Consider the following 112,051-nt stretch of genomic DNA (forward strand, 5'->3'; position numbering starts at 1 on the left):
GCCGGGAATGTACTTGGCCTTCTGCTCGGCCGAGCCGCCATGGCGCAGGAAACCGCCGGCGACCACGACGGTGGCGAGATAAGGCTCGACCACCAGCGCCTTGCCGAGCGCTTCCATCACGATCATGGTCTCGACCGCGCCGGCGCCGAAGCCGCCGTCGGTCTCCGCGAAGGGCAGACCAAGCAGGCCCTGCTCAGCGAGCTTGCCCCAGAGCGCTTTGCTCCAGCCGCCCTTCTCCTTCATGTACTTCTTGCGCGCATCGAAGTCGTAGGCATCCGCCAGCAACCCGTCGACGCTTTCCTTGAGAAGCCGCTGCTCCTCGGACAGATCAAAATCCATTTTATCATCTCTCCAAAATCACGCGGGCGCCTGCCCTGATCTCCACTCGTCATCCCCGCGAAAGCGGGGATCCAGTACGCCGCGGCCCTCATCGGGAATCACGATCGGCTCGGCGTACTGGGTCCCCCGCCTGCGCGGGGGACGACACCGAACTTGTGGCTTACAGCCCCAGCACCGCCTTGCTGATAATGTTGCGCTGGATCTCGTTGGAGCCGCCGTAGATCGAAACCTTGCGGTTGTTGAAGTAGCTCGGCGCGATCTGCGCGGTCCAATCCATGCTCTCGTTGGAGCCGGCATCGCCGTGCTCGTCATAGGGCGCGGCGAACGGGCCGATGATCTCCATCAGCAGCTCGGTGGTGGTCTGCTGGATCTCCGAGCCCTTGATCTTGAGCACCGAGGAGGCCGGATTGGGCTTGCCCTTGCCGTGCTTGCCCTCGTCGGCGACGACGCGGAGCTGCGTCAGCTCGAGCGCCTTCAGCTCGATCTCGCAGGCCGTGAGCTTCTCGCGGAACGCCGGATCCTCGATCACCGGACGGCCGCCGGACTCGACCTTGGAGGCCAGCGCGCGGATGCGGCGCAGCCGCTCCTTCGAAACGCCGACCCGGGCGATGCCGGTGCGCTCATTGCCGAGCAGGAATTTGGCGTAATCCCAGCCCTTGTTCTCCTCGCCGATCAGGTTCTCGTAGGGCACCTCGACGTCGTCGAAGAACACTTCGTTGACCTCGTGGCCGCCGTCGATGGTCTGGATCGGGCGCACGGTGACGCCCTTCGACTTCATGCTGAACACGATGAAGGAGATGCCCATCTGCTTCTTCGCGGCCGGATCGGTGCGGCAGAGGCAGAAGATCATGTCGGCGTGCTGGGCGAGCGTGGTCCAGGTCTTCTGGCCGTTGATGATCCACTTGTCACCCTTACGCTCGGCCTTGGTCTTCAGCGACGCGAGGTCCGAACCCGAACCCGGCTCCGAGAAGCCCTGGCACCACCAGTCGTCGACATTGGCGATGCGCGGCAGATACTCCTTCTTCTGCTTCTCGTTGCCGAAGGTGTAGATGACCGGGCCGACCATGCTGACGCCAAAGGCGAGCGGCTGCGGCGCGGGATAGGACTGCAGCTCCTCGTTGAAGATGTAGTGCTGCACGGTGCTCCAGCCGGTGCCGCCATATTCCTTCGGCCAGTGGGTGACGCCCCAGCCCTTCTTGTTGAGGATGCGCCACCAGGTGACCATCTCGTCCTTCGACAGATGGCGGCCTTCCTGCAGCTTGCGCCGGGTCTCCGGCGGCACGTTGTTCTTGAAGAACTCCCGTACCTCCTCGCGAAACGCTATCTCTTCCTTGGTGAAAGCGAGATCCATCGGATCCTCCTTTTGAGCGAAACCTAACGTCTTGTTTCGTTGTCGTCCTGGCGAAAGCCAGGACCCATTACCACCGGCCTTCGTTGTCCTACGAAGGCGATTGCCGTCCGTGCCCCTTACCCCGGCCGCGGGGTATGGGTCCTGGCTTTCGCCAGGACGACAGTGAATTACTGCAGCACCTCGAACAGGCCGGCCGCGCCCATGCCGCCGCCGACGCACATAGTGACGACGGCGTATTTGGCCTTGCGGCGGCGGCCTTCGATCAGCGCGTGGCCGGTGAGCCGCGCACCCGACATGCCGTAGGGATGGCCGACCGAAATCGCGCCGCCATTGACGTTGATCTTGTCCGGATCGATGCCGAGCTTGTCGCGGCAATAGAGCACCTGCACCGCGAACGCCTCGTTGAGCTCCCAGAGATCGATGTCGTCGACCTTGAGGCCATGGCGCTTCAGCAGCCGCGGCACCGCGAACACCGGGCCGATGCCCATCTCGTCCGGCTCGCAGCCGGCGGAGACGAAGCCGCGGAAGATGCCGAGCGGCTTCAGCCCGCGCTTGGCGGCTTCCTTGTCGCTCATGATCACGCAGGCGCTGGCGCCGTCCGAGAGCTGGCTGGCATTGCCGGCGGTGATGGTGAAGCCCTCGCCGCGCACCGGCTTGAGGCTGGCAAGGCCTTCGGCCGTGGTCTCCGGCCGCGGACCTTCGTCCTGCGACAGCGTCACCTCCTTCATCGTGACGGCACCGGTCGCCTTGTCGGTGACCGCCATCATGGTGGTGATTGGCGCGAGCTCCTCCTTGAACTTGCCGCCCTGCTGCGCGGCCGCTGTGCGGCGCTGGCTTTCGAGCCCATACTCGTCCTGCTTCTCGCGCGAGATGTTGTAGCGCTTGGCGACGATCTCGGCGGTGTCGATCATCGGCATGTAGACCTCGCCCTTGATCTTGAGCAGCGCCGGATCCTGGGCGTGGAAGGAATTCATCTTGTCGTTCTGCACCAGCGAGATCGACTCGCCGCCGCCGCCGACCGCGATCTCGACGCCGTCGAAGATCACCGAGCGCGCGGCAAGCGCGATCGCCTGCAGGCCGGAGGCGCACTGACGGTCGATCGTGGTGCCGGCCACGGTCACCGGCAGCCCGGCGCGGAGCAGCGCCTTGCGCGCGATGTTGCCGCCGGTCGCGCCCTGCTGCATCGCCGCGCCCATCACCACGTCCTCGATCTCCTTCGGATCGACCTTGGCGCGCGCCACCGCTTCGCCGATCGCGTGCCCGAGCAAGGTCGCGCCTTCGGTGACGTTGAGCGCGCCGCGATAGGCCTTGCCGATCGGCGTGCGGGCGGTGGAGACGATAACGGCGTCGGTCATGAGCGGGATCCTGATGCAGTCTGCTGTGGTTTGGATTGAGATGTCTCGGTTTGAGCAGTCTTGGGCTGCTGCTGGCGCAATTCGTGACGCGACAGCTTTCCAACCGGGGTGCGCGGCAATTCGTCGACGAACTCGAGCGCTGCAGGAAGTTCATGCTTGCCCACCTTGCCGGTGAGGAACGTGCGCAGCTCGTCGATCGAGAACGCTGGCTGCCCGTCGCGCAGCTTGATGAAGGCCTTTGCCGCCTCGCCGCGGTAATCGTCGGGAATGCCGATCACGATCACCTCCTGCACGGCGGGATGGGTGTAGATCGCCTGCTCGATCATCTGCGGATAGACGTTGAAGCCGCCGGAGATGATCATGTCCTTCTTGCGGTCGACCAGATAGAAATAGCCGTCGGCGTCCATGTAGCCGATGTCGCCGGTGAGGAAGCGGTCGCCGACGAAAGCCTCCGCGGTCTCCGCCGGCCTGTTCCAGTAGCCCTTGGTGACGTTCGGACCGCGGATGCGGATCTCGCCGACCTCGCCGACCGGCATCACCCTGGTGGAATCCTCCAGCGACACCACGTCCATCTCGATGCCGGGCAGCATCAAGCCGATCGAGCCCGGTTTCTCCGGCCCCTCCTTGGGATGGCCGGTGCCGGGCGAGCAGGTCTCGGTCATGCCCCAGCCGCTCTTCAGCTTCATGCCGACGCGGCGCTCGAAGATCTTCGCGACCTCCACCGGCAGCGGCGCACCGCCGGAGCCGGCGACCACCAGCGAAGAGAGATCGCGCTTGTCGAGATCGGGCAGCGAAGCGATCGCGATCCACATCGTCGGCACGCCGGGAAACACCGTCGCGCGCTTGACCTCGATGTCGCGCATCACGGCCTCGACGTCGAAGCGCTGGTGCAGCGAGATCAGATGGCCGCGCCGGATCGCCGACAGCAGCACGACGGTCAGTGCGTAGATGTGAAACAGCGGCAGCACGCAGATCACGCGCTCGATCGCATTGCGTTCGAGCCGCCCGGGCTTGCCCCAGACGTCGTAGATCGACACCGCCGCGGTGAGATTGCCATGGCTGAGCATGGCGCCCTTGGGCAGGCCCGTGGTGCCGCCGGTATATTGCAGCAGCGCGACGTCCTCGACGTCGACCGCCGGCCATTGCGACGGCCTGGTCGCGCCGTCGATAAACTGGCGATGCGGGATGACAGCGGGATTGTCGGGCAGCGCGGTTTGCGGCGTGCCGACCTTGCCCCAATTGTCGTCCTCGCAGACGATCAGGCGGTCGAGCAGACCCTTGGCGAGGAATTTCAGCGCGGTCGGCAACAGCGCCGACAAATTGCTGGTGACCAGCACCCGCGCGCCGGAATCGGACAGCTTGTGCGACAGTGCGATCTCGCCGTCGAGCGGCGACAGATGCACGACGCGGGCGCCGGCTTTCAACGCGCCGAAGAAATTGATCGGATGGTCAGGCGAATTGCCGAGGAACAGCGCGACCGACGTGCCCTTGCCGTAGCCGGCCCGCATGAAGGCGGCAGCCGCGGTCTCGACCAGGGCCTCCAGCTCGGCGTAGCTGATCGGCCGGTCGCGGAATTCGAGCACCGGGCGCGCGCCGAACTCGGCGGCGGCGCTCGACAGCAAGTCCGGCAGCGTGCCGCGCGTGATCTCGTCGCTCCACTGCACGCCCTTGGGATAATATTGTTCGCCGGGATAGGTCATGGATGCCTTCGCAGGAACTCTAAAGATCGTCATTCCGGGATTGCCCGAAGGGCCAGGCCCGGAATCCATCAATCCACTCGTTCGACGGCGCCATGGGTTCCGGGTTCATCGCTTTGCGATGCCCCGGAACGACACATGGTTGGGCCGTCGCTCGATCACGCCGCCTTCGACGGCGCGGCGAGCGAGGCGAAGGTCTTGCCCTCGTCGGCGAGCTTCTTGAGCAGCGGCGCCGGCTCGAGCGAGGGATCGTTGGTCTCCTTGGCGTAGAAGGCCAGGCGATCGGCGATGTGCTTGAGGCCGACGGTGTCGGCCCAGAACATCGGACCGCCGCGATAGATCGGCCAGCCATAGCCATAGAGCCAGACCACGTCGATATCCGACGGACGCGCCGCGATGCCCTCGGCGAGGATCTTCGCGCCTTCGTTGATCATCGGGTACATCATGCGCTCGAGGATCTCGTCGTCGCTGACGACGCGCTTCTTGCGGCCGAGGCGCGCCAGCGTCTCGTCGATCAGTTTCTCGACCTCCGGATCGGGCAGCGCCGCGCGCGAGCCCTGCTCGTACTTGTAGTAGCCCTTGCCGGTCTTCTGGCCGAAGCGGCCGGCTTCGCAGAGCGCGTCGGCGATCTCCGACTTGATGCCGCGGTCCTTGCGCGAGCGCCAGCCGATATCGAGGCCGGCGAGATCGCCCATCGCGAACGGGCCCATCGGCATGCCGAACTTCGTCACCACGGCGTCGACCTGCTGCGGCAGGGCGCCTTCGAACAGCAGCTTCTCGGACTGCTTGCCGCGCTGCGCCAGCATGCGGTTGCCGACGAAGCCGTCGCAGACGCCGACCACGGCCGGCACCTTGGCGATCTTGCGGGCGATCGAGACGGCGGTGACCAGCGCGTCCGGCGCGGTCTTGTCGGCGCGCACGATCTCGCACAGCTTCATCACGTTGGCCGGCGAGAAGAAGTGCATGCCGAGCACGTCCTGCGGACGCTTGGTCGACTTCGCGATCTCGTCGATGTTGAGATAGGAGGTGTTGGAGGCCAGCACCGCGCCCGGCTTGGCATACTGGTCGAGCTTGCCGAACACTTCCTTCTTGACCGCCATGGTCTCGAACACCGCCTCGATCACGAGATCGGCGTCGCCGACGTTCTCGATGCCGACGACACCGTTGATCAGCGCCATGCGCTTGGCGGGCGCGTCCGCCGGGATGCCACCGCGCGCGGCGGTCGCCTCGTAGTTCTTCTGCATGATGCCCATGCCGCGCTTGAGCTGCTCCTCGCCGGTCTCGATCAGGGTGACCGGGATGCCGGCATTGGCGAACGACATCGCGATGCCGCCGCCCATGGTGCCGGCGCCGAGGATGGCGACGCGCGCCACGTTACGGCCCTTGGTGCCCTCGGGGACACCGGAGATCTTGGCGGCTTCGCGCTCGGCGAAGAACGCATAGCGCTGTGCCTTGGACTGGTCGCCGTTCATCAGCTTGAGGAAGCCCTCGCGCTCCTTCTTCAGGCCCTCATCGAACGGCAGGTCGATCGCGGCGCCGACGGCGTCCGCCGCCGCGAACGGTGCCTCGAGGCCGCGCGACTTCTTGGTCAGCGCAGCGACCGCATTGGTGAAGATCGAACGATCGGCCTTGGCCGCGGCGAGCTTGCTGTCGTCATCGCGCAGCTTGCGCAGCGGACGCTTCTCGGCGACCACCTTGCGCGCAAATGCCTCACCGCCCGAGGCCGGACCCTCGACGATCTCCTCGATCAGGCCGGCCTTCAGCGCCGCGTCCGCACCGATCGGATCGCCGCCGACGATCATCTTGACCGCGAGTTCGGGACCGACCGCGCGCGGCAGGCGCTGGGTGCCGCCGGCGCCCGGCAGCAGGCCGAGCTTCACCTCGGGCAGACCGAGCTTGGCGTCCTTGGTGGCGACACGGTAGTGGCAGGCCAGCGCGACCTCGAGACCGCCGCCGAGCGCGGTGCCGTGGATCGCGGCAACGATCGGCTTCGGCGAACTCTCCATCAGGCTCAGCACTTCGGCGAGCCCGGGCGGCTTCGGCGGCTTGCCGAATTCGGTGATGTCGGCGCCGGCGATGAAGGTGCGGCCGGCGCAGGTCAGCACGATGCCCTGAACCTGCGCGTCATCGATCGCGCTCTTGATGCACTCGAAAATGCCGCCGCGCACCGCGGCGCTCAGCGCATTCACAGGCGGACTGTTAACCGTGACGACGGCAATATTGTCATGACGTTCGAGCTTGACGACTTCACTCACCGGGACTCTCCCTGGATGCTTGTTCTTGGACTTGTGTTGAGTAGCTGCACGACTTGCGTTGAGCCGCTACGATTAGACCAATTTCGCACTGCGAAATTTAATTCCACATCTTGACATGGAGGGTTATTTTGAAGCACGTGCCTTGTCAACGAGCATGACAAGGGCAGGGCAAGGATAGGGATGAAGCGCGCTAGCAAGAAAGCCGCGACCGATCGCAATTTCGTCGTCGCGCTTTCCCGCGGACTGGACGTCCTGCGCGCATTCCAACCCAATGACGGGCTGCTCGGCAACCAGGAGATTGCCGCCCGCACCAAGTTACCGAAGCCAACCATTTCCCGGCTGACCTACACGCTCACCAAGCTGGGATACCTTACACCTGTACCGAAGTTCGAGAAGTACCAGCTCGCGCCGTCGGCGATGGCACTCGGCTACGCCGCGCTCGCCAATCTCGGCGTTCGGCATTTGTCCGAGCCCTATCGAGAAGAAGTGATGCGCGCGACCGGCGGCGCAGTCGCGGTCGGCGGCCGCGACCGCCACAGCATGATCTATTTCGGCCAGAGCCGGAACGGCCTGGCGCTCGGCGTACAACTCGACGTCGGCTCGCGGGTGCCGATCGCAACCACAGCGATGGGACGTGCCTATATTTGGGCATTGCCGCCCGACGAGCGTGCGGCTTTACTGCGCGAGCTGCGCGATCACTACGGCAGCCGCTGGGCCAAGATGCGCGACGGCATCGAGCGCTCCGGCGAGACGGTCGCGAAGCACGGCTTCACGATGTCCGCAGGCGACTGGCAGAACGACGTCGCCGCGGTCGGCGTCGCATTGAGATTGAACGACGGAACCGGTCCTTACGCCTTCAATTGCGGCGCGCCGGCATTCCGCTTCACGGAAGACAGATTGCTCAACGACATTGGACCTCGTCTTGTGGCGATGGTAAGGAACATCGAGCAGGCGCTCGGTGGAATGGCGCCGCAATCCAAAAAAGAAGAACGCAAAAAGACCAGAGTAGGAGGGAAAGTTGCACGTTTGGCCGAGGGGATCAGATAGCCTCCATCACGTCCAGCGAAACGCATCGCAGGGCCGCTCGCACCGCTCGAAGACGGCGGGCGAGACGAGATGACGCAGGCACAACTCGCGCAGGGGAATGATCCCCTGCTCGCGGTTCGCGACGTCAGCGTCGTGTTCGGCGGCATCATCGCACTGAACGGCGTGTCGTTCGACATGCGCCATGGACAGATCCTCGGACTGATCGGGCCGAACGGCGCCGGCAAGACGACGCTGTTCAATTGCCTGTCGCGGCTCTATCAGCCGTCGTCCGGCGACATCCTGATGGAAGGCAAGAGCATCCTGTCGCGCCCGCCGCACCGGATCGCCGAGATCGGCATCGGCCGCACCTTCCAGAACGTCGCGCTGTTTCCCAACCTGTCCGTGATCGACAATGTGCGCGTCGGCGCGCATGCGCGCACCTCGAGCGACATCGTCAGCGACTCGCTGCGCCTCGCCTGGGTTCGCCGCGGCGAGACCGACATGAACAAGAAAGTGCACGACATCCTCGGCTATCTCGATCTTGAGGACGTCGCCCACACCGTGGTCTCGGGACTTCCGTTCGGCACCCAGAAGCGCGTCGAACTGGCGCGCGCCCTGGCCGCAGACCCGAAGATCCTGCTGCTCGACGAGCCGGCCGGCGGCCTCAATCACGAGGAAGTCTATGTGCTCGGCGACCTGATCCGCAAAATCCGCGACGACCGCAAGATCACCGTGCTGCTGGTCGAGCATCACATGGGTCTCGTGATGTCGATCGCCGACCACGTCGTCGCGCTCAATTTCGGCCGCAAGCTTGCCGAAGGCACGCCGGCCCAGGTCCAGGCCGACCCTGATGTCATCAAGGCCTATCTGGGGAGCAAGGACCAATGACCACGATGCTCAACGTCAAGGACCTGCGCGCCTATTACGGCCAGGTCCAGGCCCTGCACGGCCTCTCCTTTTCGCTCAACGAGGGCTCGCTGACCACCCTGCTCGGCGCCAACGGCGCCGGCAAGACCACCACGCTGCGGGCGATCTGCAACATGGTGCGCTCGACCGGTGCGATCGAGTTCGAGGGCAAACCGATCGGCACGCGCTCGACCGAGAACGTAGTCCGCCTCGGCATCGCCCATGTGCCGCAGGGCCGCGGCACCTTCACCAACATGACGGTGGAGGAAAACCTGCAGCTCGGCGCCATCAGCCGCCCGGACAAGAAGGCGATCGGCGCCGACATCGAGCGGATGTACGAGCATTTCCCGGTGCTGAAGCAGCGCTACACCCAGCAGGCCGGCACGCTCTCCGGCGGCGAGCAGCAGATGCTCGCGGTAGCGCGCGCGCTGATGCTGCGGCCGCGCCTGATGCTGCTCGACGAGCCGTCATTCGGCCTCGCGCCGCTGATCGTGCGCGACCTGTTCCGCATCCTCGGCAAGATCAATCGCGAGGAAAAGGTGACCATCCTGGTGGTCGAGCAGAACGCGCAGCTGGCGCTCGAACTCGCCGACCAGGCCTATGTGATCGAAACCGGACGGATCGTGATGTCGGGCAATGCCAAGGACATCGCGAACAACGAAGACGTCCGCAAATCCTATCTCGGCTACTGAGGGAGCTGGCACAATGGAGCTTTTTGCCAACCAGGTCCTGGCCGGCATCGCCACGGGCGCGATCTATGCCTGCATGGCGCTCGCGGTCGTGATGATCTACCAGGCCATCGACCATCTGAATTTCGCCCAGGGCGAAATGGCGATGTTCTCGACCTTCGTGTCCTGGCAGCTGATGCAATGGGGCGTGCCGTACTGGGGTGCCTTCGTGCTCACCGTCGCCTTTTCGTTCGCCGCCGGCATCGTCATCGAGCGGCTGCTGTTCAAGCCGCTGGCCAAGGCGCCGATCCTGACCAACGTCGCCGGCTTCATCGCGCTCTACGCGATCATCAACTCGGTCGCCGGCCTGATCTGGGACTTCACCATCAAGCAGTATCCGACGCCGTTCGGCTCCTCGCCGTTCCTCGGCAGCCAGCTGATCTCGACCCACCAGGCCGGCATGATCGGCATCACCCTGTTGATGCTGCTCCTGCTGTTCTTCTTCTTCCGCTTCACCCGGGTCGGTCTTGCGATGCGCGCCGCCGCATCGCTGCCGGAATCGGCGCGCCTCGTCGGCATCAACACCTCCTGGATGATCGCGCTGGGCTGGGGCATGGCCGCCTCGATCGGCTCGATCGCCGGCATGATGATCGCACCTGTGGTGTTCCTCGAGCCCAACATGATGCTCGGCGTGCTGATCTATGGATTTGCCGCAGCCGTGCTCGGCGGCCTGTCGAGCCCGTTCGGCGCCGTCATGGGCGGCTTCCTGGTCGGCGTCTTCGAGAACCTCGTCGGCACCTACATCCCCGGCGTCGGCAATGAGCTGAAACTTCCGATCGCGCTTGCGCTGATCATCGTCGTCCTGGTCGTCAAACCGGCAGGCCTGTTCGGCCGCGCCATCGTGAAGCGAGTTTGATCATGAGCGCCGCTGAAGAAGTCGAAGTCGTCACCGAAGGCCAGGCCGTCGAGGCCGTTCCCAAGCGCGCCATGACGCTGGGCTACGGCACCTCGCTCGTCGTGCTCGCCGCGCTGATCCTGATCCCGCTGTTCGTCAAGAACTTCATCATCTTCCAGATGACGATGCTTCTGATCTACGGCCTCGCGGTGATGGCGCTCAACATCCTGACCGGTGGCTCCGGCCAGTTCTCGCTCGGTCAGAGCGCGTTCTACGCCGTCGGCGCCTATACCTCGGCGATCCTGATGGAGCATGCGGGCATGAACTATGCCCTCACGCTGCCGATCGCCGGCATCGTCTGCTTCGGCTTCGGCTTCCTGTTCGGCCAGCCGGCGCTGCGGCTTTCCGGCGTCTATCTGGCGCTCGCGACCTTCGCGCTCGCCACCGCGATGCCGCAGCTTCTGAAGCTGGGCTATTTCGAGCACTGGACCGGCGGCGTGCAGGGTCTCGTGGTCACCAAGCCGGATGCGCCGTTCGGCCTGCCGATGGGGCAGGACATGTGGCTGTATTACTTCACGCTGGTGGTCACGATCGCGATCTATCTCGCCTCGGTGAACCTGCTGCGCTCGCGCTCGGGCCGCGCCTTCATGGCGATCCGCGACAACGAGATCGCGGCTTCCGCGATGGGCGTCGACGTCGCGCTGTACAAGACGCTGGCATTCGGCGTCTCGGCCGGCATCACCGGCGTTGCCGGCGGTCTCGGCGCTATCGCGGTGCAGTTCGTGGCGCCCGACGGCTACACCATCCAGCTCGCGATCTCGCTGTTCCTCGGCATGGTGGTCGGCGGCGTCGGCTGGCTGCCCGGCTCGATCGTAGGCTCCGCCTTCATCATCTTCGTGCCCAACATCGCCGAGGGTATTTCGAAGGGCCTTTCGGGCGCGGTGTTCGGCGTGCTGCTGTTCCTCGTCATCTTCCTCGTGCCGCACGGCGCCAGGCAGGTTGCGATCGTTGCCCAGCAACTGGCCGCAAAGTTCAAGAAAAACTGACAGCCTATAGAAGCAAACCAGGAGATATTATGCTTTCTACCGTTCGGATCGCCGCGATTTCCGCGGCGATCGTCGCTGTTGCCGCGACGTCCACGACCGCATTCGCCCAAAAGAAATACGACACCGGCGCAAGCGATACCGAGATCAAGGTCGGCAACATCATCCCCTATTCGGGACCAGCCTCCGCCTACGGCGTGATCGGCAAGACCGAAGAGGCTTATTTCAAGATGATCAACGATCGCGGCGGCATCAACGGCCGCAAGGTCAATTTCGTCAGCTATGACGACGCCTATTCGCCGCCGAAGGCGGTCGAGCAGGTGCGCAAGCTGGTCGAGAGCGACGAGGTGTTGCTCGTCTTCAACCCGCTCGGCACCCCGTCCAACACCGCGATCCAGAAATACCTGAATTCCAAGAAGATCCCGCAGCTGTTCGTCGCGACCGGCGCCACCAAGTGGAACGACCCGAAGAACTTCCCGTGGACCATGGGCTGGCAGCCGAGCTACCAGAGCGAAGCGCAGATCTACGCCAAGTGGCTGATGAAGGAGAAGCCCGACGCCAAGATCGCGATCCTCTATCAGAACGACGATTTCGGCAAAGACTACCTCAAGGGCACCAAGGACGGCTTTGGCGCCAAGGCTGCCTCCAGCATCATCATGGAGGAGAGCTATGAGATTTCGGAGCCGTCGATCGACGGCCACATCGTCAAGATCAAGGCCGCCAATCCCGACGTGCTGCTGATCTACACCACGCCGAAGTTCGGCGCGCAGACCATCAAGAAGACCGCCGAACTCGGCTGGAAGCCGCTGCAGATCATCACCAACGTGTCGGCCTCGGTCGGTAGCGTGATGCAGCCGGCCGGCTTCGACAACGCGCAGGGCGTGCTGTCGGCCGCCTACGCCAAGGACGGTGCCGACACACAGTGGAACAACGACCCCGGCATGAAGAAGTGGGCCGAGTTTCTCGACAAGTACATGCCGGGCGCCGACAAGACCGACGGCGGCTATGTGTACGGCTATGGCGCCGCACAGACGCTCGCCAAGGTGCTCGAAATGTGCGGCGACGATCTCACCCGCGGCAACGTCATGAAGCAGGCGGCGAGCCTGAAGGACTTTACGCCCGACACCCTGCTGCCCGGCGTCAAGATCAACACCTCAGCCACCGACTTCGCCCCGATCGCCCAGCTGCAGATGCAGCGCTTCAAGGGTCAGAAGTGGGAACTGTTCGGTGAGATCATTTCCGGCGACGTCCCTTCCGAGTGACGTTGCACTGCGGGAATAAAACAACAGCCTCCGCGATATCCGTCGCGGGGGCTTTTTGTTGACGCCCCGCGCCGATGGTATTGAATACTCCAAACAAAGAACCCGAGGTGGGGAAACCATGGCTGCCGCACGTCCGTCCCTGACGGCGCTGTTGTCCGCATTCGCTCTGATCCTGACGAGCTGCAATGTCGCGCAGGCTCAGAAGAAATACGACACCGGGGCCAGCGACACCGAGATCAAGATCGGCAACACCATGCCCTACAGCGGTCCCGCGTCGGCCTATGGGGTGATCGGCAAGACCGAGGCGGCCTACTTCAGGATGATCAACGATGCCGGCGGAATCCACGGCCGCAAGATCAAGTTCATCTCCTACGACGATGGCTACTCGCCGCCCAAGACGGTGGAGCAGGCACGCAAGCTGGTCGAGAACGACGAAGTGCTGCTGCTGTTCGGCTCGGTCGGCACCGCAAGCAACGCGGCGATCCGGAAATACATGAACGAGAAGCAGGTGCCGCAGCTCTTCATCGCTTCCGGCGCCTCGAAGTGGAACGACCCGAAAGATTATCCGTGGACCATGGGCTGGCAGCCGTCCTACCAGGACGAGGCGCGGGTCTACGCAAAATACATCATGAAGCACAAGCCCGACGCCAAGGTCGCCGTGCTCTACCAGAACGACGATTTCGGCAAGGACTACCTCAAGGGTCTGAAGGACGCCTTCGGCAACAAGGCATCGATGATCGTTGCCGAGGAGGCCTACGAGACATCCGAGCCCACGATCGACAGTCACATCGTCAAGCTGAAGGCCGCCGGTGCCGACACCTTCGTCAGCATCGCGACGCCGAAATTCGCGGCACAGGCGATCAAGAAGGCCGCCGAGATCGCATGGACGCCGTTGCAGATCGTAGCCAATGTCTCGGCCTCCGTCGGCGGCGTGATGCAGCCGGCGGGCTTCGAGAATTCGCAGGGTATCCTGTCGGCGTCCTATCTCAAGGACGGCGCCGATCCGCAGTGGGCCAAGGATCCCGGCATGGAGAAATTCCTCGCCTTCCTCAGGAAGAATTATCCGGACGCCAACAAGCTCGACGGCGCCACCGCCTTCGGCTACGCCGCCGCGCAGACCATGGTGAAGGTGCTGGAGATGTGCGGTGACGACCTCACCCGCGCCAATGTCATGAAGCAGGCCGCGAGCCTGAAGGATTATGTCCCCGATACGCTGCTGCCGGGCATCAGCATCAACACGTCAGCCACCGATTTCGCGCCGATCAAGCAACTGCGCCTGATGCGGTTCAAGGGCGAAAAGTGGGAGCTGTTCGGGGACATCATTTCGAGCAATCTGAGCAACTGATCGTCACGCCGGTCTGTTCGATCCGCGCGCTCAACTCAACGGAGACGCTTTACTCGACCGCAATCTCTGCGGTTGGCGTGGCGCACAAGCCAACACGTTGGCGGATTTTTGAGCAGCGGTCCGCCTTGAGGGTGATCGACTAAAGACGCAGCCCCTGCGGCAATGCCGCAGGGGCTTTTCATTGAGACACCCCCGGTAAGATGATAGTTTTTACGACCAATAATGAGCCCTCGAAACAGAGGGCCGCGACACATCATCTGCAATCAGGGAGAGAAACGGCATGTCTGGAATACGACAATTGACGGCATTTGCTGCTGCGCTTGCGCTCCTCGCAGCATCCGGCAGCGCTGCGCTTGCCCAGAAGAAATACGACACCGGCGCCAGCGACACCGAGATCAAGATCGGCAACATCATGCCTTACAGCGGGGCGGCCTCCGCCTATGGCGTGATCGGCAAGACCGAGGAGGCCTATTTCCGCAAGATCAACGCCGAGGGCGGCATCAACGGCCGCAAGATCAACTTCATCAGCTACGACGACGCCTACACTCCGCCGAAGACGGTCGAGCAGGCGCGCAAGCTGGTCGAGAGCGACGAGGTGCTGCTGATCTTCAATTCGCTCGGCACGCCACCGAACTCGGCGATCCAGAAATACATGAACCAGAAGAAGGTGCCGCAACTGTTCGTCGCCACCGGCGCCACCAAGTGGAACGACCCGAAGGAATTCCCCTGGACGATGGGCTGGCAGCCCAACTACCAGAGCGAGTCCATCATCTATGCAAAGTACATCCTGAAGAACAAGCCGGACGCCAAAATCGCGGTGCTCTACCAGAACGACGACTACGGCAAGGACTATCTGAAGGGATTCAAGGACGGGCTCGGCGCCAAGGCAGCGTCAATGATCGTCGCCGAGGACAGCTACGAGGTAACGGAGCCAACCATCGATTCCCACATCGTGAGGCTGAAGGCCTCCGGCGCCGACGTGTTCTTCAACATCACGACGCCGAAATTCGCGGCGCAGGCGATCAAGAAGAACGCCGAGCTCAACTGGAAGCCGCTGCATTTCCTCAACAACGTCTCCGGATCGATCGGCAGCGTGATCAAGCCGGCAGGCTTCGAGAACGCCCAGGACATCATCTCGTCGCAATATTTCAAGGATCCGACCGACGCGCAGTGGAAGACCGACATGGCGATGATCGCCTGGAACGAATTCCTCGATAAGTACTATCCGGAAGCGAACCGGGCCGATGCCTCGGTGATGTACGCCTATATCGTCTCGCAGGGCCTGGTCCACGTGCTCAAGGCCTGCGGCGACAATCTGACCCGCGAGAACATCATGAAGCAGGCGGCCAGCATTCGCGATTACGAGCCCGGCGGCCTGCTGCCCGGCGTCAAGGTCAACACCTCGGCGACCGATTTCGCGCCGCTCTCGCAACTGCAATTGATCCGCTTCAAGGGCGAGACCTGGGAGCGCTTTGGCGAAGTCTTGAGCGCCGACGTCGGCGGCTAGGCCGGGAAGGTCGACCAAAGATACCGCCCCTGCGGCATTGCCGCAGGGGCTTCTCATTGAGGCGAACCGCCTAAAATGATAATCACTGCAGCCAAATAAAGAGCTCTCCGAGCAAGGGGGCCGAGACACATGCGTCTGACAAACAGGGAGAGAGACATAGATGTCCGCTACCAAAAAACTTGCGGTCCTCGGGGCCGCGCTCGCGCTCGTCGCGACGTCCGGCAGCGCTGCGCTTGCCCAGAAGAAATACGACACCGGCGCCAGCGACACCGAGATCAAGATCGGCAACATCATGCCCTACAGCGGCCCGGCGTCCGCCTATGGCGTCATCGGCCGCACCGAGGCCGCCTATTTCAAGAAGATCAACGATGCCGGCGGCATCAATGGCCGCAAGATCAACTTCATCTCCTACGATGACGCCTACTCGCCGCCGAAGGCCGTGGAACAGGCCCGCAAGCTGGTCGAGAGCGATGAGGTGCTGCTGATCTTCAACTCGCTCGGCACGCCGTCGAACTCGGCGATCCAGAAATACATGAACTCCAAGAAGGTGCCGCAGCTGTTCGTCGCCACCGGCGCCACCAAGTGGAACGACCCGAAGGACTTTCCCTGGACCATGGGCTGGCAACCCAACTACCAGAGCGAGACCCAGATCTACGCCAAGTACATCCTGAAGAACATGCCGAACGCCAAGATCGCCGTGCTCTACCAGAATGACGATTACGGCAAGGACTATCTGAAAGGTCTGAAGGACGGGCTCGGCCAGAAGGCCGCCAGCATGATCGTCGCGGAAGAAAGCTTCGAGACGTCCCAGCCGACCATCGACAGCAACATCGTCAAGCTGAAGGCGAGCAACGCCGACGTCTTCATCGACATCGCGACGCCGAAATTCGCGGCGCAGGCGATCAAGAAGGTCGCCGAGATCGGCTGGAAGCCGACCCACTTCCTCAACAACGTGTCGGCCTCGGTCGGCAGCGTGATCAAGCCGGCCGGCTTCGAGAACGCGCAGGACATCATCTCCGCCGCCTACCTGAAGGACGCTTCCGACAAGCAATGGGACAATGACCCCGGCATGAAGGAGTTCTACACCTTCATGGCCAAGGACTTCCCCGAAGGCGACAAGCTCGACGGCGGCACCGTGGTCGGCTTCGGCGTGGCGCAGACGCTGGTCCAGGTGCTGAAGCAGTGCGGCGACAACCTCACCCGCGAGAACATCATGAAGCAGGCGGCAAGCCTGAAGGACTTCCGCACCGAGGTGCTGCTGCCCGGCGTCAAGATCAACACCGCGGCGAACGATTTCGCGCCGATCAGCCAGCTGCAGCTGATGAAGTTCAAGGGCGAGAAATGGGAACTGTTCGGCGAGGTCATCAGCGCCGACGTCGGCGGCTGATTTCCGGCAAATATCCGGCCGACATTGGCCCCCTGCGATACCGTCGCAGGGGGCTTTTGTTGGCGCGTTTTCGGGCGAAGCGGGTAGCGGTTCGTGCGGAGAAAACGCGTCAGAAACCGGGATTTAAAGCCATGGCGCTGCTCGCAAGCCGGCCCGGGCAATGCCTGCTTACACTTTGGCCGGCAATACGCTAGGTAAACCGGCAAGACCCCGACAAGAAACCGGCGCCCTTGCGCGGCGGCAACAACAAGGAGATTTCGGGAAATGCCGATGCCGATCCGACACCGTGTCGCAACCGCCCTGCTCGGCCTCGCCGTCGCCGCCGCGACCGGCAATGCCGCATGGGGGCAGAAGAAATACGACACCGGTGCGAGCGACGCCGAGATCAAGGTCGGCAACATCGTGCCCTATAGCGGCCCGGCGTCGGCCTATGGCGTGGTCGGCAAGGCGATGGCCGCGGTGTTCAAGAAGGTCAACGACGACGGCGGCATCAACGGGCGCAAGATCACTTTCGTTTCCTATGACGACGCCTACTCGCCGCCGAAAGCCGTCGAGCAGGTCCGCAAGCTGGTCGAGAGCGACGAGGTGCTGTTCCTGTTCGGCACGCTCGGCACCGCCTCGAACACCGCGATCCAGAAATATCTCAACGCCAAGAAAGTGCCGCAGCTGTTCGTCGCCACCGGCGCCACCAAGTGGAACGATCCGAAGGCCTTCCCGTGGACCATGGGTTGGCTGCCCAGCTACCAGAGCGAGTCGCGGATCTACGCGAAATATCTGCTCAAGGAGAAGCCTGCCGCCAAGGTCGCGGTGCTCTACCAGAACGACGACATGGGCAAGGACTACCTCAAGGGCCTGGAAGACGGCTTCGCCAGCGACCCCGCGCGCGTCGTCGCCAAGGAGAGCTATGAAGTCGCCGAGCCGACCATCGATTCCCATGTGGTGCGGCTGAAATCCTCCAATCCCGACGTCATCGTCTTCTTCACCACGCCGAAATTCGGCGCACAGGCGATCAAGAAGCTCGGCGAGATGAACTGGAAGCCGGTGACCATCGTCTCCAACGTCTCGGCTTCCACCGCGACCGTGATGCGTCCGGCCGGCCTCGACAACGCGCAGGGCGTGATCTCGGCCGCCTACGCCAAGGACGCCAGCGATCCGCAATGGAAGGATGATGCCGGCATGAAGGCGTTCGACGACCTGCTCGCCAAATACATGCCCGACACCAACCGCGTCGATGCCTCGGCGATGACCGGCTACAACATGGCGACCACGATGGTCGAGGTGCTGCGCCGCTGCGGCGACGACCTCACCCGCGCCAATGTGATGAAGCAGGCGGCGAGCCTGAAGCAATTCGCGCAGGGCGGCCTGCTGCCCGGCGTGACGCTGTCGACCGGGCCTGCCGACTTCCAGCCGATAGAGCAGCTCCAGTTGATGCAGTTCAAGGGCGAGCGCTGGCAATTGTTCGGCGACGTCATCAGCGGCGAAGTCGGCGGCAATTAAAGCCGGAATGGATATTGCTTCGATCGAAACGGCCGCAATCTTCCCTTACCTCTTCTGCTTGCGGGGGAGGTCGGATCGCATCAAAGATGCGATCCGGGTGGGGGCTTTGTCCGCAATACGACTCGTGGCAGCCCCCCACCCTGACCCTCCCCCGCAAGCGGGAGAAGGAACAGTACCTACGTCCCGACTCGCGCAAAGGCACAACCATGACCGACCGTCGTCCTTTCCTGCGTTCGATCTTCGATGCCGCGGTAGCGGCTGCGCATCCCGATGTCGTGCTGGCGTCGCGGCTGCGGCCGGTGCCGAAGGGACGGGTGATCTGTCTCTGCGCAGGCAAGGGCGCCGCGGCGATGGCCGCAGCGGCCGAGCGGCATTATCTCGACGCGCTCGAGCTCGATCTGGCGCGGCTGGTCGGCATCGCCACCACCCGCCACGGCCATGGCGTGCCGACCCGCCGCATCAAGGTCGCCGAGGCCGGTCACCCGGTGCCCGATGAAGCCGGGCTCAAGGCGGCGGACGACACGCTGCAGCTCGCCGCGACAGCGACCCCGGACGATCTCCTGCTGGTGCTGCTGACCGGCGGCGGTTCGGCGAACTGGATCGCGCCGGTCGAGGGCGTGACCTTCGCGCAGAAGCAGCAGGTCAACCGCGCGCTGCTGCGCTCCGGCGCGCCGATCGGCGAGATGAATACCGTGCGCAAGCATCTCTCGCGCATCAAGGGCGGACGGCTGGCGCGCGCCGGCCAGCACGCCGCCGAGATCGTCACGCTGGCGATTTCCGACGTGCCGCATGACGATCCCTCCGCGATCGCCTCGGGGCCGACGGTACCGGATCCGACCACGCTGGCGGACGCCCGCGCGCTGGTCGCCAGATACAATCTCTCGATCGATGACGCGGTCCGCCGCGCGCTTGACGATCCCGCGAACGAAAGCTGCAAGCCCGGCGATGCCGCCTTCGCGCGGGCGACGTTCGAATTGCTGGCAAAGCCGAAGGCCTCGATCGACGCCGCGGTGAAGGTCGCGCAGCACGCCGGCTACGAGACCATCGCGCTCGGCGCCGATCTCGAAGGCGAGGCCCGCGAGATCGCGGCCGAGCATGCGCGGCTTGCGCTGAAGGCGCGCAGCGAAGGCAAGCGGGTTGCGATCATCTCCGGCGGCGAGCTCACGGTGACGGTGCGCGGCAATGGCCGCGGCGGCCCCAACCAGGAATACGCGCTGGCGCTGGCCGGCCTGCTGAAGGATACGCCCGACGTCTCGGCGCTGGCCGCCGATACCGACGGCGCCGACGGCGGCGCCGGCAGCGCGACCGACCCGGCCGGCGCCGTGATCGACCAGGCGACATTCGCGAAGATGAAATCGATCGGCCTCGATCCGAAGGCCTATCTCGAGAACAACGATGCGACGGGGTTCTTCGCCCAGACCGGGGATCTGCTGCTGACCGGGCCGACGCTGACCAACGTCAATGACGTGCGGGTGATTTTGGTGGATTAGGCCGTATCCTCGACGGGCCCAAGGCCAGTCTCGGGCTGCGCCCAAAGCTCCTGATAGTTACGAAACTTCGCAAGCGTCTCGTCATATCGCGTCGGCTCGAGCACCGGCAAAATGCGCTTCAACACTGAGTTGATCGGCGCGGAGGTGTGCCGAACGTATAAGTCGATCGGGTCAAGCAAGTGCCTCAGGTGCAGCTTTGGATCATAGTTCAGCCCGCTGCTGCGAAACCATTTGTACCCGTTGGCGATTGCCCAGCTCACCATGTCGCGAAACACATAATGATAGAGGTGCAGGTCTAAGGCGACATCGTAGTCGAGACCTATGTACTCCGCATAAATCGCGTCACCGTGTACCATGCATGCGGCAAACGCGACGATCCGCTCGTTCTGACGCCAGAGGAAGAAGCGAACCTTGTCCCCCATCCGCCGCCCCAAGTCGCAGAAGTATTGTTCCGTCAGCTTCTCGAAGTGCAGTTTCGAACGCTGATAGACTTGGAAATACAATGGATAGATCTGCGCGATCACCGGCGTTGCGTCGTTGACGACGTTCATCTCGACGGATGGAGAGGCCCGCGCTGTCGCCTCAAACTTCTTGCGAAGTTTCTTACGGGTTGCGCTGTTGAGCGCATGATTCATATAGTCATCGAAATTGGCGTAATCGATGCAAAGCCTGGTCATGGGCAGGCTGGGGATGCGGGTGACGCCGTGAGCGATCAGGCAGTCGAGGATTGGTCGGTATCGCGCCGGAAACTCCTTGAGCACGATCAGCCGCGCCCCGAGCCTGCGAGCATGTATTGCAATCGTAGAGGCCAGCAGTTCCGCGCAGCCTCGATGGCAGGCCTCGTCCCCGTCAAGATGACCTTCCCCGGCGACGCACCCCACCATGAGCGGACGGGCGCGCATCAAACCTGGCCACACCCGGCGAATGGCGTCGATGAGTACGCCAAACCGCGGGCTCGCACCGGCCAGCAAATCCAGGTCCATCAGGAAGAATGGCTGTACAGCACAAACCTGGTCGACCGCATCCTTGATGAGGAAATACCGGTAATCGAACTCGGGATGAAGGGTATCCTCGACCAACTCATAGTATCGATGATCCTTGCGCTCGCTCGCGAAGGCGAACTGCCAGCGCGGACAATGCTCCAAATCGTTCCGCACAATGACTTGGAGATGCGGCGGACACTGCATCGGCTCGCGTCTCGTGAGGTCGCCGATTTGGCTCGTCAAGTGCGCTGTTGCAGCTTCCGGCACGATCTCACGCTCGCCACAGATCCCGGCCCTAGGGCAGCATTTATCACGGCGCCAAAACAATGCAGCTAACATATCCGTCAGAAACTAACTCGTTAGTCATTTGCGATTTGGCGTTGGAGCAGAACACTCCTGATACGACCCGCATGCGCGGACACCCGCCGTCCAGCGCGGCATCCGGGGAGCGGACTCATGGCAGTGGTGATTGGAGTCACGGGACTTGCATTTGAGGCGCGGATCGCTGCAGACCTGCATACGCAGGCGATCTGCAGTGGCGATGGCAGCACGCTCGCGGAGTCTCTCGCGTCGGCAATTGCTGAGGATTGCTGCGGTCTCATCAGCTTTGGCGTCGCGGGCGGCCTTTCGCCCAACCTCCCGGCAGGCGCATGCGTCGTAGCATCGACGATCGTTTCGGAAACGATTCAGCTCTTCACTGATCGGGACTGGTCGCAAGCCTTGCTTCGACTCATCCCCGGTTCGATTTATGGCCCTATTGCTGGTGTGACTACCGTCGCGATGCATCCAGAAGCGAAGCGCTCGCTGCATATGAGTACAGGCGCGCTGGCGGTCGATAACGAATCCCATGTGGCGGCGAGTGTCGCTGCAGCGCGCGGCCTCCCTATGACTGCCGTCCGCGTGATCATGGATCCGGCCGGTCGGCAGCTTCCTGCCGCCGCCCTGTCCGCAGTGCGTGCAAACGGGACGATCGATCTCGCCGCGCTGGTCCGTGCGACAATGAAACAGCCGAGCGAGTTACCGATGCTGCTTCGGACCAGTCTCGACGCACTGTCCGGATTTGCGGCGCTGCTTCGCTGCCGTCAATTGCTTGGCCCTGGATTAGGGCTGCCTTCCTTGCAAGCAGATGAGTCGGAGCCAAGCTCAAGTGTCGTAGCGGAAGATCGTATGATCGCCCTCTAGAGCGTTTTCGAGCGAAGTGGGCACCGGTTCGCGTGAAGAAAACGCGTCAAAACAAGAATCTAGAGCTTCGGTTCTGATTCAATCAGAACCGAAAATGCTCTAGTCGCTTTTTCTAGCCGAACGGGCTGCTATACCTGCCGACTGCGTGACCTCAACGCGCACTGAAGGTGAGGCCGGCGCGCTCCTTTAGACGCTTGCGCAAGGCCGGCCCCATCAGCGCGCCCGGCGTCCAGATGCCGCCCTCGCCCTGCACGTCGCGCACGACGCAGAGAGCGCTTTCGGTGATCATCTTGCTGGTCGAGCCATAGCCCGGATCGCGGTCGCCGGTGACAACGGCTTCGACCCGTCCGCCATCCGGCACCTCGCCCAGAAAAAAGATGTCGTAGAAGCCCCTCTCGCGCGCTTCCCGGGTCGGGCCTGCGCCGCGTTTGAGACCGCCGGTCCCGAACAAGGACACCACCGTGGCGAACGTCTCCGTCGTCACGCTCGCGATGTCCCCAAGTCCCGGCGCCACCATCATCTCGTCATAAACGAAGTCCCTGCCGTAGGGATGGCCCAACAGGAAGTTCGTGCGGTGCACGTTCTTGGTGTTGATCGGCGCCATCGGGAACGGCACGAGCCACGCGTGCATGCTCGTGTCATATTCGGGGACGAGGCCCGACGGCTGAGACGGCCCAGTGAAGCCCGGCGTCAACGCGAAGGGATCGGTCAGCAGCCGGATCAGGGCCGGGTCGCGCGCCGCGGCGGCCAGCGTCGCCTGAGCGCTCGCCGCGGTGCCGCCGGACATGCCACCCCTCACCTTGCGTAGACGGGCCTTCACCCGCCGCGCCGGGCGTCCGAATTTCTCGCGCGCCTTCTCCTGCAGCGTGAGCACACCGAGATCGAACGGGATGGAATCGAAGCCACAGGAGAAGACGATGCGCGCGCCGGTCCGTTTTGCCTCTTCGTGATGGGCGTCGATCATACCCCGCATCCAGCCCGGTTCGCCGCAAAGATCAACATAGGCCGTGCCGGTGGCCGCGCATGCCGCCACTAGCCCGGGACCGTGAAGCTGATAGGGCCCGACCGTGGTGACGACCACGGCCGCGCGCTCGCACATCGAACGCAGGCTGGCCGGCTCGGAGGCATCCGCCTTCACCAACGGCAAATCGTCCGGTGCGCCGATGTCGGCACGCACTTTCTGGAGTTTGTCGGTCGAGCGTCCCGCAATTGCCCAGGACGGAGCATCGTCGCCGCGATAGGATGTCGCCAGATATTCGGCGATGAGACCCCCGGTGTAACCCGTCGCGCCATAGACGATGAGGTCGAAGTCCCGCTTCACGGCGTTGATCCTCCTCGAGCCCCGGAAGCGCTCCCTTCAGATCCGTTAGCAACGCTCGGTACGCTTCGCGGCCTTTTGCGAGGGGCCGTGCAACATACGGGCCATCGCGCTTGACGGAGGATACCACAATCGCCGCCCTTCGGCGCGCAACCTCCCGGCGATTTCCGGCCCCCCTTGAGAGCCGTCGTGAGTACGGACGCTGGGTCTGGTCGGCGTGAGCCGAAGCAGACAGCCGGCACATTTGAGCGCCTGTGGCCGCTTGCAAACGCCCTCCCACGGCCTACCATGGATTGGGGAGTTCGCGTGCAGGAGCGAAGCCATGGAACTCACCGTAGTGCCCATCGTCAAGCCGGATGAGACCAACTTCATCTTCGGCCAGTCGCATTTCATCAAGACCGTGGAAGACCTTCACGAAGCGCTGGTGGGCGCGGTTCCGCGCATCCGCTTCGGGTTGGCTTTCTGCGAGGCCTCCGGCAAGCGGTTGGTGCGCTGCTCCGGTAACGACGACGCCTCGCTCGCCCTGGCACGCGACAACGCATTGGCCATCGGCGCCGGTCACACCTTCCTGATTTTCCTCGGCGACGGGTTCTTTCCCGTCAACGTGCTGCCGGCGGTGCGCGCAGTGCCGGAGGTCTGCCGCATCTATTGCTCGACGGCCAATCCAACACAGGTGATCGTCGCGCAGACGGAGCTCGGGCGCGGCGTGCTCGGCGTGGTGGATGGCGCCTCGCCGCTGGGTGTCGAAACCGACGCCGACATTGCGTGGCGGAAGGATCTACTGCGGAACATCGGCTACAAGCTTTAGACCGCGATGGTTCGCCGCCTGGCGGCGCCCGCATGCCGGATATGTATCAACCCAACGCGTCATTGCGAGCGGACGAGCCGTCGCGCCCCCTCAAAACTCCTGCGCGAGCTTCGCCAGCATCTCCAGCAAAGCGGCGTGGTTGGCGGGGCCGAGCACCTCGATCAACCGCGCCTCGTGCTTGTTGGCGACCAGCTTCTTGGCGCGCGCCAGCACGGCACGGCCCTTGTCGGTCAGGACCAGGATGTGGGAACGGCGGTCGTTGGTGGAGCGCATCCGCGCGCAAAGGTCGCGGCTCTCGAGCGCGTCGAGCATCGCGACGAAATTCGGCCTAAGGATGCCGAGCGTGTTGGCGATCTCGGTCTGGTTGCGGCCCGGATTCTTGTCGAGCAGCAGCAGCACCGAGAACTGCGCCGGCGTCAGCTGCAGCGGCGCGACGCAGCGCAGGAAATCCTCGAATACCCTGAGCTGCGCGCGCTTCAACGAATAGCCGAGCAATCCGGACAGTTCGCCCAGTTGCAGCATGCTGTCGTCCCCGGCAGAATCGGCCGGTTCCCTGCGCAGGGCCCGCGACGAACGGAGGGCATCGGTGGCGGTCTTGGAAACAGTCATCGCTCCAGGCTCGCAATCCCGGTACAAGAATCCCGCACGACACTCGGGGACCTTGAGATTATATCTAATAATTGTTATGGACTATATCAAATATCGGCAGCTTTCAACAGCCGATATCGGCCGACCTGACCGGCGCAACCGGTTGAGGCGGTCCCACGCTTGAGGGGGAGCGCTCGGCCTTGAACACAACGATCATGCTGTTCCTGCTGCAGGACGGCATCACCAATGGCGCGATCTACGCACTGCTCGGGCTGGCCCTGGTGCTGGTGTTCGCGGTCACGCGGGTGATCCTGATCCCGCAGGGCGAATTCGTCACCTACGGCGCGCTGAGCTACGCCATGCTGGCGACCGGCCAGGTGCCCGGCACCGCACGCCTTGCCGTCGCGATGGGCCTCGTCGCCTTCGCCCTCGACCTGTTCTTCGCCCGCAACGCGCTGCATGCGCGGCTGGTGATCCGCTCGGTCGCGCTCAACATCGCCTTTCCCGTCGCGCTGCTCGGTCTGATTTACGCGCTGGTCGGTCCCGGCACGCCGATCGCCGTCAACATCGCGCTCGCGCTCCTGATCGTGGCGGCGATCGGGGTGTTCCTCTACCGCATCGCGTTCCAGCCGATCGCGCACACCTCCGTGCTGGTGCTGCTGATCGCCTCGGTCGGCTGCCATCTGGCGCTGCAGGGCCTCGGCCTGGTGTTCTTCGGCGCCGAAGGCCTGCGCGCGCCTGCGCTGTCGAATGCCGCAGTGACCGCCGGCCCGCTGCGCTTCACCGGGCAGAGCCTTGCGGTCTACGGCCTGACGATCGGCTTCATCGTCGCCCTGTGGCTGTTCTTCGGCTACACCAAGACCGGCAAGGCGCTGCGCGCCACCGCGGTCAACCGCCTCGGTGCCCGCCTGGTCGGTATCCGCACCACGCTGTCCGGCCAGATCGCGTTCCTGCTCGCCTCCGTCATCGGCGCGATCTCCGGCATCCTGATCGTGCCGATCACCACGCTCTATTACGACACCGGCTTCCTGATCGGCTTGAAAGGCTTCATCGCCGCCATCATCGGCGGCCTGGTCAGCTACCCCCTGACCGCAGTCGCCGCCATCGTGGTCGGCATCGTCGAGGCCTTCTCATCGTTCTACGCCAGCAATTTCAAGGAAGTCATCGTGTTCACGCTGATCCTCCCCGTGCTCGTGTTGCGCTCGCTCGCGGCGCCCGAGGTCGAAGAAGAGAAGGATTGAGCGCGATGACGCAGCGCCTTCCCCTCATCATCTTCGCGCTCGTGATGGCGGTGATCCCGCTTGTCCCGGGCATCCCGCCGTTCTGGATCGTTCTGCTCGACAATATCGGCCTCGCCGCGCTGGTTGCGATGGGCCTCGTGCTGCTCACCGGCGTCGGCGGCCTGACCTCGTTCGGCCAGGCCGCGTTCTGCGGCTTCGGCGCCTACACCACGGCGGTGCTGACCACCGCCTACGGCGTCTCGCCCTGGCTGACGCTGCCGGCTTCGCTGCTGGTCAGCGGCATCGCGGCCGTGCTGCTCGGCATCGTCACGGTGCGGCTGTCCGGCCACTATCTGCCGCTCGGCACCATCGCCTGGGGCATCGGGCTGTTCTATCTGTTCAGCAAGCTCGAATTCCTCGGCCGCAACGACGGCATCTCCGGCATTCCGCCGCTGTCGATCGGCTCGTTCAAGATGCTGAGCCCGGATGCGATCTATTATGCGATCTGGGTCGCGGTGCTGCTCTCCGCGCTGCTGACCATGAACCTCTTGGACTCCCGCACCGGGCGCGCGATCCGCGCCTTGCGGCGCGGCCATGTCGCAGCCGAAGCGTTCGGCGTGCAGACGCCGCGCGCGAAGCTGTTGGTGTTCATCTATGCCGCGGTGCTGGCCGGCCTGTCCGGCTGGCTCTATGCGCATTTCCAGCGCGCCGCCAACCCGACGCCGTTCGGCGCGCAGGCCGGCATCGAGTATCTGTTCATCGCCGTGGTCGGCGGCGCGGGTTACGTCTGGGGCGGCGTGCTTGGCGCCGGCATCGTCGTGATCCTCAAGGAGGTGCTGCAGAGCTACCTGCCCTACATCTTCGGCGGCCAGAGCCAGCTCGAGACCATCGTGTTCGGCATCATGCTGGTGCTGCTGTTGCAGCTCGCTCCTCAAGGCGTCTGGCCTTGGCTGATGTCGCGGCTGCCGTTCAAGCCCGCCCGCAAGACCCTGGACACGTCGGTGAAGCTGGAGCACCGCGAACGGACGCCCGGAACGTCTCCGATCCTTCTGCACATCGACAAGGCGCGCAAGCAGTTCGGCGGCGTGCTCGCGGTCAACGACGTCTCGTTCGACGTCAACGCCCGCGAGATCGTCGCGCTGATCGGCCCGAACGGCGCCGGCAAGAGCACCACCTTCAATTTGATCACCGGCGTCCTGACCGCAACCAGCGGCAAGATCTCCGTGCTCGGCAAGGAAGTCGAGAACGCCCCGCCGCAGGAGGTGGTCAAGCTCGGCGTTTCCAGGACCTTCCAGCACGTCAAGCTGGTACCCGACATGACCGTGCTGGAGAACGTCGCGATCGGCGCGCATCTGCGCGGCAATTCCGGCGCGATCTCCAGCATGCTGAGGCTCGACCGCGCCGACGAGGCGAAGCTGCTGGCGGAAGCCGCGCGGCAGATCGCGCGCGTCGGCCTGTCCGACCAGATCGACCAGCTCGCGGGTTCGCTGTCGCTCGGACAGCAACGCATCGTCGAGATCGCCCGCGCGCTGTGCGTCGATCCGATGCTGCTGCTGCTCGATGAGCCGGCCGCCGGGCTGCGCCACATGGAGAAGCAGCGGCTGGCCGCGCTGCTCCGGCAATTGCGCGACGGCGGCATGTCGGTGCTGCTGGTCGAGCACGACATGGGGTTCGTGATGGATCTCGCCGACCGCATCGTGGTGCTGGATTTCGGCACCAAGATCGCCGAGGGCACGCCGGCCGCGATCAAGCGTAACCCCGACGTGATCAAGGCCTATCTCGGAGCCGCCGCATGACTGCGCTGCTATCGGTGACCGACGTCCACATCTCCTACGGCAAGGTCGAGGCGGTGCGCGGCGTTTCGCTCGACGTCGCCCCGAACGAGATCGTCACCATCATCGGTGCCAACGGCGCCGGCAAGACCACGCTGCTCAACGCCATCATGGGCGTGCTGCCGCTGAAGGGGCGCACGACGTTCGCGGGCGTCGACATGGCGCCGCTCGACATCGAGGACCGCGTCGCCATCGGCCTCAGCCTGGTGCCCGAGCATCGCGAGTTGTTCGGCACCATGAATGTCGAGGACAATCTCGAGCTCGGCGCCTTCCGGATCGCGAAGGCTGTCGCGGCGACCTCGCTGGAGCGGGTCTACACGTTGTTTCCGCGGCTCAAGGAGCGGCGCAAGCAGCTTGCCGGAACGCTGTCCGGCGGCGAGCAGCAGATGCTGGCGATGGGCCGCGCGCTGATGGGCGCGCCGAAGCTCTTGATGCTGGACGAGCCGAGCCTCGGCCTCGCCCCGATCATTGTCGCCGATATCTTCCGTATCGTCGGCGAGCTCCGCGCCGCCGGCGTCTCGGTGCTGCTGGTCGAGCAGAATGCGCAGGCCGCATTGCAGATCGCCGACCGCGCCTATGTCATGGAGCTCGGCGAGTTCGTGCTGTCGGGCACCGCCAAGGATATCGCCGCCAACAAGGGCGTCGCCGCGAGCTATCTCGGCTTCCAGCACGAAGGCGAAAGCGCGATTTAGGCGCCGTCACCCTTACTTTACTGATGAAAAAGCCGGCCTCATCGGGGCCGGCTTCTTCGTTTCGCGGATCGCGACCGGCTCACATCGCCGGGACGTATTTGCCGTCCTTGACCGTCAGCAGGATGCGCGAGCGGTCGTCGAGGCCGTAGCGGTCCTTTTCGGTCCAGTTGTAGACGCCCTGGGTGGCGACGATCTCCTTCTCGGAGATGAACGCCTTGCGGATGCCTTCGCGGAACTCGGGCGTGCCGGGCTTGCCGGCCTTCAGCGCCACCGGGATGACACGCTTCAATACCTCGAAGGCATCGTAGGAATGGCCGGCGAACTGGCTGCGGCTGTTGGCGCCGTACTTTGCTTCATAGGCGGTGTTGAGCGCAAGCCCAGGCTTCTTGGTCAGCGCGCTGTCGGCTTGCGTTTCCGGCGACATCACCGGGCCAGCCGACATGATGACGCCTTCTGCGGCCGCACCAGCGATGCGGATGAAGTCCATGCTGGCGGCGCCGTGGGTCTGGTAGATCAGGCCCTTGTAGCCGCGCTCGCGCAGCGCGGTCTGCGGCAGCGCCGCGGCGGTGCCGGAAGCACCGACCAGGATGGCGTCGGGATTGGCGGCGACGAGCTTCAGCACCTGGCCCGCGACCGACGTATCCGGACGCGCGAAGCGTTCCTCGTCGGTCATGGTCAGGCCCATCGGCACGGCCTGCGCCTTGAAGTCGTTGACCCAGAGGTCGCCGTAGGAATCCGAATAGCCGATATAGCCGACGGTCTTGATGTTGTGCGCCTTCATGTGCTCGTAGAGCACCTTGCCCATGATCGGGATCGACTGCGGCAGGTCGACCGACCACTTCATGCGCGCGTCGTTGATCGGGAACGGCGCGAGGCCGAGATGCGGGATGCCGGCCTCGTTGGCGACCGTCGACACTGCGATCGAGGGCGGCGTGGTGCAGGAGCCCATGATGATGTCGGCCTTCGACTCCGTGACGAAGCGCCGCGCATTGGTGGTCGCAGCCGTCGGATCGCCGCCGTCGTCGAGCACGATCAGCTTCAGCGGCACGCCGCCGATCTCCTTCGGCACGAAATCGAGCGCGTTGCGCTCCGGGATGCCAAGCGCCGCGGCTGGCCCCGTGGTCGAGATCGAGATGCCGATGGTGATTTCATTGGTCTGCGCCAGTGCGGGCGCGCCCGGCAGCGCGATGGCTGCCGCGAGCACTGCTGTGGCGAGAGTGGCCTTCCTCATTCATTCCTCCCTGCGGATAAGTTTTTTGGGTTTAAACCAGTTTTGCGGGCCAATTCAGCCCCTTCTTTAGAGCATGATCCGGAAAAGTGGAAACCGGTTTTCCGAGAGGATCATGCTCCGAAAGTCGAGTCATGAGGGGGTGCGAGTCAGCCGTTCATGAAGCGGTCGATGATCTCCTGCGGAAACGGCGCCGATTTCAGCTTGGCGGAATCGTCCGGGTGGCGGCCGACCAGCACCCTGGTCTCGAATGCCTCGATCGCCAGCGCTTCGCCCTTGAACACGCGATGCACCACCTCGAAGCTCGAGCGCTTGATGCTCTCGATCCGGCTCTCGATGGTGATCCAGTCGCCATAGGTCGACGGGATGTGAAATTTCGCCCGCGTGTCGACCATGGGAATGCCGACCAGGCCGTATTTGTGGACGAGGTCCTGCTTCGAATAGCCGGCGGCTTCGAACATGATCGAGGTCGAGTCGTCGAACATCGCGAAATAGCGCGGGTAGTAGACGATGGTGGCGGGGTCGCAATCGCCCCACTGGATCTGCACGGCGCGCCGATTGACGAACATGATTTATCCTCGATTGAGCGTGAGCGATCCGGAAGGGCGGCTCGCACTCTTCCGGATCATGCGTCAGCGCGGCGCCATCCGGAGCGCGGCATCGAGCCGCACCACTTCGCCGTTCAGATAGGGATTGTCGATCATGTGCAGTGCCAACGAGGCGAACTCGTCGGCTTGGCCGAGCCGGCGCGGGAACGGGATCGAGGCGGCGAGCGAATCCTGCGCTTCCTGCGGCAGGCCCGCCAGCAAGGGCGTCATGAACAGGCCCGGCGCGATGGTCAGCACACGGATGCCGAACTGCGCGAGCTCGCGCGCGATCGGCAATGTCATCGCGACGATGCCGCCCTTCGATGCCGAATAGGCCGCCTGCCCGATCTGGCCATCATAGGCCGCGACCGAGGCCGTCGAGATCACGACGCCGCGCTCGCCGGTTGCGAGCGGCTCGAGCTTGGCCATGTCAGCGGTCGCAAGCCGCAGCATGTTGAACGAGCCGATCAGATTGACCTTGATCACCTTGTCGAAGTCGGCGAGCTCCATCGGCCCCTCGCGGCCGATCACACGTTTTGCCACCCCGATGCCGGCGCAATTCACCAGCACGCGGGCCGGGCCGTGCGCCTTGGCGGCGGTCGCGACGGCAGCTTCGGCCGCCGCCGCATCGGCGACGTCGCAGACAACCGGAATACCGCCGATCTCGGCCGCGACGCTCTCGGCGAGCTTGGCGTTGAGGTCGCAGACCGCGACCTTGGCGCCCTGCGCGGCCAGACGGCACGCGGTCGCAGCGCCCAATCCCGATGCGCCGCCGGTGACGATGGCGGCCTGGTCCTTCAACTGCATGGCATGCTCCTCTTCGATCTTCAGACGAGTGTGATCACCGATGCCGGCGGCACCGGCGCATAGAGCGCTTCGATGATGTCCGTGCGATGCTCCAGCACCGCGCGCTGGTTGATCGAGCCCTTGTCGGTGACCTCGCCGCGATCGATCGACAGCGGCGTATCGAGCAGGATCGCGCGCGCGATCCGGTTCGACGAGCCGGTGGCGCCGGCAAGGACCCGCGCGAAGCGCTCGCGGAAGGCCGCCCGCACCAGCAGATCATTGGCCGCGGCCGCGATGTCATTGGCGACAAGCGCCGGATTGATCAGGCGGCAGCCGTCGAGATCGAGGATCACGATCGCGGCAAGCTCGTCGCGGTTGAGCCCCGCGATCACGACGTCGCGCACCAGCGGCGCGCAGGTGCCGACGAAGCGCGCCCGCAGCGGCCCGACGCTGACCCAGGTGCCGCTCGCCAGCTTGAAATCCTCGGCGATGCGGCCGTCGAAATCGAAACCGGCATCGAGATCACTCGCGTTAGCGGGCTTCAGCGCGTCGCCAAATTTATAAAAGCCTTCCTCGTCGAACGCCTTGGCGGTCAGCTCGGGCTGCCGCCAGTAGCCGGGGGTCACGTTCGGGCCTTTGGCGCGGACCTCGAGCTTGCCGTTGTTCGGAACGAGCTTCGCATCGTTGCCCGACACCGGAAGACCGACATGGCCGGAGCGGCTGGTATCGGGACGCACCGACATGAAGAACGGCGAGGTCTCGGTGGCGCCGAGGCCGGTCAGCATGGGCACGCGATAGCCCTTCTCCTGCACGGCGAGCGCATCGAGGCTGTTCCAGATGAACGGCGACAGCGCGGCACCCGAGAAGAACATCGCATGCAGCCGGTCGAAGAATTTTGCCCGCAGACCGGCGTCGTCGCGCAGATAGGGCAGCAGCGATTCATAGCCCTTGGGCACGTTGAAATAGACCGTCGGCGAGATCTCGCGCAGGTTTCGCACGGTCTCCTCGATGCCGCCGGGCATCGGCTTGCCTTCATCGAGATACATCGAGCCGCCGTTATAGAGCGTCAGCCCCACATTGTGGTTGCCGCCAAAAGTGTGATTCCATGGCAACCAGTCGACGATCACAGGCGGCTCGTCCTTGAGGAACGCCAGCGTCTCGCGCAGCATCACCTGGTTGGCGCAGATCATGCGCTGGGTGTTGATGACGGCCTTGGGATTGCCGGTCGACCCCGACGTCAGCAGGAATTTCGCGATCGTGTCCGGACCGATAGCCGCATTGGTCGCATCGAGGCGCGGGTCTTCCGGCGTTGCCATGAGGCCGGCGAGGCGCGTCACCTCACGGCCGGGCACGGTGCCGCGGCTCGCGGCGATCTCGACATCGGGTTCGACATTGGCACGCAGTGCGTCGGCAAACTTGTCGGCGTCGTCGACGAAGATGAGGCCGGGCGTCAGAAGCTTGATGACGAAGCTGAGCTTGCCATAGTCGCGCGACACCAGCGAATAGGCCGGCGACACCGGGCAGAACGGAACGCCGGCATAGAGCGCGCCGAGTGCCATCAAGGCATGATCGATCGAATTGCCCGACAGGATCACGATCGGCCGCTCGGCCGACAGCCCGCGCGCGATCAACGCGGAGGCGATGCGCCTGATAGCCTCGAGCAATTGCGCGTAGGTGATCTGCCGCCAGCCGCCGCCAGCGGCACGCTCGGCCATGAACACGCGGTTCGGCTCGGCCTCTGCCCAGTGATGCAGGCGATCGGTGAGGCGAACCGGAAAATCCGCGAGCTTCAGCTTGGGACGAAGATAGATCGTGCCGTCGTCGCGGCGCTCGACGGTGACGTCCGGATTGCCGAACGAGATCGGGCGCAGCGGATGCGCGGTGCTGGCGGTTGCAGACGGCGCCGCGCTCATGTCGGCTTCACCTTGGCGGTCTTGCGATCCAGAAACGCGCGGATGCGTTTCTTGGCTTCCTTGTCGCTCTGCGCCACCGTCGCCATCAGCGATTCCATCAACAGGCCGGTCTGCGGATTGGCCTCGGCGATCATCGGCAGCGCCTGCAGCACGGCGAAGTTGGTCAGCGGCGCATTGGCGGCGACGCGCTCGGCAAGCTCCAGCGCTTTCGGCAGTGCGCCGTCTGCCTCGGTGAGGTATTGCGAGAAGCCGTAGGCGGCGCCCTCGGTCGCCGAATAGACCCGCCCGGTCAGCATCATGTCCGCCATCCGCGGCACGCCGATCAGGCGCGGCAGCCGCACCGATCCGCCGCCGCCGACGAAGATGCCGCGCTGGCCTTCGGGCAGTGCGAAATAGGCCGAGGGCTCGGCGACCCGGATATGCGCGGCGCAGGCCAGCTCCAGCCCGCCGCCGATCACCGCGCCCTTCAGCGCGGCGATGACAGGCACGCGGCAATACTGGATGCGGTCGAACACGCGGTGCCACATCTGGGAATGCACCAGGCCCTCGGTGGCGTCGCGCTCGGTCAGTTCGGAGAGGTCGAGGCCGGACGAGAAGTGATCGCCGATACCATGGATGACGACGGCGCCGACCGCATCGGGAATCGCGGAGAAGCAGTCCCGCAGCGCCAGGATGATACCGTCATTGAGCGCATTGCGCTTGGCCGGCCGGTTCAGCCCGACCGTCAGCACCGCCCCCCGCGTCTCGATCCTGAGCAGCGAGGCGTCTCCCCCGCCGGCAGCGTTTCCCATGGCGTTATTGTTTCCTGTTCAGAATAGTTATGCTTTATAACGATTAGCGGGAGAGTCAATATGGGCGCGCCCGGCTGGTGGCCGGCGACCCTTCGAGACGGCCGCTGCGCGGCCTCCTCAGGGTGACGGTAGTCGAGTTGATACGCGCGCCCCCTCGACCCGTCGTCCCTGCGAAAGCAGGGACCCATAACCACAAATGGCTTTTGCTGAGCGACGGCGGAACGACGAGTCCCGTTCACAACACAGGCCGCAGAGTATGGGTCCCTGCTTTCGCAGGGACGACACCGAATGTCGGCTGTCCCGGCGGGTGAGACAGCAAGTGTGCGAAGCTAAAGCACCTGATGCACGTCGATCACGACGCGGTCGGCGTGGCGGGCGGCGGAGCCGACGAAGATGTGCTGCATCAGCCAGCGGTAGTTTTCGGCGCCGGTCTCGAATTTCGGCACGGTGCGGAAATAGATCAGATTCGGGTCGACCGGCTCGCCGCGCTTCAGCTTCTGCAACAGCTCGACCGGCCCGAAGCGGATGCCCTTGTTCTCGACATAGACGACGGCGCCGTCGTCGGTCTCGAAGGCGTATTTCGCCTCCAGCTCGATCAGCTCATTGGGCCGGATGATCTGGAAGTCCGCACCGAAGGCCAGCACCTTGCCGTTGACCTTCTCGCCCCTCACCTCGCCGCCGATGATCGGAATGATGCGGCGGACACCGGTGCCGATGTCGCCGGCGGACGTCACCTCCGCGATCCGGGCAGTGATGGTGAAGACGTATCTGGTCTCGAGCTCGGGATTCATAGGCCTAGCCAATCATGCGCTGCGGCAGCCAGGTCGCAAGCAGCGGGAACAGGATCAGGATCACCAGCCGGATCAAATCGGTGATCACGAACGGCAGCACGCCGACAAAGATCGTCGACATGTTGACGTCCTTGATGACGCTCTTGATCACGAACACGTTCATGCCGACCGGCGGATGGATCAGGCCGAGCTCGACCGTCATGACGATGATGATGCCGAACCAGATCGGATCGAAGCCGAGCGCGGTCACCACCGGAAACACGATCGGCACGGTAAGGATCACCATCGCCATCGCGTCCATCAGGCAGCCGAGCACCAGATACATCAGGAGGATCAGCGCCAGCACGCCATAGGGGCCGATGCCGAGCCCGGTGAGGAATTCGGTGACGTGCTGCGGCGTCTGGGTGATGGTGAGGAAATAGCCGAAGCAGAGCGCGCCGATCAGCACCGTGAACACGGCGGCCGCGGTGCGCGTCGCCTGCAGCAGCGATTGCAGGATGCCTTCCCTGGTCAGCTTGCCACGGAGGATACCGATGATGAAGGCGCCCACCGCACCGACCGCGCCGGCTTCGGTCGGGACAAAGAAGCCGCCATAGAGCCCGCCGATCACGAACAGGAACAGCAGCAGCGGCGACCAGACGTCGCGCAGCGCGACGAAGCGCTCGTGCCACGACGCTTTCTTTCCCGCCGGCAGGAAGCCGGGCCGCGTCACGCCGATGATACCGATCGTGATCATGTGCATCAGGATCGCGAGCAGGCCCGGCACCACGCCCGCGATAAACAGCTTGCCGATATCCTGCTGGGTGATGATGCCGTAGACCGCGAGCACGGTGGACGGCGGCAGCATCGCCCCGAGCGTGCCGCCGACCGCGATCACGCCGGCGGCGAATGATTGCGGATAGCCGAAGCGGCGCATCTCGGGATAGGCGACGGCCGAGAAGGTCGCGGCGGTCGCGACCGACGAGCCCGAGATCGCGGCAAAGCCGCCGCAGGCGGCGATGGTCGCGATGCCGAGCCCGCCCTTCCAATGCCCGACAAAGGTGTTGGCGGCGCGGAACAGCTCGCGGCTGATGCCCGAGACGGACACGAAGGCGCCCATCAACAAGAACATCGGGATCACGCCGAAGGAATAATCCGTCACCGTGCGCATCGTGGTCTGGCCGACCAACTTCAGCGCCGGCGCGAAGCCGGTGAGATAGCCAAAGCCGGTGATGCCGACGAGGCCCATCGCCATGCCGACGGGGACACGGAGCAGCATCAGCACGAACAGGCTGACAAAGCCGATGACGGCGACGGTCTCGGGACTGAGGTCGAGACTCATGGCTGTCTACTCCGCGGTCTTGATCTTGGCATCATGGATATCTTCCGGATGGAAGATCAGGCGGTAGGTGCGGATCGCGATCAGCAGCACCGCGGAGACATCGCCGATCCACGACACCAGGAAGAACGGCCAGACCGGAACGCCGAGATCCATGGTGACGATATGGCTGTTCCTGGTGTCGATCACCTTGTCGACCAGCGTGTAGGTCTGCACGCTCACCACGAACAGCAGCACCAACGTCGCGAAGATGTCGATCCAGCGCTGGTGGCGCGGCGAGGCGTTGGCCCAGACCAGATCCACGGTGATGTGGGTGCCGCGATAGCTGGTCGCCGCAATGCCCCAGAAGATCAGGATGCCGAGCAGGAACTGGCCGAAATTGTAGTAGTCGGGGATGGTCACCGCGAAGAATTTTCTCATGAACACCGCGGTGAAGGTGTTGAGCGCGACGACGCCGACGAAGAAGGCCGCGACCCATTCGATCGAATCGATGAAGCGGTCCATGAAATTCTTGCGCGCCGGCTCGGGAGGGCCGGTGATCGCGCCGTCTGGGGAAACTTCGGCAGATTGCGTCATGCGTTGCTTCGATGAGCTCCCTCTCCCGCTCTTGCGGGGTCGAGACGAGCATAGCTCGCTCTTAGAGGGTTGGGGTGAGGGGCTGCTTCCACGAGTCGTGAATGCGGTGAGACCTGTACCCCCTCACCCGGATCGCATCTGACGATGCGATCCGACCTCTCCCCGCAAGCGGGGAGAGGTGGAGGGGAGCGGGATCAGATCCCCGCCTCGTACTTCTTCAGCGTGGCCTGCAGGTCGGCATCGATCTTTGCCGCATCGCCGCCGGCCTTCTTCACCGCCTCGGCCCAGCTGTCGCGCAGTGGCTTGACCGCCTTCTTCCACTCGGCGAGCTGATCCGATGTCAGCGGATAGACCTCGTGGCCTTCCAGCGCCTTCATCTTGGTGCGGCCATTGGCTTCGAAATCGGTCCAGGGGTCGGTGACCTTGGAGGCCCATTCCGGCGTGCAATGATCGTCGATCACCTTCTTCTGGGCAGCCGACATCGAATTATATTTGGCGAGGTTCATGTTGTAGGTGAACACCGTCGAATAGAGCGGCACGTCCATGTGGTACTTCACCACCTTGTCGATGCCGAACAGGAAGATCGAGCCCCAGGGGAAGGTGATCTCGTCGGCCACGCCGCGCTCGATCGCATCCCGCGATTCCGGCGCGGAGGCCTGCACATTGGTGCCGCCGAACATCTTCACCATCTCGCCGATGGTGCTCTGCGCGGGACGCACCTTGACGCCGGAGAGGTCGCTCGGCAGCACGATCTTCTTCTTGCCGTGCAGCGCGCCCGGATCGTGGATGAAGGCGAAGCAGAGCTTGGTGTCCTTCATCTCGGTCGGCGCATATTTGTGATACCACTCGTTCAGCGCCAGCGTGCCCTTCTTGCCGTCGGAGAATGTGAACGGAAGCTGGCCGGCGGCCGCGATTGGGAAACGGCCGGGCTGATAGCCGGGATTGACATAGGTGACGTCGGCGATGCCGTCGCGCGCCATGTCGTAATGGTCGAACGCCTTGCCGAGCTGCTCGGACGGAAACACGGTGACCTTGATGGTGCCGCCCGATGCCTTCTCGATGTCGGCGGCCCAGGCCAGCGTCGCCGGCACCAGCGGATGCGCCGGCGGCACCCATAGCGACACTTTGAGATTGACGGTCTTGTCCTGCGCGACGGCAGGTCCCGCGGCCGGCACGATGGCGGCGGCCATCAACACCGCCAACACTGTCTTCCTCATCACGTCTCCTCCTCTCCAAGGACGGGCTTGCTGCCCGGTCTCATTACTTAACATGTTATCTAATTCGGACGGATATTCAAGACGGAATCCGCCGGGCGGACGCCTCGTCGCACCCTCCGCCCCGGTCCGCCCCGCCGCATCTTGCGCTGCGGCGAACGTGCGTCCCGCGCAAATCCGCCTTGCCAAAACCGTTATATGATATAGTTGCCTTGGCAAGTTGACGGCGCGGGCCCCGGCTAAAAGCCTATCCGATCGGGAGGACAAGGTATTGCGGACAAAAGTAGCAATCATTGGCGCAGGTCCGGCCGGACTGTTGCTTGGGCAACTACTTCATACTTTCGGCGTAGACAACATCATTCTTGAGCGGCAGACCCCCGACTATGTGCTGGGGCGGATTCGCGCCGGGCTGCTCGAGGAAGGCACCGTGTCGCTGCTCGAGAGCGTCGGCGCCGCTGCCCGGCTGCACCAGGAGGGCCTGGTCCATCACGGTCTCGAGCTGGCGTTCGACGGTGCGCGGCACCGCATCGACCTGCATGGCTCGACCGGCAAGACCGTGACCATCTACGGCCAGACCGAGGTCACGCTCGACCTGATGAATGCCCGCAAGGCCGCCGGCCTGACCTCGATCTACTCGGCGGCCGACGTCAAGCCGCTCGATTTCGACACCGATCATCCGCGCGTCAGCTACGTCAAGGACGGCGTCACCCACGAGATCGCCTGCGATTTCATCGCCGGCTGCGACGGCTTCCACGGCATCAGCCGCGCCAGCGTGCCGGCTTCGGCGATCACCAGCTACGAGCGGGTGTATCCGTTCGGCTGGCTCGGCATCCTCTCGGAGACGCCGCCAGTCTCGCCGGAGCTGATCTACAACAACCACGAGCGCGGCTTTGCGCTGTGCACGATGCGCTCGTCCCACCGCAGCCGCTATTACGTGCAGTGCCCGCTCGACGATCATGTCGACCAATGGTCGGACGAGCGGTTCTGGGACGAGTTGAAGCGGCGCCTCGACCAGAAGGCCGCCGACGAGATCGTCACCGGCCCCTCGATCGAAAAGAGCATCGCGCCGCTGCGCAGCTTTGTCGCCGAGCCGATGCGGTTCGGCCGCATGTTCCTGGCCGGCGACGCCTCGCACATCGTGCCCCCGACCGGAGCCAAGGGCCTCAACCTTGCCGCCAGCGACGTGCATTATCTGTCGCAGGCGCTACGCGAATATTACGACGAGAAATCCTCCGCCGGCATCGATGGCTATTCGGGACGCGCGCTGGCGCGGGTCTGGAAGGCGGTGCGCTTCTCCTGGTGGATGACCTCAATGCTGCACAAATTCCCCGACGAGGGCGAATTCGCCGCGCGCATCCAGATCGCCGAACTCGACTACCTCGTCAGTTCGAAGGCGGCCTCGACCTCGCTGTCGGAGAATTATGTGGGGCTGCCGTTCTAGGCGAGCTCGCTGTTTCTTTCGTCGAGCGACCTCTCCGTTACACACTCAGCCGTCATACCCCGCGCATGCGGGGTATCAAGTACGCCGCGGCTTCTCGAATCATGCCGTGCGGTCTCTGGAATACTGGATCGCCCGGTCAAGCCGTGCGATGACAGCAGGGGATGTGGCGACAGACCCGCGCTACATTCAAACATTCACGCAAATCCCGTTTAAAACTTTGTAGGCGGTGAAACCGTCATCGACATCGCGTTCAATGGCGTCAACCCAACGCCATATGCGAGCTTTCAGATGAGCACCGATACGCAAGTCGTCCCCGATACTCCCCAGGACGTCCCTCAAGGCTTCGAGCCGCTGTTCCGCAAGAGCCCGCTCACCGAGCCCTGGGAGCCGCTTTACCAAAAGAAGACCGAGCGGGCCGTCATCATCGGCCTGCGGCTGGCGAGGCAGCACACCAACGGCCGCGGCCTGATCCATGGCGGCCTGATCGCCGCGCTTGCCGACAACGCGATGGGCTATAGCTGCGGCCAGGCGACCGGCTGGACCACCTCGTTCGTGACGATCTCGCTCGCGGTCGATTTCGTAGGCTCCGCCAATGTCGGACAATGGCTCGCGATCGAGAGCGACGTGATCAAGACCGGCAGCACGATCTGCTTCGCGCAGAGCCTGATCAAGGCCGACGGGGTGACCATCGCGCGCGCCAACGGCACCTTCCGCGTGGTGCCGAAGAAGCCGCCGGTGAGCTAGTCGAAATACCAGTCGGTGATCTCGGTCACGAGATCGATGAAGGTCCGCACCTTGGCCGACAACAGCCGCGTCGTCGGATAGACGACGTGGATCGGCACCGCCGGCTGCTCGAACTCGGCGAGCACGATTTGGAGCCGCCGCGCCTTCAGCGATTCGGCGGCCTGGTAGGCCATCACCCGGGTCAGTCCGCCGTCCTGCTCGGCATACTGGATGGCGGCGTCCGAACTGTTGCTGGTGAAGCGCGGCGTAGGGGTAATGCGGATTTCGCGGCCATCCTCCATGAAGCGCCAATCCGGCGTCGCGGTCATGGCGCCGAACTGGATCGTGTCGTGAGCGGTGAGGTCTGCCGGCCGCTTCGGCTCGCCGCGACGCCTGAGATAGCCGGCCGACGCCACCACGATGCGGCGCATCCGGCCGACATGCCGTGCCACCAGCGTCGAGTCCGGCAAGTGCCCGATCCTGACCGCGAGATCGACGCCGTCCTCGACCAGATTGATCCTGCGATCCGACAGCCGCAGGTCGACGCCGACGCCGGGATAGCGCTTCAGGTAGGCGCTCACGACCGGGCTGACGTGCAGCCGCCCGAAGCCGAACGGCGCCGAGATCACGAGGCGCCCCTCGGGGCGGGTGCGCTCGCTCTCGACCGCGTCCTCAGCTTCCTCGACATCGGCGAGGATCCGGCGCGCCCGCTCCAGATAGCGCGAGCCGGCGTCGGTCAGCGTCACCTGCCGCGTGGTCCGCTGCAGCAGCCGCGCGCCGAGCCGCTCCTCCAGCGCCGCGATCAACCGCGTGATGGCGGACGGCGACAGGCCGAGCTTGCGGGCGGCGGGGGCGAAACCCTCAAGGTCCGCCACCGCGACGAAGGCCTGCATGGCGTCGATCCGGTCCATGGCACTATTGCATAATCGGCAACAGTGAAGTGTCAATGCACAAGATTGCTTACGATCTGGGAACGTCCATTTTAAGCGGCGAGGACAACCGCTTCAGGCGCCCGTCACGGGAGGCTCCGATGTCAGATGGTCACAGCTATGCGAGCGACGTCGCATTCAGTCCGGCGGTGAAGGCGATCCAGACCCGCAAGGGCTCGCGCGCCACCTACGCCGAGGTCGAGGCACATGGCGGCTGGCGCAGCGAGATCGACGAGAACCTCGCTGGCTTCCTCGGCGAGGTGAACAGCTTCTATCTCGCGACCGCGTCGGCCGACGGCCAGCCCTACATCCAGCATCGCGGCGGGCCGAAGGGCTTTCTCGAGGTGCTCGACAAGCAAACCATCGCGTTCGCCGATTACAGCGGCAACCGGCAGTTCATCACGCAGGGCAATCTGTCGGAGAATGCAAAGGCGTATATCTTCGTGATGGATTATGCGCACCGCCGCCGCGTCAAGCTGTGGGGCGAGGCGAAGGTGGTGGAGGACGATCCGGCGCTGACGCGCGCGCTGATGCCGCAAGGGTACCGCGCGCGGCCCGAGCAGGTGATCCTGTTCAAGGTCACGGCGTGGGACACCAACTGCCCGCAGCACATTCCGCAGAAGTTCGACGCGGCCGACGTGGCGGCAGCACTGGCCTCGCGCGACCAGCGCATCGCCGAGCTCGAGGCGGAGCTCGCCGCGTTGAAGGGCCGGCCCACTCCTGCCGCAACGACCTAAGCCGCCTGCTGCTGCAGCGGCGCCCAACTGAATTCCGGATAATATTGCCGCATCATCCGGCCGACATAGGCGGTGAGATTGTCGAACTTCTCGGTGCGCTCGCGCAGCGGCGAATCGAAGAACGGGGTGAGGATTCCCGCCAGCGCTCCGAACGCGGTGGCATCGGTGCCGCACGGCGCATCGCCCATCAGATACGGCTTGTCGCCGAGTTGCACCGACAGCGCGAACAGCGAGCGGATCGCGAGATCGACGTCTTCGTCCGGTCCGTGACGGCCAAGCCCGCTCAGCAGATAGTTCTCGGCAACGCGGAACTGGGCGTCCTCGCGCATCTTGTCGCGCATATGGTCGGGCGCGCCGTCGAAGAAATGCGCGGGCCCCTTGGCGAAATTGGTGTCGTCGACCCAGCGTGCGCCGACCAGCGCCCAGTAGACGTGATGCTCGATCATGCGCTCGAAGGCCCAGGCCTGGGCGCGCGCCTGCAGGCTGAGCGGCGCGTCGAAATCGAAGCCGTATTTGCCCTCGATATGGGCGCGGATGAAGGTCGAATCGGCGATCGTCTCGCCGTCGTCGGCGATGAACGGCAGCTGGCCCTTGGGAGAGGCCGGCGGCATCGCCTTCTCCTTGCGATAGTCGAGCCCGGCCATCTTGAGCTGGACCTCGGTTTTGGTCACGAAGGGGCTGATTTCCGGCAAGCCGAAGCCCGTGCCAAAGCCAAAAAGCGTAATCATATGAAGCTCCCGATCGCCTGTGGTCGTGAATTGAAGCTAGCCGTCCCCTGCTGCCAGCATGGTGTCAGCAGTAGTGGCATTCACTGTCGAACGGGCCGACGGGTGCGAGGCGGCGAACCGCCTCGCGAACGCGCTTGACCAGCCGTGCCCGCCCGTAGGACCAAACCGTGCTGATCGACTGTGCGATCAGCGCGACCAGGGCCCAGCGCAGGTCGCCGGAGGTGGAGTAGACCGTGACCAGCTGTTCCAGCGCAAAGCCTTGCGCCTGCCGGAAACCGAGTTCGTCAAGATTCGTCATGGACAAGTTCCCTTCACTTGAGGTGTTGTCCTGATATAGCCCCCACCTGCTGCCAACATGCTGTCAGCAGCAGCCGGACGGGACCCAGAAAAGTCTGTGCACCGAGAGACCACGAGACCCGTCAAGACACTCGTCAAGACAGCTGCCGAGAGAGCTGACAAGACACTCGACAAGACACGTGCCAAGAGAGCGATCGAGAGAGTTGCCATGAGACGCGCCGACCGGCTGTTTCAGATCATCCAGGTGCTCCGCCGCACCCGTAAGCCGTTGACCGCCGATGCAATCGCCGCCGAGCTCGAGACATCGAAGCGGACGATCTATCGCGACATCGCCAGCCTGATCGAACAGCGGGTGCCGATCCGCGGCGAGGCCGGCATGGGCTACATCCTGGAGAAGGGATTCGACCTGCCGCCTTTGATGCTGACACCCGACGAGATCGAGGCCTGCGTGCTCGGTGCGCAATGGGTGGTGGGCCACGCCGATCCGGCGCTGGCGCGCGCGGCCGAGGACCTGATGGCCAAGATCGCCGAGACCGTGCCCGACCGGCTGCGGCCGTTCGTGCTGGAGCCGGCAAGCCGGGCCCGCTCGGCCTGGAACCGGGAGCCCGACCGCATCGACATGGTCAGGACCCGCAGCCAGATCCATGAGGGCAAGAAGATCACGCTGAACTATCGCGACGAGCATGGCCGCGATAGCGAGCGCACGATCTGGCCGATCGCGGTCGGCTATCACGAGGCAGTGCGGCTGCTCGCCGCCTGGTGCGAGCTGCGCAGGGATTTCCGCAGCTTCCGCACCGACCGCGTGGTCACGGCGGTCTATCACGACGAGAAATATCCGGAGCGGCGCGACCTGCTCAGGGCGCGCTGGCGGCGCAGCCTGGTCTGGGAAGCGCCGAGGGACACCTGATGGCCGACAACGCGATCGATGCGACCGACGGAAACCCCTGCCAGTCCTGCGGTGCCTGCTGCAGCTATTCGGAGAACTGGCCGCGCTTCACCACCGAGGACGACGCGCAGCTCGATCTGATCCCGGCGCAATTCGTCAACGCGCGACAATCAGGCATGCGTTGCGAGGGCGACCGCTGCTCGGCGCTGTCGGGCCGGGTCGGAGAAGCAACGCGCTGCGAGGTCTATGCGGTGCGGCCGGAGGTGTGCCGGACCTGCCAGCCGGGCGACGCGGAATGCGCGATGGCGCGGCGCCAGCACGGCCTGCCGCTCGTCCCGAGCGTGCAGCCGGGTTGAGCACGGCTCCTTTATTTGCGCATGATCTCCGCGCAAACGCGTTCCGCGTTTGTCGCGAGGGAAAACCGGTTTCCACTTTTCCGGATCATGCTTAAGCCGTCACGGTCACCGTCTCGCTGACGTCCTCGTCGTCGAGCTCGTCATCGACGACAGGCGCGAAGGTCGACAGCGGCTTGGTCGACAGCGTGATCGGCTTGCGGCCGCCATGCGAAACGGTCGCGGCGCGGACCGGCTCGCGCGACAGCGCGTAGAGCGTCGAGCCGACGCGACCACCGGAATTCACCAGCTCCCACTCGCTGCAGCTCGACGCGATCGCGACCGCGAGTGCGTGCAGATGGCTGCGGCGATAGCAGAACAGCGCGAGCTGCGCCCTGACATCGGGCGCGACATTGGCAACCAGCAACGAGAGCCCGTTCGGATTGGCGCGATACATCTGGCCGAGCAGGTCGTCGGCAACCGGGCAGGCATCGTTCTCGAAGGCGTCGCGGCTTGAAAACATTTGCAAATCCCCCTCGATCGGGAAGATGCCGCGTAATCCTCTAACGAAAGGTTAACCACGGCCTCCGGTCGCTTCCGGAGGGTCTTGCCCGTTGCGCGCGAATCACATCCGCCCGCCGCGGCCCGGCTGGATTCCTGGTCAGGATGTAAGGAAAGATGCGCGCGAACCGCTCAGTTCGCGGCCATGTAGATCGACAGCGCGAAGCCGGTGAGGTGGTGCAGCGCCTGGTCGACCCCGATCAGGGTCCAGAACCAGGGATGGCCGGATTCCAGCGTCACGCCGAAATGCGAGGCGCAGATTCCCTTGCAACGATCGACGAAGATGTGGATCACGAAGTCAATGAAGGCGACATACCAGAACCGCGGCGCCACCACCAGGATCAGCGCCAGCGCGACCGCGAGATGGACCAGGCAATGCGCCAGCAGCGGCATGGCCCAGCCGGTCTTCTGGTCCTTGCCGATCGCCATCCAGGCGTTCTGCAGCATGAAGTCGGCGATGATGTGCTTTGCGGTGAGAAGCAACATCCATCCCACCAGGGCACCAACCGACACCGACGATGACATGGAGGGAAACAACAAGCTGACGCCCTTTTACTTCGATGAATGTGATTGCAAGAAAATCCGGGTCAGGCCGTCAGCACAATTCCGCAAACCGAAGCGTGTCTCATTTATGACATCTCCGGCGCCGGAATGCACCTGCGCCTCGTCGAAAATCACATCTCGGTCCGGGCGTCGATAGTGGCAATGGTCATGTGGCATCGCGGCGCAGGCCGGCCGGGATTAAGGTTACGGCCGGCGGCCGGTTTGCATTCCCCCCGGGGAGGTATATCGTCGGCAACATAGGAAATTTTCTTTCTTTTATAGTCATTTACGGATTCACCGGGCAGCGCCGCGCCGATCGGGTTGTTGCGGCAACGGGCCGTCCCGGACGGGTGATGAGCCAGGTGATCAGCCATGAGTGCCGAAGCCCCCTCGCCTGCGCCGACGCCGCCGCGCCCTCCGGTCGCCAAGCCGGTCGTCAAGACCAACCGCGCACAGATCATCGTCTTCACCCTGCTGACGCTGCTCCTGAGCGCGGTCACCGTGATCGGCGGCCGCCTCTGGCTGCGCAATTCCGAAACGCTGGTGTTCGCGGTCGGCGATGCCAACGGCCCGGAGGCGAAATTCGCCGCCAAGCTCGCCACCGTGTTGAAGAACAATTCGTCGCGGCTGCGGCTGAAGATCGCGCCGAACCCCGACAACGCCAAGGCGCTGGCGCAATTCGATTCCCGCGACGCCTCGCTTGCCATCCTACGCACCGACGCAAGGGTGCCGCCGCGTGCCCGCGCCATCGCGATCCTCGAGCATGACGTGGTGCTGGTGCTCAGCCGCGGCGGCAAGAAGATCAAATCGCTGAGCGAGCTCAAGAAGAAGCGGATCGCGGTCGTCGGCGACGGCGAGAGCAACGTCAATTTCGTCCGCAGCGCGCTCGAGATCGCCGACGGCCCCGACGCGGCGCAGCGGGTGCAGCAGGCGCCGCCGAACACACCTTTCGACAAGCTGTTCGCCTCCGGCTTTGCCGCGGTGATCGCGATCGAGCATGCCTCGAAGATCGTGAAGGACAAGACCTACGAGCAATATGCCAAGCGCGCCGGCGGCTTCACGCTGAATGCGATCGACGCGGCCAAGGCGCTGGCGCGCAAATACCCGGCGATTTCGGAGGAGACGGTCTCGACCGGCATGCTGTCGTCCTCGCCGGCGATCCCTGATGACGAGGTCGACACCATCGGGCTGGAATGGCTGCTGGTCGCGCAATCCTCGATGTCCACGACGACAGCCGCCGAGCTCGCGCGCATCATCTATGAGAACAAGTCGGAACTCGCGCTCGACGACGGCTTCGCCTCCAAGATCGAGCCGGCGGCGACCGACAAGGACGCCTTCATCGTCGCCCATCAGGGCGCCGCCGAATACATCAACGACGATACCAAGTCGTTCATGGATCGCTATAGCGACGTGATGTATCTCGGTGCCGCCGCGCTCAGCATCATCGGCTCGATCTTCGCCGCGATCTACACCAAGATCACCCGCGTCGCACCGGAGAAGGCCAGCGAGCTGGCGGGCAGGATCCTCGACATCGGCGAGCGCGTCGAGCACGCCACCTGCGCCGAGCATCTCGACGAATTGCAGGACGAGCTCGAGGCGATCCTGCGCGGCGCGGTGACCGGCTTGCGCGACGGCACCGTTTCCGGCGACGGAATGGACACGTTCAAGCTCGGCTACGAATTGGTCCGCGACGAGATCGCACTGCGCCGCGATCACCTCAAGCGCCACCCGGCGACGCCGGACGAGAACCTCGTGGTGGTGAAGGCGGCGAATGGGTGAAACCAAGCCGTTGGTTACGTACAACTGTCGTCCCTGCGAAAGCAGGGACCCATACGCCGCGGCTGGTGTTGTTGAAGGGACTCGTCGTTCCGACGACGCGCGTCAATCAGCATCGGTGGTTATGGGTCCCTGTTTTCGCAGGGACGACCGGGAATATGTTGCGCGGGCTACTACCCGGCCGCCGCGTCCGTCGGCGGCGCGGCGGCATCGAGCTGCCGTCCCTCGTGATCCATATGCAGATAGTTCGGGTTGAACAGGCCGGCCTGCATCAGCCGCTCGAGATTGGGGACGACCAGGGTCTTTCCCTTCAGTACGATCAGGCCGCCGGCGCGCAATTCCTGCAGCGTTCGGTTGACGTGAACCTTGGAGAGCCCGGTGGCATCGGCGAGATCGCCCTGGGTCAGCGGGAAATCACAGCTGTCGCCCTGGGTCAGGCCAGCGACACGCAGCCGGAGCCAGATCTCGCACAGCAGATGGGCCATCCGCTCCAGCGCCGTTCGCTGGCCGAGGCTCATGGTCCATTCGCGCTGGATCGCCGCGTTGACCAGGGTTTCCCACCAGAACGCGGTCACGATGCGCGGATGTCCGGCTGCGACCTTGTCGAAGAATTCGCGGGAGAGGTCGGCGATCGACACTGAGGTGACGGTACCGATCGAATGATCCATCTCGCGCAGGATGAAGACGTTCACATCGCAAATGTCGCCGGGCAGGAAGAAAGCCACAATCTGACGCCGGCCGTCCTCGAGCTGCTTGTAGCGATAGGCCCAGCCGGACAGGATCAGATGAACGTCCTTCGGCTTCTCGCCTTCGCGGACGATGTCGACCCGCGGACCAAAATGCCGGACGCGCTCGGTGGACGCGCGATTGAGAAGGACGTGATCTACCGGCGAAAGCCGTGCAAACTGCTCCAATTTCCGGATTAGCGACGCCAACGACATTGGTCTCCCGCATGTTCAATCGGGCAACTGCAGGACCGACTTCAATTACGTATGTTACATTGCACAGCTTTTGACGTATGTTCACTAGTGTACAGACGCCGCAAGGATGCGCCGGTAACGTCGGCAACCGCCATACAGGTCAGCTCCGGTGGGACGCCAGTGAAATGCGGGCCGGGGCCGCTCAGACGAGCGGCACGCCGTAATATTCGTTCACCGCGCGCGTGGCGCCGATATCCGACCAATTCCAATCCCGCTCGCTGCCGTATTTCGGCGCGCCGCGTAGCTGGCTCTCGGTGACGCCGGTGACATAACCGCCCAGCCTCGTATCGTATTTGAGCGACTGCCAGGGCAGCGGATAATGGTCGTTGCCGAGACCGAGAATGCCGCCGAAGCCGAGCACGGCGTAAGACACCCGCCCGCTCTTCTTGTCGATCATCACCCGTTCGATCGAGCCGATCTTGCGCTCGTCGGAGCCATAGACCGCGGTGCCCTCGACCTTGTCGCTGCCGATCAGGTTTCCGACCTCCTTCTCGTCCATCGCCATGTCAGTTCTCCGTTGATCCCTCGAGACGCCAACAGTCGACCCGGGTCATCGTTCCTGCCGCATTACCGCGATTGCTGCAAAGCGGAACGCCGTTCAGCCTGTTGGAGGATCGCCGCGGTCGTCTGATGTCATGCCGGATCCCGGCGTCTTGTCGGCATCGTTCAATTTCGGATCACGCGTCGCTTCGCGCGCATTGGACTTTCGCGGGTCGGTCTTGTGCGCGGTTTGCGCGCGCTGCTTGTCGGCCGGCTGTTCCTGCCCCTTGTTGTCCTTCACGATACCCTGATTGAAATGTGCCATTGATGATGTCCTTCTTGGCTTATGTCCTTCTTGTTGCCTTGGCTGCTTTGCCTGAAGACATGCGGGCCCCGGCGATCAAATTCGCCGAGGCCCGTCACCGGAGTGGTCCACCGCCTTTCGGGGAGCAAAGCAGCGAACGCACGGGTGTTACGCAGGGCGCCGAAGATCGTTCCTGCAATCCCGCGCGATCCTTGGTCGCGATTTTGGGTCGCGACTTTGGGCGCGTGTTTTTCAATTCGCCCGATGTCATGGGTTAACGACGGCATCCGGGGAACAAGCCTAGTATTGCTGGTTCCAGCTCGGAGACGGCATGATCAAGAAGAAGCGCAACAGGTCGCGGCCTCCCGGATCGTTCGAAAACCGCTTGCAGAAATTCGCCGAAGATTCGCGCATTGCGGCACGCAAGCTGCCGCCGGGACGGGAACGCGAAACGCTGATGAAGAAGGCCAGACAGACCGAGACTGTGATGGAAGTCAGCGAGTGGCTGACGTTCCGCAAGTAGCCGCGAGTCGCAAAGGAGAGCTGCGATGATCGAGGAACGGTTTGACTCACGCACGCTCTTCGCCATGAACGCTGCGCTCGATCGCGTTTGCGCAGACGCACCTCACGGCGAGGAACATGACACCCGCCGCCGCGTTGCCAGATACATCATCAAATGCGCCAAGAACGGCAGGACGACGCTCTCCGAGCTAACCGAAGCCGGACAGCAGGCGCTGGCCAAGGCCACCGCCGCGGCGGGATAACCGGCGCAAATGCCCTGTTGCCCTCGGCCCCCAGCAGAGGCAGCTACGCATGCGCATTGCAATCAGCATCGGCCTGCTGGCCTTTTTGGCCGCCGTCGGCGCCTACGCCTATGAAGGCCTGACTGTGGACGCTCCGATACCGACCTACGGCATCGTGGTGTTCACGATCGGCATTGCGCTTCTGGCTGCGGTTTGCATCGGCCTGATGGGCCTGTTGTTCTATTCCAGCCGCCGCGGCTACGACGAGCCGCCGCACGTGAAGCGGTAGGTGGTCTCCGCTTGCGGCGCTGTGGATTGCTTCGCTTCGCTCGCAATGACGCGGGAGCTATCACCGTCACCCTGAGGAGGCCGCAAAGCGGTCGTCTCGAAGGGCGAGGGCCCGTCTGTGACCGTGCATCCTTCGAGGCTCGCCCAGCGGCGCAATTGCGCCGCAAGGCTCGCACCTCCAGCGACAAAGGCTTCGCCTTTGCGCGGGGATGACGGGTCAAGCACTCTCGTTCAATGCGACTCAACCGCCGGCGCCCGCGCGCGAATCTCCGCGACCTTGCGCTTCAGCGCTGCCTGCCGCGGATCGGGCAGGATGGCGGCGCGCGCTTCCGCAATGGCGTCGGCAAGGTCGGGGAGGACGAGCACGCCGTCGAAGGTCGGCTTGGCGAGCCCGTCGATGATCACGTGCCAGTCCGCGATGCCCTGACGGTAGGGATCGCCGTAACCCTGGATCATGGTCGCGGTCTGCACGACCGCCGGGGCGGCGCTCGGCTGCTTGGTCAGGCTGCGGTCGATCATGTGCAGCCAGCGCTCGACCCAGACGCGCTCCCTGGCATAGCGTCCCGAGAACAGCCGCCAGCGCTTCAGGCCCGCCTCGATCCTGAGCCGGCGAACGCTGAAGCGGTTGTTGGCGCTGAAGCGAATCGAGACCCGGCGACGCCGCCAGCCGAATTGATCCAGCACGCCGAGCACCGGATCGGCGACCACCGCCGGCAAGGCGTCGATCAACTCGTCAAGGCGAAACTTCTTGACGTCGTCGGCCGAGCGCGCCGCAAGGCCGCCCACCGCATTGACTTCGCCAAGCTTGAGCTGCGCGATGCGGATCGCGTCCTCATAGGCCATGCGCTCCGCCATCAGGCGGGCGATCTCGGCAAGCAGGGCGTCGTCGACGCCGCGGCGGCCGGCGAAGCGCTTGAGCCGGTCGATATAGAGCTGGGCGTAGCTCGTGCTCTGATAGGCGATCAACAGATCGATGGCCTTGGTGACGGCCGGCCCGAGATGGTCCGGGCAAGCGTCGGGCAGCACCGGCGGCCCCTCGTCCTCATCGCCGATGATGTCGGCAAAGAGATAACGGAGCGAAGCCAGGAGACCGTCGTCATCCGGCACTGCGGCGCCTCCAGAACTCGTCACGGGGCTCATGCAGGTTTTGGCTCCGCAACCTGTGGGGTCGTGTGCTGCGCAAGTTGCTGCTCGAGCGTCGAGATATTCTGGAACAGGCGGGCGCTGGCGAGGCGCAGAAAGTAGAAGCCGAAGGCCGGGTTCTGGACGTAAAGCTGTTCGACCTGATCATAGGTCACTGACAGCACCATGCCGGTCTCGACGCACTCCAGCGTCTGGGTTCGCGTGTTCGATGGCGACAGCATGCCGAACTCGCCGACGAGGGCGCCGACCGGCAGCTCGATGCCCGATTCGACCAGGCGGAAGCGGCCGCTGACAATGTAGAACATGCTGTCGGCCTTCTCGTCCTTGTAGAACAGGACTTCGCCCGCGGTGCATTTGCGTTCCGTCGTGAACGGCTTCAGCCATTCCATCGACAGATCGCTGTTGACCGATTTCTTCACGTTGCGGACCAGTTGCAGCATCTGGTGCAGCCGATAGGTGTTCACCGGCAGCAGCACGGCATGCAGGATCAGCGTCGCGTAATTGTGGGTCGGGACGGCGGTCGCGATCAGGATGATGTTGGTCAGAATCGCGAAGACCCGCAACGGGATCATGGTGCGCATTGACAGCGTCGCGACCACGAAGATCGAAGCGAAGAGACTGCCGGCAGCGCCGGCGTGCTGCGCGAGATGTGAGGTATCCATCGGAAACCAGCCAATGCTCAAGAAGTGAATAAGATCGTCTTATTAGTCGCTTCATTCCGGCCCGGGTCGCATCAGCGACCAGCATCCCTGATATACGCGGAAAAAGCGACGTTTTGTCCGATTTCTCACATTCGCGGGCGCAAAATCGGGCCAACATGGTTAGGCCTTTCGTCCAACAGATGCGGCCGTCTTCCCCAGCGATCATGCCGCCACGGCCTGCGCGTTGACGGCCTCAACCGGGAGAGGCACGTTGTGGCGTCGGCTCCGCGGTTCGCAGGGCCTCAATTCCAGCAGTTCATCGACAGGCAAGCTCCGTTCCGATGTCCAAGCGGCTCGTCCTTCCGGCTTTGACGCGCTTCGTTTCCGCCACCGCCGGCCGCAACATGACCACGGCAGCCTATGTCGCGGTCGCGGCCGGTGTCGCCATGATGACTCTGTTGACGGTCGCGCCGGCCCATGACGCGGCGCCGCGCTGGGTCGATGCGCTGCTGTGGGCCTGCCTTGCCTATTTCGTGTTCGAATGGCTGGTACGGCTGCGCCATATGGGCCGGCAGGGCAAATTCTGGTTCTACACGCTGTCGAGCGCCGGCGTGGTCGACGCGATCGGCGCACTGGCCGTGCCGCTGGCCTTGCTGTCCGGCGTCGAACCGAAAACCGCCTGGCTGCTCGGCGTGCTCTGGGTGCTCAAGGTGGTGCCGGGCATTCCCGGCCTGCGCCAGCTCCGGCGCGTGCTGGTGGTGGAGTCCGGGCCGCTGCTCAGCGTGCTCGTGATCTTCCTGATGGTGGTGTTCCTGGCCTCCGTCGCGGAATATTTCCTGGAGCGGGACGTCCAGCCGCAGACCTTCGGCAGCGTGCCGGCGGCGCTGTGGTGGGCGGTGGTGACGCTGACCACGACCGGCTATGGCGACGTGGTGCCGATCACCCCGCTCGGCCGCGTGGTCGCCGCCATGGTGATGATCTCGGGCCTCGGCGTGTTCGGGCTGTGGACCGGTATCCTGGCGACCGGCTTTGCCGCCGAAACCCGCCGCGACAATTTCCTGAGAACCTGGGAGACCGTCAGCAAGGTGCCGTTCTTCGCGCATCTCGGTCCGGCCGCGATCGCCGACGTCACCCAGGTGCTGCGGACCATGGACCTGCCGCCGCGCACCATGATTATCCGCAAGGACACCAATGGCGACTGCATGTATTTCGTCGCCGCCGGCGAGGTCGAGGTCGACCTGCCCGGGCGCAAGGTGAAGCTTGGCGAAGGCGAGTTCTTCGGCGAGATGGCACTGCTCGGCAACGCCAAGCGCGGCGCCAGCGTCTCGACCAGCAAGGTGACCAGGCTGTTGGTGCTTGACCTGGTCGATTTCCGCCTGTTGATGGCAAGGCATCCCGATCTCGCCGAGACCATCGATGCCGAGGCGAAGCGGCGTGAACGTGAGAATCAATGATGGAGACCAAGATGGCTGATGCGGCCGACACCGCCAGCGGACCCCTGCTCGAAATCGCGGGCGCGCGCGCAACGATCCGCCTCAACCGGCCGAAGCATCTCAACCGCCTGCAGGCCGAGGACCTCGGCGAGCTGCTGAAATTGTTCGACCGGATCGAGGCCGATCCTGCGATCCGCGTGCTGGTGCTGACCGGAACCGGCCGCGCGTTTTCCGCCGGCTACGACCTCAACTCGGTGGCCGAGCGCGCGGTGAGCGCGAGCGAGCAGCAGAGCGCGGGCTCGGCGTTCGAGGTCGTGGTCAACCGCCTCGAGGATTTGAGCGTGCCGACGATCTGCCGGCTCAATGGCGGCGTCTATGGCGGCTCGACCGATCTCGCGCTCGCCTGCGATTTCCGCATCGGCGTCGATAGCGCCGAGATGTTCATGCCGGCGGCGCGGCTCGGGCTGCACTATTACAAGAGCGGCATCCAGCGCTACGTCACCCGGCTCGGCGTCGACAACGCCAAGATGCTGTTCCTGACCGCGCAAAGGATCACGGCGCCGGAGATGCTGCGGATCGGCTATCTCACCGCGATGGTGCCGCTCGACCTGCTCGACGAGGAGGTCGACAAGCTCGCGACGATCCTGGCCGGCAACGCGCCCAAGGCGATGGCCGGCATGAAGCGCGCGATCAACGAATTCGCCCGCGGCGAGCTCAATGAAGCCGCCGCCGACGCCCGTCACCGCGACAGCATGCGCGGCAACGAGATCAAGGAAGGCATCAAGGCCTTCGCCGAGAAGCGGGCGCCGCGGTTTTGACCGAACGGATCACACTATCAGTCCCGTCACCCTGAGGAGCGCGAAACGCGCGTCTCGAAGGGTCGACGGCCCGGCTGGTGGCCGATTCATCCTTCGAGGCTCGCTCCGCTCGCACCTCCAGCGACAAAGGCGAAGCCTTTGCGCGGGGATGACGGTCCAATAGTCGTCGCGATCCTCGTTGGGACCGCTACGCCCGCTTGCTCCGCATCGCGCGAACCTGCGCGATATCAGGATCCGCGGCGAGTGCCTGGTAGCGCTTGCTGTCGACGGCGTAGAGCGCGATGCGGCCCTCGGCATCGGCATGGACACCCCAGCCGAAGCGCTTGCCGAGCGGCGAGGCGCGCATGCAGGCCTGGCCGCGCGAGAAGAACGCCTCGCGGGCGAGGCTGCGCGCCTTCTTCGCCGCTTTCGCATCAAGCGCACGGCCGGCCGCCGACGTCGCGAACACGACGTCGTCGGAAGTGTACTCGTACGGCGATCCCGCGATCATCCGGTATTGCAGCACGGCAACCGTCGGCTGGCCGCCGCGCGGCTGCGGCTCCTCGCCGCGCTGCGCCGGGCAGTCCTCCGCGACGCGGATCAGGGTGTTGACGCAGTTGGTGCTGTGCAGGACTTTCGCCATCGGCTCGATCCGTATCACACTCCGGCGGCCGCCGCATGCTGCGCCGCCATCTCGTCGTCGGCCTTCGATATCCGCTGGAAGGCCGGGCGCGCGGCGATGCGTTCTGCATAGCGGACGAACACGTCCCTTTTCGGCACGATGCCGAACATCATGGTCCAAGAGAGCGCGATGCCCCAGAGGATGTCCGCCGCCGTGATCTGTTCGCCGAGCAGATAGGGCCCCTTTGCCAGCTGCGATTCCAGCGCGCCCAGCATCGTGTCGTAATCGGCATAGGGCGACTGCGTGATCGGCGCGGGCTCGCGCTTCATGAAATGGTCGATCACCGCCGGCTCGAACGAGGAGCCGTAATAGGCGATCCAGCGCAGATACGGGCCGCGGCGCGGGTCGGTCAGCGCCGGCGTCAGGCCAACCTTCGGAAACAGATCGGCGAGATAGATGAAGATCGCGACCTGTTCGGTCACCAGCGCGTCGCCATGGCGGATCGCCGGCACCTTGCCGAGCGGATTGATGGCGAGATAGGCGTCCTTGCGCTGCTCGCCCGCCTTCATGTTGAGAACGTGCAGATCGTAGGGCGCGCCGAGTTCCTCCAGCAGCACGCGGGTGCCGGTGGCGCGGCTCTGCGGCGAATAATACAGCGTGATGCGGTCGGTGGCGGTGGTCATGGGCGGGTCTCCTTGCGCCGTCAGGGGGCATGACCTCCTTATGTCCGCCTATACCTGACATCTTGTGTCAGGTATGATCTGGCCATGCGCGCGAGCCGGCTGTTTTCCATCCTCACCACCCTGCAGGCGCGGGGGCAGGTCACCGCGCCTGAGCTGGCGGAAGCCTGCGAGGTGTCGGTGCGTACGATCTATCGTGACATCGACGCGCTCGCCGCCGCCGGCGTTCCCGTCTATGCCGACCGCGGCGCCGAGGGCGGCTATCGCCTGCTCGACGGCTATCGCGTGCGGCTCAACGGCCTGTCGCAGGGCGAGGCGGAGGCGCTGTTCATGGCCGGACTTCCGGGGCCCGCCGCCGCGCTCGGCCTCGATGCCGCGATGGCGGCGGCGCAGACCAAGCTGATGGCGGCGCTGCCGGAGAACCTGCGGCCCAACGCGAGAGGAATGCAGCAGCGCTTCCATCTCGACGCGCCCGGCTGGTTCGGCGAGACCGAGGAGCCGAAGCATCTGCGCGCCATCGCCGGCGCCGTGCTGCGCGAGCATTTGATCGAGATCCGCTACCAGAGCTGGAAGGCCGAGAAGCGGCGGCGCGTGGCGCCGCTCGGCCTCGTGCTGAAGGGCGGCAGCTGGTACCTCGCCGGCCTCGTCGACGGCAATGTGCGCACCTATCGCGTCGCACGCGTGCTGGACTGCGCGACGCTGGAGACGCCGTTCGCGCGACCCGCGGAGTTCGACCTCGCCGCCTATTGGGGCGCCTCGATCGAGCGGCTGGAGGCCGAGCTGCATCCGAACGAGGCCACGGTGCGGCTGTCGCCGCTCGGGCTGAAACTGTTCGACGCGCTGGCGCACCCTTACGTCAAGGCGCGGATGCGGCTCACCGATGGCACCGACGCCGACGGCTGGCGGCTCGCCACCATGCCGGTCGGCAAGACGGTTTGGCACGCGGCGACCGAATTGCTGCGGCTCGGCGCCGAGGCCGAGGTGATCGCGCCGGGGGAGTTGCGCGAGAAGATGGCCGAGCTGACCGGCGCGATGGCTGCCCGCTATGCCGAGGCGCCGCCACGCCGCGCGGTGGCAGGCGCTAAAGCGCGATGAGATTGGGTTGAATGGAGCCGCAGGAGCAGTGCACTCCCTCGCCCCGTTCTTACGGGGAGAGGGTTGGGGTGAGGGGCTGTCTCCGCGCATACGGTGATAGCTGCGCTTGCTGAGACTCCCCCTCACCCGGAACGCATCTAACGATGCGTTCCGACCTCTCCCCGCGCGCGGGGCGAGGTGGAGCAGAGTCTGCGGTTCGCTGCTTGCTAGTAGCGGCTGTCGGAGCTGATGACGAAGCGGTCGAAAAAATTCACCGGCAGGATCTCGAACCGGTCCAGCGTCAGCGTAATCCCGGTCACGAAGTCGACGCCCTTGATCGTGCCCTCAAGATCGATCCGGCGGCCGCGACGCAGGCCGCGCGTTTCCGGATGTTGCTCGATGTCGAGATAGGCATAGATCGGATTGTCGAGCCGCGAATGGCGATGCCAGCCGCGCTGCAGGAAGCTGAATTGCAGCACCGAGCCCGCGCCCCAGTCGATCGCGTCGAAGAAGCGGGTCTTCCAGGCGACCTGCTGGCCCAGATAATGCGCGGCGATGAACGCGTCGCGCTCGAGCGCAGGCAGACGGTGCAACTGCCAGCTGATCTCAGCCGGTGTCAGGGAGGCGTTATTCGCCATTTTTGTTCTTGTCGTTTCTTCGTAGCTTTTCTTGTCCTCGGCGGGGGGTGAACCGACCTTCCCGCCTTGAGGAAATTATACATCGACGAATGTGACAGTGTCTTCCACGGTCGCGCGCGACGTGCGGTAGCTGTTCACCTTTTGCGCGTGATCGGCATAGCCGAACGAGATACCGCAGACAACCCGGCGATCGTCGGCCAGGTTAAAATGACGGCGGATCAGCCCGGAATGGCGCGCGATCGCCGCCTGCGGGATGGTGCCGAGCCCGAGCGCCTGCGCCGCCAGCATGAAATTCGAGACATAGCCGCCGCAGTCGATCGCACCATAGATGCCGAGCGGCTCATTGGTGTGGATCACGGCAATGTGCGGCGCACCGAAGAAATTGTAGTTCTCCAGCGCCTGTTTTGCGTAGGCTGCCTTGTCGCCGCGTGCGATGCCGAGCGTGTTGTAGAGCTGGAAGCCGCTTTCGCGGCGGCGCTCCAGGTAGACCCCGACATATTCGCGCGGCGGCGTGAAGTCGTAATCCTCGGCGAGGCCGCGCGAGGCCTCGGCATAGATCGCCTTGCGAAACCGCTCCTTGGCCTCGCCGGAGACGATGAGCACCTGCCAGGGCTGGCTGTTGCACCAGGACGCGGTGCGCTGCGCGGTCGACAGAACGTGCTCGATGACCTCGCGCGGCACTTCGCGCGGCTGAAACGCGCGCACCGAGTAGCGCTCGTTGAGCAATTCCTCGAGCGCGCCGATGCGGTCCTCGGTCGCGTAACGCGGCTTGGTGGTGGCATCCATGCTCAGCGCCCCTTGGTCGGGATCTTGTTGTAGGGCACGTCCTTGTCGACACGGATGTCGCCGGGCAGGCCCAGCACGCGCTCGGCGATGATGTTGCGCAGGATCTCGTCGGTGCCGCCGGCGATGCGCATCGAGGGCGACGACAGCAGCATCTGCTGGAACTGGCCGTTGGCCTGCTCCTCATCGGTGCCGGTGAGGCTGCCCGCCGCGCCCTCGAGGTCCATCGCATAGGTCGCGATATCCTGCAGCATCAGGCCGGAGACGAGCTTGCCGATGGAGTTTTCCGGCCCCGGTCGCTCGCCCTTCGACAGCGCCGAGATGGCGCGGTAGCTGGTGTATTTCAGCCCGCTCGCCTTCACCGCCCAGCTCGCAAGCTTGGAGCGCACCGCCGGATCGTCGATCGCGAGACCGTCCTCCAGCATCAAATTGGAGCAGAACTCGAACATCTCGGGCACGCCGGTGGCGAGCCGCGCGCCGATCGACATGCGCTCGTTCATCAGCGTGGTCAGCGACACGCTCCAGCCCTCGCCGACCGCCCCTAAGCGCTGGCTGTCCGGGATCACGACGTCGGCGAAATAGACCTCGTTGAACTCCTGCATGCCGTTGGCCTGCTTGATCGGCCGCACCTCGACGCCCGGGCTCTTCATGTCGAGGAAGAACATGGTGAGACCCTTGTGCTTCGGCACGTTCGGATCGGTGCGCGCGATCAACAGGCCGTAGTCGGAGTAATGCGCGCCTGAGGTCCAGATCTTCTGGCCGTTGACGACCCAGTTGTCGCCCTTCTTCTCGGCGCGGGTGCGCAGCCCCGCGACGTCGGAGCCGGCAGACGGCTCGGAGAACAGCTGGCACCAGATCTCCTCGCCGGAGGCGAGTTTCGGCAGATAGCGGCGCTTGGCCTCCTCGCTGCCCCAGGCCATCACGGTCGGGCCGCACATGCCCTCGCCGATCTGGAACGGCTGCGTCAGCTTGCCGTAGACGCCCTCTTCCTGCTGCCAGATCACGCGCTCGATCGGGGTGGCGCCGCGGCCGCCATATTCCTTCGGCCAGTGCAGGCAGGCCCAGCCGCCTTCGGCCTTCTTCTTCTGCCAGGCCTTGCCGACCTCGACCATATCGTGCTTGGCGAGCTTGATGCGGCCGAGCGACGACTTCGAGAGCTCGTCCTCGAACTCCTTCGGCGCGTTGGCCTCGACCCACTTGCGGGCAATGGCGCGGAACTCGGCTTCCTGCGGCGTATCATCGAAATTCATGGCGAACCTCTTTTACGATCCTAGTGTCACTGTTTCCCCTCATGGTGAGGAGGCGCTTGCGCCGTCTCGAACCATGCGGCCCGACTGGGGCCTCATCCTTCGAGACGCCGCTGCGCGGCTCCTCAGGATGAGGTCATGAAGCTCTTCCCTTGGTCGGGATCTTGTTGAAGGGAACGTCCTTGTCGACCCTGATGTCGCCGGGCAGCCCCAGCACGCGCTCGGCGATGATGTTGCGCATGATCTCATCGGTGCCGCCTTCGACGCGGGTGCCGGGCGCGCGCAGCAGCATCGCCTGGAATTTGCCCGCGGCCTCGGCATCCTCAGGGCCGTTCAACACACCTGATGCGCCCTGCAGATCGAGCGCGTAGGTCGCGACATCCTGGATCATCGAACCGGCAACGAGCTTGCCGATCGAATTCTCCGGTCCCGGACGCTCGCCCTTCGACAGCGCCGAGATCGCGCGCATGCTGGTGTATTTCAGTCCGCTCGCCTTCACCGCCCAGTTCGCAAGCTTGGAGCGCACCGCGCGATTCTCGATCGCGGGGCCATCCTCAAGCATCAGGCTGCTGCAATAGTCGAACAACTCGGGGAAGCCGGTGGCGACGCCGGCGCCGATCGACATCCGCTCGTTCATCAGCGTGGTCAGTGACACGTTCCAGCCGTCATTGACATTGCCGAGCCGCTGCGAGTCCGGAATGCGCACGTCGGTGAAATAGACCTCGTTGAAGTCGGAGGCGCCGCTCGCCTGCTTGATCGGCCGGACCTCGACGCCCGGGCTCTTCATGTCCAGGAAGAACATGGTGAGGCCCTTGTGCTTGGGCACGGTCGGATCGGTGCGGGTGAGCAAGATGCCGTAGTCGGAATAATGCGCGCCTGAGGTCCAGATCTTCTGGCCGTTGATCACCCACTCGTCGCCATGCTTCTCGGCGCGGGTGCGCAGGCCGGCGACGTCGGAGCCGCCGGCCGGCTCGGAGAACAGCTGGCACCAGATCTTCTCGCCGGAGGCGAGCGGCGGCAGATAGTTGCGCTTCTGCTCCTCGCCGGCGAACGCCATCATGGTCGGTCCGCACATGCCGTGGCCGATGATGAACATCGAGCTGAGGCGGCCGAACGGCCCCTCCTCCTGCTGCCAGATCACGCGTTCGATCGGCGAGGCGCCGCGGCCGCCATACTCCTTCGGCCAGTGCAGGCAGGCCCAGCCGGCGTCGGCTTTCTTCTTCTGCCAAGCCTTCGCGACCTCGAGAATGTTGGCGCCCTTGAGCGCAACGCGGCCGAGCGAGGCCTTGCGCAGCTCGTCCTCATATTGCTTGGGCGCATTGGCCGCGATCCAGGCTTTCGCCTCGGCGCGGAATGCGGCCTCCTGCGGGGTGTCGTCGAAATTCATGGTCTTTCATCCTTCGCCGGTGCCGTAGGATGGGTAGAGCGAAGCGAAACCCATCTGTCGGACCACCCGCGTCATGATGGGTTTCGCTGCGCTCTACCCATCCTACAAATCACCAACGGTTACGCCGCGTTCTTCTTGCGCATGCGATCGATCAGCGCGTCTTCCCAATAGGACAGGCTGCCGAGGCCGAGCGCCACCGCATTGGCGCGGCGGTAGTACATGTGGCAGTCGAACTCCCAGGTGAAGCCCATGCCGCCATGGACCTGGATGTTGTTCTTGGCGCAGTGCTGGAACGCCTGCGTCGCGCTGATGCGCGCGGCGGCGGCGGCTTCCGGCAATTCGCCGGCATTGGTCGAGAGCGCCCAGGCGCCGTAGTAGCAATTCGAGCGCGCCAGGGTCGCCGACACATACATATCGGCCAGCATGTGCTTGACGGCCTGGAACGAGCCGATCGGACGGCCGAACGCGATGCGGTCGAGCGCATAGTCGCGGCCCATCTCCAGCGCGCGGTCGGCGCCGCCGACCTGCTCGAACGCCGTCAACACGGCCGCGCGATCGAGCACCTGGGTGATCACGCTCCAGCCCTCGCCGGTAGCGCCGAGCGGCTCGGCCTTCGCATCCTTGAAGGTGAATTCGGCCTGGCCGCGGGTCAGGTCGATGTTGGTGAGCGACTTGACCTCGACGCCGCCGGCCTTGAGATCGACGATGAACAGGGAAATATCGGACTCGCGTCCGCTCGAGCCGGTGCGTGCGGCGACAACGGCGAAATCAGCGATCGCGCCATCCGGCACCGGCTTCTTGACGCCGTTGAGTACGCCGCCATTGGCCGTCACCTTGATCGCCTTCGGCGACGGGTTGCCCTTGCCCTCGAACAGCGCCAGCGTGCCGATGGCTTCGCCGGCGGCGATCTTCGGCAGCCACTTATGCTTCTGCGCGTCACTGCCTGCGATCAGGATCGCTTCGGCGGCGAGATAGACGGTGGAGGAGAACGGCACCGGCGCCAGCGCGCGGCCCATTTCCTCCGCGATCACGCAGAGCTCGAGATGGCCAGCGCCCGCACCGCCGAACTGTTCCGGGATCGCGACGCCGAGGAAGCCCATCTCGGCGAGGCCCTTCCACAACGCCTTGTCGTAAGGCGCCTTGCCGTCGAGCACCTCGCGCACGGCCTTCGGCGGGCACTGTTCGCTGAGGAATTTCCGCGCCTCGTCGCGCATCTGCTTCTGTTCGTCGGAGAAATCGAAATTCATGACGCTTACCCGTGTTGCTGTTGTTGTTCACAGGATGGGTGGAGCGAAGCGATACCCATCGAATGCTTGGTTGGAGATGATGGGTTTCGCTGCGCTTGACCCATCCTACGGTCAGTTCAAGATGATCACGTCGTCGCCGGGCTTGCCGGCGTACAGCTTCTCGACCAGTGCGGCGCGGCGTTCGAGGCCGGCGCGCTGGTTGATGTAGCCCTTGTCGGTGAGTTCGCTGCCGTCGATCGACGGCGGCTCGACCATCAGCATCGCACGCGCGATGCGCATGCTGCTGCCGGTGGTGGACGCGTTGTGCGCCTGCAAACCCTTCTTCAGGCACGCGACCACCTCGGGATGCCGGATCACGTCCTCATAGCTGGCATCGGCATTGCCGACGAGCTGGCGGCAGGCATGCAGGTTCGGCCAGCACAACAGGCCGATGAACTCACGGTCCTGTCCCGCAACCAGCGCGTCGTGCACGACCGGCGTCGCGGCCGCGATCGCATCGGTGCGCAGCGAGCCGACATGGACGAAGGTGCCGGTGGTCAGCTTGAAATCCTCGACCACGCGGCCGGCAAAGATGATGCCCTGCAGCGGGTCTTCGCCGTTCACGAACACGCCGGCATCGCCGATGCAGTAGAAGCCTTCCTCGTCGAACATCTTTGCCGTCAGGTCCGGCTGGCCGAAATAGCCGGGCGTGACGTTGACGCCGCGCAGCCGCAATTCGTATTTCGAGCCGCACGGCACCATCTTCAGCTCGACGCCGGGGAACGGCAGGCCGATCAGGCCGACGCGCTCGGTGTCCCAATAGGTGCCGGTCGAGGTCGGCGCGGTCTCGGTCGAGCCCCAGCCGGTGTAGAACACGATCCGCTCGCCGGTCGTCTTCACCGCCAGCGCCTGCATGCGGTCATAGAGATCGTCGGGCAGCCGCGCGCCGCCATAGGCCATGATCGAGAGGTTCTTGAAGAAGCTCGCGCACAGCGCCTCGTCCTTCTCCATCGCGGCGGCGAGCGCGGCATAGCCGGCCGGCACGTTGGCGTAATAGGTCGGCGACACCTCGCGCAGGTTCCTGATGGTCTCCTCGAGCTGGCCCGGCATCGGCCGGCCGTCGTCGATATAGAGCGTGCCGCCGTCGACCAGCACCGGATTGAACGCGGCGTTGCCGCCCATGGTGTGATTCCACGGCATCCAGTCGAGCACCGTCGGGATCGGTCCCTCCGTTTCACGCGGGTGCACCTGCATCATCATCGCCGCGTTGGCGCACATCATCTCCTGGGTGTTGATGACGGCCTTGGGCATGCCGGTCGAGCCCGAGGTGAACAGCAGCTTGCCGACGGTCCTGGGCGTAATCTTCGCGATGGACTCGCCGACCGCAGCCGTCACCGGCGTTGCCGCAAGGTCGGCGAAGGCCGTGCTCCTGATCCCCTCGCAGGGACGCAGGACGTGGACGACCGTGATGCCGGTGAGATTGATCGCCTTCAGCGCCTTCTCGAAGGTCGGGCCGTCCTGCACCATCACGACGGCTGGCTTGATCAGGTTGAACAGGTATTTGAGCTTGAGATGATCCTGGCTCATCAGCGAATAGGCCGGCGACACCGGCGCGGCCGGCAGCCGCGCCTGCATCCCGGCCTGCGTCATCAGCGCGTGCTCGATCGAATTGCCCGAGAGGATCGCGACGGGCCGGCCGTCGCCAACGCCGAGATCGAGCAGGCCTTGCGTCAGCGCATCGACGGTGCGCTTGGCTTCACCATAGGAGACCTTGCGCCACTGCCGGTCGGGACCGCCGCGTTGCGCGAGCCAGATCCGCTCCGGCGCCAGCGCCGCCCATTTGGCGAGATAGGCCGGAATATGCGTCTCGTAGGCCTGGAGCGGAATCCGCGATTTCAGGACGACGGTGCCGTCACCGCGCCGCTCGACCGCGATGTCACGTGCGAGCCAATCCACCTTGCGGAAGGCAGGTTTCGTCAGCATCGCCGCGTCTCCATCCATTTTGCGTCTCCCGGAATTCTTGTCCTTTTGAGGATCTGTTCTCAGCGCCTGATATAGACAGGCTTTCGTTTCTCGAGAAAGGCCCTGATGCCTTCCTGGAAATCTTCCGAGCGGCTGCACAGCACCTGATTGCGATCTTCCATCGCGATCACGGCCTCGATCGAGCCGGCATCGACGCTCATGTTGATGCACTCCTTCGAGAGGCGGAGACCGACCGGCGAGGCCGTCATCATCGCCTCGACGTAAGGATTGGCCGCAGCATCGAGATCGGCGGCCTCGACCACCTCGGACACCAGGCCGACCGCAAGCGCGCGGTCGGCATGGATGAAGCGCCCGGTCAGGATCAGTTCGGAAGCAACCGACACGCCGACGAGGCGCGGCAGGAAATAGCTGGTGCCGATGTCGCAGCCGCCGAGACCGAGCTTGATGAAGGCGCAATTCATCCGCGCGTTTGTCGCCGCGATGCGGATGTCGGCCGCGAGCGCCAGCGCAAAGCCGCCGCCGGCGGCCGCGCCCTGCACCAGCGCGATGATCGGCTGCGGCGCGCGCCGCATCAGCATCACGATGTCGGCAATGCGGCGCTGCGAGTCCAGCGACTCCGTGACGCCGGGCGGCTCGGTCTGCCCGCCGCGGCGGGCCATCGCGTGCTTGAGGTCGAGCCCGGCGCAAAAATTCGCACCGGCGCCCTTCAGCACCACGACGCGGGTGTCGCGATTGCGCTGCAAGCCCTGGAAGTAGACGTTGAGCGCATCGATCAGCGCCGGATCGAGCGCGTTGAGGCTCTCGGGGCGATTGAGCGTGACCCAATCTATTCCGTCGTGATGTTCGATCAGCAGCGGCTGAGACACGCGCATGGTCCTCCCGACCGTCGTCCCGGCCAAGCGAAGCGCGAGCCGGGACCCATAACCACAGGCTTTTGTTGTTTTGCGCGGCGTCTGCCAGCTTGCCTGTTACAGACGCCGCGGAGTATGGGTCCCGGCTCCAGCGCGCAATTGCGCGCAAGGCCGGGACGACAGCGGAATTCGCCGTTAGCGCGGCGCCATGCGGATGGCGCCGTCGAGGCGGATGGTTTCGCCGTTGAGCATCGGGTTCTCGACGATGTGGACGGCGAGGTTACCGTACTCCGAGGCGTCGCCGAGGCGGGCCGGATGCGGCACCTGGGCGCCGAGGCTCTTGCGCGCTTCCTCGTTGAGACCCATCAGCAGCGGCGTCAGGAACAGGCCCGGCGCGATGGTGTTGACGCGGATCTTCAGGCTGGCGAGGTCGCGTGCGGCCGGCAGCGTGAGGCCGACGACGCCGCCCTTCGAGGCGGAATAGGCGATCTGGCCGATCTGGCCTTCATAGGCCGCAACCGACGCGGTGTTGATCGCGACGCCGCGCTCCTCGCCGATCGGGGCTTCGGTCGCCAGCCGCTCGGCGAACAGCCGCAGCACGTTGAAGGTGCCGATCAAATTGACGTTGACGATGCGGACGAACTTCGCCAGCGGATAGACGCCGTCCTTGCCGACGATGCGCTGCGAGCCGCCGATGCCGGCGCAGTTCATCAGCACGCGCGCGATGCCGTGCGCGGCCTCGGCCTTGGCAATCGCCGCCTTGATCGCGTCCTCGTCGGTGACGTCGGCATGCAGCGCAACGCCCTTCACCTCGGCGGCGACCTTCTCGGCGTTTTCCTTGTTCTGGTCGATCACGCCGATCTTGGCGCCCTTGGCGGCCATGGAGCGCGCGGTTGCGGCACCAAGGCCGGAGCCACCGCCGGTGATGAGAACGGCAACGTCTTTCAACTGCATGGATACAACCTTTCCTTGGGCGTTTCTTCTCTAGACTTCGAACTTGTTATCCGGCGGCGACTTCTGCCGTTTCCTTGTCGGGATTGAGCACGCCGCCGAAGATCAAGGCTTCCATATGCTTGATGTACTCGCGGCAGACCTCGTCGGTGACCGGACCGACGCCGACCGCGCGCGACATCGCGTGGCGGCCGAAGAACAGATGATCGCAGGCGCCGATCAGGCTGGTGTAGAACAGCACCGGATCGATCTTGCGGAATTCGCCGGCCTTGATGCCTTCTGCGAGCAGCCGGCGGTGAAAATCCAACAGCGGCGCGACGAAGAATTTCGACACCTCGTTGGCGGCGGCCGGCGAGCTTTCGTGCAGGAGATAATGGATCAGCCGGTTCATATAGGGGAACTGGTGATAGGCGCGGATGATGCCGCCGATATGCAGCCGCAGTTTCGCGGACGGCGTGATCGGCTGGCTGATGAGATATTCGAGCTGCGATATCTCGGTGGCGGCATCGCGCGCCAACAGCGCCAGCAACAGCCCGTCCTTGTTGCCGAAATGATATTTCACCAGCGCGGCGTTGACGCCCGACTTCTGCGCGATGTCGGACAGCGAGACCTCGATGGAGGCGCGCTCGATCATCAGCTCGCTGGCTGCGACCAATAGCTTGTCGGCGGTGGCATTTTTGCCGGCCGGAAGTTTCGTCGGTACGCTGGTATTCAACTGCGCTCTGGTCCCGCTCAGTGTCAGGGTTCGACGGTAAATCGAGGCCGCACATAAGCCCATGGCGGGGCCGCACTCAAGAGTTAATTGATTGATTGACTAAATGCTGAGCCGCCCCTTAAATCCGGCCCAACTTTCAGACCGCCCAATCCGGAAACATCAGGGAGATCAGACATGGCCGAGGCATATATCGTCGCCGCCGCTCGCACCGCGGGCGGCCGCAAGGGAGGGCGTCTCGCCGGTTGGCATCCGGCCGATCTGGCTGCGACGGTGCTCGATGCGCTGGTCGAGCGCACCGGTGCCGACCCCGCGCAGGTCGAGGACGTGATCATGGGCTGCGTGATGCAGACCGGCGAGCAGTCCACAAACATCGCGCGCAACGCGGTGATGGCCTCGAAGCTGCCGGAGAGCGTGCCCGCGACCTCGATCGACCGCCAGTGCGGTTCCTCGCAGCAGGCGCTGCACTTCGCGGCGCAGGCCGTGATGTCTGGCACGATGGACTGCGTGATCGCCGCCGGCGTGGAATCGATGACCCGCGTGCCGATGGGCCTCGCCTCCTCGCTGCCCGCCAAGAACGGCTTCGGCCACTACAAGAGCCCGGGCATCGAGGCGAAGTATCCCAACATCGTCTTCAGCCAGTTCACCGGCGCGGAGATGATGGCCGAGAAGTACGGTCTGTCGAAGGACGAGCTCGACGAATACTCCTATAACAGCCATCAGCGCGCGATCGCGGCCACGCAGGCCGGCCATTTCAAGGACGAGATCGTGCCGGTGACAATCACCCGCGCCGACGGCTCGACCGACACCCATCACATCGACGAAGGCATCCGCTTCGACGCCAGCCTCGACGGCATCAAGGGCGTCAAGCTGATCGCCGAGAACGGCAAGCTCACCGCGGCGAGCGCCAGCCAGATCTGCGACGGCGCCTCCGGCGTCATGGTCGTCAACGAGAAGGGCCTGAAGGCGCTCGGCGTCAAGCCGATGGCGCGCATCCATCACCTCACGATGATGGGCGGCGACCCCGTGATCATGCTGGAAGCGCCGCTGCCGGCAACCCAGCGCGCGCTGCAGAAGGCCGGCATGAAGATCGACGACATTGATCTCTTCGAGGTCAACGAGGCCTTCGCTTCGGTGCCGACCGCGTGGCTGAAGACCACCGGCGCCGATCCGACCCGGCTCAACGTCAATGGCGGCGCGATCGCGCTCGGCCATCCGCTCGGCGGCAGCGGCACCAAGCTGATGACGACGCTGCTGCATGCCCTCAAGCAGCGCAACAAGCGCTACGGCCTGCAGACCATGTGCGAAGGCGGAGGCATGGCGAATGTGACGATTGTCGAGCGGCTGTAAGAAGAGCTTGGCCTTTAACAAGCGTTTGAGAGGCCGCAAGAGCCTCCATACAAAAGGTGTCGTCCCGGCCTTGAGCCGGGACCCATAACCACAGGTCGATGTGATTATGGCCAGCTGAGACCCCAGCTCATTTCAACAAATAAAATCGGTGGTTATGGGTCCCTGCTTTCGCAGGGACGACCACCTAGTTTGAGGAAACGTCTTTGACCCATCCGTCGATCCACGCGCGTACCCATCCGAACAAGATCGCCTACCAGATGGCGGGCAGCGGCAAGGCGATCACCTATCGCGAGCTCGACGAGCTCTCGAACCAGGGCGCGCATCTGTTCCGCTCGCTCGGCCTCAAGCCTAGCGACCACATCGCGCTGCTGATGGAAAACCGGCTCGCCTTCATGGAGATCTGCTGGGCCGCGCAGCGCTCGGGTCTCTATTACACGGCGATCAGCCGCTATCTGACGGAAGAAGAGATCGCCTACATCATCAAGGACTGCGGAGCGAAGGTGTTCATCACCACCCCGCAATGCGCCGACAAGGTGAAGGGCTTGATCAAGGGCGAGGTGGGCGAGCCGCTGTTCTACATGATGGACGAGCCCGCACCGGGCTTCCGCTCCTATGACAAGGAGGCCGGCGCGCAGCCGACCACGCCGGTTGCCGACGAGGTCGCGGGCTACGACATGCTGTATTCCTCCGACACCACCGGCCGGCCCAAGGGCATCAAGAAGGAGTTCGAGGGCAACCGGATCGACGTGCCGAACCCGTTCCTGCGGATTCTCACCTCCGACATGTGCGGCATGAACGCCGACAGCGTCTATCTGTCGCCGGCGCCGCTCTATCACGCGGCCCCGCTGCGCTTCAACATGATGGCGACCGTGCTTGGCGGCACCTCCGTCATCATGGAGCATTTCGACGCCGAGGAATTCTTGAAGCAGGTCGAGAAGCACAAGGTGACGCAATCGCAGCTGGTGCCGACGATGTTCGTGCGCATGCTGAAGCTGCCCGACGAAGTGCGGAGCCGCTACAAGGTCTCGTCGCTGAAGGGCGCGATCCACGCCGCGGCGCCCTGCCCGGTCGACGTCAAGGCGAAGATGATCGAATGGTGGGGACCGATCCTGATCGAGTATTACGCCGGCTCCGAAGGTAATGGCGTCACGGTCTCGACCTCCCAGCAATGGCTGACCCATCGCGGCACGGTCGGCCGCGCCGTCGTCGGCAAGGTCAAGATCCTGGACGAGAACGACGAGGAGGCGCCTACGGGGCAGATCGGACAGGTCTATTTCGCCGACGCGCCGGCGTTCTCCTATCACAACGACCCGGAGAAGACGAAGAAGGCCTACAACGCCAAGGGCTGGTCGACGCTCGGCGATGTCGGCTACCTCGACGAAGAGGGCTTCCTCTATCTCACCGACCGCAAGAGCTACATGATCATCTCTGGCGGCGTGAACATCTACCCGCAGGAGACCGAGGACGTGCTGATCACGCATCCCGCGGTGTCCGACGTCGCGGTGTTCGGGGTGCCGAACGAGGAGATGGGCGAAGAGGTCAAGGCCGTGGTGCAGCCGCACGACATGACCAGGGCTGGCAAGGAGCTCGAGGCCGAGCTGATCGCCTTCTGCCGCCAGCATCTGTCGCCGATCAAATGCCCCAAGAGCATCGACTTCGAGCAGGAGTTGCCGCGCACGCCGACCGGAAAACTGGTGAAGCGGCATCTGCGCGACCGCTATTGGCCGAAGGCTCCAGTCAAGGCATAGCCGCGCTTCACCCTCCCCTGGAGGGTCGGCTCACAACGAGTGAAGCGAGATGTGAGACGGGGTGGGGTGATCTCTCAACACGGCAGCGCCGGTGTGGACGGACTGTCACCCCACCTCCAGGAGAGGATGAAGAGCGCACGCAGCCCAGCCCGCCGGCTCTGCTGACCCACACCTACAACTCCGCCGCTGGCTCACACGCAGCAGATGCCGCGGCGCGCAGATGCAGTTGGCCGTGCTGGCCTGTCGTTGTCGTGGTCCACTGCGCATCGATCTGCTGAAAATCCTCCGACAGCTTGCCGCGGTGGCTGCCGCCGGTCTCGAACGTCCCGTTACCGTCAGGGGACCGTTCGAAGATCTCGACCTCGAGATCGGACAGCCGAATGAACATCTGCACGCCGATCTTGGTCACGCGACGGCCGACCTCGTATGAACCGCAACCGAGCGCTTCCGCGTTCTGCTCGTTCAAGGCCTTCACCTTGTCGAACGTGATGACGATGTTCTGCACCGTGTTGTCGCCGTCCCACAGGAATTCGCCGATGTAGGCGCGCGGCAGTTTTTCGGTCAGCTGCTTGATATCGGCGGCACGCACCGCCGAGATCAGCAGCACGCTTGCGGCCACAATCATGAGACCCAGTAGCGACGTCCAGCCGGGCTGCTCTGCAATCTTCGCGTGGCGCATGCGGTATGCATCCCCTGGGCAAAATTGCTATCGTTCAACAATGACCGTCAGCATACAGTGAAATGCGCTGGTTCTGCGGCGATGCCCAACAGGTGATCTGCACAATGGAAGCCCTTCCCGACGTTCCGCTCCCCTCCACCATCCGCTCGCGTTATGTCGACGGGATCAACGGCCTGCGCATGCATGTGCTGGAAGCGGGCTTTGAAACATCGGGCCGGCCCTGCCTGTTGCTGCTGCACGGCTTTCCGGAGCTGGCGTTTTCCTGGCGCAAGGTGATGCCGAAGCTCGCCGCTGCCGGCTATCACGTCATCGCGCCGGACCAGCGCGGCTATGGCCGCACATCAGGCTGGAGCGCGGATTATGACGGCGACCTCGCGTCATTCCGCCTGCCCAATCTGGTGCGCGACGCGCTCGGGCTGGTTGCGGCGTTCGGCTACAAGCACGTCGATGCGGCGATCGGGCATGATTTCGGCTCGTCGGTCGCGGCGTGGTGCGCGCTGATCCGGCCCGACGTGTTCCGCGCGGTGGTGATGATGAGCGCGCCGTTCTCGGGGCCGCCGTCGCTGCCGTTCAACACCGCAAATGAACCGGCAAGGCCCGCGACCGAAGACCCCGTGCATCGCGAGCTCGCCGCGTTGCCGCGGCCGCGCAAGCACTACCAGTGGTACTATTCGACGCGTCCGGCCAATGACGACATGCATCGCGCGCCGCAGGGCGTGCACGACTTTCTGCGCGCCTATTACCACCACAAGAGCGCGGACTGGAAGGACAACAAGCCGTATCCGCTGCAATCCTGGTCGGCGGGCGAACTGGCAAAACTGCCGACCTATTACGTGATGGATCTCGCCAAGGACATGGCCGCGACCGTCGCCGAGGAAATGCCGTCACGCGAGGCGATCGCCGCCAACACATGGCTGCCGGATAGCGAGCTCGCCTATTACAGCTCTGAATATCAGCGGACCGGATTCCAGGGCGGGCTGCAATGGTATCGCTGCGGCACCTCGGGCGCGTTCCTCCCGGAATTGCAGACCTGGAGCGGCCGCACGATCGACCAGCCGTCGGCCTTCATTTCCGGCAAGCAGGATTGGGGCACCTATCAGCGGCCCGGCGTGTTCGAGGCGATGCGGACGAAAGCCTGCACCAACATGATCGGCTGCCATCTGGTCGACGGCGCCGGCCATTGGGTGCAGCAGGAACAGCCCGATGAGGTGAGCCGGCTGCTGCTCACATTCCTGCGAGAGGCGGGCGCGCAGCGCTAAAGCGCGATGAGATTAGGTTGAATCGTCATCGCGCTTTAGCTCCTTGTTTGAGCATGATCTTTTCGGAAAACCGCTTCGCACTTTTCCGGATCATGCTTTAGCCGCCCGTTTGGCCGTCGCGTCGCATCCCGTTGATCTCACGCGTTTTCTTCGCTCAACCCGCGCGGCTTGTCGGTGCTGCGGCAGCGAACCCGGCCGATCCGGATTTGACCCAGCACCGATGCAACTCTATAGTTTAGAACTATTCTAATTCTAAACTTAGTGAACAAGGCGTTGCCGTGAAGAATTTCGCCGATCTGACCGAGCGCGAGGTGCTGGCGGTCGCGATCGCCTCCGAGGAGGAGGACAGCCGCATCTACATGACGTTCGCGGAAGATCTCGCCGAGCGCTATCCCGACACCGCCAAGATTTTCGAGGAGATGGCCGATGAGGAACGCGGCCATCGCCACCGGCTGCTGGAAACCTACGAGCAGCGCTTCGGGGCGCATCTGCCGCCGATCCGGCGCGAGGACGTCAAAGGCTTTTTGCGCCGGCGCCCGGTCTGGCTCACCAAGAACCTGCCGCTCGACACCATCCGCAAGGAAGTCGAGACCATGGAATTGGAGGCCGAACGCTTCTATGCCAAAGCCGCCGAGAAGGCCGAAGATGTCGGCGTGCGCCGGCTGCTCGGCGATCTCGCCGAGGAGGAAAAGGGCCACGAGAAGCTCGCGGTGAAGCTGACCGGCGAGATCCTCAAGCCCGACGTGCGCGCGGAGGAAGACCGCACCCGGCGGCGGATGTTCGTGCTGCAATATGTGCAGCCGGGCCTTGCCGGATTGATGGACGGCTCGGTCTCGACCCTGGCGCCGCTGTTCGCCGCCGCCTTTGCCACGCATCACAACTGGCAAACCTTCCTGGTCGGGCTTGCCGCCTCGATCGGCGCCGGCATCAGCATGGGCTTTGCCGAGGCGCTGTCCGACGACGGCTCGCTGACCGGGCGCGGCTCGCCCTGGCTGCGCGGCCTGACCTGCGGATTGATGACGACGCTCGGCGGGCTCGGCCACACCATTCCCTATCTGGTGCCCGACGCCTGGCCGAACGCATTCTGGATCGCGACCGCGATCGCCGGGATCGTGGTGTTCTTCGAATTGTGGGCGATCGCCTTCATCCGCGCGCGCTACATGGACACGCCGTTCCTGCAGGCGGTGTTCCAGATCGTGCTCGGCGGCGCGATCGTGCTCGCGGTCGGCATCCTGATCGGCGCGGCGTAGCAATTCCGATCAAACACGGCGACGACGTCACGGCTACAGCGCTTGCGGGCGGCAGCCAAACTGCCCATCATTGCGCCAACAACAAACCGGGAGCACGCCGTGGCCAAATCGCAATACAGTTTCAAGACCGCCGTCGACCTGTCGCAGGCGCTGCGCAACAAAGAGGTCTCGGCGGTCGAACTTGCACAGGACGCGATCGGCCGCATCGAGCGCCACGACGGCAAGGTCAACGCAGTCTGCGTGCGCGACTTCGAGCGCGGCCTCGCCGCTGCGCGCGCCGCCGATGCCGCGATCGCGCGCGGCGAGCACGGGCCGCTGCTCGGCATCCCCATGACGGTGAAGGAATCCTTCAACGTCGCGGGATTGCCGACCACCTGGGGCTTCCTGCCGCAGAAGGACTTCGTCCCGACCGAGGACGCGCTGTCGATTCAGCGGGTGAAGGACGCCGGCGGCGTGATCCTCGGCAAGACCAATGTGCCGGTCGGGCTCGCCGACTGGCAGAGCTACAACGAGATCTACGGCACCACCAACAACCCCTACGACCTCGGCCGCACGCCGGGCGGCTCGTCCGGCGGATCGTCGGCGGCGCTCGCCGCGGGCTATGGCGCGCTGTCGCTCGGCTCCGACATCGGCGGCTCGCTCCGCGTGCCGGCGTTTCATTGCGGCATCTATGCGCACAAGCCGACCTTCGCGCTGCTGCCGTCGCGCGGCCACACCGCGCCGCCGGCGCCGCCCATCATCTATGAGCGCGACCTTGCGGTGACCGGCCCGATGGCGCGCGGCGCGGCCGACCTGTCGCTGCTGCTCGACGTGATGGCCGCGCCCGATCCGCTCGACGCCGGCAAGGCCTATCGCCTCGACCTGCCGGCGGCGCGCCACGCCAGCCTGAAGGATTTCCGGATCCTCGTCATCGACACCGATCCGGTGCTGCCGACCGACAAGGCGGTGCGCGGCAGCATCGACAAGCTCGCGAGCCATCTCGACAAGGCCGGCGCGAAAATATCGCGTTCGAGCCCGCTGCTGCCGGATTTCGCGGCGTCCTCGCGGCTCTATATGCGGATGCTGCTGTCGTTCCTCGCCGCGACCTTCCCGCCGGAGGTCTATGCCGGCGCCTGCGCGGCGGCGGCCGCGCTGCCCGCCAGCAACAACAGCCTGCAGGCCGAGCGGCTGCGCGGCATCGCGCTCAGCCACCGCGACTGGGTGCAGGCGACGGTCGCCCGCTCGCGGCTGCGCGCGCAATGGCGCGAGCTGTTCAAATCGTTCGACGCGGTGATCTGCCCGATCATGCCAACGCCGGCCTATCCGCACGATCATGCGCCCGACCAGGAGCAGCGGCGAATTTTGATCGACGGTGTGCCGCACGTCTACACCGACCAACTCGCCTGGCCCGGCATCGCGACCCTGCCCGGCCTGCCTTCGACTGCGATCCCGACCGGCTTTGCGCCCGACGGACTGCCGGTCGGCGTGCAGATCGTCGGTCCATGGCTCGAGGACCGCACGCCGCTCAAGCTCGCCGAGCTGATCGAGCGCGAATTCGGCGGCTTCGTGCCGCCGAAGATGTTCGATGATTGATACTTGCCATCGTCATTGCGAGCGAAGCGAAGCAATCCATATATCCGTCTGCGCGGAGGCGTGGATTGCGTCGTCGCTTCGCTTCTCGCAATGACGAGGGGAAACCGGGAGGAAACCAATGAGCAACGATCTCGAGGAGCTGACAAGGCTCAACAAGGATTACGTCGATTCGGTTCAGAACTGCGACGTCAAGCGCTTCGACGAAATCCTGGCGCAGGACTTCTACTGCACCAATCCCGACAAGAGCCTGGTCGACCGCGCTGCCTTCCTGAAGCAGACGGCGATCCCGGTGAAGATCAAGGGGCTGAAGGCCGAGGACGTCAAAATCCGGATCCTCGGCGATTTCGCCATCATCCACGCCCAGACCAGCTACACCAACGCGGACGGAGAGCCGGCGCATGGCCGCTACACCGATTGCTGGGCGCGGCAGAACGGCAAATGGCTCGCGGTATCTGCGCACGTCGCGCGGTGAGGGCAACGTTCGCAGCGTCACCCTCCGCTCTCATGCCCCGCTTCATGCGGGGCATCCAGTACTCCGCGGCCGCAGTTGATTTCACACAACTTCCGCCGCGGCGTACTGGGTCGCCCGGTCAAGCCGGGCGACGACAAGTTCGTCAGCTGTCGAACATGATCACACTGCGCAGCGTCTTGCCGGCCTTCATGTTGGCAAAGCCCTCGTTGATCTCGGAAAGCTTCAGCTTGGCCGAGATCCAGTCCTCCAGATGCAGCTTGCCGCGCATGTAGAAGTCGACGAGGCGCGGCATGTCGACGCGGAAGTGGTTGGAGCCCATCGACGAGCCCTGGATGCGGCGCTCGCGCAGGAAGTCGAAGCCGTGCAGCTCGATCTTCTGGCCGAACGGGATCATGCCGACGATGGTCGCGGTGCCGCCCGCCGCCAGCATGGCGAAGGCCTGCTCGGCGGTGTCCTTGCGGCCGAGCACCTCGAACGAGTGCTGCACGCCGCCGCCGGTGAGTTCGCGTACCTGCTGGACCACGTCGCCGCGGGCCGGATCGACGATGTCGGTGGCGCCGAGCTTGGTCGCAAGCTGCAGCTTGGCCGGATTGGTGTCGATCGCGATGATACGGCCGGCGCCGGCGATCTGCGCGCCGTTGATCGCGGCCATGCCGACGCCGCCGCAGCCGATCACAGCCACGGTCTCGCCGGCGGTGACCTTCGCGGTGTTCACCACAGCGCCATAACCGGTGATGACGCCGCAGCCGATCAGCGCGGCGAGATCGAGCGGCATCTCCTTCTTGATCTTCACGATGGCGTTCTCGTGCACCAGCATCTGCTCGGCGAACGACGACAGATTGAGAAACTGATTCAGCTTCTCCTTCCTGCCCCACGACAGGCGGTTGGAGGCACCGGGCAGCATCTTCACGGTGGTGTCGGTGCACAGCACGGTGCGCCCGGTGGTGCAGTTGTCGCAGGTGCCGCAGAACACCGACAGGCAGGTGACGACGTGATCGCCGGGCTTCACGTAATTGACGTCGGAGCCGACCTTCTCGACCACGCCGGCCGATTCATGGCCGAGCACCGCCGGCAGCGGATGCGGATAGAGACCTTCCATGAAGTGCAGGTCGGAATGGCAGAGGCCCGCGACCGCGGTGCGGATCAGGACCTCGCGCGGCCCCGGATTGGGCACGCTGACATCCTCGATCACCAGCGGCTGATTGACTTCATGCAGAACGGCGGCCTTCATCGGGGTCTCCCTTGACGTTTTTGATTGTTTGAAAAGTTCGCTCGCGCGGCAGCCTACGCTGCGTCAAGCAATTCGCCAACCTCGGCCATGCCGACGGCGCGCTCGCCGAGCAGGTGCTCGGTCATCCTGCGCTGAACGGTATTTTCCGTTAGCCGGAACGGATCGCCCGGCAGCACGCGGTGATCGACCACCATCCGCGACAGCAACAGCCGGCGCGCATCACCGCGCATCTCATGGATGCGTCCGCCCTCCCATGCTAGCGCGACCGCGCTTGCAACGTGATAGAGCAGGCTGGTGGCACGCCGCGCGTCGCCCTCATTGTCGACGCGGCTCGCCACCTCGCGCGCAAACGCGACCGCACGGTCGCTGAGATCGCGCAGCCGGTTGCGCCAGGCCTGCGGCACATTCGCGCTGTCATCGAGCCGCGCATGCAGATCGGCGGCGAGCGCATTGTCGGCGCCATGGCGGCCGACCGCGCGCTTCAGCGCATCGATCGCGACGATGTTGCCGGTGCCCTCCCAGATCGAGCCGAGATGCGCGTCGCGCAGCAGCCGCGGCGTGACGAATTCCTCGATGTAGCCGATGCCGCCGCGCATCTCCATCGCATCGCCGCAGACCTTGCGGGCGTCGCGGGTGGCACGGAATTTTAGCGTCGGCGTCAGGATGCGGAGCAGCGCCGCGGCGTCCTGGCTGCCGGCCTCGGCGCGGTCGAGCGCGTCGGCGGTCAAAAAGCTCATCGACAGCGCCTGCTCGGTCGGCAGCATGATCTTCATCAGTTGGCGCCGCGCCAGCGGCAGGTCGATGATGCGCTGGCCGAACACCACGCGGCCCTTCGCCACGGTGATCGCGTCGTGCCAGGCGCGGCGCATCAGCGCGGTCGACTTCACGCCGTTGGAGAGCCGCGACGAATTCACCATCTCGGCCATCTGCACGAAGCCACGGTCGAGCTTGCCGACGGCGTAAGCGATCGCACCGTCGAGCTTGATCTCGCCCGAGGCCATCGAGCGGGTGCCGAGCTTGTCCTTCAGCCGCACGATCCGGTGATGGTTCTGCGAGCCGTCATCGAGGAAACGTGGCATCAGGAACAGGCCGACGCCGCGGGTGCCCGGCCCGGCGCCTTCCGGCCGCGCCAGCAGCATCACCACCTTGGCATCGGCGTTGGAGCAGAACCACTTCTCGCCATAGAGCCGCCAATGATCGCCCTCCTGCACGGCGCGCGTGGTCAGCGTGCCGACATCGGAGCCGCCCTCCTTCTCGGTCATGAACTGGCCGCCCTGCGTCAGCTTGTTCATGTCGGTCTGGGTCAGGCCGTCGAGATATTTCGCCTTCAACGCCTCGCTGCCGAAATTTGCCAGCAGCTTTGCACAACCGTCGGTGACGTTGATCGGGCAGCCCATGCCGAATTCGGTCTGGTTGAACAGGAAGGTGAAGGCGTGCTTCGCCACCACAGGGTATTTGTCGGGCCAACCCATGATGCCCTTGCGGAGCGACAGCGCATGGATGCCGAACTCGCCGAACGCAGCCTTCTCGATCTCGCGATAGGCCGGATGATATTCGATGTGCTGCACGTCGCGGCCGAACTTGTCGCGCTGATGCAGCACCGGCGTATGCCGGTCGGCAAGTCGCGCGCATTCGTCGAGATAGCCTCCGGCTAACCCACCGAGGCGGTCGAGATGCGGCTCGATATGGCGGAACAATACCTCGGGAAGATGCAGCTTCAGAAGGTCGGTCAGCGCCGGATCGGCCCGATAGAAATTCATTCCTGTCGTGTCGGGCGCCAGCAGCCCCGGCTGGTTGGTGGCGGCTGACGTTTTCGGATCCTGCTTGTGCGGCTGCATTGAATTCCCGGCTTCGGTGCTCATTTGTTTGGGCACGACTATCCTCCTCCGGCCGAGCAAAGGAAAGCCCAATGGATATTCCAAAATACAAGATCGCCCTGATCGTCGGTGCCGGCGCGGGCCTCAGCGCCTCCTTGACGCGGCTATTTTCGCGAGAGGGAATTCGCGTGGCACTGGGCGCCCGCAGCATCGAGAAACTCGGCGCGCTCTGCACCGAAACCGGCGCACGCGCCTATGCCTGCGATACCACCAAGGCCGAGGATGTCGAACGGCTTTTTGGTCTGGTCGAGCGTGAGATCGGAACACCTGATCTCGTCGTCTACAACGCCTCCGGCCGCTCGCGCGGCCCCTTCGTTGAACTCGTGCCTTCAGAGGTCGAGCAGGCGATCGCGGTCTCGGCATTCGGCGGCTTCCTGGTAGCGCAGGAGGCGGTGAAGCGCATGCTGCCCAACAAGAAGGGCGCGATCCTGTTCACCGGCGCCTCTGCCAGCGTGAAGGGCTATGCGCAGTCGGCGCCGTTCGCGATGGGTAAGTTCGCGTTGCGCGGCCTCGCGCAGAGCATGGCACGCGAACTGTCGCCGCAAGGCATCCATGTCGCGCATTTCGTGATCGACGGCGGCATCCGCAGCGCCGCCCGCACCGAGCCCGCCGATCGGCCGGACTCGATGCTCGATCCCGACGCGATTGCACTGAGCTACTGGAACGTGCTGCAACAGCCGCGCAGCGCCTGGACCTGGGAGCTGGAATTGCGGCCTTGGGTTGAGAAGTTTTGAGATGACGGAGATCATGCAAGCGGCGTAGGCTGGACGTAAACCGCCACCACATTCGTCGTTGCGAGGGGCGAAGCGACGAAGCAATCCATTCCTCCACTTGCGGCGGCATGAATTGCTTCGCTGAGCCTGTCATCCGGCGGCGCTGCGCGCCGACCGGGTGGCTCGCAATGACGGATGGAACTGGGGAAGGAAAACATGTCGAACGAAATCAAGATCGAGACCGGCACCGACGAACTGCTCTGCGTGATCCGCGATCGCGTCGCCGTCATCACGCTGAACCGCCCGGACGCCCGCAACTCGCTGTCGGACACGCTGACGCCGGCGCTGCGCACGATGATCAGGACCTGCGGCGAGAACCCCGAGGTCGGCGCGCTGCTCGTCACCGGCGCCGGCAAGGCGTTCTGCGCCGGCGGCAACGTAAAGGGCATGGGCGCGCATCGCGACAAGAAGAAGCTCGAAATGTCCTATGAGGACAAGGTCGCGGATTTGCAGGAGCGGCAGCGCCTGCTCACCGGCGCGCTCGCCTCGGTGCGCAAGCCGACGATTGCCGCCCTTCCCGGCCCCGCGGTCGGCGCCGGCCTTGCGATCGCGATGGCCTGCGACATCCGGATCGCCGCACAATCCGCCTTCATCTCGACCGGTTACTTACGCGTGGCGCTGAGCGGCGACTACGGCATGGCCTGGCTGTTGACGCGCCTGGTCGGCACCTCGCGCGCCCGCGAGCTGATGTTCACCTCGGAGAAGGTCGACGCCGCGAAGTGCGAGCAGATCGGCCTCGTCAACCGCGTGGTGCCGGACGAAATGCTGCAGGACGAGGCGTTCGCGCTGGCGAAGTCGATGGCCGAGGGCCCGACGCTCGCGCTGCGCTACATGAAGGACAATCTCGACGAGGCGCTGCAATTCGACTTCGCCACCGCGCGCGACCACGAGGCCGAGCGGCTGATCCGCCTCACCACGACTGCCGATCACAAGGAGGCGGTGCAGGCCTTCATCGAGAAGAGGAAGCCGGTGTTCCGGGGGAGTTGAGCGCGATCTCTCCTTCCCCCTGAAAGGGGGAAGGTCGGGATGGGGGTCAGCCACACGCGGCATTGCCGGGGAGAGAGAAGATCCCCACCCGCTTTGCTCTGGCGAGCAAAGCGACCTCCCCTTTTTAAGGGGAGGTGAGAGCTCGTAGCCCGGATGAAGCGAAGCGAAATCCGGGACAAGTCTCGCGGCAGTACGACCCCGGATTACGCTGCGCTTCATCCGGGCTACGGGGTCGGAGCAATCAAAAAGAAAAGGGCCCGGTTCTGGAGGGGCCAGAACCGGGCCTAGTCAGTCAAACCGCAAGCGAGGACATCGCGGCCAAGCGGGAAGTGGCGGCAAGCCGCCAGCTGGCACAGGGAATGTCTTGCGGTTCGACGTGGATCTCTTTCACGAAGCGCACCAGCTTCCAGTCGCCGGGGCTCTGGGTGAAGGCGTAGCCCGACTTGCGGGCGAGGCCGATCATCGTCGCATTGGAACGCAGCGTGTCGCCGAAGATGCGCTCGGCTCCGAAGGACGCCGCGCGGCATTCGAGATTCTTCAGCAGCGCCTTGCCAATGCCGTGGCCCTGCCACCGGTCATCGATCGACAGGCCGAACTCGACGCTCGAATTATCGGCATGGAAGGCGTAGCGGGCTTCGCCGACGATGGTCTCAAAGCCATCGACCAGCATCGTCGCGACCACCGTGAACCGGTCAGCCTCGCCGACATGGATGAAACGCTCGAGCTCCGTCTTCGGCAGCTCGCTCAACGCACCCAGGAAGCGATTGTAACGGGCCCCCGCGGAGAGCGAGCGGATGTAGCTCTGCAGCTCCTCGCGGTCGCGCGGCTCGACGAAGCGCACCTTGACCTCGCTGCCGTTCTTGGCGCGCAGCACGTCAGAGTATTGCTTGAGATCGTCGAGATGCAGCGCAACCATGACACGCTCCTCGGGTGAAGAAATTGGCCGGCGCCCCTCGATCGAGGCGACGCCAGCGGTGGCGTCCTTCTCAGGCCCGCCAGAACGGCTTCTCGGTCTCGAACACGATGTCGCTGCGGGACATGCCGATGTCGTGCAGATCGCGCTCGGTCCACTGCGACAGCTCGCGACGGCGCTCGTAGCGCTCCCACCAGATATGCAGCGTCTCGCCGACCTGGTTCAGCAATCCGGGCGTATGATGATTTGTCATCGATTCATGGGTGAATATGGACATCTGCGGCTCCTATCGGTAACCTGTTGGCGGTAATATTGGAGCTATTTGGTCCACTCACAAACGACACTTTGTACCGTTTCGCATGAATTAAAGTCATGTATTTGGAGACGCACCGGAGATGACCAGCCGCCTGCCGTCGCTGAATGGCCTGAGGGCATTCGAGGCCGCCGCACGGCATATGAGCTTCACGCTGGCGGCGTCCGAACTGAACGTGACGCAGACCGCGATCAGCCATCAGATCCGGCGGCTCGAGGAGGAGCTCGGCGTCCGCCTGTTCGTCCGCCAGAACCGTTCGCTGAGCCTGACGCCGGAGGCTACCGAATACCTTCCCGGCGTCCGCGCCGCCTTCAACGATCTGAGACTCGCCACCGACCGCCTGTTGCGCCGGGACGACGATCACGTGCTGACCGTCTCGACGCTGGCGTCGCTTGCCGCCAAGTGGCTGCTGCCGCGGCTGTCGGCCTTCCAGGAGGCGCATTCTGGCATCGACGTTCGCATCACCACCTCGACCAGCCTGGTCGACTTCCAGCGCGACAAGGTCGACGCGGCGATCCGCTATGGCCGCGGCCAATGGGCGGGCTTGCGTGCGGACTGGCTGATGGCGGATGAGCTGTTTCCGGTGTGCAGCCCGTCGCTGCTGCAGGGAACCAGGCCGCTGAAATGCCCTGAAGACCTCAGGGATCACACGCTCCTGCACACCAGCAACGCCAACAGCGACGACTGGCGGCTGTGGCTGACCGCGGCGGGATTGCCGACCGATATTTCCAAGCAGCCCGGCGTCACCTTCGACCTGCTGTTCGTGACGATCCAGGCCGCGATCGATGGCATCGGCGTCGCGATGGGCCGCACCTCCTATGTGCAGGACGACATCGCCAAGGGCCGCCTCGTGGTTCCCTTCAAGATCGCGCTGCCGGCCGACGCCGGCTTCTACCTGGTTTCGCCGCAGGGACGCGCCGATACGCCAAAGCTCTCCGCGTTCCGGAACTGGCTCGGCACAACGGCGCACGCTGCGCCTTGATGCCGCGTACACGACGACCGGAGCTTCGGTTCTGATTGAACCAGCGCCGAAGCGCTAGGATGTTGTTTTGACGAGGTTTATTCGCGCGAACCGGTATCCCTTTCGCTCGATACGCTCCCTGCGATGTCCGCCTACGGCTTTTTTCCATTAGCCCCCCGCGTGATTTCGGGTTGGTCGCGCCGGACAGGCGTGCCAAATTGCCGCACATGGCAGTTAACTGCTTTGGCCGGCGAAACAATTTGCGCCGGCCGTTTCGTCACGGGGAGGAAAGGGCGTTATGTCGCAGTCGAGTTCATCGCAGGTCCCGCAGATCAAATCGCGTCTTGGCGCCATCCTGCGCGCGACCAGCGGCAATTTTCTCGAGCAGTTCGACTTCTTCCTGTTCGGCTTCTATGCGCAGGCGATTGCGAAGGCCTTCTTCCCCTCCGAGAACGAGACGGCGGCGCTGCTCAACGCGTTCGGCGTGTTCTGGCTCGGCGCCCTGATGCGCCCGGTCGGCGCCGTCGTGCTCGGCGCCTATATCGACCGCATCGGCCGCCGCAAGGGCCTGATCGTGACGCTGTCGATCATGGCTATTGGCACCGTGGTGATCGCGCTCTGCCCGAGCTATGCGACCATCGGCATTGCGGCGCCGATCATCGTGCTGATCGCGCGCCTGCTGCAGGGCTTCTCCGCCGGTGTCGAGCTCGGCGGCGTCTCGGTCTATCTCGCGGAGATCGCCACGCCCGGCAATCGCGGCTTCTACACCTCGTTCCAGTCGGCGAGCCAGCAGGTCGCGATCTTCGTCGCCTCGATCCTCGGCTTCGTCCTCAGCGAGAGCATGCCGGCCGCGACCGTTGCCTCCTGGGGCTGGCGCATCCCGTTCTTCGTCGGCTGCCTGATCATCCCGGTGATCTTCTTCCTGCGCCGGACGCTGGAGGAGACTCCGGCGTTCCTCGCGATGAAGAAGCATCCGACCGCGAGCGAGGTGTTTGCCTCGGCGATCGCGAACTGGCGCATCGTCGTCCTCGGCATGATGATCGCGGTGCTGACCACCACCACCTTCTACTTCGTCACCGTCTACACGCCGACCTTCGGCAAGACCGTGCTGAAGCTCTCGACCCAGGACGCGCTGCTGGTGACGCTGCTGGTTGCGGTGACCAACTTCATCTGGAATCCGGTCGGCGGTGCGGTGTCCGACCGGATCGGCCGCAAGCCGGTGCTGCTGGCGATCGCCGGCCTGTCCCTCATCACGGCCTATCCGGCGCTGCACTGGCTGGTGACCAATCCGTCGTTCGGCAAGATGCTGGCGGTCGAGATGATGTTCTCGTTCTATTTCGGCGTCTACAGCGGCACCATGCTGGGCTGCCTGGTCGAGATCGTGCCGGCGCATGTCCGCACCACCTGCTTCTCGCTGGCCTTTGCGCTGGCGGCCGGGCTGTTCGGCACCTTCACGCCGTTCGCCTCGACCTGGCTGATCCAGCAGACCGGCGACAAGGCTTCGCCCGGCTACTGGCTGATGTGCGCCGCAGCTCTCGGCATCGTCGCCACGCTGATCGTCTATCGTGGCGGCCAGACCATCGAGCAGCGCGAGACGGTTGCGGCTTGATATTCCACTTCGCGGTCGGGCAGGCTCGCTGGGCATGACTTCTTCGGAAAATCGCGACACGCTTTTCCGGATCATGCTCATGCGCCCGGCCGTGTTGCTTTCCATGCCAACAACGATAACAAGAGCGCATGGTTGATCTGACGCGCAGGTTCGACGTCCTGGTGATCGGCGGCGGCAACGCTGCGCTGTGCGCTGCGATCAGTGCACGGCGCGCCGGCGCCTCGGTGCTGGTGCTGGAAGGCGCCCCGAAATTCTATCGCGGCGGCAACACCCGCCACACCCGCAACATGCGCTGCGCCCATGACGCGGCGACCGAAATCCTCACCGGTCCCTACACCGAGGAGGAGTTCTGGAACGATTTGCTGCTGGTGACCGGCGGCCAGACCGACGAGGAACTGGCCCGCTTCATGATCCACGAATCCAAGGACATCCTGAACTGGATCGTCGAACAGGGCGTGCGCTGGCAGCCGTCGCTCGGCGGCACGCTGAGCCTTGGCCGCACCAACTCGTTCTTCCTCGGCGGCGGCCGCGCGATGCTGAACGCGCTCTATCGCACCGCCGAGGAGCTCGGTGTCGACATCCTCTACGATGCCGAGGTCATCGACCTCACGATCGAGGACGGCATGTTCCTTTCGGGGCAGCTGAAGCAGCCGGTCGGCGGCAAGACCGAAGTCCGCGCCTCGACCCTGGTCGCGGCGGCCGGCGGCTTCGAGGCCAACATCGAATGGCTGAAGGAGTCCTGGGGCGATGCGGCCGACAATTTCCTGATCCGCGGCACGCCCTATAATCGCGGCGCGATCCTCAAGATGCTGCTCGCCAAGGGCGTGCAGGAGATCGGTGATCCGACGCAATGCCATGCGGTGGCGATCGATGCGCGCGCGCCGAAATTCGACGGTGGCATCATCACGCGCCACGACTCGGTCGTGTTCGGCATCGTCGTCAACAAGCATGCCGAGCGGTTCTACGACGAGGGCGAGGACATCTGGCCGAAGCGCTATGCGATCTGGGGCCGGCTGGTCGCCGCGCAGCCGGACCAGATCGCCTACATCATCTTCGACTCGACCGTGGTGACGAGCTTCATGCCGACGCTGTTTCCACCGATCGCGGGCGCGACGCTTGCCGAACTCGCCGGCAAGCTCGAGCTCGACGCGGTCGCGCTGGAAAAGACCATCAACGAGTTCAACGCCGCAGTGCAGCCCGGCACCTTCGACCACACCATCCTCGACGACTGCGCTACCCAAGGCATCATGCCACCGAAGACGCATTGGGCGCGCCGGATCGAGACGCCGCCCTATCTCGCCTATCCGGTGCGGCCGGGTATCACCTTCACCTATCTCGGCACCCGCGTGAACAGAGAGGCGCGGATGCTGATGAAGGACGGCAAGCCGTCCGCCAACATGTTCGCCGCCGGCGAGATCATGGCCGGCAACGTGCTCGGCAAGGGCTATGCCGCCGGGATCGGCATGACCATCGGCAGCGTGTTCGGTCGCGTCGCCGGCCGGGAAGCAGCCAAGAATGCGCGGAACTGAAGGCGGGACTGACGCGATGCACGGGACGAGGATCTTGCAGGAAGCCGACCGTCTGATGACGGTGTGCAATTCCTGCCGCTATTGCGAGGGCCTGTGCGCGGTGTTTCCCGCGATGGAGATGCGCCGCGCCTTCTCCGACGGCGATCTCAACTACCTCGCCAACCTCTGCCACGGCTGCGGCGCCTGCTACACCGACTGCCAGTTCTCGCCACCGCACGAATTCAACGTCAATGTACCGAAGACGCTTGCGGTCGCGCGCGCCGAATCCTATGCCGCCTATGCTTGGCCGCGCGCCTTTGCCGGCGCGTTCGCGCGCAACGGCCTCGTCATCAGCCTGATCGCAGCGCTCAGCGTCGCCGCCTTCATCTTCGGCTTCGCCGCGATCAATGATCGCGGCGTGCTCACCGGCATCCACACCGGTCCCGGCGCGTTCTATAAATTGATGCCGCACAACGCGATGGCGCTGCTGTTCGGCTTGGCCCTGCTCTACGCGATCCTGGCGGTGGTGATGGGCGTGCGCGCGTTCTGGCGCGACATCGGCGAGCCGGTCGGCATGACGACGGATGCGAAGGCGCTGTTGCAGGCGGTCCGCGACGGCGGCGAGCTGCGCTATCTCGACGGCGGCGGTGTCGGCTGCTTCAACGAGGACGACCAGCCGACCGACCGCCGCAAGCTGTATCACCACTTCACGTTCTACGGCTTCATCCTGTGCTTCGCCGCGACCTGCGTCGGCACGCTCTACCACTATCTGCTGGCGCGCGAGGCGCCCTATGCGTGGTGGGACCTGCCCGTCGTGCTCGGCACGCTCGGCGGCATCGGACTCGTGGTCGGCCCGATCGGACTCCTGTCGGAGAAATGGAAGCGCGACCGCGTGCTGGTCGACGAGCAGCGCATGGGTATGGACACCGCGTTCATCCTGATGCTGTTCCTGACCAGCATTACCGGCCTCGCCCTGCTGCTGTGGCGTGAGACCGCCGCGATGGGTCCGTTGCTGGCGCTGCATCTCGGCGTGGTGTTCGCGCTGTTCATCACCATGCCCTATGGAAAATTCGTGCACGGCATCTACCGCTTCGTCGCGCTGGTGCGCTATGCGCGCGAACGGCAGATAATGGCGGAATGAATGCGGGTCGGTTAGCGCAGCGTAGCCCAGCTTACGAACTCATCCTGCATCGGGCTTTGTCGCCAGGGCACAGAACCACTCATTTGTCTCGACCAGCTGAGCCTGCGTGAAGCCGGCTGCTGCCAGCTGTTCCGCCACCCCTTCCTTGGGCTGTCCGGAGTAGCGCGTAAAGCCGAGTGCGATCCTGCCGCTCGGCTTCATTACGCGCCGGACCTCCCGTAGCGCCCGGCGATGGCGTCCGGCCAGACTTGCATCGAGTTGATCGCCAGCACCTTGTCGAAGCTATCCGCATCGAATGGCATGCGCACCACGGAGCCAAGCCGAAGCTCGACACGACCATCCTCTATCGCGGCCGCGTTCCGGGCGCGAGCTTGTCCGACCATCTCCTGCGACGGATCGATGCCCGCGACGCGTGCCGCCGGCACCAATGTCGACAGGCGTTGAAGGACGACGCCCGGACCAAACCCGACCTCGAGCACGCTGTCGTGCGGCCCGACCTCGAAGCGATCTGCGACCCACGCGCCGCAATCTGCATTGGTGCGTGCCATGATCATGCCGCCGAGCCTCCCCAGGAGACCCCGAGGACGGCCAAACGCACGCAAGAGGATGCTTTGCAGGACGCTCACCGATTGCCATCTCCGGTGAACAGGATTTCGGGGCGGTCGCGGCTACAGATCCACCACCACGTAGTCGCTCTCCACCGCAACCTTGATGGTCTCGGCGACATATGGCCCCTTCACCACATTGGTGCCCGGCTCGACGCTGACCGGATAGGCGCGCACGCGGAAGCGGCGCGGGTCGCAATAGGACTGGCCTGTGCGGATGTCGAACTCTCAGCCGTGCCAGGGACAGCGCAGGATCTCGCCGAGCTTGGTGTATTCGATCTCGCCGGGATCGGACGATGAGGCGAGCCCGATCAGCGGCCCCTCGCACAGCGCCGCGCCCTGATGCGGGCAGCGGTTCAGCAGGCCGAAGAACTCGCCTTTGACGTTGAAAACGGCGATCGGCCGTCCATCGATCTCGAGGAATTTTCGCGAACCCGGCGGCAGCTCATCTACCGGGGCGATCACATGCCGCGCCATCAATCGTTCTCACGCATGATCTGATTCGAAAAACCGGTTCCCACTTTTTCGGATCATGCGATACCGTACAGCTGCCTGGCGTTGTCGAGATAAAACGCCTGGCGATTGGCATCGCTGACGCCGGCCGGCAGCACGCGCGACGGCTCGTCGTAATCCCAATGCGGGTAATCGGTCGCGAACAACAGTCTGTCCCAGCCGATCCACTCGATGGTCTGGAACAAATGGTCGCGGCTCTCCGGATCCTCCATCGGCTGCGTCGTCCACCAGATGTGGTCGCGGATATATTCCGACGGCTTGCGCTTCAGATGCGGCACTTCGGTATGCAGCCGCGAAAACACCTTGTCGAGGCGCCAGGCCAGCGATGGGGCCCAGCCGAACCCGGCCTCCACCATCACCATCTTCAATTTCGGGAAGCGTTCGAACACGCCCTCGAGCACGAGGCTCGCCAGCGCGGTCTGCTGGCACTGCGAATGCCCGACCATCTCCTCGATATAGTAGCTCGGCCAGCCCGACGCGGTGATCGGGTTGCCGCCGAAGCCGAAGGCGTGCACGCCGATCGGAAGGCCGGCTTCCTGTGCCGCCTCATAGATCGGCCAGTAGCGGCGCTGGCCGAGCGGCTCGACATTGCGGCTGAGCAGCAGCACCTGGACGAAATTTGTGTCGCCCGCGCGCTTGCGGATTTCGGCCGCGGCCGACACGCCATCCTCATTGGCGACGACGACCGAGCCTTTCAGCCGGGAATCTTGGCTGGTCCATTTCTCGATCTGCCAGTCGTTGATGGCCGAGCAGATCGCGCCGGCGAGATCCTGGTTGCGGATGCCTTGCCCGGTGTTGAGCGGGTTGAGCACGCCGAGCGCGACATTGTTGGGATCGAGGTGCTGCTTCTGCATGAAGGACAGCGACGAGCCCTGCGGGCCGCCTTCCGGCGGATAGGCATCGCGGCGCGACGCATTCGGCTGCGCCTTCGGATAGGGCGGACCTTCCATCATGCCCTGATAGGCATGGACGCCGAAGGTCTCGAGATGCGCATGCCAGCGCTTTTCGAGATAAGGATACAGCTCGTCCTTGGTGGCGCGGGCCGGATGGATGTCGCAGTCGGCGATCGCGGTCTTGATGCTCGTCGGTGACGCGGTTTCGGGACGCTCGCGAAGCTGGATGTTCATGGCGTCATCTCCTTCACCTTGAGCCGGCCATAGGTCGCATGCGGATTATCGATCATGATCTTGCGCACCAGATCCTGCGACAACCCCTGCGGCAGCACCTCGTCACCATCGAACTGCCAATGCGGATAGTCTGACGAGAATAGGATCAATTCGTCCGACTGCATATGGTCGAACAGGCGGTTCAGCGTGTCTCCGTCCGGCGGCGCATCGATCGGCTGCAGCGAGAAGCGGATGTTGCTGCGCACAATCTCCAGCGGCGCGCGGTCGACCCACGGGGTCTCCATGCGCACGCCGCGCCAGAACTTGTGCAGCCGCCACAGGAATGGCGGCAGCCAGGTGAAGCCGGACTCCAGCATCACCATCTTCAGGTTCGGATGGCGCGCGAACACGCCCTCGACGATCAGGCTGGTGAGCTGGGTCTGGAACGCCTGCGCCTGCGCGACATAATCCTCGATGTGATAGGAGCCCCAGCCGACCGAGGTCGGCGGATTGTGATAGGCGCTGCCGGCATGGATGCCGACCGGCAGGCCGAGCCGTTCCGCCGCGGCGTAGATCGGCCAGTAGTGGCGCTTGCCAAGCGGCATGTCGCCCATCACCAGCATCAGCACCTGCACCTGCACGAAGCGCTTGTCCTGCGCGCAGCGCTCGATCTCGGCGACCGCCTTTTCGATGCTCTGCACCGGGATCACGATCGAGCCGCGCAGGCGATCGTCCTTGTCGAGCCATTCCTTGACCAGCCAGTCGTTCAGCGCGCGACAGAACGCATCGGCCATGTCCTCGGAGAACACCGTCTGCACGCCGTAGAGCGGATTGCAGATGCCGTAGGCCGTGCCGAACCTGTCGAGCGCCTGGCGCTGCATGTCCGCAAGGCTCGAGCCCGGCTTGCCTTGTGCGGGACGCCAGTCCGGCCGCGACGAGATCGGCGAATTGGTCGGATAGGATTGCGAGATCAGGTCGGTCATGCCGCGCGTCGTCACCTGGTCGCGCCAGTAGTCGTTCATGTACGGCAGCAGGCTGGTGAGGTGAGGTACGGCGGGATGCAGATCGCAATCCACGCCGCCCGCGATCGGCGACGTCATGATGTTTCCTCCGCGCACGCTCTCACAACAAGCTTGTCGGGCGGCGCTTGGTTCTTGGCTCGCATTCAAGCAGGCCATGCCGCGGCCTGCAACTCGGCAAGGGCCTGCATGCTGTGCTAGGAAGGCAGAACGCCCCACGGGATTTTCATGGCAAGCAACGAGAAAGAAGGCCGATGAACGCGCTCACATCCATCGCCGAACAGGTCGCCGCAAAACTGATCGCGAACAAGCAAACGGTTGCGGTCGCGGAATCCTCAACCGGCGGACTGATCTCCGCATCGCTGCTCGCGGTTCCCGGCGCGTCGGCCTATTTCCTCGGCGGCGGCGTGATCTACACGCGCGACGCGCGGCGCGCGCTGATGGACATTCCCGACGATGCCATGCGCGGGCTCCGCTCGTCGTCGGAACCCTACGCGCAATTGCTGGCGCGGCAGATCCGCGAGCGCCTCACAACCGACTGGGGATTGTCGGAGACCGGCGCCGCCGGCCCGACCGGCAACCGCTACGGCGACGCCGCCGGCCACAGCTGCATGGCGGTCGCAGGCCCCCGGCAGCAGGTGATCACGCTGGAGACCGCCAGCAGCGACCGGCAGGCGAACATGCAGGCATTTGCGAAGGCGGCGCTGGAGTTGTTGTTGAAGAATCTGGAGCGGTAGTCGCTTCACGCGCGCTACACTCGACGATGCCGAATCATCGCCCACGGCTCAATCTCGCTCCGTCATCCTGAGGCGCGAGCCTCTTCGGCGAGCCTCGAAGGATGAATCGGCCGGAGTGGGGCCATGCATCCTTCGAGGCTCGCCGAGCGGCGCAATTGCGCCGCAGGGCTCGCACCTCAGGATGACGGATCAACGATGGGTAGCTCGGAAGTCACCGTGGCCCGGATGAAGCGAAGCGCAATCCGGGGCAGCTATATCCGCCGCACGACTGTTCCCGGATTTCGCTTCGCTTCATCCGGGCTACGAAAGCGGTAACGCGAGAACCTACTTCTCGCGGAACGAGCGCATGAACTGGTCGCTCATCGGCTTCATCAGATAGGACAGCATGGTGCGGTCGCCGGTCTGGACGAAGGCTTCCACCGGCATGCCCGGGATGATCTTCACCTCGCTGCCGAGGCGCGCGACTTCTTCCGGCGGCATCGAGACGCGGATGGTGTAGTAGCTCTGCCCGGTGCGCTGGTCGGTGGTGACGTCGGCGGAGACGCGGGTGACGACGCCGTTCAGCTCGGGCGTGGTGCGCTGGTTGAAGGCGGAGAGCCGCAGCACGGTCTTCTGTCCGACCTGCAGCTTGTCGATGTCCTGCGGATTGACCTTGGCCTCGACCGACAGATCGTCGGCCTTCGGCACGATCATCATGATGGCGTCGCCCGCGGTAATAACGCCGCCGACTGTGTGCACGGTCGACTGCAGCACCACGCCATCCTGTGGTGCGCGGATATCGATACGGCGGAGCTGGTCCTCGGCGGTCACCTTGCGCTCGACGAACTCGCCGATCTTGTCGTTGGCCTCGCGCAGGTCCTTCGAGACCTCCGAGACCATGTCCTTGTCCACCTGGATGATCTGCAGCTCGGTCTCGGTGATCTTGCCCTTGGCCTGCGCGCGCGAGGCGATGTATTGCGCGCGCTCGCCGGCGAGCCGCGCCGCGTCGCGCTCCAGCGTGGTCAGGCGGGTGAGCTGCACCAGATGCTGCTCGTAAAGCTGGCGAACACCGACCAGTTCGGTCTTCACCAGCTCGATTTCCTTGTCCTTGGACTTCTCCTGCGCCTCGAGCCCCGAGATCTCCTCGTTAAGCTGGGTGACGCGCTCGCGCAGCTGCGCCTTCTGGCCGGTGCGGCCATTGACCCGCACCTCGAACAGCTTGGTTTCGCTCGCCATGATGTCGCGAACGTCGGGATCCTTGGCCTGCTCGGTGAGCTGCGGCGGGAAAGCGATCTTGTCGCGGCCCTGCTGCTCGGCCTCGAGTCGGGCCGCCCGCGCATAGAGCCCGTTCAGCGTCTTGACCACGATCGCAAGGCTGGCCTTCACGACGGTCTCGTCGAGGCGCACGACGATGTCGCCCGCCTTGACCACGTCGCCGTCGCGCACCCGCACTTCGCCGACCACGCCGCCGGTCGGATGCTGCACCTTCTTGACGTTGGATTCGACCACCACCGAGCCCGGCGCGATCAGCGCGCCCGAGATCGGCACCGTTGCGGCCCAGCCGCCGACGCCGCCGCCGAGAACCAGAACCACGGCGAGGCCGACGATCAGATGCTTGCGGATCGAGCGATGTGCGTTGCGCGGTTGATCGGTCATGACTTGGCGGCTCCCGCATCCGCGACGATCTTGATCGGCGTTGGCACCGGCGGCGCGGCACGCTGCAGCACCTGCGCAAGCACGGCCTCCTTCGGCCCGAAGGTCTGCATGCGTCCGTCCTTCAGCACCAGCAGATGGTCGACGCCCTCGATGCCGATCGGCCGGTGCGCAACCACGATGACGATCGCGCCGCGCTCGCGGGCGCCGCGTACCGAGCGGGTCAGCGCCTCGTCGCCTTCGCTGTCGAGATTGGAGTTCGGCTCATCCAGCACGATCAGGAACGGATTGCCGTACAGCGCACGCGCCAGCGCCACGCGTTGCGCCTGGCCCGCGGAGAGCGCAGTGCCCTGTTCGCCGACCTGGGTGTCGTAGCCCTCGCGCATCTTGATGATCATCTCATGCACGCCGGCCTCCTTGGCCGCCGCGATGATGCCGTCGGACTTGGCGTCGGGATCGAACCGGCAGATGTTCTGCGCGACCGTACCGGCGAACAGTTCGACGTCCTGCGGCAAATAGCCGACATGACGGCCGAGCTGGTCCGACGACCACTGGTCGAGCGCGGCGCCGTCGAGCCGTACCTTGCCCCGCGCCGGCAGCCAGACGCCGACCAGCGCCCGGATCAGCGACGACTTGCCGGAGCCGCTCGGGCCGATCACGCCGACGCCGCTGCCGGCCTCGACGGCGAAGGTGATGTCCTGCACGATGGCGCGCTGATCGCCCGGCGCGACCATGGTCACGGCTTCGACCGAAAGCTTCTTCTCCGGCGCCTGCAACAGGGTCTGCTCGGGGCGCGCCGGCATCTGCTGCAGCAGGCGGTTGAGCCGATGCCAGCTCTGCCGCGCGGCGACGAAGCCCTTCCAATGCGCGATCGCAAGATCGACCGGCGCCAGCGCCCGCGCGCTCAGGATCGAGCCGGCGATGATGATGCCGCCGGTGGCCTCCTGATGGATCACGAGATAGGCACCGACCGCGAGCACGGCGGACTGCAGCATCATGCGCAGCACCTTGGCGACCGCACCGAGCCCGCCGGTGACGTCGCTCGCATGCTGGTTGCCGGACAGATATTCCTCGTTGGCCTCGTTCCAGCGCCTGTTCATGCGGCCGGCCATGCCCATCGCCACCAGCACCTCGGCATTGCGGCGGCTGGAGGCGGCGAGATCGTTGCGCCGCGCCGCGAGCGTCATCGCTTCCTTGGCCGGCGTGCGCGACAAATATTCGGTGATCAGCGTCAGCGCCACCAGGATGATCGCGCCGACCAGCGCCGTGACGCCGAGCAGCCAGTGGAATGCGAAGCAGATCACCATGTAGAACGGCAGCCAGGGCAGATCGAAGAACGCGCCGGGACCCATGCTGCCGAGGAAGGAGCGCACATTGTCGAGGTCGCGCAGCGGCTGCAGGCCCTCGCTGCGATTGCCGGCCATCAGCGGCAGCCGCACGACGGTGTCGAACACCCGTGCGTTGAGCGCTTCGTCGAGCGAGGTGCCGACGCGGCCGAGGATTCGTCCGCGCAGCAGATCGAGCACGCCCTGGGCGATGTAGAGGACCGCGGCGATGACCACGAGGCCGACCAGGGTGGGAACGCTGCGGCTCGGCAGCACCCGGTCGTAGACTTGCAGCATGAACATCGAACCTGTCAGGTAGAGCAGGTTGATCATGCAACTGATGAGGCCGACGCCGATAAAAGCGCTGCGGCAAGCGCGCAGCGCCTCAGCCAGTTCGGAACGCCGGACAGCGGGCGCGGCTGCCATAAAAACTGATCTCTGCAAAATAAAAGAGTTACGTGATCACCACGTTGTATAGACGTTTGCGACCACCGTCCATTTTAAGTCGCGTGAACCAAAGCATGGTTCGCGGCCTAATTTTGTGATCGCACCGACAGTTGACGGAATAATTAGGGTTAACCGGCCGCGGAACCCTGGCCCTGTGCGGGCGCGCTTCTCGGAAACGGCACGAGAATGACCGACATCGAGACCCGGCCGATCTCGCCATCCACATCGAGCAATACCCCGCTGCCGACGCCGAGCCCGGCTTTCGGCCGCCAGCGGGCCTCGGCGCGAACGCCGATCCACGCGCCCCGCGGTGGCCTGAACAGCTGCACCGCGAGGTTCGGATTGGGGTCGGCCACCACGTTCTGGACCGGGCGCGCGATGCCGTGGGTCCAATCAGCCGGGCCGAGCACCCGCGCCAGCGGGCCGGCGTCCGCAATGACGGCGTGATGCAAGCGAAACCAGGCGGTATCGCCGCCGGCACGGGCCTCCATCGCATCCATGAACCAGCTGCGGCCATGGCCATGGACGGCGCGCAGGTTACGCAACGGAAATTCCGTGGGATCCACCGGATCGGCAGTGCTCCCGTAAAACCCCGGGACTTCGACGGCACGCTCGCGCGACAGTGTCACGCGCACCGTCGCGCAAGGTTGCTCCTCACCGGCCGGCCAGAGCGTGTTGTCGACGACATTGACCCGGCCGCCTTCGGTCACCACGGTAACGTGCGTGCGCAGTTCCGCCATTGGCGTCGGCCGCAGGAACCAGGCCGCCGCCGAGATCGCGGTGCCCCAGTTGCGCGCGCCGGCCATGGCCTCGACCTCGCCGGTCAGCAGGCTTGCGACCGCGCCGCCCTGAAGGCCAGTGAACGGCCCGGCCGCAAGCGCCGCGGGCTTCCAGTGATGGGGCGTGGCGAGCGGTTCGAAGATGGCCAAGGCGAATGATCCCTGAGATGAGCAGGATTGAGCGTTCGGCCAATCTGATCCAAGAATAGCGGCCATGACAAAAGGCCATTCATCACTTCAGGTGAGCAAGATTCACCCATTGGATACCCCCGATCCGCGGGTGATCCCGCCGCTGCCGGCGCTGCTCGCCTTCGAGCGCGCGGCCACCCAACTCAGCTTCCGGCGCGCCGCGCGAGACCTGTCGCTGAGCCCGTCGGCGATCAGCCACCAGATCCGCGGGCTGGAGGAGCAGTTCGGCACCAAGCTGTTCGTCCGCGGCGCGCGCCAGGTGCGATTGACCGACGACGGCGAGCGCTACCTTGCAAAAGTGTCGGCCGCGCTGGCGACGCTGCAGGAGGCTAGCCGTGACATGCTGCGGCAACGCGACGAGGCCGGCGGCGAGTTCTGGATCAGCTCATTGCCGTTCTTCACCAGCGCCGTGCTGCTGCCGGCCCTGCCGGAGTTCAAGCGGCGCCATCCGCAACTGACGGTGCGGATCGAGGCCACCCACCAATATGCCGACTTCAACGGTTCGCGCGTCGATGTCGCGATCCGCTACGGGCGAGAACACGCCGCCGGACTGAAGGTCGAGCCGCTGGTGCAGGTCAAAGGAATGCCGGTCTGTACGCCGGCGCTGGTCAAGGCAGGTCTTCGGACCCCTGCGGACCTGTCGCGCGAGGTGCTGATCCATGTCACGACGCAGCCGCGGGCGTGGCCGGCCTGGCTGAAGGAGGCCGGGCTGCCCAATCTCGCTCCGCGCGGACATCTGTGGCTCGACAGCGTGCCGGCGATGCTGGAGGCCGCCGAACACGGGCTCGGCGTCGCGATTGCGATCGCGCCCCTGATCAAGGCGCGGCCGGGCTTCGGCAAGCGGCTGGTGGCGCCGTTTGCGTTCGAGGCCGCATACAGCGAGACGATCTACCTGGTCTCCCGCACCGAGCAGGCGCGGGACCGCCGCATCGCCGCGGTGCGACGCTGGATCACGGACGCGGTCGCGCGCGCGAGCTAAACCGTGGCGGGCGCCGGCTCGGCCAGGATGCACCGTGCCAAACGGCCGGGAGCGACCTGCACGACCGGCGGCAAGCGCTCGCTGCAGCGCGGCTCGGCGAACTTGCAGCGCGGTGCGAAGGAGCAACTGGCCGGCGCGTGATCGAGCGAGGGCGGCGTGCCCGGGATCGTCTCCAGCCGCTGGCCGCGCATCGCGCCGTGAATGGTCGAGGCCAGCAAACCCTTTGCATAGGGATGCACCGGCGAGCGCACGATGTCGCGCAGGGCGCCCTGCTCCACGATCTGGCCGGCATACATCACCGCGACGCGATCGCAGATCTCGATCGCGACACCAATATCGTGGGTGACGAAGATGACCGACATGCCGAACTCGCGCTGCAGTTCGCGCAGCAGCAGCAGGATCTGGATCTGCACGGTGGCATCGAGTGCCGTGGTCGGCTCGTCCGCGAGCAGGATCTTCGGCTTGCAGGCCAGCGCCAGCGCGATCATCGCACGCTGGCGCATGCCGCCCGACATCTCGTGCGGATAGGAGTCCAGCCGCCGCTTCGCGGAGGGGATCCGCACCACCTCGAGCATTTCGAGCGCGCGGGCCGTCGCCTCGCGCTCGCTCTTGCCCTCGTGACGCATCACCGTCTCCGCGATCTGCCGGCCGATGGTGTAGACCGGATCGAGCGCCAGCGCCGGCTCCTGGAAGATCATCGAGACGGTCTGGCCGCGGAATGCGGACAGCGCCTCGTCGTCCATCGCCAGCACCTGCTGGCCCAGCACCTTGACGCTGCCGGAGATCTGCGTGCGCTTCTTCGGCAACAGCCGCATCAACGCGCGCAGCGTCACGCTCTTGCCCGAGCCGGACTCGCCGAGCAGCCCCAACACCTCGCCCTCGCCGAGCGACAGGCTGAGATCGTTCACGGCATGGACCGTGCGATCGCCGGTGAAGCGGATGTTGAGGTTGTCGATCTCGACGAGGTTGGTCATGCGAGCTTGGGCACCCTGGCGTGGAAATCGGTCGCGCGCTGGAAGGCGGCGCCGATCCGAAGCAGAACCGCTTCCTCGAAGGAGCGGCCGATCAGTTGCATGCCGACCGGCAGACCCGCCTTGGTGAAGCCGGAGGGAATCGAGAGCGACGGCAGGCCGAGATAGTTGACCGGGCGGGTGAACCGCGTCAGGCGCTGCAGCACCGCGTCGGCGCCGGGACCATTGCCGACATCGCTCTCGGCAATCGTGGGCGCCGGCACCGGCGACGACGGCGCAATGACCGCATCGACCCCGTTGACCGCCGCGTTGTGCGCGGCGAGCGCGGGGCCGCGCCAGCGCATCGCCTCGAGATAGGTGACCGCCGGAATGGTCAGCCCGTTCTGCAGCCGCATCAAGACCTGCGCGCCGTAATCCTGCGGCCGCTCGATCATCCAGCGCTTGTGGAAGGCGGCAGCCTCTACCGCGAGCACCAGCTGCGATGCCGAGGAGAGCTGGCGCTGATCGGGCAGCTCGACCTTGACGATCTCGGCGCCCTCCTTTTTCAGGGTGGCGACGGTCTCGTCGAGGATACGCGCCACCTCAGGATCGAGGTCGTCGACATAGAACGCCGTCGGGACGCCGATCTTCAGACCCTTCAGCGACTGCTTGGTCGCGGCCAAGTAGTCGGGCACCGGCTGCGTCGACGCTGTCAGGTCCTCCGGGTCCGCCCCGGCCATCAGGCCGAGCAGCAGCACGCAGTCCTCCGCGGTCTGGGCCAGCGGACCGACCGTATCGAGCGACTGCGACAGCGGCATCGCACCGGCGCGGCTGACGCGGCCGACCGTCGTCTTCAGGCCGGTGACGCCACAGAAATGCGCGGGCATGCGCACCGAGCCGCCAGTGTCGGAGCCGAGCGCCGCGAAGGTGAGCCGCGCAGCGACCGCCGAGCCCGAGCCCGACGACGAGCCGCCAGTGATGTGCTCGGTGTTCCAGGGATTGCGCACCGCGCCGTAATGCACGTTGTGGCCGGTCGGCCCATAGGCGAACTCGACCATCTGCAACGAGCCGAGGCGGACCTGTCCGGCATCCTTCAGCCGCTGCAGGGCGGTCGCAGTCGTCTTCGGCACGAAGTCGCGGCGAATCAGCGAGCCGCAGGTCACGACCTTGCCGGCGTCGTAATACATGTCCTTGTGCGCCAGCGGCACGCCATGCAGCGCACCGCGACTATTGCCCTTGGCGAGCGCGGCATCGGCCTCGGTGGCGGCGGCCAGCGCCTGCTCGGCTTCAACAGCCATATAGGCATTGAGGCGCGGCTGCCATTCCGCAATGCGATGCAGCACGGCGCGAGTCACCTCATGCGAGGAAACTTTCTTGTCGGCAATCGCCTTGGCGACCGCGGTCAGCGTCATCAGGGCCGGTTCAGAGCTCATTTCGACACCTTCTCGATCTTCTGCGCGATCTGCGCCAGCAGGAAGCTCGCGGGTTCGAGATCGAAGGGCAGCGTGCCGGAGATCGGTGCGAAGCCGTCGAATGCCGGCCCGATCGAGTTGGCGATCCGGGTAGCGACGTCGTCGTCGGCGGGCACGTCGGCGACGTGCGCGATCACCTTGACATCCTTGGGAGTGGGTCTGGTCATGCCGCGTTTTCTCCTTTTGCTTTTGCCGGCGCGCGGCTGTGCCCCGAGCCAGGAACGGCCATGTAGCACGCCGCTTGATGGCCCATTGTATCGAGATCGCTGAGTTTTGGCGTGTCGTTTGCGCAGAGCGGCTCCGCAAACGGACAACGGGTGTGAAACCGGCAGCCCGATGGCGGATCGATTGGATTGGGCGGATCGCCCGAGATCGGCGGCACCTCGGTGCGCTTGTCGGGATCGGATGACGGCATCGCCGCCAGCAGCGCGCGGGTATAGGGATGCGCCGGCGCGTCCCACACCGCATCGACCGGGCCGAGTTCGACGACCTCGCCGAGATACATCACCAGCACGCGGTCGGAGATGTAGCGGACGACGTTGAGATCGTGGCTGATGAACAGGTAGGTCAGGCCGAATTCGCGTTTGAGGTCGGCGAGCAGATTGAGCACCTGCGCCTCGACCGATTTGTCGAGCGCGGAGACCGCTTCATCGAGGATCACGAGCCGCGGCGACAGCGCGAGTGCACGCGCGATATTGACGCGCTGGCGCTGGCCGCCGGACACCTCGTGCGGATAGCGGTTGGCGAAAATCTCCGGCCGCAGGCCGACCTTGCCGAGCAGCTCGCGCGCCAGCGTCCGCGCCGTGTCGTCGGCCATGCCGTGGACCTTTGGCCCGAAGGCGATCGATTCCTCAATGGTGAGGCGCGGGTTGAGCGAGGCGTAGCTGTCCTGGAACACCATCTGCACGCCGCGCCGCAAATCGCGCAGCGAGAGCGACGGGCCGACCTGCCGCCCGTCATAGATGATATCGCCGGCATCGCGTGCCATCAGGTGCATCAACAGCCGCGCCGTGGTCGATTTGCCGCAGCCGGATTCGCCGACAATGCCGACGGTCTCGCCCTTCATGACCGCGAAGGTGACGTCGTCGACGGCGCGCACGGTCTTGCGCGGACTGAACAGGCCGCCGCGCACCGGGAAGTGCTTGGTCAGTCCCTTGACCTGCAGCAGCGGCTGCGCGGCGCCGCCGAGGTCGGCGACCGGCTCCAGCATACCGACGGAGAGATTGGCGTCGCTCATGCTTTAATTCCTGATGTCCATGGCGCTGCGCATGCCGTCGCTGAGCAGATTGAAGCAGATCGAGACCGCGAAGATCATCGCACCCGGCAACGCCGCGACCCACGGATTGACGTAGATCGCCGTGCGCAGCGTGTTCAGCATCAAGCCCCATTCCGGCTCCGGCGGCTTGGTGCCGAGCCCGAGGAACGAGAGACCGGCCGCAAGGATCATCGACACCGAGATCAGGCCGGTGGCGTAGACGAAGATCGGGCCCAGCACGTTGCCGAGCATGTGCACCCGCATGATAGTGAAGGGGCCGGCGCCGGACGCGCGCGCCGCCTCGACGAAATCCATGTTGCGGACGCCGGTGGTGACGCTTTCGGCGACGCGGGTGATCTGCGGCACGAACACGATGGTCAGCGACACGATCGAATTGGTGATGCCGGCGCCGAGCGCACCCGAGATCGCGATCGCCAGCAGCACCGACGGGAAGGCGTAGAACACGTCGACCGTGCGCATGATCGCGGTGTTGAGCTTGCCGCCGACATAGCCGGCGACGAGGCCGAGCGAGGTGCCGATCACGAACGCGAAAATCACCGGCAGGATGCCGATGACCAGCGACAGCCGTCCGCCATAGATCAGCCGCGCCAGCATGTCGCGGCCGAGCTCGTCGGTGCCGAGCGGATAGCCCGGCGTGCCGATATGGCGGAGACGGCGGATCATCGAGCCCTGATAGGGATCGGCGAGATGCAGCCACGGCGCCAGCAGCGCGGAGGCAAAGATCAGCACCAGGATGATGGCGCAGGCCATGCTGACCTTGTCGCGCCTGATGCGGCGGGCAACCGTCGCCCAATAGCCGCGCGCCTTGCTCGCGGGAGCGGCCTGTAATGCAGTATCTGACATCGCACTCATGCTCAGCTCCGCTTGATGCGCGGATCGATCGCGGCCTGCGCGATGTCGACCAGGAGATTGAGCAGCACGAAGAACAGCGCCAGCACCAGGATGGTACCCTGCAGCAACGGCAGATCGCGCTGGAAGATCGCCGAGTTCAACAGCAGGCCCGAACCCGGCCACGAGAACACGGTCTCGATCAGGATCGAGCCGCCCAGCATGTAGCCAAGCTGAAGCCCCATCACCGCGAGCGCGGTCGGCGCCGCATTCTTGACGACGTGGCGGAACACCTCGGTCTCGCGCAGGCCCTTGGCGCGCAGCGCCTCGACGAAATCCTGGCTCAGGATGTCGCCGGTCAGCGCGCGCACCGTGCGGGTGACGATGCCCATCGGGATCACCGAGGTCGTGATCGCCGGCAGCACCAGATAGCGCAGATGCTCCCAGTCCCACGCCCAGGCGCCGGAGCCGCCGGGACCTGCGCCGACCGCGGGCAGCCAGTTGAGCTGCACCGAGAAGATGATGACCAGCACCATGCCGAGCCAGTAATGCGGCAGCGACACGCCGGCGATGGCGAAGGAGGTCGCGACCTTGTCGACCCAGGTGTCGCGGAAATAGCCGGCGATCAGGCCGAACAGCAGGCCGAGCGTAAAGCCGATCATCGCGGCCGCGATCGCCAGCATCACGGTGTTGCCGACGGCGCGCATCACCTCGGTCAGGACGGGCCGCCCGGTCGCGATCGAATTGCCGAGATCGCCATGGATCGCGCGCCACAGCCACAGACCGAATTGCACCGGCAACGGGCGATCGAAGCCGTAGGCCGTGCGCAACTGCGCGGCAAGCTCCTGCGAGGCATCGGCCGGCAGCACCGCGACCAGGGGGTCGCCGGGCGTGATGTGCACCAAGAGAAAGCACACCAGCGCCACGCTGAGCACGATCGGAATGACGTAGACGATCCGTCTGGACGTATAGGCGAACACGTTGCGTTCTTTCTTCCTTCTCCGTTGTGGGAGAAGGTGGCGCGCGGAGCGCGCCGGATGAGAGTTTCCATCCGCGGATACAATCATTTCATCTCAGGGAGGCGTGTCCGCGGAGACAACCCCTCACCCGGCTTCGCTCCCGCGAAGCCACCCTCTCCCACAGGGGAGAGGGTGCACGTATTGCGCGACTAGCGCCTCACGGCGCGACCGTGACCGGCGAGAAGTCGACGAACCAGCTCTTCGGCTGCACAAAGCCCTTGATCTTCGGGCTCATCGCGCGCGGTGCGACGTCGTGGGCTACATAAAGGAAGGCCGCGTCATCGACCGACGCCGCATGCAGCTCGGCGAGCGCGGCGTCGCGCGCCGCCGGCTCGAAGGTCTGGCGGGCCTTCTTCACCAGCTCGTCGAACTTCGGGTTGTTGTTGAAACCCCAGTTGTTCGATACCGGCGGCGCCATGCCCGACTGCAGGAAACGCACCAGCGCGAAGAACGGATCCATCGCCGCATAGGTGACGTTGATGGCGTTCGAGCCGTTGGCGGTCGGATCCTTGGTGCCGCGCCGCCAGTTGGTGAACAGCGTATTCCACTCGATGACGTCGAGCTGCACATCGAAGTAGCACTCGGCCAACGCCTGTTGCAGATACTCGTTCATCGGCAGCGGCAGCATCTGGCCGGAGCCCGACGCCGAGGTCTGGATCTTGACCGTCAGCTTCTTGTTCGGACCGAAGCCCGCCTCCTGCATCAGCTTCTGCGCGGCCGGCTTGTCGTATTTGATCTGGAAGGTCGGGTTGCCGCGCCAGGGGTGGCCGGGCTCGAACGTGCCGGTCGCCGGCACCATCAGGCCGGCAAGCAGGCCGTCACGCAGACCTTCGCGATCGACGCAGAGATTGGCAGCCTTGCGGACGCGGATGTCGTTCCACGGCGAACCCTCGACGCGCGAGAACTGCCACGGCCAGACATGCGGCTCCTCGTTGGAATAGAGGTTGAAACCCCGCTGCTTGATCTCGGGCAGCGCGTCCGGCGCCGGCGCCTCGATCCAGTTGACCTGCCCCGACAGCAGCGCCGCGGTGCGGGCATTGGCCTCCGGCATCGGCAACAGCACCATCTTGTCGACCTTCGGCACCCGCGCCTTGTCCCAGTAATTTTCGTTCTTCACCAGTTCGAGCCGCTCGCGCGGGGTGAAGCTCGACATCTTCCAGGGCCCGGTGCCCGACGCGTCCTTGGCGAACGCGGCCCATGCGGCCTGCGACTTCGCCTTGGCGTCGGCGCCTTCAGCCTTGTCGTAGAATTTCTGCCACTTGGCCGGGCTCGCCATGAACAGATTGGTGAGATTGATCGGCAGGAAGCTGTCCGGCTCCTTGGTGGTCAGCTCCACCGTCATGTCGTCGATCTTGCGCGCCGAAACCAGCGTCGGCATGCGCGAGGCGGTGACGCCGACCTGGCTCGCATCGTATTGCGGCGCATCCTGCTTCAGCACCTTGTCGACGTTCCAGACCACGGCGTCGGCGTTGAACGGCGAGCCGTCGTGAAAGGTGACGCCGGGGCGCAGCTTGAAAATCCACTTGGTCTTGTCGGCATCGTCGACCTTCCACTCGGTGGCAAGGCCGGGGATCATCGCGCTCGCCTTGTCCGAGGAGGACAGGTCCCACATCGTCAGCGCATCATACATCGTAAGCCCGGTGAAGCGATTGCCCTCAAACCCCTGGTCGGGCTGACCGAGCGTGCGCGGAATATCGGCAGCAGTCATGCCAATGCGCAGCACGCTCTCCGCGCTGGCGATCGCCGGCACGCCTGCGGCTATCGCAAGCACCAGCATGATCGCCGTCGCATTGGTTTTCCTGTTACGCATCTGAGCAGCCCCTTCGAGTCTGGTGACGTTTTGGTGATTATTTCTTGGGCAAGCGTATGCAATGCCTGTGCCAAGGGGAATAGTTCATCAGCAAATAACCGCCGGGCGCGTCATTTCTTCCCACCTCGCGCCCGAACGGAGCGAAGATGCCTATTCTGGCATCATGCTTGCAGGATTTGGCTCCGACATCTTTCCAACGGAGCCTTCATATGCGTGCGCGCAATTCGATCCTGATGGCAGCAATGGCGCTTGCCCTGACCGCGGGCTGGCCGGGAAAATCCGCGCAAGCAGAGTCCATTGTGCGCTACGGCATCTCGATGGCCGACATCCCGCTGACGACCGGCCAGCCCGATCGCGGCGCCGGCGCCTATCAGTTCACCGCCTACACGATCTACGATCCGCTGGTGGCCTGGGAGATGGACGTTGCCGACCGGCCGGGCAAACTGGTGCCCGGGCTTGCGACCGAATGGAAGGTCGACGACAACGACAAGACGAAATGGCGCTTCACGCTGCGCAAGGGCGTCAAATTCCACGACGGCAGCGACTTCAATGCCGACGCGGTGATCTGGAATCTCGACAAGGTGCTGAACGACAAGGCACCGCAATTCGACAAGCGGCAGAGCGCGCAGGTCAAGACCCGCCTGCCCTCGGTCGCGAGCTACGCCAAGATCGACGATTTCACCATCGAGATCATCACCAAGACCGTCGACTCCTTCTTCCCCTACCAGATGCTCTGGTTCCTGGTCTCGAGCCCCGCGCAATATGAAAAGCTCGGCAAGGACTGGGACAAGTTCGCCAGTCAGCCCTCCGGCACCGGTCCGTTCAAGCTGACCAAGCTGGTGCCGCGCGAGCTCGCCGAGCTGACGAAGAACCCGGACTATTGGGACAAGAAGCGGCTTGCGAAGGTCGACAAGATGATCCTGATTCCGATGCCGGAAGCGCTGACCCGCACCAACGCGCTGCTGGCCGGCCAGGTCGACCTGATCGAAACGCCGGCGCCCGACGCCGTGCCGCAGCTCAAGGCCGCCGGCATGAGGATCGTCGACAACGTGACACCGCATGTCTGGAACTATCACTTGAGCGTACTGCCGGGCTCGCCATGGACCGACATCCGCCTGCGCAAGGCGCTCAACCTCGCGATCGACCGCGACGCGGTGGTTGGCCTGATGAACGGCCTCGCCAAGCCCGCCAAGGGCCAGGTCGATCCGTCGAGCCCGTGGTTCGGCAAGCCGACGTTCGATCTGAAATACGACGTCGCAGCCGCGAAGAAGCTGGTGGAGGAAGCCGGCTATTCGAAGGACAAGCCGCTGAAGGCGACCTTCATCATCGCCCAGGGCGGCACCGGGCAGATGCTGTCGCTGCCGATGAACGAATTCCTGCAGCAGAGCTTCAAGGAGATCGGCATCGAGATCGACTTCAAGGTGGTCGAGCTCGAGACATTATATACGCACTGGCGCAAGGGCGCGGCGGACGAGATGAATGCCGGCATTACCGCCAACAACATCGCCTATGTCACGTCGGATCCGCTCTACGCCATTGTGCGGTTCTTCCATTCCGGCCAAGTGGCGCCGGTCGGCGTCAACTGGGGCGGCTACAAGAACCCGAAGGTCGATGCGCTGATCGACGAGGCCAAGCAGACCTTCGATACCGCCAAACAGGATGAGCTGCTGGCGCAGGCCCATGCGCTGATCGTCGACGATGCCGCGCTGGTGTGGGTGGTGCACGATACGAATCCGCACGCGCTGTCGCCGAAGGTGAAAACCTTCGTGCAGGCGCAGCACTGGTTCCAGGATCTGACCCAGATCGGGCTGGAGTAAGTTGTTGGTCGTCGCCGGGTAAACCTCTCCGCCGTCGTCCCGGCGAAAGCCGGGACCCATAACCACGAATGGATGTTGTTAGAAGGCCGTCTGGCCGCTTGCCCATTGCGCCAGCCGCGGCTTATGGGTCCGGCTTTCGCCGGGACGACACAGACTGCGTATCACGTCACTTCGTCGTCAACGCAAACGCGCCGTCCCAGTCTTGCGGCGGCGGCTCTTTCTGGAACGCGCGGATGCGCGCCTCGTAGAGGCGGTAGAGATATTGCAGCGTCTGCGCGTCGTCGGTCTTGCGGCCGCGTTCGATCGCGGCGAGCGCGCCGTCCCAATCGCGGCCGCGGTAGCAGGCGAGCATCTCGATGGTCAGGTTGCGCAGCCGCTGGAAGCGGCCGGAGTTCGCGACATCCTCGCGGCCGGCAATCGCATAGATCACCTCGGGCTCCTTCTTGCCCTTGACCATGATGAAGTCGAGCTCGAGGATCGCGAACTTCTCCTTCACCGCGAGCGCGGTCTTCGATCCCACGATGATCGGGAAGCCGTACTCCTTGGACTGCCCCTCGAGCCGCGAGGCCAGATTGACGCTGTCGCCGAACACCGAATAGTCGAAGCGCACATCGGAGCCCATATTGCCGACCACGCAGGAGCCGGTGTTGAGACCGACACCGATGTTGAGCGGCACATAGACGTGGCCACCGTCCTTCGCCTCCTGCTCGCGCTCACGGTTGAGGTCGTCGACGCGCTCCAGCATGTCGAGCGCCGCATCGCAGGCGTTGAGCTGGTGCTGCTTGTCGTCGAGCGGCGCGTTCCAGAACGCCATGATGGCGTCGCCCATATATTTATCGATGGTGCCCTTGCGGGCAAGGATCGCGTTGGAAAGCGGAGTAAGAAAACGGTTCATCAGCGCCGTGAGGCCCTGCGGATTGCTCTTGTAGGTTTCCGAGATCGAGGTGAAACCGCGCATGTCCGAGAACATGATGGTCATCTCGCGCTCCTCGCCGCCGAGCACCAGCCGCTCCGGCGACTGCGCCAGCTGCTCGACCAGCGCGGGCGACATGTACTGCACGAATTGCGACCTGATCTGTCGGCGCTGCTGCTGCTCGCGCACGAAGGCAGAGAAGATCAGCGTGAGATAGATTGCCGTGGTCGACATCAGCGGATAGGTGAAGTCGATCAGCAGCCGGTGCTGGGAATAGAAATACCAGGACGTGCCGATCAGCACGGAAGCGAACATCCCGCCGACGGCGACCAGCGTGATCGGACCGAACTTCGGCGCGAAGGCGATGACAAGGAGCCCCATGATCAGCGCGGCGAAGAACTCGATGCCAATGCCGTAGTTCGGCTGCGAAACGACGTCGCCGGTCAGCGCGCTCTCTAGCACCTGGGCGTGGACCTCGACACCGGGCATCGCCGGCGTCACCGGCGTCGTCTTGATGTCGTTCAGCCCGATTGCTGAGGTGCCGATCACGATCAGCTTGCCGGCAATTCTGTCCGGTGAGACGCGCCCGTCCAGCACGTCAACGGCCGAGACATAGATCGAAGGATCGCGGCGGGCGTAGTGGATCCAGAGTTGGCCGTGGAGATCGGTCGGGATCGCAAAGCCCTTGAGACCAAGGCTCTTGATACCGGCCTTGTCGGCCTTGATCAGGATCGTGCCCGAGCCGCTCGCCACCCGCAGCATCTCGAAGCTCAGCGACGGCATGGTGATGCCCTGCGCCACCATGATCATCGGCACGCGCCGGACGATGCCGTCGCGCTCCGGCCTGATCGTGAACAGGCCGCGCCCGGCAGCCGCCTCCTCGAGCACCGGCACGTTGCGCAGCAACCCCGGGAACATGAACATGAAAGGCTGCGGCTCCTCGCCGAGCATCGCAAGTCCGGTGACCGGAAGCTTTTCATTGAGGTCGGCGCGCACATTGGGCCCGCCGGATTCGCCGAGCACCACGCGCGAATTCTTGATGGCTTCGGCCATGATGCTGTCGTTGCTCGGCAGCTGCCGGAGCCTCGCGCGCATCTCCTCATCGAGGCTGCTGAAGGTATCGGCGGCGATATCGGGGTTGAGACGGTCCGGCTCGGAGAACACCGCGTCGAACGCGATCACCACGGCGCCAAGCCGGGTGAGATTGGTGACGATGTCGGCGAGCCGCGTCCGTGGCCACGGCCACTGTCCGAGCCGGGGATCGGCAAGGCTCTTCTCGTCGATGTCGACGATGGTGACGGGCCGCGCGGTCTTCTGGCGCGGTTGCAGCGCCTGGAATGTGTCAAACGTCCTGACGCGAAGCTCCTGGACCGGAGCCGGATCCACGATCCGCAGCGCGGCAATGCCGATCAACAGCGCCACGCAGACCAGCCGCGCATAGCCGAAGCGCCGTGCGAACCACCTGCGTATCGCCTTCAGCCGTTTCATGCCATCTGGATATCACGCGCGCAGGATTGTTCCAATCGAGCAGGCATGCGCAGTGCACAATTAGCCGGGCCAGACCCGCGGCGGCACGGCCGCGCGTCCGTCACGTAAAATGAATGATGAAGTCGTTCTGGGACAGGCTCGCCTTGGCGACGTTGTGCAATGTGATCGTGTCTGCGCCATCCACCGTGATCAGCGTATCCGCCGAGTTCGTCGGCGATGTCGCAACATGCTGATCGAACCAGGTACTGAAGGTGCTTGCTGAGACGACCGTGGACAGGTCGATCTGGTCCTCGCCTGGCGTGAAGTTCAGGATCGTGTCGTGGTTGAAGTTCGGCGCAAACACGAACTTGTCCTGGTACCCCGATCCAAAAAATATGTCTTTGTCGCCGGTCCCCGTCAGCGTCACCGGCTGCGGCGGATCCTGCTGGACGTTGAAGATCAGATTGATCGTATCGGTTGCGCCATGGCCATCGGTCACGGAAAGCGCGATCTTGTCGGTCGCTGGAGCTGTCTGGCCGGGGTTGTAAACGAGGCCCGACGATCCAAGCGCAGTGTTGATGCCGGAGAGAAGCCCCTCCTGCGACGAAGGCGCAACGCTGCTGCCCGCACCGGGCGTCGTCGCCGCGGCCATGGTGAAGGTCTCGTCGGCCGTCGCATCGGCGTCCGTCACGGTCAGGCCGGAGATCGTCTCGGTCCCGTTGGGATGTTCGGTGATACTGACGTTGTCGGTATGGATCACAGGCGCGTCGTTGGCGCCGATCACGTCGATCGTCAGCTTCGCGGTCTCGACGGCGCCATGCGCGTCGATCGTCTCCACGTCGAACGTGTCGGCATAGGTGCCCTTGCCGAGCGCGTTGATCGCGGCAGCATCGGGAACATAGCTGTAGGTGCCGTCGGGGTTGACGGTCAGCAAGCCGTAGAGGCCTGCGATCTGCGTGACCGCGGCGTGGTCCGAATTGAGCGCGGCATAAGTCAGCGTCGCGGTTTCGCCATGGTCGACGTCGTTGCCATGGAGCGTGCCGGTCAGCGTGCCGAACGTGTCGTTGTCAGCGGTATCGGTGAGCGTGCCGGCATTGACGTCGGCGAGTGTCGGCGCGTCGTTGGCGCCGTTGATCGTGATCGTCACGGGCTCGTTGATGACGCCGCCATGGTGGTCGTCGATCTGGATCGTGTAGGTCAGCGTCAGCGTCTCGCCGAGGGCGAGATAGTCGAAATTCTGGTCCGCGGCCGAGAACGTCCAGGTCGACGATCCGATTGAACCGCCGGTCGCGTCCGTCAACGTACCCAGCGACAGCCAGTTCAGGATCGTGGACTCGTCGGGCAGGCCCGTGATCGCCCCGGATTCGGCGACGCCGGTGATGGTCATGATGTGGGTGTCGCTGAGATCCACATCGGTGAACATCACGGTGCCCGATGCGCTGTCCGGCGTCGATGAACCGGTCGTATCGGGTTGTTCGGGGATGATGGCCGCCTGAGGCGCCGACGTGACGACCGGCGCGTCATTGCTGCCGGTAATCGTGATCGTCACCGGTTGGCTGATCACGCCGCCATGATGGTCATTGACCTCGACCGTATAGGTCAGCGTCAGTGTCTCACCGTCGGCAAGATAATCGAAATTGCGGTCGGCGGCCGAGAAGGTCCAGGCTTGGGATCCGGCGACTCCGCCGGTCGAATCGGTCAGCGTCCCCAGCGAGAGCCAGTTCAGGATCGTCGACTCGTCCTCAGGCAGGCCTATGGTCGTTCCGGATTCCGCGACGGCGGTGATGGACACGATGTGGGTGTCGCTGAGATCGACGTCGGCAAATGTCACCGCGCCCTGGGCCACGTCGAGCTTGATCGATCCGGTCTCGCCGATCATCTCGGGGACCGTGGCGGTCGGCGGCTCCGACGTGAACGTCGGCGCGTCGTTGGTGCCCGTGATGGTGATGGTGACGGGCTGGGTCACGACACCGCCGTGGTGGTCGTCGACCTGGATCAGGTAAGTCAGCGTCAACGTCTCGCCGACGGCGAGATAGTCGAAATTCCCGTCGGCGGCCGAGAAGGTCCAGGCGCGCGATCCGGTTACGCCGCCGGTCGAATCCGTCAGCGTGCCGAGCGACATCCAGCCCAATATCGTCGCCTGATCGGGCAGCCCCGTGGTCACGCCCGTTTCGGTGACGCCGGCCACGATGACGCTGTGGGTGTCGCTGAGATCGACATCGACGAAGGTCACGGTACCGGATGCGGTATCCGGCACGACCGAACCGGTCGTCTCCTCGGCTTCAGTGATGGCGGCCGCCTGGGTCGGCGAGGTGATCACCGGCCTGTCGTCGGTACCGACGATCGTGATGGTGACCGTCAGCGTGACGACGCCGCCCTGATGGTCGTCGATCTGGATCGTGTAGGTCAGCGTCAGCGTCTCGCCGGCGGCGAGATAATCGAAGCTCCTGTCGGCGGCCGAGAACGTCCAGGAGCGCGATCCCGTCACGCCATCGGTCGAATCGGTCAGCGCGCCCAGCGACAGCCAGCTCAGCACGGTGGCATGGCCGGCAAGTCCGCTGGTGACGCCGGCCTCGGTGACGCCGGTGATGGTGACCGTATGCGTGTCGGTCAGATCCGCATCGGTAAATGTCAGCGTGCCATGCGCCGTATCGGGCTGGGCGGAATTCGTCGTTGCGGCGAGTTCGGTGATCGAACCGGCCTGCGCCGAGGACGTCACCGCCGGCGTGTCGTTGGTGCCGGTGATCGTGATGGTGAAGGTCTTGAACGTGGTCTCGTTGTTCGGCGCGAAATTGTTATCGACGCGCGCGACATAGGTCAGCGTCAGCGTCTCCCCGGCGGCCAGGAAGTCGAACGCGCTGTCGGCAAGGTTGTAGGTCCAGGTCGCCGAACCGGCATTCTTGTTGTTCGGATTGGGCTCGAGCAGCAACGGGATCTCGACGGCCTTGATGGCCGCAAGCTGCGCCGCCGTCAGCGATGAGGTGACGTCGCTGCCGTTGGCGTCCCGGTAGCTGAACGCGGAATAGTCGACCTTCGCACTCGGCGTGTCACCGACATTGAGGTCCAGCCATTTGATCTGGCCCGTCGCGGTGTCGAACAGCCCGCTCTGGGTCAGCCCCGACCGCTCGGTAAACACCGCGTCCTGGGTCACGACTTGCGGCGGCCCCGGGATGTGATCGAGCCTGCTGTTGGGAGCGCCGCCGGCCTGAGGTCCGGTCGTGTTGACGAACGTCAGCAGAATGATGATCGGCGCGCCACTGTCGCTGCTGGTGAGCTTGAAGCTGGTCGACACCGGGACGACGCTGTCCGTGAAGTTCGTCGTGAGCTTGGTATTAGGATTGTTGTTGTCGGTGAACTTCAGCGCGAAGACGTCGGAGATGAGCTTCTGCGCATCGGTCGACAGTTGCGCCGACGAGACGAAGCTGACGCTGCCCTGGCCGTTGACGATGGTCTGGGTGCCGGCCTGATCGACGGTCGCGATCGGATTGAGCGTCGTCTTGTCGAACAGGATGTAGGAGCCGGTGCTGCCATCGGGCTCGACCAGCACCTGGAATTTGGCCGGCGGCACGCCGCCGGTGCCCTGCACGTCGAAATCGATCTCGACCAGCACCGCGGTACCGCGGATGCCCATGGTCGCGACCGGCGTATCGACCTTCATGTCGCCGTGCTTGGCGGTCGCGCCGGCAACGAAGGAGATCGTGCCCGAGACCAGACTCATCAGCGACGAATTGCTCGACCCGTTCGGGTCGTAGATCATTTCGTTCAGCACCATCTTGGCGCTCGGTCCGAGACCGAACACGGTGCCGTCGATGAAGGTGATGCCGAGCGTCGAGTCGCCGCCGGACTGCACAACGTCACCCTTGTTGACGTTGTCGCCCTGGTTCAGGACGATCGCGACGCCATTGCGGATGGCCGTGGCGTTCCCGGTCAGCTTGGTGACATGGCCGATGACCTTAGCCGGTTCCGCCGCGCCGGCCTGGGCATATTGGGTATAGCCTGTGAGTGCGCCGACGAGTTCGCCCGTGAGATGCGCGCCGTCAGGCGACGCCAGCGGCGCGCGCTTCTCGCCCTTGAAGTAGTCGTGCAGGACGAGTTCCCGATCGTCCTTCGCGATGACGAGATCGACCCCGGTCCGCTTGAAGTCCCCGGTGAACAGCAATTGCCCGTCGTCGACGATGATCGCGCCGGGCGGAGCATGCGTGGAAACACTGTCGACGTGCACGTATCCACGGGCATAAGCGTCCGTGTTCGGCAACAGGCCGTCGAATTTCTCGACAAAGTTCACTGCGGATCACCGCACGAGAGTTAATATTGTTAAAATATCCGAATGATTATGCCTGCATATCATCGGATAAAGCTTGGCGAAACCACTCTGTGCTTGCGCAAGGTGGCCCTGTAGTGCGGTTTGACTGGGTGTGACTTGGCTCACGCTGTGAAGAGCCGTGTAGTTTGGATTCGCTTGACGGTACCATAAGGTGGGATTTAAGCCAAGATACGTACTGAGCCACGTATTCGTGGTATTGATTGGCATTTCTGTACTTGCCTCTATTTCCCCATAGCCCAGAGCGGGCATTTGACCCCAATTTCCCGGCCAAAGCTGTGACTTAGCTTACAAATCACAGCAGTCCCGTGCGCGGACCGGCCGGGTTAACCAGAAGGCAAGGATGAGTTGCAAAGCAGTGGAAAAAGGTTCGCCGCTTCCTTTCACAAACCGGTAAAGTTTTCGGGACCCCAAGCAGGCGCCCTTTAGCCTCTTCCCCTGATTCCCCACATCTTAAGTCGATTCGAAGGGATCGTTCGCCATGCTGCCCGGCATGAAACGATCCGGTCGCGTGCGCGGTGCAATATCCACCCGCCGATGAGCGGACAGGGGGTGTCAGATGAGATTCTCGCTTCGCCCGCTTGCGCTGCGCGCCGTCATGCTGGGCTTTGGCCTGGCCCTGGCCGCGCCGGTTGCCGAGCTCAATGCCGCTTCGCTGCTCTCGCCCGGTCCGGCGACGCTGATCGGAAAGTCGACCGAGCCGTTCGGCCTGACGACCAGCCTGCTTGCCGACGGCGGCCTGTACGACAAATGGCTCGGCGTGCAGCGCCAACTCGCCGACGAATTGGAGCAATTGGCAGCCTGCGAGAGCGACCGCGCCGGCTGTGCGTCGCCGGCGGCACTGCGATTCCTGGCGATCGTCGATGCCGGACGGGCGCGTCAGGGTCGCGCCCGGCTCGGCGAGATCAACCGCACGATCAACCTTGCGATCCGTCCGGGCAGCGATCTTGCGGCCTATGGCGAGCCCGACGTCTGGGCGACGCCGCTCGCCACATTCGCCCGCGGCAGCGGCGATTGCGAGGACTATGCGATCGCGAAATTGGTGGCGCTGCGCAAGGCCGGCGTCGCGCCGGAAGATTTGCGGATCGTCGTCCTGCATGACCTCGTCGGCGGCGAGGACCATGCGGTGGTCGCCGCGCGGCTCGATGGCCGCTGGCTGACGCTCGACAACCGCCGCATGGCAATGATCGAGGACAGCGACATCAGGAGTTTTCGGCCGACCTTCGTGATCGACCAGCATGGCGTCAGCCGCTATGTCGATGCCCCGCTCGTCGCCGAGGCCGCGTGGCGGCCGGCGGCGAGGTAACTGACTGCGTCATTCCGGGGCGATGCGAAGCATCGAACCCAATTCGCAATTGCGAATTGGGGAATCTCGAGGTTCCCCGGTGCGCAACTGCGCACCTGCGGTCTGGTGCTGACGCACCATCCCGGAACGACG

At 64.6% G+C, this 112,051-nt stretch carries 104 protein-coding genes and 1 pseudogene (1 of these 105 cut by a window edge); 44 read left to right on the forward strand and 61 right to left on the reverse strand.

What is annotated here, in order from left to right; genetic code table 11:
• From pimD to ACE10X_RS41295, 5 genes are all read right to left on the reverse strand, one after another.
• Positions 1-339, reverse strand: partial view of a pimeloyl-CoA dehydrogenase small subunit gene (gene pimD / locus ACE10X_RS41275; RefSeq protein WP_038384527.1) — the start only. Its footprint begins 807 nt before the window's first position; only the first 339 of its 1,146 coding nucleotides appear in the window; it begins with the start codon at positions 337-339; its stop codon lies beyond the left edge, outside the window.
• 160 nt (positions 340-499) lie between these two features.
• A complete protein-coding gene (pimC, locus tag ACE10X_RS41280) occupies positions 500-1,690 on the reverse strand; it encodes a pimeloyl-CoA dehydrogenase large subunit (protein ID WP_038384528.1) in 1,191 nt (396 codons plus the stop codon).
• Positions 1,691-1,857: 167 nt separating this feature from the next.
• Positions 1,858-3,045, reverse strand: a complete 1,188-nt coding sequence (locus tag ACE10X_RS41285) for an acetyl-CoA C-acyltransferase (RefSeq protein WP_375763761.1) — start codon at positions 3,043-3,045, stop codon at positions 1,858-1,860.
• Complete coding sequence (gene pimA / locus ACE10X_RS41290) at positions 3,042-4,745, reverse strand: dicarboxylate--CoA ligase PimA (protein ID WP_375763762.1); 1,704 nt, start codon at positions 4,743-4,745, stop codon at positions 3,042-3,044. The genes ACE10X_RS41285 and pimA overlap by 4 nt, the downstream gene beginning before the upstream one ends.
• Before the next feature lie 155 nt (positions 4,746-4,900).
• Complete coding sequence (locus ACE10X_RS41295) at positions 4,901-6,997, reverse strand: 3-hydroxyacyl-CoA dehydrogenase NAD-binding domain-containing protein (protein ID WP_038384531.1); 2,097 nt, start codon at positions 6,995-6,997, stop codon at positions 4,901-4,903.
• 180 nt (positions 6,998-7,177) lie between these two features.
• Between ACE10X_RS41295 and ACE10X_RS41300 the strand changes: the two genes are divergently transcribed.
• From ACE10X_RS41300 to ACE10X_RS41350, 11 genes are all read left to right on the forward strand, one after another.
• Positions 7,178-8,044, forward strand: a complete 867-nt coding sequence (locus tag ACE10X_RS41300) for an IclR family transcriptional regulator (RefSeq protein WP_018269093.1) — start codon at positions 7,178-7,180, stop codon at positions 8,042-8,044.
• 69 nt (positions 8,045-8,113) lie between these two features.
• Entirely contained in the window at positions 8,114-8,911 is a 798-nt protein-coding gene (locus ACE10X_RS41305; RefSeq protein ID WP_016847575.1) for an ABC transporter ATP-binding protein, read from the forward strand.
• On the forward strand, positions 8,908-9,621 hold the full coding sequence (locus ACE10X_RS41310) for an ABC transporter ATP-binding protein (protein ID WP_038384532.1): 714 nt from the start codon (positions 8,908-8,910) through the stop codon (positions 9,619-9,621). The genes ACE10X_RS41305 and ACE10X_RS41310 overlap by 4 nt, the downstream gene beginning before the upstream one ends.
• A 13-nt stretch (positions 9,622-9,634) precedes the next feature.
• Positions 9,635-10,513, forward strand: a complete 879-nt coding sequence (locus ACE10X_RS41315) for a branched-chain amino acid ABC transporter permease (protein WP_028339071.1) — start codon at positions 9,635-9,637, stop codon at positions 10,511-10,513.
• A gap of 2 nt (positions 10,514-10,515) precedes the next feature.
• The gene (locus tag ACE10X_RS41320; RefSeq protein ID WP_038384533.1) at positions 10,516-11,538 is read left to right on the forward strand and encodes a branched-chain amino acid ABC transporter permease; all 1,023 of its coding nucleotides are present in this window, start codon (positions 10,516-10,518) and stop codon (positions 11,536-11,538) included.
• Between the two features lie 29 nt (positions 11,539-11,567).
• Entirely contained in the window at positions 11,568-12,797 is a 1,230-nt protein-coding gene (locus ACE10X_RS41325) for an ABC transporter substrate-binding protein (protein WP_375763763.1), read from the forward strand.
• 118 nt (positions 12,798-12,915) lie between these two features.
• Positions 12,916-14,142: an ABC transporter substrate-binding protein gene (locus tag ACE10X_RS41330; protein WP_375763764.1), complete on the forward strand. Its 1,227-nt coding sequence runs from the start codon at positions 12,916-12,918 to the stop codon at positions 14,140-14,142.
• A 280-nt stretch (positions 14,143-14,422) separates the two neighbouring features.
• Positions 14,423-15,649: an ABC transporter substrate-binding protein gene (locus tag ACE10X_RS41335; RefSeq protein WP_375763765.1), complete on the forward strand. Its 1,227-nt coding sequence runs from the start codon at positions 14,423-14,425 to the stop codon at positions 15,647-15,649.
• A 160-nt stretch (positions 15,650-15,809) separates the two neighbouring features.
• The gene (locus ACE10X_RS41340; RefSeq protein ID WP_038384536.1) at positions 15,810-17,036 is read left to right on the forward strand and encodes an ABC transporter substrate-binding protein; all 1,227 of its coding nucleotides are present in this window, start codon (positions 15,810-15,812) and stop codon (positions 17,034-17,036) included.
• Between the two features lie 264 nt (positions 17,037-17,300).
• Positions 17,301-18,533, forward strand: a complete 1,233-nt coding sequence (locus ACE10X_RS41345; protein ID WP_038384537.1) for an ABC transporter substrate-binding protein — start codon at positions 17,301-17,303, stop codon at positions 18,531-18,533.
• 206 nt (positions 18,534-18,739) lie between these two features.
• Positions 18,740-20,023 (forward strand): glycerate kinase, encoded by a 1,284-nt coding sequence (locus ACE10X_RS41350; protein ID WP_375763766.1) that lies wholly within the window; start codon positions 18,740-18,742, stop codon positions 20,021-20,023.
• Here ACE10X_RS41350 and ACE10X_RS41355 read toward each other — a convergent pair.
• A complete protein-coding gene (locus ACE10X_RS41355) occupies positions 20,020-21,249 on the reverse strand; it encodes a GNAT family N-acetyltransferase (RefSeq protein WP_375764653.1) in 1,230 nt (409 codons plus the stop codon). The genes ACE10X_RS41350 and ACE10X_RS41355 overlap by 4 nt on opposite strands.
• Positions 21,250-21,462: 213 nt before the next feature.
• Here ACE10X_RS41355 and ACE10X_RS41360 point away from each other — a divergent pair, with 213 nt between their 5' ends.
• Positions 21,463-22,188, forward strand: a complete 726-nt coding sequence (locus ACE10X_RS41360; protein ID WP_375763767.1) for an adenosylhopane nucleosidase — start codon at positions 21,463-21,465, stop codon at positions 22,186-22,188.
• Positions 22,189-22,339: 151 nt separating this feature from the next.
• Here ACE10X_RS41360 and ACE10X_RS41365 read toward each other — a convergent pair whose 3' ends face one another.
• The gene (locus tag ACE10X_RS41365; RefSeq protein ID WP_375763768.1) at positions 22,340-23,509 is read right to left on the reverse strand and encodes a saccharopine dehydrogenase family protein; all 1,170 of its coding nucleotides are present in this window, start codon (positions 23,507-23,509) and stop codon (positions 22,340-22,342) included.
• 319 nt (positions 23,510-23,828) lie between these two features.
• On the opposite strand from ACE10X_RS41365, the gene ACE10X_RS41370 reads away from it, so the two are divergent.
• Positions 23,829-24,314: an adenosine-specific kinase gene (locus ACE10X_RS41370; protein ID WP_028339081.1), complete on the forward strand. Its 486-nt coding sequence runs from the start codon at positions 23,829-23,831 to the stop codon at positions 24,312-24,314.
• A gap of 90 nt (positions 24,315-24,404) precedes the next feature.
• Here the strand turns inward: ACE10X_RS41370 and ACE10X_RS41375 are convergent, their stop codons facing one another.
• Positions 24,405-24,923: a MarR family winged helix-turn-helix transcriptional regulator gene (locus ACE10X_RS41375; protein ID WP_028336531.1), complete on the reverse strand. Its 519-nt coding sequence runs from the start codon at positions 24,921-24,923 to the stop codon at positions 24,405-24,407.
• Between the two features lie 179 nt (positions 24,924-25,102).
• Here ACE10X_RS41375 and ACE10X_RS41380 point away from each other — a divergent pair, with 179 nt between their 5' ends.
• The 3 genes from ACE10X_RS41380 to ACE10X_RS41390 are packed head-to-tail and all read left to right on the forward strand — an operon-like array spanning position 25,103 to position 28,646.
• Positions 25,103-26,143, forward strand: a complete 1,041-nt coding sequence (locus ACE10X_RS41380) for a branched-chain amino acid ABC transporter permease (RefSeq protein WP_038384544.1) — start codon at positions 25,103-25,105, stop codon at positions 26,141-26,143.
• 5 nt (positions 26,144-26,148) lie between these two features.
• The gene (locus ACE10X_RS41385) at positions 26,149-27,918 is read left to right on the forward strand and encodes an ATP-binding cassette domain-containing protein (RefSeq protein WP_375763769.1); all 1,770 of its coding nucleotides are present in this window, start codon (positions 26,149-26,151) and stop codon (positions 27,916-27,918) included.
• Complete coding sequence (locus ACE10X_RS41390) at positions 27,915-28,646, forward strand: ABC transporter ATP-binding protein (protein ID WP_038384545.1); 732 nt, start codon at positions 27,915-27,917, stop codon at positions 28,644-28,646. Before ACE10X_RS41385 ends, ACE10X_RS41390 begins: the two co-directional genes overlap by 4 nt.
• A gap of 79 nt (positions 28,647-28,725) precedes the next feature.
• Here ACE10X_RS41390 and ACE10X_RS41395 read toward each other — a convergent pair whose 3' ends face one another.
• The 9 genes from ACE10X_RS41395 to ACE10X_RS41435 all read right to left on the reverse strand — a co-directional run bounded on the left by ACE10X_RS41395 (position 28,726) and on the right by ACE10X_RS41435 (position 37,853).
• Positions 28,726-29,877: an ABC transporter substrate-binding protein gene (locus tag ACE10X_RS41395; RefSeq protein WP_038384546.1), complete on the reverse strand. Its 1,152-nt coding sequence runs from the start codon at positions 29,875-29,877 to the stop codon at positions 28,726-28,728.
• 146 nt (positions 29,878-30,023) lie between these two features.
• Entirely contained in the window at positions 30,024-30,443 is a 420-nt protein-coding gene (locus tag ACE10X_RS41400; RefSeq protein WP_375763770.1) for an acyl-CoA thioesterase, read from the reverse strand.
• A 63-nt stretch (positions 30,444-30,506) separates the two neighbouring features.
• Positions 30,507-31,268, reverse strand: coding sequence for an SDR family NAD(P)-dependent oxidoreductase (locus ACE10X_RS41405; RefSeq protein ID WP_375763771.1), 762 nt, complete (start codon positions 31,266-31,268; stop codon positions 30,507-30,509).
• A gap of 20 nt (positions 31,269-31,288) precedes the next feature.
• Positions 31,289-33,160, reverse strand: a complete 1,872-nt coding sequence (locus ACE10X_RS41410; protein ID WP_375763772.1) for a feruloyl-CoA synthase — start codon at positions 33,158-33,160, stop codon at positions 31,289-31,291.
• On the reverse strand, positions 33,157-33,951 hold the full coding sequence (locus ACE10X_RS41415; protein WP_028336538.1) for a crotonase/enoyl-CoA hydratase family protein: 795 nt from the start codon (positions 33,949-33,951) through the stop codon (positions 33,157-33,159). Before ACE10X_RS41415 ends, ACE10X_RS41410 begins: the two co-directional genes overlap by 4 nt.
• A gap of 329 nt (positions 33,952-34,280) precedes the next feature.
• Positions 34,281-34,742, reverse strand: coding sequence for a DUF3237 domain-containing protein (locus tag ACE10X_RS41420; protein ID WP_375763773.1), 462 nt, complete (start codon positions 34,740-34,742; stop codon positions 34,281-34,283).
• Positions 34,743-34,746: 4 nt separating this feature from the next.
• The gene (locus tag ACE10X_RS41425) at positions 34,747-36,063 is read right to left on the reverse strand and encodes a TRAP transporter large permease (protein ID WP_028336540.1); all 1,317 of its coding nucleotides are present in this window, start codon (positions 36,061-36,063) and stop codon (positions 34,747-34,749) included.
• A 6-nt stretch (positions 36,064-36,069) separates the two neighbouring features.
• Positions 36,070-36,636, reverse strand: a complete 567-nt coding sequence (locus ACE10X_RS41430; protein WP_051002995.1) for a TRAP transporter small permease — start codon at positions 36,634-36,636, stop codon at positions 36,070-36,072.
• A 194-nt stretch (positions 36,637-36,830) separates the two neighbouring features.
• Complete coding sequence (locus ACE10X_RS41435) at positions 36,831-37,853, reverse strand: TRAP transporter substrate-binding protein (protein ID WP_375763774.1); 1,023 nt, start codon at positions 37,851-37,853, stop codon at positions 36,831-36,833.
• A 268-nt stretch (positions 37,854-38,121) separates the two neighbouring features.
• Here ACE10X_RS41435 and pobA point away from each other — a divergent pair, with 268 nt between their 5' ends.
• Together pobA and ACE10X_RS41445 are read left to right on the forward strand one after the other, a co-directional pair.
• Positions 38,122-39,291, forward strand: coding sequence for a 4-hydroxybenzoate 3-monooxygenase (pobA, locus tag ACE10X_RS41440; protein WP_375763775.1), 1,170 nt, complete (start codon positions 38,122-38,124; stop codon positions 39,289-39,291).
• A gap of 288 nt (positions 39,292-39,579) precedes the next feature.
• On the forward strand, positions 39,580-40,035 hold the full coding sequence (locus ACE10X_RS41445; protein ID WP_375763776.1) for a PaaI family thioesterase: 456 nt from the start codon (positions 39,580-39,582) through the stop codon (positions 40,033-40,035).
• Here ACE10X_RS41445 and ACE10X_RS41450 read toward each other — a convergent pair.
• Positions 40,032-40,925, reverse strand: coding sequence for a LysR family transcriptional regulator (locus ACE10X_RS41450; protein WP_375763777.1), 894 nt, complete (start codon positions 40,923-40,925; stop codon positions 40,032-40,034). The two genes, ACE10X_RS41445 and ACE10X_RS41450, sit on opposite strands and share 4 nt — an antisense overlap.
• Positions 40,926-41,044: 119 nt before the next feature.
• Between ACE10X_RS41450 and ACE10X_RS41455 the strand changes: the two genes are divergently transcribed.
• Positions 41,045-41,680: a pyridoxamine 5'-phosphate oxidase family protein gene (locus tag ACE10X_RS41455; protein WP_375763778.1), complete on the forward strand. Its 636-nt coding sequence runs from the start codon at positions 41,045-41,047 to the stop codon at positions 41,678-41,680.
• Here ACE10X_RS41455 and ACE10X_RS41460 read toward each other — a convergent pair.
• Together ACE10X_RS41460 and ACE10X_RS41465 are read right to left on the reverse strand one after the other, a co-directional pair.
• Positions 41,677-42,408, reverse strand: coding sequence for a glutathione S-transferase family protein (locus ACE10X_RS41460; RefSeq protein WP_304497549.1), 732 nt, complete (start codon positions 42,406-42,408; stop codon positions 41,677-41,679). The genes ACE10X_RS41455 and ACE10X_RS41460 overlap by 4 nt on opposite strands.
• A gap of 64 nt (positions 42,409-42,472) precedes the next feature.
• Complete coding sequence (locus ACE10X_RS41465; protein ID WP_028336548.1) at positions 42,473-42,706, reverse strand: hypothetical protein; 234 nt, start codon at positions 42,704-42,706, stop codon at positions 42,473-42,475.
• A gap of 207 nt (positions 42,707-42,913) precedes the next feature.
• Between ACE10X_RS41465 and ACE10X_RS41470 the strand changes: the two genes are divergently transcribed.
• Complete coding sequence (locus tag ACE10X_RS41470; protein ID WP_016847472.1) at positions 42,914-43,612, forward strand: YafY family protein; 699 nt, start codon at positions 42,914-42,916, stop codon at positions 43,610-43,612.
• Positions 43,612-43,947: a YkgJ family cysteine cluster protein gene (locus ACE10X_RS41475; protein WP_375763779.1), complete on the forward strand. Its 336-nt coding sequence runs from the start codon at positions 43,612-43,614 to the stop codon at positions 43,945-43,947. Before ACE10X_RS41470 ends, ACE10X_RS41475 begins: the two co-directional genes overlap by 1 nt.
• Before the next feature lie 91 nt (positions 43,948-44,038).
• Here the strand turns inward: ACE10X_RS41475 and ACE10X_RS41480 are convergent, their stop codons facing one another.
• The 3 genes from ACE10X_RS41480 to ACE10X_RS41490 form a co-directional block, all read right to left on the reverse strand.
• Positions 44,039-44,446 carry a hypothetical protein gene (locus ACE10X_RS41480; protein WP_038384862.1) on the reverse strand — a complete coding sequence of 136 codons (408 nt, stop codon included), beginning with the start codon at positions 44,444-44,446 and terminating at the stop codon, positions 44,039-44,041.
• A 170-nt stretch (positions 44,447-44,616) separates the two neighbouring features.
• Positions 44,617-44,970, reverse strand: a complete 354-nt coding sequence (locus ACE10X_RS41485; RefSeq protein WP_080583358.1) for a DUF3307 domain-containing protein — start codon at positions 44,968-44,970, stop codon at positions 44,617-44,619.
• Positions 44,971-45,158: 188 nt separating this feature from the next.
• Positions 45,159-45,401, reverse strand: coding sequence for a hypothetical protein (locus tag ACE10X_RS41490; RefSeq protein ID WP_375763780.1), 243 nt, complete (start codon positions 45,399-45,401; stop codon positions 45,159-45,161).
• On the opposite strand from ACE10X_RS41490, the gene ACE10X_RS41495 reads away from it, so the two are divergent.
• The gene (locus ACE10X_RS41495; RefSeq protein WP_375763781.1) at positions 45,400-46,806 is read left to right on the forward strand and encodes a TAXI family TRAP transporter solute-binding subunit; all 1,407 of its coding nucleotides are present in this window, start codon (positions 45,400-45,402) and stop codon (positions 46,804-46,806) included. The genes ACE10X_RS41490 and ACE10X_RS41495 overlap by 2 nt on opposite strands.
• Before the next feature lie 170 nt (positions 46,807-46,976).
• Here the strand turns inward: ACE10X_RS41495 and ACE10X_RS41500 are convergent, their stop codons facing one another.
• From ACE10X_RS41500 to ACE10X_RS41510, 3 genes are all read right to left on the reverse strand, one after another.
• The gene (locus ACE10X_RS41500) at positions 46,977-47,738 is read right to left on the reverse strand and encodes a Crp/Fnr family transcriptional regulator (protein ID WP_375763782.1); all 762 of its coding nucleotides are present in this window, start codon (positions 47,736-47,738) and stop codon (positions 46,977-46,979) included.
• A gap of 187 nt (positions 47,739-47,925) precedes the next feature.
• The gene (locus ACE10X_RS41505) at positions 47,926-48,288 is read right to left on the reverse strand and encodes a PRC-barrel domain-containing protein (protein WP_375763783.1); all 363 of its coding nucleotides are present in this window, start codon (positions 48,286-48,288) and stop codon (positions 47,926-47,928) included.
• A gap of 93 nt (positions 48,289-48,381) precedes the next feature.
• Positions 48,382-48,588: a hypothetical protein gene (locus ACE10X_RS41510; protein ID WP_375763784.1), complete on the reverse strand. Its 207-nt coding sequence runs from the start codon at positions 48,586-48,588 to the stop codon at positions 48,382-48,384.
• Between the two features lie 310 nt (positions 48,589-48,898).
• Between ACE10X_RS41510 and ACE10X_RS41515 the strand changes: the two genes are divergently transcribed.
• From ACE10X_RS41515 to ACE10X_RS41525, 3 genes are read left to right on the forward strand one after another with little or no spacing between them, the layout of a single operon-like run.
• Positions 48,899-49,090, forward strand: coding sequence for a hypothetical protein (locus tag ACE10X_RS41515; protein WP_038384855.1), 192 nt, complete (start codon positions 48,899-48,901; stop codon positions 49,088-49,090).
• A gap of 25 nt (positions 49,091-49,115) precedes the next feature.
• Positions 49,116-49,331, forward strand: a complete 216-nt coding sequence (locus ACE10X_RS41520; RefSeq protein ID WP_028339102.1) for a hypothetical protein — start codon at positions 49,116-49,118, stop codon at positions 49,329-49,331.
• 49 nt (positions 49,332-49,380) lie between these two features.
• Entirely contained in the window at positions 49,381-49,599 is a 219-nt protein-coding gene (locus ACE10X_RS41525; RefSeq protein ID WP_375763785.1) for a hypothetical protein, read from the forward strand.
• A gap of 230 nt (positions 49,600-49,829) precedes the next feature.
• Here the strand turns inward: ACE10X_RS41525 and ACE10X_RS41530 are convergent, their stop codons facing one another.
• Positions 49,830-50,705 (reverse strand): DUF6537 domain-containing protein, encoded by an 876-nt coding sequence (locus ACE10X_RS41530; RefSeq protein WP_375763786.1) that lies wholly within the window; start codon positions 50,703-50,705, stop codon positions 49,830-49,832.
• A 29-nt stretch (positions 50,706-50,734) separates the two neighbouring features.
• Complete coding sequence (locus ACE10X_RS41535) at positions 50,735-51,403, reverse strand: Crp/Fnr family transcriptional regulator (protein ID WP_304497553.1); 669 nt, start codon at positions 51,401-51,403, stop codon at positions 50,735-50,737.
• A gap of 320 nt (positions 51,404-51,723) precedes the next feature.
• On the opposite strand from ACE10X_RS41535, the gene ACE10X_RS41540 reads away from it, so the two are divergent.
• A complete protein-coding gene (locus ACE10X_RS41540; protein ID WP_375763787.1) occupies positions 51,724-52,836 on the forward strand; it encodes a cyclic nucleotide-gated ion channel in 1,113 nt (370 codons plus the stop codon).
• A gap of 11 nt (positions 52,837-52,847) precedes the next feature.
• Entirely contained in the window at positions 52,848-53,633 is a 786-nt protein-coding gene (locus ACE10X_RS41545; protein ID WP_375763788.1) for an enoyl-CoA hydratase/isomerase family protein, read from the forward strand.
• A 187-nt stretch (positions 53,634-53,820) separates the two neighbouring features.
• On the opposite strand, the gene ACE10X_RS41550 is transcribed toward ACE10X_RS41545, so the two are convergent.
• Together ACE10X_RS41550 and ACE10X_RS41555 are read right to left on the reverse strand one after the other, a co-directional pair.
• The gene (locus ACE10X_RS41550) at positions 53,821-54,255 is read right to left on the reverse strand and encodes a DUF6157 family protein (RefSeq protein ID WP_375763789.1); all 435 of its coding nucleotides are present in this window, start codon (positions 54,253-54,255) and stop codon (positions 53,821-53,823) included.
• A 14-nt stretch (positions 54,256-54,269) separates the two neighbouring features.
• Positions 54,270-54,917, reverse strand: a complete 648-nt coding sequence (locus tag ACE10X_RS41555) for a glutathione S-transferase family protein (RefSeq protein ID WP_375763790.1) — start codon at positions 54,915-54,917, stop codon at positions 54,270-54,272.
• A gap of 84 nt (positions 54,918-55,001) precedes the next feature.
• Here ACE10X_RS41555 and ACE10X_RS41560 point away from each other — a divergent pair, with 84 nt between their 5' ends.
• On the forward strand, positions 55,002-56,009 hold the full coding sequence (locus tag ACE10X_RS41560; protein ID WP_375763791.1) for a helix-turn-helix transcriptional regulator: 1,008 nt from the start codon (positions 55,002-55,004) through the stop codon (positions 56,007-56,009).
• A 206-nt stretch (positions 56,010-56,215) separates the two neighbouring features.
• On the opposite strand, the gene ACE10X_RS41565 is transcribed toward ACE10X_RS41560, so the two are convergent.
• From ACE10X_RS41565 to ACE10X_RS41605, 9 genes are all read right to left on the reverse strand, one after another.
• On the reverse strand, positions 56,216-56,626 hold the full coding sequence (locus ACE10X_RS41565) for a hypothetical protein (protein WP_028339111.1): 411 nt from the start codon (positions 56,624-56,626) through the stop codon (positions 56,216-56,218).
• Positions 56,627-56,701: 75 nt separating this feature from the next.
• Positions 56,702-57,412 carry a nitroreductase gene (locus ACE10X_RS41570; protein ID WP_375763792.1) on the reverse strand — a complete coding sequence of 237 codons (711 nt, stop codon included), beginning with the start codon at positions 57,410-57,412 and terminating at the stop codon, positions 56,702-56,704.
• 2 nt (positions 57,413-57,414) lie between these two features.
• Positions 57,415-58,659 carry an acyl-CoA dehydrogenase gene (locus tag ACE10X_RS41575; protein ID WP_375763793.1) on the reverse strand — a complete coding sequence of 415 codons (1,245 nt, stop codon included), beginning with the start codon at positions 58,657-58,659 and terminating at the stop codon, positions 57,415-57,417.
• Between the two features lie 133 nt (positions 58,660-58,792).
• Positions 58,793-60,043, reverse strand: coding sequence for an acyl-CoA dehydrogenase (locus ACE10X_RS41580; protein ID WP_038384839.1), 1,251 nt, complete (start codon positions 60,041-60,043; stop codon positions 58,793-58,795).
• A gap of 119 nt (positions 60,044-60,162) precedes the next feature.
• Positions 60,163-61,290 (reverse strand): acyl-CoA dehydrogenase family protein, encoded by a 1,128-nt coding sequence (locus ACE10X_RS41585; RefSeq protein ID WP_375763794.1) that lies wholly within the window; start codon positions 61,288-61,290, stop codon positions 60,163-60,165.
• 111 nt (positions 61,291-61,401) lie between these two features.
• Complete coding sequence (locus ACE10X_RS41590; RefSeq protein WP_375763795.1) at positions 61,402-63,270, reverse strand: AMP-binding protein; 1,869 nt, start codon at positions 63,268-63,270, stop codon at positions 61,402-61,404.
• Between the two features lie 41 nt (positions 63,271-63,311).
• Positions 63,312-64,118: an enoyl-CoA hydratase/isomerase family protein gene (locus ACE10X_RS41595; protein WP_375764654.1), complete on the reverse strand. Its 807-nt coding sequence runs from the start codon at positions 64,116-64,118 to the stop codon at positions 63,312-63,314.
• A gap of 180 nt (positions 64,119-64,298) precedes the next feature.
• Entirely contained in the window at positions 64,299-65,057 is a 759-nt protein-coding gene (locus tag ACE10X_RS41600; protein WP_375763796.1) for an SDR family NAD(P)-dependent oxidoreductase, read from the reverse strand.
• 46 nt (positions 65,058-65,103) lie between these two features.
• The gene (locus tag ACE10X_RS41605) at positions 65,104-65,832 is read right to left on the reverse strand and encodes a TetR family transcriptional regulator (protein ID WP_375763797.1); all 729 of its coding nucleotides are present in this window, start codon (positions 65,830-65,832) and stop codon (positions 65,104-65,106) included.
• Positions 65,833-65,943: 111 nt separating this feature from the next.
• Between ACE10X_RS41605 and ACE10X_RS41610 the strand changes: the two genes are divergently transcribed.
• Positions 65,944-67,116 (forward strand): acetyl-CoA C-acetyltransferase, encoded by a 1,173-nt coding sequence (locus ACE10X_RS41610; RefSeq protein ID WP_038384836.1) that lies wholly within the window; start codon positions 65,944-65,946, stop codon positions 67,114-67,116.
• A gap of 203 nt (positions 67,117-67,319) precedes the next feature.
• On the forward strand, positions 67,320-68,864 hold the full coding sequence (locus ACE10X_RS41615) for an acyl-CoA synthetase (protein WP_375763798.1): 1,545 nt from the start codon (positions 67,320-67,322) through the stop codon (positions 68,862-68,864).
• A gap of 172 nt (positions 68,865-69,036) precedes the next feature.
• Here ACE10X_RS41615 and ACE10X_RS41620 read toward each other — a convergent pair whose 3' ends face one another.
• Positions 69,037-69,543: a hypothetical protein gene (locus ACE10X_RS41620; protein WP_375763799.1), complete on the reverse strand. Its 507-nt coding sequence runs from the start codon at positions 69,541-69,543 to the stop codon at positions 69,037-69,039.
• Positions 69,544-69,647: 104 nt separating this feature from the next.
• Between ACE10X_RS41620 and ACE10X_RS41625 the strand changes: the two genes are divergently transcribed.
• The 4 genes from ACE10X_RS41625 (at position 69,648) to ACE10X_RS41640 (ending at position 74,096) form a co-directional block, all read left to right on the forward strand.
• A complete protein-coding gene (locus ACE10X_RS41625; protein ID WP_375763800.1) occupies positions 69,648-70,802 on the forward strand; it encodes an alpha/beta fold hydrolase in 1,155 nt (384 codons plus the stop codon).
• A 278-nt stretch (positions 70,803-71,080) separates the two neighbouring features.
• Positions 71,081-72,052: an iron exporter MbfA gene (gene mbfA / locus ACE10X_RS41630; RefSeq protein ID WP_038384833.1), complete on the forward strand. Its 972-nt coding sequence runs from the start codon at positions 71,081-71,083 to the stop codon at positions 72,050-72,052.
• 99 nt (positions 72,053-72,151) lie between these two features.
• A complete protein-coding gene (locus tag ACE10X_RS41635; protein WP_375763801.1) occupies positions 72,152-73,624 on the forward strand; it encodes an amidase in 1,473 nt (490 codons plus the stop codon).
• A 118-nt stretch (positions 73,625-73,742) separates the two neighbouring features.
• Positions 73,743-74,096 (forward strand): nuclear transport factor 2 family protein, encoded by a 354-nt coding sequence (locus ACE10X_RS41640; RefSeq protein WP_375763802.1) that lies wholly within the window; start codon positions 73,743-73,745, stop codon positions 74,094-74,096.
• A gap of 142 nt (positions 74,097-74,238) precedes the next feature.
• On the opposite strand, the gene ACE10X_RS41645 is transcribed toward ACE10X_RS41640, so the two are convergent.
• Together ACE10X_RS41645 and ACE10X_RS41650 are read right to left on the reverse strand one after the other, a co-directional pair.
• A complete protein-coding gene (locus ACE10X_RS41645; protein ID WP_018269116.1) occupies positions 74,239-75,327 on the reverse strand; it encodes a Zn-dependent alcohol dehydrogenase in 1,089 nt (362 codons plus the stop codon).
• 53 nt (positions 75,328-75,380) lie between these two features.
• On the reverse strand, positions 75,381-77,165 hold the full coding sequence (locus ACE10X_RS41650) for an acyl-CoA dehydrogenase family protein (protein ID WP_375764655.1): 1,785 nt from the start codon (positions 77,163-77,165) through the stop codon (positions 75,381-75,383).
• 71 nt (positions 77,166-77,236) lie between these two features.
• Between ACE10X_RS41650 and ACE10X_RS41655 the strand changes: the two genes are divergently transcribed.
• Together ACE10X_RS41655 and ACE10X_RS41660 are read left to right on the forward strand one after the other, a co-directional pair.
• On the forward strand, positions 77,237-77,938 hold the full coding sequence (locus tag ACE10X_RS41655) for an SDR family NAD(P)-dependent oxidoreductase (RefSeq protein ID WP_375763803.1): 702 nt from the start codon (positions 77,237-77,239) through the stop codon (positions 77,936-77,938).
• A 195-nt stretch (positions 77,939-78,133) separates the two neighbouring features.
• A complete protein-coding gene (locus tag ACE10X_RS41660; protein ID WP_038384845.1) occupies positions 78,134-78,964 on the forward strand; it encodes an enoyl-CoA hydratase in 831 nt (276 codons plus the stop codon).
• A gap of 292 nt (positions 78,965-79,256) precedes the next feature.
• On the opposite strand, the gene ACE10X_RS41665 is transcribed toward ACE10X_RS41660, so the two are convergent.
• Positions 79,257-79,880: a GNAT family N-acetyltransferase gene (locus ACE10X_RS41665; protein ID WP_038384829.1), complete on the reverse strand. Its 624-nt coding sequence runs from the start codon at positions 79,878-79,880 to the stop codon at positions 79,257-79,259.
• Between the two features lie 70 nt (positions 79,881-79,950).
• Positions 79,951-80,154, reverse strand: coding sequence for a DUF1127 domain-containing protein (locus ACE10X_RS41670; protein ID WP_038384828.1), 204 nt, complete (start codon positions 80,152-80,154; stop codon positions 79,951-79,953).
• A 118-nt stretch (positions 80,155-80,272) separates the two neighbouring features.
• On the opposite strand from ACE10X_RS41670, the gene ACE10X_RS41675 reads away from it, so the two are divergent.
• From ACE10X_RS41675 to tcuB, 4 genes are all read left to right on the forward strand, one after another.
• On the forward strand, positions 80,273-81,172 hold the full coding sequence (locus ACE10X_RS41675; protein ID WP_038384827.1) for a transcriptional regulator GcvA: 900 nt from the start codon (positions 80,273-80,275) through the stop codon (positions 81,170-81,172).
• A gap of 277 nt (positions 81,173-81,449) precedes the next feature.
• Positions 81,450-82,760: an MFS transporter gene (locus tag ACE10X_RS41680; protein WP_375763804.1), complete on the forward strand. Its 1,311-nt coding sequence runs from the start codon at positions 81,450-81,452 to the stop codon at positions 82,758-82,760.
• A gap of 128 nt (positions 82,761-82,888) precedes the next feature.
• Positions 82,889-84,289, forward strand: a complete 1,401-nt coding sequence (gene tcuA / locus ACE10X_RS41685; RefSeq protein WP_375763805.1) for an FAD-dependent tricarballylate dehydrogenase TcuA — start codon at positions 82,889-82,891, stop codon at positions 84,287-84,289.
• Positions 84,290-84,305: 16 nt separating this feature from the next.
• Positions 84,306-85,409: a tricarballylate utilization 4Fe-4S protein TcuB gene (gene tcuB / locus ACE10X_RS41690; RefSeq protein WP_375763806.1), complete on the forward strand. Its 1,104-nt coding sequence runs from the start codon at positions 84,306-84,308 to the stop codon at positions 85,407-85,409.
• Positions 85,410-85,448: 39 nt separating this feature from the next.
• Here tcuB and ACE10X_RS41695 read toward each other — a convergent pair whose 3' ends face one another.
• The 5 genes and pseudogenes from ACE10X_RS41695 to ACE10X_RS41715 form a co-directional block, all read right to left on the reverse strand.
• On the reverse strand, positions 85,449-85,610 hold the full coding sequence (locus ACE10X_RS41695) for a hypothetical protein (protein ID WP_375763807.1): 162 nt from the start codon (positions 85,608-85,610) through the stop codon (positions 85,449-85,451).
• Entirely contained in the window at positions 85,610-85,963 is a 354-nt protein-coding gene (locus ACE10X_RS41700) for a class I SAM-dependent methyltransferase (RefSeq protein WP_375763808.1), read from the reverse strand. Before ACE10X_RS41700 ends, ACE10X_RS41695 begins: the two co-directional genes overlap by 1 nt.
• A 114-nt stretch (positions 85,964-86,077) precedes the next feature.
• Positions 86,078-86,491 (reverse strand): annotated as a pseudogene (locus tag ACE10X_RS41705) (Rieske (2Fe-2S) protein).
• Between the two features lie 53 nt (positions 86,492-86,544).
• The gene (locus ACE10X_RS41710) at positions 86,545-87,654 is read right to left on the reverse strand and encodes an amidohydrolase family protein (RefSeq protein WP_375763809.1); all 1,110 of its coding nucleotides are present in this window, start codon (positions 87,652-87,654) and stop codon (positions 86,545-86,547) included.
• On the reverse strand, positions 87,651-88,733 hold the full coding sequence (locus ACE10X_RS41715; RefSeq protein ID WP_375763810.1) for an amidohydrolase family protein: 1,083 nt from the start codon (positions 88,731-88,733) through the stop codon (positions 87,651-87,653). The genes ACE10X_RS41710 and ACE10X_RS41715 overlap by 4 nt, the downstream gene beginning before the upstream one ends.
• Before the next feature lie 173 nt (positions 88,734-88,906).
• Here ACE10X_RS41715 and ACE10X_RS41720 point away from each other — a divergent pair, with 173 nt between their 5' ends.
• The gene (locus ACE10X_RS41720; protein ID WP_304557338.1) at positions 88,907-89,389 is read left to right on the forward strand and encodes a CinA family protein; all 483 of its coding nucleotides are present in this window, start codon (positions 88,907-88,909) and stop codon (positions 89,387-89,389) included.
• A gap of 324 nt (positions 89,390-89,713) precedes the next feature.
• On the opposite strand, the gene ACE10X_RS41725 is transcribed toward ACE10X_RS41720, so the two are convergent.
• The 3 genes from ACE10X_RS41725 to ACE10X_RS41735 all read right to left on the reverse strand — a co-directional run bounded on the left by ACE10X_RS41725 (position 89,714) and on the right by ACE10X_RS41735 (position 93,722).
• Positions 89,714-91,024 carry an HlyD family type I secretion periplasmic adaptor subunit gene (locus ACE10X_RS41725; protein WP_038384815.1) on the reverse strand — a complete coding sequence of 437 codons (1,311 nt, stop codon included), beginning with the start codon at positions 91,022-91,024 and terminating at the stop codon, positions 89,714-89,716.
• Entirely contained in the window at positions 91,021-92,772 is a 1,752-nt protein-coding gene (locus ACE10X_RS41730) for a type I secretion system permease/ATPase (RefSeq protein ID WP_375763811.1), read from the reverse strand. Before ACE10X_RS41730 ends, ACE10X_RS41725 begins: the two co-directional genes overlap by 4 nt.
• Before the next feature lie 149 nt (positions 92,773-92,921).
• Positions 92,922-93,722, reverse strand: coding sequence for an acyl-CoA thioesterase domain-containing protein (locus tag ACE10X_RS41735; RefSeq protein WP_375763812.1), 801 nt, complete (start codon positions 93,720-93,722; stop codon positions 92,922-92,924).
• Between the two features lie 109 nt (positions 93,723-93,831).
• Here ACE10X_RS41735 and ACE10X_RS41740 point away from each other — a divergent pair, with 109 nt between their 5' ends.
• Entirely contained in the window at positions 93,832-94,740 is a 909-nt protein-coding gene (locus ACE10X_RS41740) for a LysR substrate-binding domain-containing protein (RefSeq protein WP_375763813.1), read from the forward strand.
• On the opposite strand, the gene ACE10X_RS41745 is transcribed toward ACE10X_RS41740, so the two are convergent.
• The 7 genes from ACE10X_RS41745 to ACE10X_RS41775 form a co-directional block, all read right to left on the reverse strand.
• Positions 94,737-95,714: an ABC transporter ATP-binding protein gene (locus ACE10X_RS41745; protein WP_375763814.1), complete on the reverse strand. Its 978-nt coding sequence runs from the start codon at positions 95,712-95,714 to the stop codon at positions 94,737-94,739. The two genes, ACE10X_RS41740 and ACE10X_RS41745, sit on opposite strands and share 4 nt — an antisense overlap.
• Positions 95,711-97,123, reverse strand: coding sequence for an amidase (locus ACE10X_RS41750; protein WP_375763815.1), 1,413 nt, complete (start codon positions 97,121-97,123; stop codon positions 95,711-95,713). The genes ACE10X_RS41745 and ACE10X_RS41750 overlap by 4 nt, the downstream gene beginning before the upstream one ends.
• Positions 97,120-97,329, reverse strand: coding sequence for a hypothetical protein (locus ACE10X_RS41755; RefSeq protein WP_028339145.1), 210 nt, complete (start codon positions 97,327-97,329; stop codon positions 97,120-97,122). Before ACE10X_RS41755 ends, ACE10X_RS41750 begins: the two co-directional genes overlap by 4 nt.
• Entirely contained in the window at positions 97,326-98,399 is a 1,074-nt protein-coding gene (locus ACE10X_RS41760) for an ABC transporter ATP-binding protein (RefSeq protein ID WP_038384810.1), read from the reverse strand. The genes ACE10X_RS41755 and ACE10X_RS41760 overlap by 4 nt, the downstream gene beginning before the upstream one ends.
• Before the next feature lie 3 nt (positions 98,400-98,402).
• Positions 98,403-99,290: an ABC transporter permease gene (locus ACE10X_RS41765; protein ID WP_193375416.1), complete on the reverse strand. Its 888-nt coding sequence runs from the start codon at positions 99,288-99,290 to the stop codon at positions 98,403-98,405.
• Between the two features lie 2 nt (positions 99,291-99,292).
• The gene (locus ACE10X_RS41770) at positions 99,293-100,246 is read right to left on the reverse strand and encodes an ABC transporter permease (RefSeq protein ID WP_038384809.1); all 954 of its coding nucleotides are present in this window, start codon (positions 100,244-100,246) and stop codon (positions 99,293-99,295) included.
• Between the two features lie 196 nt (positions 100,247-100,442).
• Positions 100,443-102,062: an ABC transporter substrate-binding protein gene (locus tag ACE10X_RS41775; RefSeq protein ID WP_375764656.1), complete on the reverse strand. Its 1,620-nt coding sequence runs from the start codon at positions 102,060-102,062 to the stop codon at positions 100,443-100,445.
• A 242-nt stretch (positions 102,063-102,304) separates the two neighbouring features.
• On the opposite strand from ACE10X_RS41775, the gene ACE10X_RS41780 reads away from it, so the two are divergent.
• Complete coding sequence (locus ACE10X_RS41780) at positions 102,305-103,912, forward strand: ABC transporter substrate-binding protein (protein WP_375763816.1); 1,608 nt, start codon at positions 102,305-102,307, stop codon at positions 103,910-103,912.
• 166 nt (positions 103,913-104,078) lie between these two features.
• On the opposite strand, the gene ACE10X_RS41785 is transcribed toward ACE10X_RS41780, so the two are convergent.
• Both ACE10X_RS41785 and ACE10X_RS41790 read right to left on the reverse strand, forming a co-directional pair.
• Positions 104,079-106,313 (reverse strand): CHASE2 domain-containing protein, encoded by a 2,235-nt coding sequence (locus ACE10X_RS41785; RefSeq protein ID WP_038384806.1) that lies wholly within the window; start codon positions 106,311-106,313, stop codon positions 104,079-104,081.
• 100 nt (positions 106,314-106,413) lie between these two features.
• The gene (locus ACE10X_RS41790) at positions 106,414-110,577 is read right to left on the reverse strand and encodes a VCBS domain-containing protein (RefSeq protein WP_375763817.1); all 4,164 of its coding nucleotides are present in this window, start codon (positions 110,575-110,577) and stop codon (positions 106,414-106,416) included.
• 595 nt (positions 110,578-111,172) lie between these two features.
• Between ACE10X_RS41790 and ACE10X_RS41795 the strand changes: the two genes are divergently transcribed.
• Positions 111,173-111,919: a transglutaminase-like cysteine peptidase gene (locus tag ACE10X_RS41795; protein WP_375763818.1), complete on the forward strand. Its 747-nt coding sequence runs from the start codon at positions 111,173-111,175 to the stop codon at positions 111,917-111,919.
• Positions 111,920-112,051 lie beyond the last annotated feature (132 nt).

This window comes from Bradyrhizobium sp. Pha-3, from assembly GCF_042258325.1.
Lineage (GTDB): Bacteria > Pseudomonadota > Alphaproteobacteria > Rhizobiales > Xanthobacteraceae > Bradyrhizobium > Bradyrhizobium elkanii.

Excerpts from the sequence above, each read along its gene's own strand:
- ACE10X_RS41535 (WP_304497553.1), bottom strand. The coding sequence starts at position 51,403 with ATGGATACCTCACATCTCGCGCAGCACGCCGGCGCTGCCGGCAGTCTC.
- ACE10X_RS41505 (WP_375763783.1), bottom strand. The coding sequence starts at position 48,288 with ATGGCGATGGACGAGAAGGAGGTCGGAAACCTGATCGGCAGCGACAAG.
- ACE10X_RS41670 (WP_038384828.1), bottom strand. The coding sequence starts at position 80,154 with ATGTCCATATTCACCCATGAATCGATGACAAATCATCATACGCCCGGA.
- ACE10X_RS41575 (WP_375763793.1), bottom strand. The coding sequence starts at position 58,659 with ATGAATTTCGATGATACGCCGCAGGAAGCCGAGTTCCGCGCCATTGCC.
- ACE10X_RS41495 (WP_375763781.1), top strand. The coding sequence starts at position 45,400 with ATGAGTGCCGAAGCCCCCTCGCCTGCGCCGACGCCGCCGCGCCCTCCG.
- ACE10X_RS41415 (WP_028336538.1), bottom strand. The coding sequence starts at position 33,951 with ATGGGAAACGCTGCCGGCGGGGGAGACGCCTCGCTGCTCAGGATCGAG.
- ACE10X_RS41475 (WP_375763779.1), top strand. The coding sequence starts at position 43,612 with ATGGCCGACAACGCGATCGATGCGACCGACGGAAACCCCTGCCAGTCC.
- ACE10X_RS41580 (WP_038384839.1), bottom strand. The coding sequence starts at position 60,043 with ATGAATTTCGACGACACCCCGCAGGAGGCCGCATTCCGCGCCGAGGCG.
- ACE10X_RS41490 (WP_375763780.1), bottom strand. The coding sequence starts at position 45,401 with ATGGCTGATCACCTGGCTCATCACCCGTCCGGGACGGCCCGTTGCCGC.
- ACE10X_RS41390 (WP_038384545.1), top strand. The coding sequence starts at position 27,915 with ATGACTGCGCTGCTATCGGTGACCGACGTCCACATCTCCTACGGCAAG.
- ACE10X_RS41745 (WP_375763814.1), bottom strand. The coding sequence starts at position 95,714 with ATGACCAACCTCGTCGAGATCGACAACCTCAACATCCGCTTCACCGGC.
- ACE10X_RS41730 (WP_375763811.1), bottom strand. The coding sequence starts at position 92,772 with ATGGCAGCCGCGCCCGCTGTCCGGCGTTCCGAACTGGCTGAGGCGCTG.
- ACE10X_RS41725 (WP_038384815.1), bottom strand. The coding sequence starts at position 91,024 with ATGACCGATCAACCGCGCAACGCACATCGCTCGATCCGCAAGCATCTG.
- ACE10X_RS41590 (WP_375763795.1), bottom strand. The coding sequence starts at position 63,270 with ATGGATGGAGACGCGGCGATGCTGACGAAACCTGCCTTCCGCAAGGTG.
- ACE10X_RS41550 (WP_375763789.1), bottom strand. The coding sequence starts at position 54,255 with ATGGCGAAAGTCCTGCACAGCACCAACTGCGTCAACACCCTGATCCGC.
- ACE10X_RS41565 (WP_028339111.1), bottom strand. The coding sequence starts at position 56,626 with ATGGCGAATAACGCCTCCCTGACACCGGCTGAGATCAGCTGGCAGTTG.
- ACE10X_RS41660 (WP_038384845.1), top strand. The coding sequence starts at position 78,134 with ATGTCGAACGAAATCAAGATCGAGACCGGCACCGACGAACTGCTCTGC.
- ACE10X_RS41430 (WP_051002995.1), bottom strand. The coding sequence starts at position 36,636 with ATGACGCAATCTGCCGAAGTTTCCCCAGACGGCGCGATCACCGGCCCT.
- ACE10X_RS41520 (WP_028339102.1), top strand. The coding sequence starts at position 49,116 with ATGATCGAGGAACGGTTTGACTCACGCACGCTCTTCGCCATGAACGCT.
- ACE10X_RS41620 (WP_375763799.1), bottom strand. The coding sequence starts at position 69,543 with ATGCGCCACGCGAAGATTGCAGAGCAGCCCGGCTGGACGTCGCTACTG.
- ACE10X_RS41510 (WP_375763784.1), bottom strand. The coding sequence starts at position 48,588 with ATGGCACATTTCAATCAGGGTATCGTGAAGGACAACAAGGGGCAGGAA.
- ACE10X_RS41645 (WP_018269116.1), bottom strand. The coding sequence starts at position 75,327 with ATGAAGGCCGCCGTTCTGCATGAAGTCAATCAGCCGCTGGTGATCGAG.
- ACE10X_RS41775 (WP_375764656.1), bottom strand. The coding sequence starts at position 102,062 with ATGCTGGTGCTTGCGATAGCCGCAGGCGTGCCGGCGATCGCCAGCGCG.
- ACE10X_RS41470 (WP_016847472.1), top strand. The coding sequence starts at position 42,914 with ATGAGACGCGCCGACCGGCTGTTTCAGATCATCCAGGTGCTCCGCCGC.
- ACE10X_RS41420 (WP_375763773.1), bottom strand. The coding sequence starts at position 34,742 with ATGAATCCCGAGCTCGAGACCAGATACGTCTTCACCATCACTGCCCGG.
- ACE10X_RS41480 (WP_038384862.1), bottom strand. The coding sequence starts at position 44,446 with ATGTTTTCAAGCCGCGACGCCTTCGAGAACGATGCCTGCCCGGTTGCC.
- ACE10X_RS41405 (WP_375763771.1), bottom strand. The coding sequence starts at position 31,268 with ATGCAGTTGAAGGACCAGGCCGCCATCGTCACCGGCGGCGCATCGGGA.
- ACE10X_RS41375 (WP_028336531.1), bottom strand. The coding sequence starts at position 24,923 with ATGACTGTTTCCAAGACCGCCACCGATGCCCTCCGTTCGTCGCGGGCC.
- ACE10X_RS41655 (WP_375763803.1), top strand. The coding sequence starts at position 77,237 with ATGGATATTCCAAAATACAAGATCGCCCTGATCGTCGGTGCCGGCGCG.
- ACE10X_RS41710 (WP_375763809.1), bottom strand. The coding sequence starts at position 87,654 with ATGAACATCCAGCTTCGCGAGCGTCCCGAAACCGCGTCACCGACGAGC.
- ACE10X_RS41410 (WP_375763772.1), bottom strand. The coding sequence starts at position 33,160 with ATGAGCGCGGCGCCGTCTGCAACCGCCAGCACCGCGCATCCGCTGCGC.
- ACE10X_RS41765 (WP_193375416.1), bottom strand. The coding sequence starts at position 99,290 with ATGAGTGCGATGTCAGATACTGCATTACAGGCCGCTCCCGCGAGCAAG.
- ACE10X_RS41605 (WP_375763797.1), bottom strand. The coding sequence starts at position 65,832 with ATGGGCTTATGTGCGGCCTCGATTTACCGTCGAACCCTGACACTGAGC.
- ACE10X_RS41400 (WP_375763770.1), bottom strand. The coding sequence starts at position 30,443 with ATGTTCGTCAATCGGCGCGCCGTGCAGATCCAGTGGGGCGATTGCGAC.
- ACE10X_RS41525 (WP_375763785.1), top strand. The coding sequence starts at position 49,381 with ATGCGCATTGCAATCAGCATCGGCCTGCTGGCCTTTTTGGCCGCCGTC.
- ACE10X_RS41545 (WP_375763788.1), top strand. The coding sequence starts at position 52,848 with ATGGCTGATGCGGCCGACACCGCCAGCGGACCCCTGCTCGAAATCGCG.
- ACE10X_RS41320 (WP_038384533.1), top strand. The coding sequence starts at position 10,516 with ATGAGCGCCGCTGAAGAAGTCGAAGTCGTCACCGAAGGCCAGGCCGTC.
- ACE10X_RS41600 (WP_375763796.1), bottom strand. The coding sequence starts at position 65,057 with ATGCAGTTGAAAGACGTTGCCGTTCTCATCACCGGCGGTGGCTCCGGC.
- ACE10X_RS41360 (WP_375763767.1), top strand. The coding sequence starts at position 21,463 with ATGGCAGTGGTGATTGGAGTCACGGGACTTGCATTTGAGGCGCGGATC.
- ACE10X_RS41395 (WP_038384546.1), bottom strand. The coding sequence starts at position 29,877 with ATGAGGAAGGCCACTCTCGCCACAGCAGTGCTCGCGGCAGCCATCGCG.
- ACE10X_RS41435 (WP_375763774.1), bottom strand. The coding sequence starts at position 37,853 with ATGAGGAAGACAGTGTTGGCGGTGTTGATGGCCGCCGCCATCGTGCCG.
- pimA (WP_375763762.1), bottom strand. The coding sequence starts at position 4,745 with ATGACCTATCCCGGCGAACAATATTATCCCAAGGGCGTGCAGTGGAGC.
- ACE10X_RS41465 (WP_028336548.1), bottom strand. The coding sequence starts at position 42,706 with ATGACGAATCTTGACGAACTCGGTTTCCGGCAGGCGCAAGGCTTTGCG.
- ACE10X_RS41750 (WP_375763815.1), bottom strand. The coding sequence starts at position 97,123 with ATGAGCTCTGAACCGGCCCTGATGACGCTGACCGCGGTCGCCAAGGCG.
- ACE10X_RS41640 (WP_375763802.1), top strand. The coding sequence starts at position 73,743 with ATGAGCAACGATCTCGAGGAGCTGACAAGGCTCAACAAGGATTACGTC.
- ACE10X_RS41625 (WP_375763800.1), top strand. The coding sequence starts at position 69,648 with ATGGAAGCCCTTCCCGACGTTCCGCTCCCCTCCACCATCCGCTCGCGT.
- tcuB (WP_375763806.1), top strand. The coding sequence starts at position 84,306 with ATGCACGGGACGAGGATCTTGCAGGAAGCCGACCGTCTGATGACGGTG.
- ACE10X_RS41325 (WP_375763763.1), top strand. The coding sequence starts at position 11,568 with ATGCTTTCTACCGTTCGGATCGCCGCGATTTCCGCGGCGATCGTCGCT.
- ACE10X_RS41760 (WP_038384810.1), bottom strand. The coding sequence starts at position 98,399 with ATGAGCGACGCCAATCTCTCCGTCGGTATGCTGGAGCCGGTCGCCGAC.
- ACE10X_RS41540 (WP_375763787.1), top strand. The coding sequence starts at position 51,724 with ATGTCCAAGCGGCTCGTCCTTCCGGCTTTGACGCGCTTCGTTTCCGCC.
- ACE10X_RS41425 (WP_028336540.1), bottom strand. The coding sequence starts at position 36,063 with ATGAGTCTCGACCTCAGTCCCGAGACCGTCGCCGTCATCGGCTTTGTC.
- ACE10X_RS41700 (WP_375763808.1), bottom strand. The coding sequence starts at position 85,963 with ATGATCATGGCACGCACCAATGCAGATTGCGGCGCGTGGGTCGCAGAT.
- ACE10X_RS41445 (WP_375763776.1), top strand. The coding sequence starts at position 39,580 with ATGAGCACCGATACGCAAGTCGTCCCCGATACTCCCCAGGACGTCCCT.
- ACE10X_RS41330 (WP_375763764.1), top strand. The coding sequence starts at position 12,916 with ATGGCTGCCGCACGTCCGTCCCTGACGGCGCTGTTGTCCGCATTCGCT.
- ACE10X_RS41755 (WP_028339145.1), bottom strand. The coding sequence starts at position 97,329 with ATGACCAGACCCACTCCCAAGGATGTCAAGGTGATCGCGCACGTCGCC.
- ACE10X_RS41310 (WP_038384532.1), top strand. The coding sequence starts at position 8,908 with ATGACCACGATGCTCAACGTCAAGGACCTGCGCGCCTATTACGGCCAG.
- ACE10X_RS41300 (WP_018269093.1), top strand. The coding sequence starts at position 7,178 with ATGAAGCGCGCTAGCAAGAAAGCCGCGACCGATCGCAATTTCGTCGTC.
- ACE10X_RS41720 (WP_304557338.1), top strand. The coding sequence starts at position 88,907 with ATGAACGCGCTCACATCCATCGCCGAACAGGTCGCCGCAAAACTGATC.
- ACE10X_RS41785 (WP_038384806.1), bottom strand. The coding sequence starts at position 106,313 with ATGAAACGGCTGAAGGCGATACGCAGGTGGTTCGCACGGCGCTTCGGC.
- ACE10X_RS41795 (WP_375763818.1), top strand. The coding sequence starts at position 111,173 with ATGAGATTCTCGCTTCGCCCGCTTGCGCTGCGCGCCGTCATGCTGGGC.
- ACE10X_RS41665 (WP_038384829.1), bottom strand. The coding sequence starts at position 79,880 with ATGGTTGCGCTGCATCTCGACGATCTCAAGCAATACTCTGACGTGCTG.
- ACE10X_RS41610 (WP_038384836.1), top strand. The coding sequence starts at position 65,944 with ATGGCCGAGGCATATATCGTCGCCGCCGCTCGCACCGCGGGCGGCCGC.
- ACE10X_RS41650 (WP_375764655.1), bottom strand. The coding sequence starts at position 77,165 with ATGCAGCCGCACAAGCAGGATCCGAAAACGTCAGCCGCCACCAACCAG.
- ACE10X_RS41695 (WP_375763807.1), bottom strand. The coding sequence starts at position 85,610 with ATGAAGCCGAGCGGCAGGATCGCACTCGGCTTTACGCGCTACTCCGGA.
- ACE10X_RS41555 (WP_375763790.1), bottom strand. The coding sequence starts at position 54,917 with ATGACCACCGCCACCGACCGCATCACGCTGTATTATTCGCCGCAGAGC.
- ACE10X_RS41370 (WP_028339081.1), top strand. The coding sequence starts at position 23,829 with ATGGAACTCACCGTAGTGCCCATCGTCAAGCCGGATGAGACCAACTTC.
- ACE10X_RS41570 (WP_375763792.1), bottom strand. The coding sequence starts at position 57,412 with ATGGATGCCACCACCAAGCCGCGTTACGCGACCGAGGACCGCATCGGC.
- ACE10X_RS41680 (WP_375763804.1), top strand. The coding sequence starts at position 81,450 with ATGTCGCAGTCGAGTTCATCGCAGGTCCCGCAGATCAAATCGCGTCTT.
- pimC (WP_038384528.1), bottom strand. The coding sequence starts at position 1,690 with ATGGATCTCGCTTTCACCAAGGAAGAGATAGCGTTTCGCGAGGAGGTA.
- ACE10X_RS41715 (WP_375763810.1), bottom strand. The coding sequence starts at position 88,733 with ATGACGTCGCCGATCGCGGGCGGCGTGGATTGCGATCTGCATCCCGCC.
- ACE10X_RS41485 (WP_080583358.1), bottom strand. The coding sequence starts at position 44,970 with ATGTTGCTTCTCACCGCAAAGCACATCATCGCCGACTTCATGCTGCAG.
- ACE10X_RS41780 (WP_375763816.1), top strand. The coding sequence starts at position 102,305 with ATGCGTGCGCGCAATTCGATCCTGATGGCAGCAATGGCGCTTGCCCTG.
- ACE10X_RS41335 (WP_375763765.1), top strand. The coding sequence starts at position 14,423 with ATGTCTGGAATACGACAATTGACGGCATTTGCTGCTGCGCTTGCGCTC.
- ACE10X_RS41675 (WP_038384827.1), top strand. The coding sequence starts at position 80,273 with ATGACCAGCCGCCTGCCGTCGCTGAATGGCCTGAGGGCATTCGAGGCC.
- ACE10X_RS41455 (WP_375763778.1), top strand. The coding sequence starts at position 41,045 with ATGTCAGATGGTCACAGCTATGCGAGCGACGTCGCATTCAGTCCGGCG.
- ACE10X_RS41385 (WP_375763769.1), top strand. The coding sequence starts at position 26,149 with ATGACGCAGCGCCTTCCCCTCATCATCTTCGCGCTCGTGATGGCGGTG.
- tcuA (WP_375763805.1), top strand. The coding sequence starts at position 82,889 with ATGGTTGATCTGACGCGCAGGTTCGACGTCCTGGTGATCGGCGGCGGC.
- ACE10X_RS41345 (WP_038384537.1), top strand. The coding sequence starts at position 17,301 with ATGCCGATGCCGATCCGACACCGTGTCGCAACCGCCCTGCTCGGCCTC.
- ACE10X_RS41585 (WP_375763794.1), bottom strand. The coding sequence starts at position 61,290 with ATGAATTTCGATTTCTCCGACGAACAGAAGCAGATGCGCGACGAGGCG.
- ACE10X_RS41315 (WP_028339071.1), top strand. The coding sequence starts at position 9,635 with ATGGAGCTTTTTGCCAACCAGGTCCTGGCCGGCATCGCCACGGGCGCG.
- ACE10X_RS41515 (WP_038384855.1), top strand. The coding sequence starts at position 48,899 with ATGATCAAGAAGAAGCGCAACAGGTCGCGGCCTCCCGGATCGTTCGAA.
- ACE10X_RS41340 (WP_038384536.1), top strand. The coding sequence starts at position 15,810 with ATGTCCGCTACCAAAAAACTTGCGGTCCTCGGGGCCGCGCTCGCGCTC.
- ACE10X_RS41450 (WP_375763777.1), bottom strand. The coding sequence starts at position 40,925 with ATGGACCGGATCGACGCCATGCAGGCCTTCGTCGCGGTGGCGGACCTT.
- ACE10X_RS41460 (WP_304497549.1), bottom strand. The coding sequence starts at position 42,408 with ATGATTACGCTTTTTGGCTTTGGCACGGGCTTCGGCTTGCCGGAAATC.
- ACE10X_RS41305 (WP_016847575.1), top strand. The coding sequence starts at position 8,114 with ATGACGCAGGCACAACTCGCGCAGGGGAATGATCCCCTGCTCGCGGTT.
- ACE10X_RS41350 (WP_375763766.1), top strand. The coding sequence starts at position 18,740 with ATGACCGACCGTCGTCCTTTCCTGCGTTCGATCTTCGATGCCGCGGTA.
- ACE10X_RS41285 (WP_375763761.1), bottom strand. The coding sequence starts at position 3,045 with ATGACCGACGCCGTTATCGTCTCCACCGCCCGCACGCCGATCGGCAAG.
- ACE10X_RS41560 (WP_375763791.1), top strand. The coding sequence starts at position 55,002 with ATGCGCGCGAGCCGGCTGTTTTCCATCCTCACCACCCTGCAGGCGCGG.